The 115343-nt window shown below is 43.6% G+C and carries 114 protein-coding genes (1 of these 114 running past the window's edge); 61 read left to right on the top strand and 53 right to left on the bottom strand.

The annotated features are described in order from the left end of the window. Both purH and purD read left to right on the top strand, forming a co-directional pair. On the top strand, window positions 1-329 hold the 3' end of the coding sequence (gene purH, locus ACFOHL_RS13580; RefSeq protein WP_376920776.1) for a bifunctional phosphoribosylaminoimidazolecarboxamide formyltransferase/IMP cyclohydrolase. Its footprint begins 1264 nt before the window's first position; 329 of the gene's 1593 nt are visible here — the last part of the coding sequence; its start codon lies off the left edge, out of view; it ends in the stop codon at window positions 327-329. Between the two features lie 30 nt (window positions 330-359). Then, window positions 360-1646: a phosphoribosylamine--glycine ligase gene (purD, locus tag ACFOHL_RS13575; RefSeq protein WP_376920775.1), complete on the top strand. Its 1287-nt coding sequence runs from the start codon at window positions 360-362 to the stop codon at window positions 1644-1646. 53 nt (window positions 1647-1699) lie between these two features. Here the strand turns inward: purD and ACFOHL_RS13570 are convergent, their stop codons facing one another. Beyond that, window positions 1700-2242: a DNA-deoxyinosine glycosylase gene (locus ACFOHL_RS13570; RefSeq protein ID WP_376920774.1), complete on the bottom strand. Its 543-nt coding sequence runs from the start codon at window positions 2240-2242 to the stop codon at window positions 1700-1702. After that, window positions 2242-2751 (bottom strand): hypothetical protein, encoded by a 510-nt coding sequence (locus ACFOHL_RS13565; RefSeq protein ID WP_376920773.1) that lies wholly within the window; start codon window positions 2749-2751, stop codon window positions 2242-2244. The genes ACFOHL_RS13570 and ACFOHL_RS13565 overlap by 1 nt, the downstream gene beginning before the upstream one ends. A gap of 523 nt (window positions 2752-3274) precedes the next feature. On the opposite strand from ACFOHL_RS13565, the gene ACFOHL_RS13560 reads away from it, so the two are divergent. From ACFOHL_RS13560 to envZ, 4 genes are all read left to right on the top strand, one after another. Then, window positions 3275-4099: a class I SAM-dependent methyltransferase gene (locus ACFOHL_RS13560; protein ID WP_376920772.1), complete on the top strand. Its 825-nt coding sequence runs from the start codon at window positions 3275-3277 to the stop codon at window positions 4097-4099. 288 nt (window positions 4100-4387) lie between these two features. After that, a complete protein-coding gene (locus ACFOHL_RS13555; protein WP_376920771.1) occupies window positions 4388-5290 on the top strand; it encodes a phosphoribulokinase in 903 nt (300 codons plus the stop codon). 127 nt (window positions 5291-5417) lie between these two features. Next, entirely contained in the window at window positions 5418-6143 is a 726-nt protein-coding gene (ompR, locus tag ACFOHL_RS13550; RefSeq protein WP_376920770.1) for an osmolarity response regulator transcription factor OmpR, read from the top strand. 9 nt (window positions 6144-6152) lie between these two features. Further along, window positions 6153-7481, top strand: coding sequence for a two-component system sensor histidine kinase EnvZ (gene envZ / locus ACFOHL_RS13545; RefSeq protein WP_376920769.1), 1329 nt, complete (start codon window positions 6153-6155; stop codon window positions 7479-7481). 40 nt (window positions 7482-7521) lie between these two features. On the opposite strand, the gene hslO is transcribed toward envZ, so the two are convergent. Then, entirely contained in the window at window positions 7522-8430 is a 909-nt protein-coding gene (gene hslO / locus ACFOHL_RS13540; protein WP_376920768.1) for an Hsp33 family molecular chaperone HslO, read from the bottom strand. A 3-nt stretch (window positions 8431-8433) separates the two neighbouring features. Beyond that, the gene (hslR, locus tag ACFOHL_RS13535; protein WP_376920767.1) at window positions 8434-8856 is read right to left on the bottom strand and encodes a ribosome-associated heat shock protein Hsp15; all 423 of its coding nucleotides are present in this window, start codon (window positions 8854-8856) and stop codon (window positions 8434-8436) included. A gap of 128 nt (window positions 8857-8984) precedes the next feature. Between hslR and gspC the strand changes: the two genes are divergently transcribed. From gspC to ACFOHL_RS13470, 13 genes are all read left to right on the top strand, one after another. Then, window positions 8985-9917, top strand: a complete 933-nt coding sequence (gene gspC, locus ACFOHL_RS13530; protein ID WP_376920932.1) for a type II secretion system protein GspC — start codon at window positions 8985-8987, stop codon at window positions 9915-9917. 50 nt (window positions 9918-9967) lie between these two features. Beyond that, window positions 9968-11986 (top strand): type II secretion system secretin GspD, encoded by a 2019-nt coding sequence (gspD, locus tag ACFOHL_RS13525; protein WP_376920766.1) that lies wholly within the window; start codon window positions 9968-9970, stop codon window positions 11984-11986. Between the two features lie 2 nt (window positions 11987-11988). Continuing rightward, window positions 11989-13569: a type II secretion system ATPase GspE gene (gene gspE, locus ACFOHL_RS13520; protein ID WP_376920765.1), complete on the top strand. Its 1581-nt coding sequence runs from the start codon at window positions 11989-11991 to the stop codon at window positions 13567-13569. Further along, window positions 13569-14786 (top strand): type II secretion system inner membrane protein GspF, encoded by a 1218-nt coding sequence (gene gspF, locus ACFOHL_RS13515; RefSeq protein WP_376920764.1) that lies wholly within the window; start codon window positions 13569-13571, stop codon window positions 14784-14786. The genes gspE and gspF overlap by 1 nt, the downstream gene beginning before the upstream one ends. A gap of 3 nt (window positions 14787-14789) precedes the next feature. Continuing rightward, the gene (gene gspG / locus ACFOHL_RS13510; protein ID WP_376920763.1) at window positions 14790-15239 is read left to right on the top strand and encodes a type II secretion system major pseudopilin GspG; all 450 of its coding nucleotides are present in this window, start codon (window positions 14790-14792) and stop codon (window positions 15237-15239) included. Between the two features lie 68 nt (window positions 15240-15307). Continuing rightward, window positions 15308-15943 carry a type II secretion system minor pseudopilin GspH gene (gene gspH / locus ACFOHL_RS13505; RefSeq protein WP_376920762.1) on the top strand — a complete coding sequence of 212 codons (636 nt, stop codon included), beginning with the start codon at window positions 15308-15310 and terminating at the stop codon, window positions 15941-15943. Further along, window positions 15940-16338 carry a type II secretion system minor pseudopilin GspI gene (gene gspI / locus ACFOHL_RS13500; protein ID WP_376920761.1) on the top strand — a complete coding sequence of 133 codons (399 nt, stop codon included), beginning with the start codon at window positions 15940-15942 and terminating at the stop codon, window positions 16336-16338. Before gspH ends, gspI begins: the two co-directional genes overlap by 4 nt. Beyond that, window positions 16335-16970: a type II secretion system minor pseudopilin GspJ gene (gspJ, locus tag ACFOHL_RS13495; protein ID WP_376920760.1), complete on the top strand. Its 636-nt coding sequence runs from the start codon at window positions 16335-16337 to the stop codon at window positions 16968-16970. The genes gspI and gspJ overlap by 4 nt, the downstream gene beginning before the upstream one ends. Continuing rightward, window positions 16970-18121: a type II secretion system minor pseudopilin GspK gene (gene gspK / locus ACFOHL_RS13490; protein ID WP_376920759.1), complete on the top strand. Its 1152-nt coding sequence runs from the start codon at window positions 16970-16972 to the stop codon at window positions 18119-18121. The genes gspJ and gspK overlap by 1 nt, the downstream gene beginning before the upstream one ends. Window positions 18122-18124: 3 nt before the next feature. Beyond that, window positions 18125-19312, top strand: a complete 1188-nt coding sequence (gene gspL / locus ACFOHL_RS13485) for a type II secretion system protein GspL (RefSeq protein ID WP_376920758.1) — start codon at window positions 18125-18127, stop codon at window positions 19310-19312. A 12-nt stretch (window positions 19313-19324) separates the two neighbouring features. Continuing rightward, entirely contained in the window at window positions 19325-19801 is a 477-nt protein-coding gene (gspM, locus tag ACFOHL_RS13480) for a type II secretion system protein GspM (protein WP_376920757.1), read from the top strand. Beyond that, complete coding sequence (locus tag ACFOHL_RS13475; protein WP_376920756.1) at window positions 19801-20556, top strand: type II secretion system protein N; 756 nt, start codon at window positions 19801-19803, stop codon at window positions 20554-20556. The genes gspM and ACFOHL_RS13475 overlap by 1 nt, the downstream gene beginning before the upstream one ends. A gap of 117 nt (window positions 20557-20673) precedes the next feature. Beyond that, window positions 20674-21633, top strand: coding sequence for a GGDEF domain-containing response regulator (locus ACFOHL_RS13470; protein WP_376920755.1), 960 nt, complete (start codon window positions 20674-20676; stop codon window positions 21631-21633). 38 nt (window positions 21634-21671) lie between these two features. Here the strand turns inward: ACFOHL_RS13470 and yjjX are convergent, their stop codons facing one another. Continuing rightward, window positions 21672-22265 (bottom strand): inosine/xanthosine triphosphatase, encoded by a 594-nt coding sequence (gene yjjX / locus ACFOHL_RS13465; protein WP_376920754.1) that lies wholly within the window; start codon window positions 22263-22265, stop codon window positions 21672-21674. After that, window positions 22265-22963 carry a GMP/IMP nucleotidase gene (gene yrfG, locus ACFOHL_RS13460; RefSeq protein ID WP_376920753.1) on the bottom strand — a complete coding sequence of 233 codons (699 nt, stop codon included), beginning with the start codon at window positions 22961-22963 and terminating at the stop codon, window positions 22265-22267. Before yrfG ends, yjjX begins: the two co-directional genes overlap by 1 nt. 131 nt (window positions 22964-23094) lie before the next feature. Here yrfG and nudE point away from each other — a divergent pair, with 131 nt between their 5' ends. From nudE to ACFOHL_RS13440, 4 genes are all read left to right on the top strand, one after another. Next, window positions 23095-23658: an ADP compounds hydrolase NudE gene (nudE, locus tag ACFOHL_RS13455; protein WP_376920752.1), complete on the top strand. Its 564-nt coding sequence runs from the start codon at window positions 23095-23097 to the stop codon at window positions 23656-23658. Beyond that, complete coding sequence (gene cysQ / locus ACFOHL_RS13450) at window positions 23658-24488, top strand: 3'(2'),5'-bisphosphate nucleotidase CysQ (RefSeq protein WP_376920931.1); 831 nt, start codon at window positions 23658-23660, stop codon at window positions 24486-24488. Before nudE ends, cysQ begins: the two co-directional genes overlap by 1 nt. 98 nt (window positions 24489-24586) lie before the next feature. Further along, on the top strand, window positions 24587-25189 hold the full coding sequence (locus ACFOHL_RS13445; protein ID WP_376920751.1) for a YceI family protein: 603 nt from the start codon (window positions 24587-24589) through the stop codon (window positions 25187-25189). Between the two features lie 57 nt (window positions 25190-25246). After that, window positions 25247-26689 carry a diguanylate cyclase gene (locus ACFOHL_RS13440; protein WP_376920750.1) on the top strand — a complete coding sequence of 481 codons (1443 nt, stop codon included), beginning with the start codon at window positions 25247-25249 and terminating at the stop codon, window positions 26687-26689. 14 nt (window positions 26690-26703) lie between these two features. On the opposite strand, the gene ACFOHL_RS13435 is transcribed toward ACFOHL_RS13440, so the two are convergent. From ACFOHL_RS13435 to ACFOHL_RS13415, 5 genes are read right to left on the bottom strand one after another with little or no spacing between them, the layout of a single operon-like run. Beyond that, on the bottom strand, window positions 26704-27798 hold the full coding sequence (locus ACFOHL_RS13435; protein ID WP_376920749.1) for a Kelch repeat-containing protein: 1095 nt from the start codon (window positions 27796-27798) through the stop codon (window positions 26704-26706). A 14-nt stretch (window positions 27799-27812) separates the two neighbouring features. Continuing rightward, window positions 27813-28031: a YheU family protein gene (locus tag ACFOHL_RS13430; RefSeq protein WP_376920748.1), complete on the bottom strand. Its 219-nt coding sequence runs from the start codon at window positions 28029-28031 to the stop codon at window positions 27813-27815. Continuing rightward, window positions 28028-29011: a hydrolase gene (locus ACFOHL_RS13425; protein WP_376920747.1), complete on the bottom strand. Its 984-nt coding sequence runs from the start codon at window positions 29009-29011 to the stop codon at window positions 28028-28030. The genes ACFOHL_RS13430 and ACFOHL_RS13425 overlap by 4 nt, the downstream gene beginning before the upstream one ends. A 34-nt stretch (window positions 29012-29045) precedes the next feature. Then, on the bottom strand, window positions 29046-29543 hold the full coding sequence (locus tag ACFOHL_RS13420; protein WP_376920746.1) for a TIGR02444 family protein: 498 nt from the start codon (window positions 29541-29543) through the stop codon (window positions 29046-29048). An 11-nt stretch (window positions 29544-29554) separates the two neighbouring features. Next, the gene (locus ACFOHL_RS13415) at window positions 29555-31486 is read right to left on the bottom strand and encodes an ATP-binding cassette domain-containing protein (protein ID WP_376920745.1); all 1932 of its coding nucleotides are present in this window, start codon (window positions 31484-31486) and stop codon (window positions 29555-29557) included. A 195-nt stretch (window positions 31487-31681) separates the two neighbouring features. On the opposite strand from ACFOHL_RS13415, the gene ACFOHL_RS13410 reads away from it, so the two are divergent. After that, the gene (locus tag ACFOHL_RS13410; protein ID WP_376920744.1) at window positions 31682-31885 is read left to right on the top strand and encodes a YheV family putative zinc ribbon protein; all 204 of its coding nucleotides are present in this window, start codon (window positions 31682-31684) and stop codon (window positions 31883-31885) included. A gap of 45 nt (window positions 31886-31930) precedes the next feature. Here the strand turns inward: ACFOHL_RS13410 and ACFOHL_RS13405 are convergent, their stop codons facing one another. Beyond that, the gene (locus ACFOHL_RS13405; RefSeq protein WP_376920743.1) at window positions 31931-32494 is read right to left on the bottom strand and encodes a porin family protein; all 564 of its coding nucleotides are present in this window, start codon (window positions 32492-32494) and stop codon (window positions 31931-31933) included. A 313-nt stretch (window positions 32495-32807) separates the two neighbouring features. Between ACFOHL_RS13405 and ACFOHL_RS13400 the strand changes: the two genes are divergently transcribed. The 3 genes from ACFOHL_RS13400 to ACFOHL_RS13390 all read left to right on the top strand — a co-directional run bounded on the left by ACFOHL_RS13400 (window position 32808) and on the right by ACFOHL_RS13390 (window position 36479). After that, on the top strand, window positions 32808-34391 hold the full coding sequence (locus tag ACFOHL_RS13400) for an ABC-F family ATPase (protein WP_376920742.1): 1584 nt from the start codon (window positions 32808-32810) through the stop codon (window positions 34389-34391). 232 nt (window positions 34392-34623) lie between these two features. Next, the gene (gene zigA / locus ACFOHL_RS13395; RefSeq protein WP_376920930.1) at window positions 34624-35829 is read left to right on the top strand and encodes a zinc metallochaperone GTPase ZigA; all 1206 of its coding nucleotides are present in this window, start codon (window positions 34624-34626) and stop codon (window positions 35827-35829) included. Beyond that, on the top strand, window positions 35829-36479 hold the full coding sequence (locus ACFOHL_RS13390) for a DUF1826 domain-containing protein (RefSeq protein WP_376920741.1): 651 nt from the start codon (window positions 35829-35831) through the stop codon (window positions 36477-36479). The genes zigA and ACFOHL_RS13390 overlap by 1 nt, the downstream gene beginning before the upstream one ends. A gap of 42 nt (window positions 36480-36521) precedes the next feature. Here the strand turns inward: ACFOHL_RS13390 and ACFOHL_RS13385 are convergent, their stop codons facing one another. The 3 genes from ACFOHL_RS13385 to ACFOHL_RS13375 all read right to left on the bottom strand — a co-directional run bounded on the left by ACFOHL_RS13385 (window position 36522) and on the right by ACFOHL_RS13375 (window position 39634). Beyond that, window positions 36522-38141 carry a methyl-accepting chemotaxis protein gene (locus tag ACFOHL_RS13385; protein WP_376920740.1) on the bottom strand — a complete coding sequence of 540 codons (1620 nt, stop codon included), beginning with the start codon at window positions 38139-38141 and terminating at the stop codon, window positions 36522-36524. A 285-nt stretch (window positions 38142-38426) separates the two neighbouring features. Continuing rightward, a complete protein-coding gene (locus tag ACFOHL_RS13380; RefSeq protein ID WP_376920739.1) occupies window positions 38427-38657 on the bottom strand; it encodes a SlyX family protein in 231 nt (76 codons plus the stop codon). Beyond that, window positions 38654-39634, bottom strand: a complete 981-nt coding sequence (locus tag ACFOHL_RS13375) for a WD40 repeat domain-containing protein (RefSeq protein ID WP_376920738.1) — start codon at window positions 39632-39634, stop codon at window positions 38654-38656. The genes ACFOHL_RS13380 and ACFOHL_RS13375 overlap by 4 nt, the downstream gene beginning before the upstream one ends. Before the next feature lie 96 nt (window positions 39635-39730). Between ACFOHL_RS13375 and fkpA the strand changes: the two genes are divergently transcribed. Beyond that, window positions 39731-40495 (top strand): FKBP-type peptidyl-prolyl cis-trans isomerase, encoded by a 765-nt coding sequence (gene fkpA / locus ACFOHL_RS13370; protein WP_376920737.1) that lies wholly within the window; start codon window positions 39731-39733, stop codon window positions 40493-40495. A 58-nt stretch (window positions 40496-40553) separates the two neighbouring features. Here fkpA and ACFOHL_RS13365 read toward each other — a convergent pair whose 3' ends face one another. Then, complete coding sequence (locus tag ACFOHL_RS13365) at window positions 40554-40736, bottom strand: hypothetical protein (RefSeq protein ID WP_376920736.1); 183 nt, start codon at window positions 40734-40736, stop codon at window positions 40554-40556. Between the two features lie 324 nt (window positions 40737-41060). Here ACFOHL_RS13365 and greB point away from each other — a divergent pair, with 324 nt between their 5' ends. The 11 genes from greB (at window position 41061) to ACFOHL_RS13310 (ending at window position 54606) form a co-directional block, all read left to right on the top strand. Further along, window positions 41061-41543, top strand: coding sequence for a transcription elongation factor GreB (gene greB, locus ACFOHL_RS13360; protein ID WP_376920735.1), 483 nt, complete (start codon window positions 41061-41063; stop codon window positions 41541-41543). Between the two features lie 134 nt (window positions 41544-41677). Continuing rightward, the gene (locus ACFOHL_RS13355; RefSeq protein ID WP_376920734.1) at window positions 41678-43984 is read left to right on the top strand and encodes a Tex family protein; all 2307 of its coding nucleotides are present in this window, start codon (window positions 41678-41680) and stop codon (window positions 43982-43984) included. A gap of 470 nt (window positions 43985-44454) precedes the next feature. Then, on the top strand, window positions 44455-47556 hold the full coding sequence (locus ACFOHL_RS13350; protein ID WP_376920733.1) for a TonB-dependent receptor: 3102 nt from the start codon (window positions 44455-44457) through the stop codon (window positions 47554-47556). 252 nt (window positions 47557-47808) lie between these two features. After that, window positions 47809-48552, top strand: coding sequence for a SapC family protein (locus ACFOHL_RS13345; protein WP_376920732.1), 744 nt, complete (start codon window positions 47809-47811; stop codon window positions 48550-48552). A gap of 5 nt (window positions 48553-48557) precedes the next feature. Then, entirely contained in the window at window positions 48558-49607 is a 1050-nt protein-coding gene (locus tag ACFOHL_RS13340; protein ID WP_376920731.1) for a cupin-like domain-containing protein, read from the top strand. An 11-nt stretch (window positions 49608-49618) separates the two neighbouring features. Further along, entirely contained in the window at window positions 49619-51100 is a 1482-nt protein-coding gene (locus ACFOHL_RS13335) for a tryptophan halogenase family protein (RefSeq protein WP_376920730.1), read from the top strand. 349 nt (window positions 51101-51449) lie between these two features. Further along, complete coding sequence (locus tag ACFOHL_RS13330; RefSeq protein ID WP_376920729.1) at window positions 51450-51782, top strand: TM2 domain-containing protein; 333 nt, start codon at window positions 51450-51452, stop codon at window positions 51780-51782. 172 nt (window positions 51783-51954) lie between these two features. Next, window positions 51955-52827 (top strand): AraC family transcriptional regulator, encoded by an 873-nt coding sequence (locus tag ACFOHL_RS13325; RefSeq protein ID WP_376920728.1) that lies wholly within the window; start codon window positions 51955-51957, stop codon window positions 52825-52827. A 38-nt stretch (window positions 52828-52865) separates the two neighbouring features. Beyond that, window positions 52866-53204 carry a tRNA-binding protein gene (locus tag ACFOHL_RS13320; protein ID WP_376920727.1) on the top strand — a complete coding sequence of 113 codons (339 nt, stop codon included), beginning with the start codon at window positions 52866-52868 and terminating at the stop codon, window positions 53202-53204. Window positions 53205-53324: 120 nt separating this feature from the next. Next, a complete protein-coding gene (locus ACFOHL_RS13315; RefSeq protein ID WP_376920726.1) occupies window positions 53325-53954 on the top strand; it encodes a LuxR C-terminal-related transcriptional regulator in 630 nt (209 codons plus the stop codon). A gap of 202 nt (window positions 53955-54156) precedes the next feature. Next, complete coding sequence (locus ACFOHL_RS13310; RefSeq protein WP_376920725.1) at window positions 54157-54606, top strand: GNAT family N-acetyltransferase; 450 nt, start codon at window positions 54157-54159, stop codon at window positions 54604-54606. An 18-nt stretch (window positions 54607-54624) separates the two neighbouring features. Here the strand turns inward: ACFOHL_RS13310 and ACFOHL_RS13305 are convergent, their stop codons facing one another. From ACFOHL_RS13305 to bioH, 5 genes are all read right to left on the bottom strand, one after another. Continuing rightward, on the bottom strand, window positions 54625-55509 hold the full coding sequence (locus ACFOHL_RS13305; protein ID WP_376920724.1) for an NAD(P)-dependent oxidoreductase: 885 nt from the start codon (window positions 55507-55509) through the stop codon (window positions 54625-54627). Continuing rightward, window positions 55506-56330, bottom strand: coding sequence for a hypothetical protein (locus ACFOHL_RS13300; protein ID WP_376920723.1), 825 nt, complete (start codon window positions 56328-56330; stop codon window positions 55506-55508). Before ACFOHL_RS13300 ends, ACFOHL_RS13305 begins: the two co-directional genes overlap by 4 nt. A gap of 236 nt (window positions 56331-56566) precedes the next feature. After that, window positions 56567-57295, bottom strand: coding sequence for a putative metalloprotease CJM1_0395 family protein (locus ACFOHL_RS13295; protein ID WP_376920722.1), 729 nt, complete (start codon window positions 57293-57295; stop codon window positions 56567-56569). A gap of 9 nt (window positions 57296-57304) precedes the next feature. Then, window positions 57305-57550 (bottom strand): hypothetical protein, encoded by a 246-nt coding sequence (locus ACFOHL_RS13290; RefSeq protein ID WP_376920721.1) that lies wholly within the window; start codon window positions 57548-57550, stop codon window positions 57305-57307. A gap of 65 nt (window positions 57551-57615) precedes the next feature. Continuing rightward, entirely contained in the window at window positions 57616-58446 is an 831-nt protein-coding gene (gene bioH / locus ACFOHL_RS13285) for a pimeloyl-ACP methyl ester esterase BioH (protein WP_376920720.1), read from the bottom strand. 40 nt (window positions 58447-58486) lie between these two features. On the opposite strand from bioH, the gene ACFOHL_RS13280 reads away from it, so the two are divergent. Then, window positions 58487-59191, top strand: a complete 705-nt coding sequence (locus ACFOHL_RS13280) for a ComF family protein (RefSeq protein WP_376920719.1) — start codon at window positions 58487-58489, stop codon at window positions 59189-59191. Between the two features lie 6 nt (window positions 59192-59197). Here the strand turns inward: ACFOHL_RS13280 and ACFOHL_RS13275 are convergent, their stop codons facing one another. After that, the gene (locus ACFOHL_RS13275) at window positions 59198-61762 is read right to left on the bottom strand and encodes a M14 family zinc carboxypeptidase (RefSeq protein ID WP_376920718.1); all 2565 of its coding nucleotides are present in this window, start codon (window positions 61760-61762) and stop codon (window positions 59198-59200) included. A 137-nt stretch (window positions 61763-61899) separates the two neighbouring features. Between ACFOHL_RS13275 and nfuA the strand changes: the two genes are divergently transcribed. Further along, window positions 61900-62478 (top strand): Fe-S biogenesis protein NfuA, encoded by a 579-nt coding sequence (nfuA, locus tag ACFOHL_RS13270; protein ID WP_376920717.1) that lies wholly within the window; start codon window positions 61900-61902, stop codon window positions 62476-62478. A gap of 15 nt (window positions 62479-62493) precedes the next feature. Here the strand turns inward: nfuA and ACFOHL_RS13265 are convergent, their stop codons facing one another. Next, window positions 62494-63825 (bottom strand): MATE family efflux transporter, encoded by a 1332-nt coding sequence (locus ACFOHL_RS13265; RefSeq protein WP_376920716.1) that lies wholly within the window; start codon window positions 63823-63825, stop codon window positions 62494-62496. Between the two features lie 48 nt (window positions 63826-63873). Here ACFOHL_RS13265 and ACFOHL_RS13260 point away from each other — a divergent pair, with 48 nt between their 5' ends. Then, window positions 63874-64998, top strand: a complete 1125-nt coding sequence (locus ACFOHL_RS13260) for a polysaccharide deacetylase family protein (RefSeq protein ID WP_376920715.1) — start codon at window positions 63874-63876, stop codon at window positions 64996-64998. 34 nt (window positions 64999-65032) lie between these two features. Here ACFOHL_RS13260 and ACFOHL_RS13255 read toward each other — a convergent pair whose 3' ends face one another. Genes ACFOHL_RS13255 through ACFOHL_RS13230 form a run of 6 tightly spaced genes read right to left on the bottom strand, consistent with a single transcriptional unit; the run spans window position 65033 to window position 69582 of the window. Continuing rightward, window positions 65033-65641, bottom strand: a complete 609-nt coding sequence (locus ACFOHL_RS13255) for a GNAT family N-acetyltransferase (RefSeq protein ID WP_376920714.1) — start codon at window positions 65639-65641, stop codon at window positions 65033-65035. A gap of 8 nt (window positions 65642-65649) precedes the next feature. Then, window positions 65650-66312, bottom strand: coding sequence for an SCO family protein (locus ACFOHL_RS13250; protein WP_376920713.1), 663 nt, complete (start codon window positions 66310-66312; stop codon window positions 65650-65652). 31 nt (window positions 66313-66343) lie between these two features. Beyond that, window positions 66344-67240 carry a heme o synthase gene (gene cyoE, locus ACFOHL_RS13245; RefSeq protein ID WP_376920712.1) on the bottom strand — a complete coding sequence of 299 codons (897 nt, stop codon included), beginning with the start codon at window positions 67238-67240 and terminating at the stop codon, window positions 66344-66346. 33 nt (window positions 67241-67273) lie between these two features. Then, a complete protein-coding gene (locus tag ACFOHL_RS13240) occupies window positions 67274-68257 on the bottom strand; it encodes a COX15/CtaA family protein (RefSeq protein ID WP_376920711.1) in 984 nt (327 codons plus the stop codon). Between the two features lie 21 nt (window positions 68258-68278). Beyond that, complete coding sequence (locus tag ACFOHL_RS13235) at window positions 68279-68836, bottom strand: hypothetical protein (RefSeq protein WP_376920710.1); 558 nt, start codon at window positions 68834-68836, stop codon at window positions 68279-68281. A 50-nt stretch (window positions 68837-68886) separates the two neighbouring features. Then, window positions 68887-69582: an SURF1 family protein gene (locus ACFOHL_RS13230; protein WP_376920709.1), complete on the bottom strand. Its 696-nt coding sequence runs from the start codon at window positions 69580-69582 to the stop codon at window positions 68887-68889. Between the two features lie 45 nt (window positions 69583-69627). On the opposite strand from ACFOHL_RS13230, the gene ACFOHL_RS13225 reads away from it, so the two are divergent. After that, window positions 69628-69834, top strand: coding sequence for a DUF2909 domain-containing protein (locus ACFOHL_RS13225; protein WP_376920929.1), 207 nt, complete (start codon window positions 69628-69630; stop codon window positions 69832-69834). A 52-nt stretch (window positions 69835-69886) separates the two neighbouring features. Here the strand turns inward: ACFOHL_RS13225 and ACFOHL_RS13220 are convergent, their stop codons facing one another. The 5 genes from ACFOHL_RS13220 to lexA all read right to left on the bottom strand — a co-directional run bounded on the left by ACFOHL_RS13220 (window position 69887) and on the right by lexA (window position 75079). After that, window positions 69887-70768 carry a cytochrome c oxidase subunit 3 gene (locus ACFOHL_RS13220; protein ID WP_376920708.1) on the bottom strand — a complete coding sequence of 294 codons (882 nt, stop codon included), beginning with the start codon at window positions 70766-70768 and terminating at the stop codon, window positions 69887-69889. Window positions 70769-70770: 2 nt separating this feature from the next. Beyond that, the gene (locus tag ACFOHL_RS13215) at window positions 70771-71391 is read right to left on the bottom strand and encodes a cytochrome c oxidase assembly protein (protein WP_376920707.1); all 621 of its coding nucleotides are present in this window, start codon (window positions 71389-71391) and stop codon (window positions 70771-70773) included. A 34-nt stretch (window positions 71392-71425) separates the two neighbouring features. Then, on the bottom strand, window positions 71426-73054 hold the full coding sequence (gene ctaD / locus ACFOHL_RS13210; RefSeq protein WP_376920706.1) for a cytochrome c oxidase subunit I: 1629 nt from the start codon (window positions 73052-73054) through the stop codon (window positions 71426-71428). Between the two features lie 9 nt (window positions 73055-73063). After that, entirely contained in the window at window positions 73064-74200 is a 1137-nt protein-coding gene (gene coxB, locus ACFOHL_RS13205; protein WP_449189033.1) for a cytochrome c oxidase subunit II, read from the bottom strand. A gap of 258 nt (window positions 74201-74458) precedes the next feature. Continuing rightward, complete coding sequence (gene lexA / locus ACFOHL_RS13200) at window positions 74459-75079, bottom strand: transcriptional repressor LexA (RefSeq protein WP_376920704.1); 621 nt, start codon at window positions 75077-75079, stop codon at window positions 74459-74461. 415 nt (window positions 75080-75494) lie between these two features. Here lexA and plsB point away from each other — a divergent pair, with 415 nt between their 5' ends. After that, window positions 75495-77936: a glycerol-3-phosphate 1-O-acyltransferase PlsB gene (gene plsB, locus ACFOHL_RS13195; protein ID WP_376920703.1), complete on the top strand. Its 2442-nt coding sequence runs from the start codon at window positions 75495-75497 to the stop codon at window positions 77934-77936. 23 nt (window positions 77937-77959) lie between these two features. Here the strand turns inward: plsB and ilvA are convergent, their stop codons facing one another. Next, window positions 77960-79498 carry a threonine ammonia-lyase, biosynthetic gene (gene ilvA, locus ACFOHL_RS13190; RefSeq protein ID WP_376920702.1) on the bottom strand — a complete coding sequence of 513 codons (1539 nt, stop codon included), beginning with the start codon at window positions 79496-79498 and terminating at the stop codon, window positions 77960-77962. A gap of 4 nt (window positions 79499-79502) precedes the next feature. Then, on the bottom strand, window positions 79503-81350 hold the full coding sequence (ilvD, locus tag ACFOHL_RS13185) for a dihydroxy-acid dehydratase (protein ID WP_376920701.1): 1848 nt from the start codon (window positions 81348-81350) through the stop codon (window positions 79503-79505). A 420-nt stretch (window positions 81351-81770) separates the two neighbouring features. On the opposite strand from ilvD, the gene ACFOHL_RS13180 reads away from it, so the two are divergent. Then, window positions 81771-83297, top strand: coding sequence for a YifB family Mg chelatase-like AAA ATPase (locus ACFOHL_RS13180; RefSeq protein WP_376920700.1), 1527 nt, complete (start codon window positions 81771-81773; stop codon window positions 83295-83297). Here ACFOHL_RS13180 and ilvY read toward each other — a convergent pair. Further along, window positions 83279-84142 carry an HTH-type transcriptional activator IlvY gene (ilvY, locus tag ACFOHL_RS13175; protein WP_376920699.1) on the bottom strand — a complete coding sequence of 288 codons (864 nt, stop codon included), beginning with the start codon at window positions 84140-84142 and terminating at the stop codon, window positions 83279-83281. The genes ACFOHL_RS13180 and ilvY overlap by 19 nt on opposite strands. A 175-nt stretch (window positions 84143-84317) precedes the next feature. Here ilvY and ilvC point away from each other — a divergent pair, with 175 nt between their 5' ends. Next, on the top strand, window positions 84318-85796 hold the full coding sequence (ilvC, locus tag ACFOHL_RS13170) for a ketol-acid reductoisomerase (protein WP_376920698.1): 1479 nt from the start codon (window positions 84318-84320) through the stop codon (window positions 85794-85796). Window positions 85797-85838: 42 nt separating this feature from the next. On the opposite strand, the gene ACFOHL_RS13165 is transcribed toward ilvC, so the two are convergent. From ACFOHL_RS13165 to proB, 4 genes are all read right to left on the bottom strand, one after another. Beyond that, window positions 85839-87089, bottom strand: a complete 1251-nt coding sequence (locus ACFOHL_RS13165; RefSeq protein WP_376920697.1) for a multidrug effflux MFS transporter — start codon at window positions 87087-87089, stop codon at window positions 85839-85841. Between the two features lie 45 nt (window positions 87090-87134). After that, window positions 87135-89081 carry an alpha/beta hydrolase family protein gene (locus ACFOHL_RS13160; protein WP_376920696.1) on the bottom strand — a complete coding sequence of 649 codons (1947 nt, stop codon included), beginning with the start codon at window positions 89079-89081 and terminating at the stop codon, window positions 87135-87137. 101 nt (window positions 89082-89182) lie between these two features. Beyond that, window positions 89183-90433, bottom strand: a complete 1251-nt coding sequence (locus ACFOHL_RS13155; protein ID WP_376920695.1) for a glutamate-5-semialdehyde dehydrogenase — start codon at window positions 90431-90433, stop codon at window positions 89183-89185. 87 nt (window positions 90434-90520) lie between these two features. Next, window positions 90521-91645: a glutamate 5-kinase gene (gene proB, locus ACFOHL_RS13150; RefSeq protein ID WP_376920694.1), complete on the bottom strand. Its 1125-nt coding sequence runs from the start codon at window positions 91643-91645 to the stop codon at window positions 90521-90523. A gap of 234 nt (window positions 91646-91879) precedes the next feature. Here proB and ACFOHL_RS13145 point away from each other — a divergent pair, with 234 nt between their 5' ends. Both ACFOHL_RS13145 and ACFOHL_RS13140 read left to right on the top strand, forming a co-directional pair. Beyond that, window positions 91880-94327, top strand: coding sequence for a M1 family metallopeptidase (locus tag ACFOHL_RS13145; RefSeq protein WP_376920693.1), 2448 nt, complete (start codon window positions 91880-91882; stop codon window positions 94325-94327). A gap of 2 nt (window positions 94328-94329) precedes the next feature. Then, complete coding sequence (locus tag ACFOHL_RS13140) at window positions 94330-94935, top strand: DUF6702 family protein (RefSeq protein ID WP_376920692.1); 606 nt, start codon at window positions 94330-94332, stop codon at window positions 94933-94935. Here ACFOHL_RS13140 and ACFOHL_RS13135 read toward each other — a convergent pair. Both ACFOHL_RS13135 and ACFOHL_RS13130 read right to left on the bottom strand, forming a co-directional pair. Next, complete coding sequence (locus ACFOHL_RS13135; RefSeq protein ID WP_376920691.1) at window positions 94932-96689, bottom strand: protein kinase domain-containing protein; 1758 nt, start codon at window positions 96687-96689, stop codon at window positions 94932-94934. The two genes, ACFOHL_RS13140 and ACFOHL_RS13135, sit on opposite strands and share 4 nt — an antisense overlap. 53 nt (window positions 96690-96742) lie before the next feature. Further along, window positions 96743-98212, bottom strand: coding sequence for a NarK family nitrate/nitrite MFS transporter (locus tag ACFOHL_RS13130; protein WP_376920690.1), 1470 nt, complete (start codon window positions 98210-98212; stop codon window positions 96743-96745). Window positions 98213-98667: 455 nt separating this feature from the next. On the opposite strand from ACFOHL_RS13130, the gene ACFOHL_RS13125 reads away from it, so the two are divergent. Continuing rightward, window positions 98668-99972, top strand: coding sequence for an ABC1 kinase family protein (locus ACFOHL_RS13125; RefSeq protein ID WP_376920689.1), 1305 nt, complete (start codon window positions 98668-98670; stop codon window positions 99970-99972). Window positions 99973-100037: 65 nt separating this feature from the next. Continuing rightward, a complete protein-coding gene (locus ACFOHL_RS13120) occupies window positions 100038-101081 on the top strand; it encodes a mechanosensitive ion channel family protein (protein WP_376920688.1) in 1044 nt (347 codons plus the stop codon). Window positions 101082-101088: 7 nt separating this feature from the next. Here ACFOHL_RS13120 and ACFOHL_RS13115 read toward each other — a convergent pair whose 3' ends face one another. After that, window positions 101089-101394 carry a DUF6482 family protein gene (locus ACFOHL_RS13115; RefSeq protein WP_376920687.1) on the bottom strand — a complete coding sequence of 102 codons (306 nt, stop codon included), beginning with the start codon at window positions 101392-101394 and terminating at the stop codon, window positions 101089-101091. A 200-nt stretch (window positions 101395-101594) separates the two neighbouring features. On the opposite strand from ACFOHL_RS13115, the gene ACFOHL_RS13110 reads away from it, so the two are divergent. From ACFOHL_RS13110 to ACFOHL_RS13095, 4 genes are read left to right on the top strand one after another with little or no spacing between them, the layout of a single operon-like run. Further along, on the top strand, window positions 101595-102485 hold the full coding sequence (locus tag ACFOHL_RS13110; RefSeq protein ID WP_376920686.1) for a DUF3014 domain-containing protein: 891 nt from the start codon (window positions 101595-101597) through the stop codon (window positions 102483-102485). A 41-nt stretch (window positions 102486-102526) separates the two neighbouring features. Then, window positions 102527-103837, top strand: a complete 1311-nt coding sequence (locus tag ACFOHL_RS13105; RefSeq protein WP_376920685.1) for a metal-dependent hydrolase family protein — start codon at window positions 102527-102529, stop codon at window positions 103835-103837. Window positions 103838-103880: 43 nt separating this feature from the next. Next, complete coding sequence (locus ACFOHL_RS13100; protein ID WP_376920928.1) at window positions 103881-104441, top strand: YqaA family protein; 561 nt, start codon at window positions 103881-103883, stop codon at window positions 104439-104441. Window positions 104442-104452: 11 nt separating this feature from the next. Beyond that, on the top strand, window positions 104453-105205 hold the full coding sequence (locus tag ACFOHL_RS13095) for a class I SAM-dependent methyltransferase (RefSeq protein ID WP_376920684.1): 753 nt from the start codon (window positions 104453-104455) through the stop codon (window positions 105203-105205). A 78-nt stretch (window positions 105206-105283) separates the two neighbouring features. Here ACFOHL_RS13095 and tusA read toward each other — a convergent pair whose 3' ends face one another. Genes tusA through rph form a run of 3 tightly spaced genes read right to left on the bottom strand, consistent with a single transcriptional unit; the run spans window position 105284 to window position 106960 of the window. Beyond that, window positions 105284-105526, bottom strand: coding sequence for a sulfurtransferase TusA (tusA, locus tag ACFOHL_RS13090; protein WP_376920927.1), 243 nt, complete (start codon window positions 105524-105526; stop codon window positions 105284-105286). Window positions 105527-105555: 29 nt separating this feature from the next. Continuing rightward, window positions 105556-106197 carry an orotate phosphoribosyltransferase gene (gene pyrE, locus ACFOHL_RS13085; protein WP_376920683.1) on the bottom strand — a complete coding sequence of 214 codons (642 nt, stop codon included), beginning with the start codon at window positions 106195-106197 and terminating at the stop codon, window positions 105556-105558. Window positions 106198-106246: 49 nt separating this feature from the next. Then, window positions 106247-106960: a ribonuclease PH gene (rph, locus tag ACFOHL_RS13080; RefSeq protein WP_376920682.1), complete on the bottom strand. Its 714-nt coding sequence runs from the start codon at window positions 106958-106960 to the stop codon at window positions 106247-106249. 150 nt (window positions 106961-107110) lie between these two features. Between rph and ACFOHL_RS13075 the strand changes: the two genes are divergently transcribed. Then, on the top strand, window positions 107111-107974 hold the full coding sequence (locus tag ACFOHL_RS13075; protein WP_376920681.1) for a YicC/YloC family endoribonuclease: 864 nt from the start codon (window positions 107111-107113) through the stop codon (window positions 107972-107974). Window positions 107975-108378: 404 nt separating this feature from the next. Here the strand turns inward: ACFOHL_RS13075 and ACFOHL_RS13070 are convergent, their stop codons facing one another. Next, a complete protein-coding gene (locus ACFOHL_RS13070) occupies window positions 108379-109728 on the bottom strand; it encodes a type II toxin-antitoxin system HipA family toxin (RefSeq protein WP_376920680.1) in 1350 nt (449 codons plus the stop codon). Continuing rightward, window positions 109718-110008 (bottom strand): helix-turn-helix domain-containing protein, encoded by a 291-nt coding sequence (locus tag ACFOHL_RS13065; RefSeq protein ID WP_376920679.1) that lies wholly within the window; start codon window positions 110006-110008, stop codon window positions 109718-109720. The genes ACFOHL_RS13070 and ACFOHL_RS13065 overlap by 11 nt, the downstream gene beginning before the upstream one ends. A 477-nt stretch (window positions 110009-110485) precedes the next feature. On the opposite strand from ACFOHL_RS13065, the gene ACFOHL_RS13060 reads away from it, so the two are divergent. Continuing rightward, window positions 110486-110761, top strand: a complete 276-nt coding sequence (locus ACFOHL_RS13060) for a hypothetical protein (RefSeq protein ID WP_376920678.1) — start codon at window positions 110486-110488, stop codon at window positions 110759-110761. 209 nt (window positions 110762-110970) lie between these two features. After that, window positions 110971-111945, top strand: coding sequence for a HipA domain-containing protein (locus tag ACFOHL_RS13055; RefSeq protein ID WP_376920677.1), 975 nt, complete (start codon window positions 110971-110973; stop codon window positions 111943-111945). Window positions 111946-112121: 176 nt separating this feature from the next. On the opposite strand, the gene ACFOHL_RS13050 is transcribed toward ACFOHL_RS13055, so the two are convergent. Further along, window positions 112122-112355, bottom strand: a complete 234-nt coding sequence (locus ACFOHL_RS13050; protein ID WP_376920676.1) for a hypothetical protein — start codon at window positions 112353-112355, stop codon at window positions 112122-112124. Between the two features lie 173 nt (window positions 112356-112528). On the opposite strand from ACFOHL_RS13050, the gene ACFOHL_RS13045 reads away from it, so the two are divergent. Together ACFOHL_RS13045 and ACFOHL_RS13040 are read left to right on the top strand one after the other, a co-directional pair. Then, window positions 112529-112768 carry a type II toxin-antitoxin system ParD family antitoxin gene (locus ACFOHL_RS13045; RefSeq protein ID WP_376920675.1) on the top strand — a complete coding sequence of 80 codons (240 nt, stop codon included), beginning with the start codon at window positions 112529-112531 and terminating at the stop codon, window positions 112766-112768. After that, window positions 112768-113070 carry a type II toxin-antitoxin system RelE/ParE family toxin gene (locus ACFOHL_RS13040; protein ID WP_376920674.1) on the top strand — a complete coding sequence of 101 codons (303 nt, stop codon included), beginning with the start codon at window positions 112768-112770 and terminating at the stop codon, window positions 113068-113070. The genes ACFOHL_RS13045 and ACFOHL_RS13040 overlap by 1 nt, the downstream gene beginning before the upstream one ends. A gap of 99 nt (window positions 113071-113169) precedes the next feature. On the opposite strand, the gene ACFOHL_RS13035 is transcribed toward ACFOHL_RS13040, so the two are convergent. The 3 genes from ACFOHL_RS13035 to ACFOHL_RS13025 form a co-directional block, all read right to left on the bottom strand. Next, window positions 113170-113442: a TMEM165/GDT1 family protein gene (locus ACFOHL_RS13035; protein ID WP_376920673.1), complete on the bottom strand. Its 273-nt coding sequence runs from the start codon at window positions 113440-113442 to the stop codon at window positions 113170-113172. Window positions 113443-113594: 152 nt separating this feature from the next. Next, the gene (locus ACFOHL_RS13030; protein ID WP_376920672.1) at window positions 113595-113852 is read right to left on the bottom strand and encodes a hypothetical protein; all 258 of its coding nucleotides are present in this window, start codon (window positions 113850-113852) and stop codon (window positions 113595-113597) included. A gap of 71 nt (window positions 113853-113923) precedes the next feature. Beyond that, window positions 113924-114451 (bottom strand): hypothetical protein, encoded by a 528-nt coding sequence (locus ACFOHL_RS13025; protein ID WP_376920671.1) that lies wholly within the window; start codon window positions 114449-114451, stop codon window positions 113924-113926. 141 nt (window positions 114452-114592) lie between these two features. On the opposite strand from ACFOHL_RS13025, the gene ACFOHL_RS13020 reads away from it, so the two are divergent. Beyond that, complete coding sequence (locus ACFOHL_RS13020; RefSeq protein WP_376920670.1) at window positions 114593-114787, top strand: type II toxin-antitoxin system VapB family antitoxin; 195 nt, start codon at window positions 114593-114595, stop codon at window positions 114785-114787. Further along, window positions 114784-115185 carry a type II toxin-antitoxin system VapC family toxin gene (vapC, locus tag ACFOHL_RS13015; protein WP_376920669.1) on the top strand — a complete coding sequence of 134 codons (402 nt, stop codon included), beginning with the start codon at window positions 114784-114786 and terminating at the stop codon, window positions 115183-115185. Before ACFOHL_RS13020 ends, vapC begins: the two co-directional genes overlap by 4 nt. Window positions 115186-115343 lie beyond the last annotated feature (158 nt).

The raw sequence follows: 115343 nt of genomic DNA, 5'->3' as shown, positions 1-115343 counted from the left end.
GGAAAGTCGCCAAGTACGTAAAATCAAATGCAATTGTTTATGCTAAAGACGGTAAGACAGTTGGCGTAGGCGCCGGACAAATGAGTCGAGTGTATTCCGCTAAAATTGCCGGCATCAAAGCCAAAGACGAAAACTTGGTTGTCGAGGGATGTGTGATGGCATCTGATGCTTTCTTCCCATTCAGAGACGGTATAGACGCGGCGGCGGAAGCGGGCATTAAAGCCATTATTCAACCAGGTGGTTCTATGCGAGACGATGAAGTCATTGCCGCAGCTAACGAGCATGGTATCGCAATGGTATTTACTGGCATGCGCCACTTTAAACACTAATTTGCACGAATAAAGAATGGGAATACGCTTATGAAAGTACTAGTACTTGGACGTGGTGGCCGTGAACACGCTTTGGCATACCAAGTGGCAAAATCTGAGAACGTAGAAGCCGTCTATGTAGCAGACGGCAATGCTGGAATGGATCTAGAAGCAAAAATTACACGTTTAGCTATCAAAGAAGATGACAAAGAAGCCTTGCTAAATGAAGTCAATCGTTTGTCCATCGATCTCACCATTGTTGGACCCGAAGCCCCCTTATCGAAAGGTGTGGTAGATTTTTTTGAAGCCAACGGAAAACTGATTTTTGGTCCAACACAAGCAGCAGCGCAATTAGAAACCTCAAAGTCATACACTAAAGACTTTTTAGCTCGCTATGACATTCCTACCGGCTACTACAAAACCTTTGAAGTGATTGATGAAGCCATAGCTTATATCAAAGAGCAAGGCGCGCCTATTGTAGTAAAAGCCGATGGCTTAGCCGCAGGTAAAGGTGTCATTGTTGCAATGGACGAGCAAACCGCGATCGATGCTGTGACCGATATGTTATCCGACAATAAATTTGGTGACGCAGGTAGTCGAGTCGTTATCGAAGAGTTTTTAGACGGCGAAGAAGCTAGCTTTATCGTCTTATGTGACGGCAAAAACGTGCTGCCATTGGCAACCAGCCAAGATCACAAACGCGCCTTTGATAATGACGAAGGCCCCAACACTGGGGGGATGGGTGCATATTCTCCGGCACCTGTTGTCACGCCTGAAGTCCATGACAAAATCATGCAGCAAGTTATCTTACCAACAATGGAAGGCATGGCAAAAGAAGGCAATCCTTACAAAGGTTTCTTGTATGCAGGTTTGATGATAGATAGCGACGGAAACCCCAAGGTCATAGAGTACAATTGCCGCTGTGGTGACCCAGAAACACAACCCATCATGATGCGTATGCAATCAGACTTAGCCGAACTTTGCGTCAAAGCTTGTGAAGGCAAGCTCGATGAGTGTGAGATTACCTTTGATCCGAGAGCCGCAGTGGGTGTGGTGCTCGCCTCAGGTGGATACCCTGGCGCTTACGAAACTCAAAAGGCCATTTCTGGCCTAGATAACATTGACGCAGAACACACAAAAGTGTTCCATGCCGCAACCGAGAAAGTAGGTGATGACTTACTCACCACGGGTGGACGCGTGCTTTGTGTCACAAGCCTAGGTGACAATGTAACAAAAGCACAACAACGCGCGTATGAAGCCGTATCGCAAATATCATGGGAAGGTATGTTTAATCGAACAGATATTGCCTACCGAGCGATTGCGAGAGAAAACACCTAGTTTACAAAGCTAACTGACTGTTAATGCTTTTTTGTCAGTACAGCATATAGCCATCATCCCCGTTCATCGGGGATGTTTACATGCTTAGCCCAATAGTCCGTCTTTTCCTGCAAAGTCATTCTGGCATTTGCGGGGCTCGTTGAGGGCAAGCCGACAACCTCAATGTTTGAAAACATACCCGCTAGATCCCGCCACACATATCGATGAAAACTTTGCTCCGCTTTTTTCCCATTCAACGCAATCAGCTGTATTGCCTTGTGTTGCGTTAAAAATTCATGAAAGTCATTAGCTACAACCGACGATTCAACAATATCAGAATCAAGGCTTGAGTGACGTTCACAATGTTTCATGACATCCCACAAGGCAACACGCTTATCTATCAACATTTGCAGACGAGTTTTATAATCAAGGCTTGTCGGAAAACCCAGTAGTTGCCCCATGATTGACCAAAAAGCATTTCTAGGATGCGCGTAGTATTGCGCTTGTTCTAGTGAAGCTTTTCCTGGCATAGACCCAAGTATCAAGATTTGCGCATCCGCGCGGGATACACTGTTAAATGAGCTGAGAGTTATGACATCTTTATCCAACACCGCCATCACTCTTTGTTAACTGTTTTTATCTCTTCATATTTAGACAATGCTTTTGTCATCGAATTGTATGTTTCCGCCAAATCTGGATGCTTTTGCATTAGTTTGCTATTCAATTTTTGAAATTCATTAAACTTTTCAAGAACCCTTTTTTTGACCACCGTACTCTCACCTAGATTTGAGGCTTGAGCATGGCTCCGCCCCATCGCAAGCAGACGAGATGTCTCTTCAGCCATAATACTGGACACAAACCTTGGTTGACATTTTTGATTTTTAACGCGTGATCCGGTTCTTGCCTCCATTTCACACACAATTTGCATTTCTCTATCGCTAACTAAGTCATTATAAGAAGCAATAAAGTTTCTTTGTAACCTTTTATACTCTTTCAAATAAAACTGTTTTGGCTTTTTCCCTATAACTTCAACACGTTCGGTAGCGCTCTCTTCACTTTGAGCGAAACTATGTGAAATATATGTCAAGCTGACAAAAAGGATTGCAACAACATGTAATATCTTCATTCTTTACTCTCTCCTTGTATTTGGATTTGTCTTTCTTTTCTGGATAGCTTTTCAGCAAAAAACACTGACTCCTTAAAACTAAACCGATGTTAAAACACACATTTAGTTTACTCGCATTTCTGAAACATGTAACTCAGCTATAGTATGGTTTCTTAAATTCAACTAATAAGCTATCTAAACAACTCTTTTGCATCAATAAACAAGTTTTACCGGCTGCGATTAAGCTTATTACTGTTAAATAAAGCAACATAAATATATGAAGTAACATGTAATTTTACAAATTTGAGCATACTGAAATTTTTTTATTCAACACCCTGTCTTATGTTACTAGCTTAGGTAATGTCAATTGTGTTTGCGCTTTAACAAGAATAGACAAGTAAAACAATTCTCCCTTACCATGCTAACTGCAGCACAAAAGATAGGGACATCTTATCTGCGCTAAAATAATTTGCGCCTAGATGGCCTTGTTTGTTGTACGCTAGAACTTACAGGAAGACAACCAACATAAAAAAAGAGAAAAGCCATGTTAAAACAAGTATTAAAAACAGCCATGAGCCTATCCGCTCTAAGCATAGTCCTAACGACTTCAAATTACGCAAATGCTGACGCCATAGCGGACGCCGTCAACAGTGAGCACCGCCCTGTTGAACAACGTTTGCGTGATGAATATCGCAACCCTCAAGCAACTTTACGCTTTTTCGATGTACAACCGCACATGGCGGTAGCTGAAATTTCACCAGGTGGCGGTTGGTACAGTCATATACTAGCGCCGCTCCTAAAAGAAAAAGGGACATTTTATGCCGCGCATAATTATGTCTACGAAGGTGCACACGAATACTACGCCCGCACTTTAAAAGCCTTCAAAGAAAAGACGGCAGCAAACCCAGACTTTTCAAACACAAAAATTACTGCTTTTCACCATAACAAAGCACCAGACTTTGCTCCCGCAGGTAGTTTGGATCGCGTATTAACCTTCCGCAATGTGCACAACTGGTACATGGATGGCGAACAACAAGGACTCGACAATGCCTTTGCAGCGTATGCGAAAGCACTCAAAAAAGGCGGAATATTAGGCTTAGTGGAACACAAGTTACCCGAAGATGCAGATGATGCTATGCAAAAAAGTAGTGGTTACATGAAGCAATCTGTTGTTATCGCAGCCGCTGAAAAGGCGGGCTTTAAATTGGTCGGTGAGAGCCCTGTTAACTTTAACCCTATGGATACCAAGGACTACGAAAAAGGCGTGTGGACATTGCCGCCTTCATTGTCATTGGGGGAAAAAGACCGAGCCAAATATCTGGCCATCGGCGAAAGCGACCGCATGACACTGAAATTCCAGAAACTATAGCTGACCCAGCGGTGGCACCCAGTGCCACCTTCAAGCTTCTTTCCATCCAAATAGTCAGGCATGTTCATGGTAGGATTACACTTAAAAGTTCTCCCTCTTTTGTCGCAAAAACACTACGAGTATATCCATATACGCTTTAATTTTTCATCCGTGAAAAATAAATTTCGCGACAAAAGAGGGAGAACTTTTAAGTGTAATCCCACTATGAGCATACAAAAACATAATTTATAAATAACTTGACCCAGTAGTCACTGCACTTTATAAATAGTTAAAAAGTTACTTTTTGCCATGTCTGTTAAACACCCAATTATCGCTATCACTGGTTCGTCTGGTGCCGGTACGACAACGACTACTAATGCAATTCGCCATATTTTTAGAAATTTGGATATAAATGCTGCGAGTGTAGGTGGTGATAGTTTCCACCGGTTTACGCGCCCTGAAATGGAAGTCGAAATTCGCAAAGCGCAGGAGCAGGGCAAGCACATTAGTTATTTTGGCCCAAAAGCAAATGATTTTGAGTTGTTAGAAACACTTTTCAAAACATACGGTGAATCAGGTAGAGGGCAATTTCGACAATACTTACATACCTTTGATGAGGCCGTGCCATTCAATCAAATGCCCGGCACGTTCACGCCTTGGCAGGATCTACCAGAAAGCACCGACCTGCTTTTTTATGAAGGTTTGCACGGTGGCGTCACTACCGAAGAAAATGATGTCGCATCACACGTAGATTTGTTGGTAGGGATGGTGCCTATTGTTAATTTGGAGTGGATTCAAAAAATTGTTAGAGATACTACTGACCGAGGGCATTCCAGAGATGCGGTAATGAGCAGTATAGTGCGAAGTCTAGATGACTATTTTCAATACATTACTCCGCAATTTTCTCGCACACACATTAATTTTCAACGAGTACCCACCGTCGACACATCCAACCCTTTCAGCGCCAGAGAAATTCCCTCACAAGACGAAAGCTTTGTAGTAGTCCGTTTTCGTCGTGGTATGACGAACATTAATTTTCCCTACTTACTACAAATGATCGACGGTGCGTTTATGTCTCGCATTAACACCCTTGTAGTGCCTGGTGGCAAGATGGGCTTAGCGATGGAGCTCATCCTTACGCCACTCATCGAAGAACTCATGGACAAGCAGCGTCGCGCCGGTTACCAAGTCGATTGGGTTGCTGACAATTAGTTTCCGAGCATTAATACTAGTTTAGAAAAGCCTGAAACAAAATGAAACAAAGCGACACTTGGCTTAAAATGCACCCTACAATATAGTAAAGTGATAATTGCGTCGTAGTTGAGTTAGACCACAACCCATGAGACAAGAAACAACAAAAATTTTAGTCGTTGACGACGATATGCGCTTACGAGCTTTATTGGAGCGATACCTCCAAGAACAAGGGTACCAAGTGCGAAGTGCAGCTAACAGTGAGCAAATGGATCGCTTACTTGAGCGCGAAAATTTTCACTTAATTGTGCTGGATCTCATGCTGCCAGATGAAGACGGCTTGTCTATTTGCCGCCGCTTACGCCAACAAGAGAATGAAATTCCTATCGTCATGCTAACAGCCAAAGGCGACGAAGTTGACCGTATTATCGGCCTAGAAATGGGCGCTGACGATTACTTACCTAAACCATTCAATCCTCGTGAACTATTGGCGCGGGTAAAAGCTGTTTTGCGGCGTAAAACAACTGAAGCCCCAGGCGCCCCCTCTCAAGCAGAGCAAGTGGTCACCTTTGGTAGTTATTCATTAAACCTAGCTACGCGCGAAATGAAAGACGGCGACAAGTCGATGTCTTTAACAAGCGGCGAGTTTGCAGTACTTAAGTCCTTAGTCACCCACCCCAGAGAGCCTTTGTCTCGTGACAAGCTAATGAATTTAGCGCGAGGCAGGGATTACAGTGCATTAGAAAGGAGCATAGATGTACAAGTATCCAGGCTGCGCCGAATGTTAGAAGAAGACCCCACTAATCCCCGTTATATTCAAACAGTGTGGGGATTGGGTTACGTATTCGTTCCCGACGGTGAAAGTGCCAGCTAGGCATAGTCAATGCCCTTTATCCCAAAAAGCACATTTGCGCAAACCGCACTTCTTATCGGCGGTTTGTTGCTCATCAATCAGCTAGTGTCTTACTTGTCTGTTACTTATTACTTTATCAATCCCAGTTACACACAAATCAACACCTTGGTATCCAATCAACTATCCACCTTATTTATCAGCGGCAACGATACCCTAAGTGAAGAAGAGAAAGGCCGTTTGCAGGTGCTCACAGGCGTCAAGTTTCACGATAAAATTAGTGCGATGCATGCGGGCGTAAACAATGCGACATATTATGAATACATGTCTCAAGAGGTATCGAAACGTTTAAACAGAAATGTAGAAATCCGCGTTAAACCGGGCGAAAACTACATAGTATGGATACAGCCATCAGAAGACGAAAACTTATGGATTTCTGTGCCATTGGACGGTATCTCTGAAAACGACATGTCGCCATTGAGCATGTATTTTATTGTAATCGGTGGGCTCAGTGTATTTGGTGGATGGTGGTATGTACGTCGTTTGAATAAACCTTTACAAGCCCTACAAAAAGCGGCCGTTAAAGTCGGTCATGGCAGCTTTCCTGAACCCTTACCTGCACAAGGCAGTTCAGAAATGATTGCGGTAACTCAAGCTTTCAATAAGATGTCGGCCAACATTAGGCAACTTGAAGCTGATCGCGTTTTGATGACGGCTGGTATTTCTCATGACCTTCGCACGCCACTCACACGCATTCGTCTCTCAGCTGAAATGTTACCCGAAGAACAAGATTGGATAAAAGAAGGGATTGAACACGACATAGAAGACATGAACGCCATCATCGACCAGTTTATAGACTACGCTCGACAAGATCAGGAAGAAAAGCTCACCCCCACACTTATCAACGATTTAGTTCACGAACTCACCGACGCCAGAAAAATTCATGAAGACAAACATATAGAACTGGATCTACGTGATATTCCGATCATTCGGATTCGGGTCGTAGGTATTAAAAGGGTTATTGATAACCTCATTGAAAATGCGTTTCGATATGGCAGCAGCAATATCCTAATAAAAACACGATATTCTCAGCGTTCACGCTCGGTTTATATCGCAGTGAGAGACTATGGTAGCGGCATTGAGGAAACCCAGATACAAAGCCTTTTCAACCCTTTTCAACAAGGCGATAAAGCCAGAGGCACTCAAGGATCTGGCTTAGGCTTGTCGATTACAAAACGCATCGTCGAAAGTCATGGTGGGCAAATGGAGTTTTCAAACCATGAAGACGGTGGCCTAGAGGCAGGCTTTACGCTACCCGTCTTTTATACGCCACAAAAAAACGTGAATGACAGCGAACACTAGGGGCATTGGTCTTAGCTGCAAGCGTGGCGTCCAATTTACCTCAGTGTTTAGCGCCTGCAACAGCTACATCAAAACTATTCGAGCTAAAGTTATCTGAATGAATATGCTCAATATCGACCGTATCAAACAGGTATTCAGTATGGCAAAACTGACAATTCATTTTAACACTACCCTCTTCAGCCACAATAGCCAATAACTCTTGCTTCGCGACATTGCGCAAAGCATGAGCGCTGCGCTGTTTTGAACAGTCGCATTCAAACGTTACAGGTGTTGTATCCAACAACCTAACTGCCTCTTCGTGATAAAGTCGATGCAAGATTTCAGTCTCCTCAAGTGTATTTAGTTCTTCTTGAGTGAGGGTATTTGCAAGTGTTTGAATATGTTCAAAATCAGGATTATCGCTTGCTTGCGAGGTTTCGCTGGATTGCGGTAACACTTGCAACAAAAAGCCACTTGCACATACCGTTTGCTCCGCACTAGCAAATAATTGCACGCTGGTTGGTAGCTGTTCAGACTGATAAAAATAGTCTTCAAGGCATTTAGCAAGGCTTTCGCCCTCCAGACCCACAATACCTTGATATCGCTCTCCTTCTTCCGGCGTAATGGTGATTGCCAAAATACCTTTGGTAAATAAGTCGCTGAATTTTTCTGGAAACGCCGATATTGACTCATCCCAGCGCGCTACGCCGCGGAGTTTTTGATCGTGTGTCCCATTAATTACTGCGTACTTTACAATCCCTTCGCTTTGGATTTGCAGAGAAATTTCACCTTCAAACTTTAGGGTAGCACTCAGTAGTGTCGTCGCCGCCATTAGTTCACCCAATAACTTTTCAATGGCTGGGGGGTAATTGTACGAAGACAGAATCGTTTGATAAGAATTTTTCAGTTTTACGATTTCTCCACGAATCGCATATTCGTCAAACAAAAATCTCGTTAGTTGATCGCTCATGACTTAATCCTGATGCTTAATTTTAATAATTTGTCGACGTTGCTTTTTGTCTGGCCGACTATCGGGTCGCGGACTGTGAAAGACGCTCAGTTGTCTCGCTTGTTTGTTTTTTTCTCGCAAATCGATGCTTTCCTGCGTTTCGTCGTATAGGTTTTGGGCTAAATTTGCACTCACGCGTTTATCTGCCAAACCAGAGATGATAACCGTTTTGTGGTCAAAACCAGCAGGAATACGCACTGTCGCCCCTACTTCAACCAATTTGCTGGGTTTTGATCTCTGCCCATTATAATGCACTTTTCCCGCTTGCACCCAATCGCGAGCAATTGCTCGTGTTTTACAAAATCGTGCCGCCCAGAGCCATTTATCTAATCGGACGGAGAGTTGAGCGGCAGTATCGTGTTTTTGTGCTTGCTTTTGACTAGACATAGACGAAAAATCCTACAACAGATGTTAAAGTTTAATAACAATTCCATTAAGCTATTGTTCATAGACCCATGACTAGCTATGATGTCGCATTGAAACTGATAGACACTTAAAGCCTAGCGAGACCTCTTATTAACGCGCAATTTTTAACCCCAATACAACAATTTTATCAGCGCCATGACACTAAGCTGGTTTTTATTATCGTATTACTATTAAGTGTGTATCTGCTGATGTGGGCGGCAAAACTAACTTGGGCTTTGTTACCCGTGGACAATGCCTCAGAAATCGCCTCGCAACCGGCACCAACAAACAATGCGCCAAATATAGGGTCACAACCGTCAAAAACCAACCTTCAAAAACTGCTTTCTCTCAATTTGTTTGGCGATCCGAGCTCTATACCCAAAGAAGAAGTACAACAAGTTACCGAAGCTCCCGAAACAAAACTTAATTTAGTATTGTCTGGCGTTGTCGCAAGTTCCAATCCAGAAGAGGGTGTAGCGGTAATCGCATACAGAAATACGCAGCAAACATATGGTATCGGCGACAAAATAGAAGGCACAAATGTGACGCTGGTCGAAATTTTTAGCGACCGCGTCATCATAAAAAATCGTTTGACTCGCGAAACCTTAATGATGGAAGGTGTCGACTTTGACGAAGCCAATCGACAACGCTCACGACAAGCAACAAATACAGACAACCAAGAAAATGCTAATGTGGGTCCGCAGCCTGCCAGAGAAGTCTCTCGACAAGAGGCCGAAGAAATACGTCAGCAAGTATTTCAAAACCCTGACTCGTTCGCTGATTTTATACGCCTAACACCTGAAAGAAACGAGCTTGGTATTATTGGTTATAAAGTAGCGCCAGGCAAAAGACCTGCCTTTTTTAATAGTGTGGGATTAAAAAATGGGGATGTATTGACCGAACTAAACGGAAGAGATTTGTCCAATCCTCAACAGGCACTTGAAGCGCTGAGCATTTTACGCGAAGCAGAAGAGCTCGACTTAGTGTTGCTTAGAGGCGGCGAACCTATATCCCTCTCAATAGAAATTCCCAGAGATATATGAAGCAACGAAGAAGTAACAAGCAACTAGCCAAAACCGGCAGTAGGAAAATTATGACAAAACGCAGTTTACTAGCGTTGTTGGTATTATCAGCAAGCGTGTTTGCAGATGCAAATGAATACCAACCGAATTTTAAAAATACCGAGATTACCGAATTCATCAACACGATTGGGATGAATCTGAAAAAGACCATCGTCGTCGATCCCAATGTGCGCGGTAAAATAAATGTGCGCAGTTACGACTTAATGACCGAAGAGCAATATTACCAATTTTTCTTAAACGTACTGCAAGTATACGGTTATGCTGTGGTTGAAATGCCGAATGGCATCCTAAAAGTGGTGCGCTCAAAAGATGCAAAGGCATCAAACATTCCAGTGGTGGAAGGCGCACTTTTTGATGGCGACGAAATGATTACGCGGGTATTGCCAGTTTACAATGTGCCCGTTCGTGAACTTGCGCCGATTCTTCGTCAACTCAATGATGTGCAAGGCGGCGGCAATGTCGTTGCACACGAGCCATCCAATGTCATGATGCTAACCGGACGCGCAGCGGTGGTTAATCGTCTGTCTGAAATCATCAAACGCGTTGACCAAGCGGGAGATGAAGAAGTCGACGTCATCAAGCTGAAATACGCCTCAGCCTCTGAAATGGTGCGGATCATCGAGAGCATCAATCAAAACCAAGGCAAACAGCAACCCGCTGGCGGGAAATCAGGACCACGCCTTGTAGCAGATGATCGAACCAATAGCGTTATCGTCAGTGGCGATGTAAAAGCACGTCAACGATTGATTAACTTGATACAACGCATGGATCAAGAGTTAGAATCCAATGGCAATACTCGAGTCATATACCTTAATTACGCGAAGGCAGAGGACTTAGTCAATGTTCTTCAAGGTGTCAGCTCGACGATTCAGGCCGAAGGACAATCAAACAATCAACAACAAAGACGTAGTACTCGCAACAGCAATCGCGACGTCAGCATAGATGCACACGAAGACAGCAATGCCCTAGTGATTACTGCCGAACCCGATATGATGCGTTCGCTAGAAGCGGTCATTCGTCAATTGGATGTTCGTCGCGCACAAGTGCAGGTAGAAGCAATTATTGTTGAAGTATTTGAAAGCGATGGTGTGCAACTCGGCGTGCAGTTCGTGTCAGAAAGTGGCGGTGGTACACAGTTTAACAATGGTGTTGTGCCTGTTGGGGGGTTAGGTGTCGCGTTAAGACAAGCGGAAGATCGCACCGTTACTCGCTCTACTACTTCTGCAAATGGGGTACCTGTTGAAACAGAAGAAACCATCGAAGGTAATTTACAGCCATTAGCATCTTTACTGGGTGGCGCATCTGGACTCATTGCAGGTGTCATCGAAAACGGTTGGGGTGCGGTCGTTCAAGCAGTGAGTAGTGATACAAACTCCAACATATTGGCTACGCCGCACTTGACCACAATGGATAACGAAGAAGCCTTCTTCATAGTGGGTCAGGATGTACCGATTATTACCGGCTCAACCACCGGCTCTAACAATGCCAACCCATTCCAACAGGTTGACAGGCAAGAAGTGGGTATAAAGCTCAAAGTCACACCGCAAATTAACGAAGGCGATGCAGTACAACTCACCATAGAGCAAGAAGTATCCAGTGTTAGTGGGGCGACGTCGGTCGATATTACGATTAACAAACGCGAAATAAAAACCACGGTCATCGTAGATGATGGCGGCACCATCGTCCTAGGTGGACTGATTGACGAGGACGTACAGGAATCCGTATCAAAAGTGCCTCTGCTGGGCGACATCCCGGTTCTCGGGCATTTGTTTAAAAGTACGAGTACAACTAAGCGTAAACGAAACCTAATGGTTTTTTTACGCCCAATCATTGTACGAGATGGCATTAAAATGAACGAAATTAGCCATAGAAAGTACAACTTTATTCGAGCTGAACAACTTAAACGTCAGTCAGAAGGCATTCCTTTAATGCCTTTCAGCCAAGGGCCGGACTTGCCTGCATGGGATGACAAATTGACCTTGCCCCCTTCTTTTGAAGAGTATTTGCTTGAGAAAGACAAAGAGGACTAGCAATGACTAAGGGGCAACAACATGTAGCGCTACCGGATGATGAGGCCGAGGCAAACAGTAACACAACAATACTTGAGCAAGTTGAAGATATAGCACCCGAAGAAGAGAGTAGTGCTGGCAAGTATCAAATCCCATTTAGTTTTGCAAAGCGAAACCAAGTACTTGCTGATCCCACAACAGAGCCGCTTACCTTGCATTATACCGCGCAAACCTCGCTCGCAGCCTTAGCAGAAGTCAGACGATTTTTAGACACAACGTTTACACTATCAAAACTAGAAGAAGGCGCTTTTGAACAGCTCTTAACCGTGTCGTTCCAGCGCGATTCGTCTCAGGCTCAACAACTAATGGAAGACCTCGGCAATGAAAGTGATTTATTCGCTTTGGCTGAAGATCTACCTGATACCGAAGATCTACTCGACAATGAAGACGATGCGCCGATAATCAAGCTGATCAATGCCATGTTAGGCGAGGCTATAAAAGAAGGCGCTTCGGATATTCACATCGAAACTTTCGAAAACAAGCTCATTGTTCGTTTTCGTGTAGACGGAGTACTCAGGGAAATTCTCAAGCCACATCGAAAAATGGCGTCGATGCTTGTGTCAAGAATCAAAGTAATGGCAAAACTAGACATCGCAGAAAAGCGCGTTCCCCAAGATGGTCGCATTAGTTTGCGTATTGGTGGGCGAGCGGTCGATGTGCGTGTGTCTACGATGCCATCATCCCATGGCGAACGGGTCGTTATGCGTCTTTTAGACAAAAACAACGCACGCTTAAACCTCGAAGACTTAGGGATGACCGAGGCCAATCGAGACCATTTTGCCAATTTAATCCGCAAACCCCATGGCATAATCTTGGTAACGGGGCCCACTGGCTCGGGTAAAAGTACGACCTTGTACGCGGGCTTAACAGAAATTAATTCCAAAGACCGAAATATTCTCACCGTCGAGGATCCAATCGAATTTGACATTGCAGGTATTGGTCAGACTCAAGTCAACCCTAAAGTCGATATGACGTTTGCAAGAGGTCTTCGAGCCATTCTTCGGCAAGACCCCGATGTCGTGATGATTGGTGAGATTCGCGACATTGAAACCGCACAAATCGCTGTACAAGCCAGTTTAACTGGACACTTGGTGCTGTCCACCCTGCACACCAATACGGCTGCCGGTGCTATTACTCGCTTAGAGGACATGGGCATTGAGCCCTTTTTACTCTCGTCTAGCTTACTCTCTGTACTGTCACAACGACTGGTACGGACGCTATGCGACAATTGCAAACAAGCCCATCAACCTTCAGCAAAAGAAAGAGAAGCGCTTGGCCTGTCAGCAAACGAAGACGTCACCATTTATAGCCCAGTGGGGTGCCCCGAATGTAAACACAGTGGGTATAAAGGTCGAACAGGGATCCATGAACAACTCATCGTTGACGAGACAGTGAGAGAAATGATGCACGAAAGCCGTGGTGAACAAGCCATTGAAAAATATGTCAGAGGGTTTACGCCTTCCATCCGCCAAGATGGTACAGACAAAGTATTGGCGGGTATTACTTCGCTTGAAGAAGTCTTGCGAGTGACGCGAGAAGAATAATGGCAGCGTTCGCATACAAGGCCGTTAACCCTCAGGGTAAAAACCAGTCCGGGGTCATTGAAGCTGATACGCCCAGACAGGTACGCCAGCAATTGCGAGAGCGCGGACTCATTCCCCTTGAAGTCGAAACTGTTGTCGAAAAACAGAATTCGAAAAAATCCTTCTCTACATTTTTTAAACGCCGTATTTCGGTCAACGACTTGGCTTTAATTACTCGCCAAATTGCGACCCTAATCGAGGCAGCCCTGCCTATCGAAGAGACACTGCTTGCTGTTGCCGAGCAATGCGAAAAGCCACACCAAAAAAACATGATGATGGCCGTGCGCAGTAAAGTCGTTGAAGGGCATTCTTTTGCTGTTGCTTTGGCTGATTTCCCACACGTATTTGATGAACTGTATTGCGCGATGGTAGCCGCAGGCGAAAAATCAGGGCACCTAGACACAGTATTGAGTCGCTTAGCCGACTACACAGAAAAGCGCCATCAAACTGCCAGCCAAGTTACACAGGCCTTGGTCTACCCATTGGTCATGGTTTTTGTCGCGATCAGTGTCGTTGTTATGCTACTCACTGTCGTTGTGCCAGAAATCGTTGGGCAATTTGACAATATGCAGCAAACACTTCCCTTAATGACAAGAATCTTAATAGCGATTTCTGATGCAGTACGCGACTACGGGATTTACGCAGGTATTTTACTGCTGATCCTCATCATTGTACTCAATCGATTGCTAAAACTGCCGCATATAAAAATAGCATGGCACAAACGAATTTTGCATTTGCCATTCGTTGGTCGCCTTTCTCGCGGAACTAATACCGCAAGATTTGCTCAAACATTAAGTATACTGTCGGCCAGCGCCGTGCCTTTACTAGAAGCAATGAAAATATCGGGCGATGTACTTGCCAACAAGTACTTAAAAATTCAGATCAGCGAAGCGGCCGGTAAAGTGAAAGAAGGCAGCAGTTTACGCGCAGCATTAGGGCAAACCAAAATTTTTCCGCCGATGATGTTGCACATGATAGCTTCGGGAGAAAAGTCCGGTGAGCTGCAGCAAATGCTCAAACGCGCAGCTGATAATCAGGAAACGCAATTTGAAGCGACCGTCAACATGTCGTTGAAAATCTTCGAGCCTTTGTTGATTATTTCTATGGCGGCTATTGTTTTATTTATTGTAATGGCTATTCTTCTGCCAATACTAGCTCTTAACAACCTTGTCGGGTAATTTATGAAATTTAGAAACAGAACTTTGCACACACAATCTGGTTTCTCTCTCATTGAAATCATGGTCGTATTATTTATTATCGGCATCATGGCAGCAGTTGTGGCTCCACAGATATTAGGTAATAAAGATGCCGCTTCAATAAAAAAAGCGGCTGTAGATATTCAGCAACTAGAGAACTCTCTAGAAATGTACCAGTTGCGTACAAACACCATGCCGACTACCGAGCAAGGTTTAGAAGCATTGGTGTCTATTCCCACCATCGATCCGATCCCCAAGAACTATCCTGAAGATGGTATTATCCGACGTTTACCGCTTGACCCTTGGGGGAATGACTATGTGTTGTTAAACCCAGGGCAAGTCGATAAGTTTGACATTTACTCCTTTGGTCCCGATCAGATTGACGGCACTGAGGATGATATTGGCACCTGGAATATTAACGAATATTTACAATAAGGCTTATATCCATACCGCTAGGTGTTTCGCCTAGCTACTTATGCGATGAATTAAATTCATTATCAAAAATGACACTCAAGCAGACAAAACCGTCTATCAAAAACTTGCATAAGCAATCGGGATTTTCCCTGCTTGAAATCATAGTCGTATTATTTTTGCTAGGTTTAATCGTTTCGGTGGTGAGTTTTCGAGGCTTCTCTAGCAACGCCAGCGATGAGGTCGATGAAGAAGCGTCTAGACTGCAAGTATTAATTGAGTTAGCCAGCGATTTTGCCGTATTGAATCAACTACAAATGGGCTTGCGCATCGACCTTGATGACCAAAGCTATGAGTTTGTTTCGCTTAAAGACGACAAGTGGCTACCTATTCAAGACAATAAATACTTTGCCCTGCGAGAACTCCCCGAAGATATTAAGCTTGAGCTCAATCTGGACAATCTTCCTTGGGAACAGGAAGATGCATTATTTGACCGCGACTTGTTTGATGAAAACCTCAGTGTCAGTGATGAGAGCGTCCAAATTGGCGATGAAGAAGATATCCCACCGCCGCCCCCACAAATACTGATATTGTCGAGTGGCGAACTCACCCCCTTTGAGTTGATCTTTAGTTATGAAGGCTATGACGACAACGTAGCGCCGTTTTATGTTTCGCTACAAGGTGAAGAGACCATTCCTATTACTAAAATAGGGCCTGAACTGCTATGAAACGCATACAAGCGAGTAAACAAAAGCATCAAGGTTTTACGCTTTTAGAAGTCATGGTGGCGGTGGCGATTTTTGCGCTTGCAGGGGGAGCAATAGTAAAAGCAGCCAGTGAACATCTTTCTTCTGTCAGCTTACTAAAAAACATGACGGTCGCGACGTGGGTTGCCAACAACCAAATGACAGAAGCCGTTTTGTTGAGTAAGCAACAATGGCCAGTCAAAAATAATTTGTCAGGCGAGAGCGTCATGAGTGGCCGCACTTGGTATTGGCGACAAACGGTGAATAAAACGCCGACTGAGGGCTTGAGTCAAGTCACTGTCGCAGTATTTGAAGACAGCGAGCGCAAACGGCAAATTACCTCTGTTTCCACATTTGTGGTCAAGGAGTCACAATGATTGGAAAGCACACCAGTCGCACTAAGCCTAGCGTGGCGCGCGGCTTTACGCTCATTGAACTGATTATCGCTATTGCCATTTTTTCTTTTGTCGCGCTGGCGGCTGGTGCAGTGTTTACAACAGTTAAAAATAGTAACGACACTTCAAGCGCGGCACTTAAAGATTTACAAGACATTCAACGCGCGATGTTGGTAATGGAGAGAGATTTTTTACAAATGGTCGCGCGTAGCCCCAAAATACCCGGGGAAGAAACGACCTATGTAATACGCGGAGGCAACTTTGAGTTTGAAAGCGATGAAGACGCCATTGCCTTTGTACGTAACGGATGGCACAACCCACAACTCATGCTTCCAAGAAGCACTCTGCAAGCGGTTATTTACCGACTCCAAGATAAACAGTTGCAACGTTTGCACACTAACCATGTTGATTCTGTGATTGGTACTGAGCCGAAGGTGCGAAATTTGTATTCTGGAATTAGTGATTTTCAGATAGAAGCGGCGTTTGAGTATTCTAATAACGAATTAGAGTTTGTTGAAGACATAGAAAAAGACAGCCTGCCAATCGCGATCAAGATAAGCTTGGAAACTGAGGCTTACGGGACTGTTGAAAGATTATTTCAGGTCACGCCGTAATGAGCAACTCCACATGTTTCAGGCAACGACATTACAAAGCTTGCCGAAAACAATCAAAAAGCCAAGCTGGCGTCGCACTCATCGTCGTACTATTGATTGTTGCACTGGTGAGCATACTGGCGATGCAAATGACCTCACGTTTGCAATTGAACATCGCGCGAACAAGCAACATCAAAAATAACAACCAAGCATATTGGTATGCCCTTGGCGCTGAGCAATTCGCCAAGCAGTCGCTTTTAGAGCTTGTGTCCTTGAGCGCAGACAATATCAATTTAAATCAGCCATGGGCGCAAGATTTTGAGTATCCGGTAGACGGTGGTGTGATAAAAGCAAAAATCACTGATATGCAAAGTTGTTTCAATCTAAATGGGGTGTTGCCCGATGCCGATCCCAACCAAGTCGATGCTGGATCAGCGCCCACTAACAACCAAGCGAACACGGGTGAAGCAAACAACAACCCAAACAACAATCAAACTACTAACCAGCAAAATCAAACCCCCTCTCGCGATGCTGGCTTTAGTCTCACTCAAGCAGCAAAAGATGCGCTCAACACTCTACTGTCTCATTATGTCGAAGACTCTCTAGCGGTAGACACAGTTAGAGACTCACTCATTGACTGGATTGACGCAGACGACTTTCAATCCGATTTTGGTGCAGAAGCAGCCAATTACGAGTCCCTACCCCAACCTTATGCGGCTGCAAATGATATGTTAGCAAATACCTCTGAGTTAAGGCTGATAAATGGTGTTGACGAACTGCTGCGTCGAGGCTGGTTACGCGAACTATTGCCACAAGTGTGTGTGATCCCAGAGAGAAATTTCAAACTTAATGTCAACACAGTAAGCGAAGAATCTGCTATAGTCTTGGCGGCCTTGCTCGGCGTTTCAGTAGATGAAGCAAACCAAATAATCTCGTCGCGCCCCGAAGACGGTTTTGCAGATAGGCAAAACTTTTTGGATTTACCCGAAGTCAGTGCATTAAGTTTACGTGCCTCACAAGCAAATTGGTTTGATGTGACGACACGTTACTTTAAACTATATACACAAAGTAGCTTCGACAACGGCGCTCAGTTTAGTATGGCTACTGTGTTTAAAGTAAATGAAGATAATACTTCCATCCGTGTTATCAGTAGAGAGTTTGGAGGAATATAGTAAATGCAACAACTTGTGATTCGATTGGGCAGTAATGAACAATCGCCCTTGCATTGGTTACTTTATTCTAGCACTGAATCTGAAATTATTGCCTCCGGTGAGTTAAAAGGAGGGCTTGCGCAACTAAATAGTTTGCAGGAGCATGCAGAAAACGCGACAGTCATTGCGCTAGCGCCTAGTGCCGATGTCTTGCTGACCTCAGTGATCCTACCCAAAAACGCCAATCGTAAAATTCTCAATGCTATCCCCTACATGTTGGAAGAAAACATTTGTTCCGACGTATCTGAACAACATGTCGCACTCGGTAAACGCGAGGGTGATACTCAGTATGTGGCTATTGTTAGCAAACAGAAAATGCGGTTCTGGAAGCAAGCGCTGCAAAACGCTGGACTATTTTGTCAACAAATACTGCCAGATGCCTCTCTACTGCCAGAGCCATTAGAAAACCAAATAAACTTACTGCAAGTTGGCGATGACCTGCTTGTTAAAGCATATGATGGAGAGGTCATGCAAGGCGAGGCAGCATGGTTACTGCCTTTAGTTTTACAAAAAGAAACCTCCGGCTTTTTCGCGTTTAGTGAGCTTGCAGACAAGGAGCCATCCAGCTCTATCGAATACAACTTTGATAAACTACCGCTTGAACTCTTACGCGAACAAATTAGCAACACTGCACTCAACTTGCTGCAAAATGAATTTACAGTTAAAGCAAAATCTAATCCCCTTTGGGAAAAATGGCGCATAGCGGCGGTACTTGCTGTGTTGGCATTGTCGGTGAATTTGACCAGCAAAGCGATTGAGCTAAATCAGTTAAAACGTGAAAGAGCGCAAATAGAACAACAAATTACGCAAACAGTAAGAGACGCATTTCCGAACATACAACGGGTGAGATTGTCCATCGTAAAACGACTGGTTGAACAAGAGGTGCAGCGTCTTGAAGGCACAGGTGGCGGTGCGAGTATGTTAGCTATGTTGTCACAGATGACAGAGGCATTTAGTCAGTCTGGCGTTACGCCTCAAACCCTTCGCTTTGACAGTTCTCGCACAGAACTGCGGATGCAATCGGTAGCGAGCAATTTTGAATCACTCGAACAATTTCGGCGCGAAGTGCAAAATTTAGGCCTACAAGTAGACCAAGGAGCCATCAACAATCGCGGTGACCAAGTTGTTGGTGTCATTGTCGTTAAAGGCTAAGGAATAATATACATGAATTTTATTTTTCAATGGTTTAAAGGCCTTTCTGATAGAGAAAAACGCATCGTCACCTTTGGTGGGATAGTCGGGATTGTGACGATTTTTTACTTGGCTATATGGTCGCCATTAAACGCTGCAATCGAAGAAAATAAAGCCCAAGTGACGCGTGTTAAGGCCTTGAATACTTGGGTGCAAGAGCGAGCTGCAAGAGCACAACGCCTACAGCAAGTCGGACAATCAGTGCGTTTCAGTGGTTCACTAACACAAGTGATCAATCAAACCTCCCGTGGTGCCAATGTATCAGTATCAAGAATGCAACCACAAGGCGATGACATCCAAGTATGGATAGACGCTGTTCCCTTTACTAGCCTGATGCGCTGGTTAGAATCATTGGAAAAGCGTGGCGTGAGTATTGTTCAGTCGGACATCAGTGAAACTGACAGTCCTGGCATTGTTCAGGTTAGACGCCTCCAGCTTGGAGCAAGCTAGTGAAAATCTGGCAGTGGATAGTATTCGGTGTGATTTTGTATGTGCTGGGCTTAATTGTCTATGCACCGGCAAGCCTTATCACCTCTCTGATTCATCAAGCTAGCAATGCACAAATTAGCATTGCTGAGCCGAAAGGAACGGTATTTTCTGGCTCCGCAGCTAAGGTATCATTCAACGGGATAGTTGTTAATGATGTCAATTGGCATTTATCTCCGCTTCACCTGCTATTGTTAAAAGCCACTATTGATGTGAAGGGTGGCGCCATAAGAGACATGGAACAAGCATACGTTTCAGGCAGAGCGAGTGTCAGTTTGGTTAATTTTCAAAATATTAGCCTACAAGATATGCAAACGTTTATTCCGGTTAAAAGTATATTAGCTCAAGTTAAACTGCCCGTATTTATTACCGCTGAGGGAAGGGTCAGAGTAAACATTCAAAGCTTGCAAGCCGACCCTAGCTGTCTTCATTTACTCGGAGTAGGTGGCTGGCAAAATGCCTCTATTGCTGATAATGGAAAAGTCACGCAGTTGGGAAGCTTTGACGCTAATTTAAACTGCAACAACGGCCAGTATACAATAAACATTGATGAGCAAAATATACTCAATTTAGATGCCAATATCACAGTCGGTATTGATGGAAGTTATCAAGTAAACGGTAAGTTTAAGCCCGATCCCACGCTTCCCACAGAGATCAAACAAGCCGCCAGTTTTTTTGGTCGTGCAAATTCTCAGGGTTTCTACGAAATTAAGCTATAATCAAGCTATACTTTGAATAAATAGCAGACTTTTGTGCATAAATTGTTGTTTTTTTCTACAGTTTAATACAATAATGCCGACGTATTACTAGTCTTTCTTAAAAATGAGGTATTTCGTATGGATATACCGCAGGAAGCAGTAGTAAAGCCGCGAATTCTAATTGTAGATGATGAAGCGGCACACATCATGACGATACTATCAATTGTGGGTAAAGAATACGAGGTCAGCTTTGCAATGAATGCAAACGATGCCTTTCGTTTGAGCCAACAATACCCTCAACCCGACTTGATTTTAATGGACATTACGATGCCCGAGTGTGACGGCTATCAGTTATGTGCCATGCTCAAAGCCGACCAGCAAACTCAACACATCCCAATCATATTTGTCTCTGCCAATGAAAGTGAAGAAGATATAGCAAAAGGTTTCAATGTGGGGTGCGTAGATTACTTGGTCAAACCGGTTCGACAACAAGAACTTAAAGTTAGGGTCGCCACACGCTTGGCGCTTCATAAGCACACCCGATCACTGGAGCAACTTGCATATCAAGATCCATTGACGCAAGTTGCTAATCGACGAAAGTTTACTGAAACCTTGCAACGCGAATGGTCTAGGTGTGTCAGATACCATCAACCGATTGCCGTACTTATAGTTGACCTCGACAACTTTAAACAAATTAACGATTCCTTTGGACATGCCGCAGGCGATCATTGCCTAGAGAACGTAGCAGAAGTTTTGCGCAGCAGTATACATCGCCCTGGTGATTTGGTTGCCAGAATGGGTGGAGATGAATTTGCTTTGATATTTAGTGATTTTGAACCCTCTGCCAGCAACAAAAAATGTCGAACGATTCAAGACATGATTGCGCGTATTCCTAAATTCAAAAACAGTGACGAGAGTGCTGATTTAACCGTGAGTATGGGGATGTCTGTAATGTACCCTGACACTAAATCTGATGCGCTTGATGCACTGAGAGAAGCAGATAGCGCGCTTTATAAGAGTAAGCAAGGCGGAAAAAATTGTTACCATATTAGTAAACCATACTGCGCTGGGGAAACCAAGTTAGCGCACTTTAAATGATGGTAAACTGGGACAGGAATCCCTATATAGCATTGATTTTATTGGTTATTTTTTGTGTCATTATCTATAAATAAGCGTTTATGTACAAAAGGAGCCAAGGCTAGCACACACGCACTGGTGTAAGTTGATTGTCTGGTTTCTAAGCCTTGAGTCAATTGCCCGATCGCACCGCCTTTTTGTTTTATGTTTATGGTGTTGAACAAGCTGTCCATTGCGTGCCCCAACTCTTGGCCTGATAATAACTTCTCAAACACGCACGGTGGTAAGGGTAAACTTGCTGTTTGCCCAAATACCATCGTGTTTCCGTCTGATATACAGATGATCGCAAAAGTATTCGGTTGCCCTTCAAACAGATCTACGCCGCCCTCAAACGCAATAAAATACGTTTTTTCCACTTCAGTATCGCTATCAGTAGTTGGAGACGCCGAAAAACGACTCAATAAAGCCTCTACTCTGTTTTTTGCGCCATCCCGCGTTTCTTGATAGTTCATGGGTTGATCAGGTACGCCAGATGCAACAGCCACACCCTCGGCGATGATTTCATATTCATTAAACATGGCTTTAAATGCTGCTTCCGCCGCCTTCACCTTTACTGGATTCTTGGATCCGACCCATACCTTGAACTTACTCACTACTTGCTTTCCTGTTTAGCTTCAAAACGGATCTCACGTATTGAATCAACAAGTTGGCGGTAATCATCAATATGTAAATGTCGATCCATCGGTTTTTCTGGTAGCTTGCTATCGGGATTATTTATGCCGAGGGTATAAGCAATACCAAAGGCTTTAGCCGTATCTAAGATCCCCTCGTTGTCATCAACAAAGAGCGTATGTTCGGGACGAAAATTCAGGCGAGCGTGCAACTGTTGCCAAAGAGATGGAAACTCTTTGCTAACGCCAAATTCATGGGTCGAAACCAATTCGTCAATATACTTGTCCAGTTTGGTTTGCTCTACCTTAAGACTGAGGCTACCTGGATGGGCATTCGTGACTAACACAAGTTGTCGTCCAGATTCTCGCAGGGCACGTAAAAATGGGATCGCGTCTTCTCGCATAGTAATGAGATGCTTGAGTTCTTGCTTTGCCTCAACAATGTCCAAGTCCAATTTCTCTGACCAGTAATCAAGGCAGTACCATTCAATGCACCCCTGCACCTGCGAGTACATGCTTGATAACTCCTGCTTACATCGTTCAATTGGTTTGCCACTGCGAATGGCGAGTTTTTGCGGGACGAGTTCAAGCCAAAAGTGGTTGTCAAAATGGAGATCAAGCAAGGTTCCATCCATATCCAATAAAACAGTCTCTATCTTATGCCAGGGTAACAGTGCCAATTGAATTTCCTTGTGCTAAGGTTACGAAATATATATGTTTTTACTTTAGTCTGTTTATCTTTTTGGTTTTATACTGCAAATAAACAGTCTTTAGGGATAATAAGCGCCCAAGTGTATCGCGTAGCCACTCAATGAGTAAATTAAAACCACCAAAAACTCTGCCGCAAATTAATGCGCGCCGACAAATCGCTAGAAGTCGCTTTTTTTGTATTGAAGAGGTCGATTTGGCATTTAGCAATGGAGAGACGCGTACCTTTGAGCGAATGGCTGGCAGCGGTCGTGGCGCAGTAATGATTATTCCTCTTGTCGATGACGAGCACTTTTTGCTAATTCGAGAATATGCTGCTGGCACTCACTCCTATCAACTGGGTTTCCCTAAAGGCCTTATTGATCCAAATGAAACACCTGAAACCGCGGCAAATCGAGAACTACAAGAAGAAGTCGGTTACGCAGCAAAAAAGTTGAGCATGCTTAAAACGGTACAAATGGCGCCTACCTTTTACGATGCGTCTATGCATATCTTTGTTGCTGAAGGCTTGCACCCATCCTCACTGATTGGGGATGAACCGGAACCGCTAGAAGTCATAAAGTGGCCAATTAACCAAAGCACGGAATTGCTAGACAATGACGATTTTCGCGAAGCGCGCAGCGTTGCTGCTTTGCTCCTGTTACAACGTTGGAGAAAGAGTCTATGATGTCAAAACCTATCGCAGAGTTGTTAGAAATCGCGAAAGACATTGCTGTTAAAGCGGGTGAAGAAGTCCTCCAAATTTATGATAAAGGAGAATTTGAATCTTATGAAAAAGAGGATGAATCACCGGTAACCAGCGCAGATTATCGAGCTAACGAAATCATTGTGGAAGCGTTAACCAGACTTACCCCCAAAATACCCATCATGTCAGAAGAAACCGACATTCCCGCGCTCAATGACAGGGAAAACTGGCGACGGTATTGGTTGATCGACCCAATTGATGGTACGCAGGAGTTCATTGCGCGATCGGGCGACTTTACTGTCAATATTGCCCTCATTGAAAACAACCAACCTGTAATTGGTGTTATTTATTGGCCTTGTGGTCAGTCATTGTATTTTGCTAGCCAAGACGAAGGCGCATATAAGCGCTGCCCAATCGAAACCAAACCGATAAAGGTGCGTGAGTTTTCTGTGCCAAGTGAAGATGTCATTGTCATTGCTATCAGCCGCAGACAATCCAGAGAGCGTGTACTTAAGCGCCTTAGTGCAAAACGCGAATACCAGACTTTGCCTACCGGTAGTTGTTCATTAAAGGCCTGCTTTATCGCAGAAGGTAAAGCGGACGTATTCATGCGCTTAGGCAAAACAGGAGAATGGGATACAGGCGCCTCTCAATGCATCATAAACGAAGCTGGGGGAGAAATTTGCGCCGCTGACTTTGCTCCCATAACATATAATCAACGTGAGTCAGTAGAAAATCCAGATTTTGTTGTCTTAGGTGACCAACGTGTAGATTGGCGCAATATTGTGCAGTATTATGTACCAAATGATTGAACGATGAAGGACACATTCAAGATCCACACATCTCATCAATCGTATAATTCTCAACATAAATAAATATTCTTTTAGCCTAATAACAAGGATGGCAAACTATGCTTACATTAGCCTTCAAAAACCTATCTCGTCACAGTGCTATCTTAATTACTGGGCTGTTGCTGTTAAGCACACAATCCTTTGCTAATTACAGCTTGGATCTCAAGGAAAGTTCTGTGCATTTTCTTTCCACCAAAAATATCAATATCACTGAAATTCATAGCTTTGACAAATTTTCGGGTAACATTGATGCATCGGGCAAATTAATGCTGAGCATTGACCTAAGTTCTGTTAACACCCTTATTCCAATCCGCAACGAGCGTATGCGAAAGATGCTGTTCAATGTAGTAAAGTATGCGACCGCCGAATTTAATGCTAATTTAGATAAATCGATACTATCGATCAAAGCCGGTCAGGTAAAAAACGCGACCATTGAAGGCAATTTATCGATGAGTGGAAAAATCCAAGCAATCAGCTTCGAGGTGCGTATTGTTGGATTACAGGACGGTCGTATTTTTGCAACGACCACAAAACCAACGCTTATTCATGCTGAAAAATTTGGTCTTCAAAAAGGCTTGGAAGCATTGAGGGAAATTGCAAAATTAAAGCAAATTTCAACAACCGTACCTTTGAGTTTTGCCGTGACATTTTCACCAGAATAAGGTTAAATTTCAGACAAATTGTTATTCAGTTTTAGTCAAAGAAGTATAGGATAAGTTGTGGCTGCAAATCAAAATCCCAAAAGTCTGTTCGTAGCATTAGGTGTGTCAGTTTTTCTGGTGATTGTCATCTCTGGATACGCCACAATCAATGATCTCGCGGGCAAACAAAGCCAACAGCATCAACAATCTATTTCTCCCGTCTTTGCGCTAATTGAAAACGAACTAACCGAGCCTTTACACATAGCAAAAACACTGGCTGAAATCGGTGTCTATGATGAGTATTTTCAAAGCCAAACACCCGACGAAGAGAAGTTAGTTCCGCAACTCAAATCATATCAAGACACTTTCGGATTACAGTTTTATCTGGCTCATGAAAACTCTCGCAAACAATTCAATTCTGACGGTAGAGTGTTTGATCTCATTGAAGGCGAAATTGTTTGGTACTTTGCGCTCAAAGACGAAACAGATTCTGAGATCCAAGCCGTCTTAGGGCAACGTGAAGACGTTCATCTGTTCATTGATGTCCGACAGTACGACGATGCTGGCAATTTCATTGGCTTTGCGGGCGTTGGTAAATCCCTATCGGATTTTTTACGATCTTTTGAAGAATTCAGGAGCGAATACGGTCACGAGTTTGTATTTGTAAATAATCGACAAGAAATCGTTTTATCATCTATTCCCGAGCTATCCCCCGCACAAGCGCTGCATGAAGATGACGATATTGGCATAAAGCTCGAAACAGAAATGTATTGGTACGAAGAATTTATTGAAAAGTCTGCAGACGCACTAGAGCCCAGTGCGGTAGTAGAAGCAGAAGACGGTGACCTACTGATATCTCGTTTGAATTTGGAAAATTTAAACTGGAGTCTATACATCCTTACGCCCCTCAACAGTCGGCAACAAGAAGTTAACCAGTCTTTCGCCATCTACGTTGCACTCGGCATGATACTCGTTTTGTTTGTCTATAAAATTTTGTATCGGATTATTGATGCCTACATCGATAGAGTCAGTTGCAACATGAATCAAGACCCATTAACCGGCTTGGCAAATCGTAAATACGGTAGGCATTTTTTCAATCGCATGCGCAAACGCAATCGACAAATTGCCGTGGTGGTGACCGATTTAGACCACTTTAAAAGGATAAACGATACCTATGGTCACATGGCAGGTGATCATGTGCTCAAAGAGGTATCAGAGAGCTTTGCAAGTGTATTAGATAAGAAGGACTTGGCGGTAAGATGGGGAGGTGAGGAATTTGCTTTCATCCTGCCTGATACGGACGGCGAAGAGGCGAAAGATATAGCAGAGGCGGCTCGCTTAGCCATAGAGAGGCTGGATATCGCGGTTGATTCTTCAACAAAAATAAAAATCACTGCAAGTTTTGGCATATACGCTTCCAGACAGTACGCAGATACCTTAGACGTGATGATTGAACGAGCAGATAGAGCAATGTATAAAGCTAAAGCAGACGGCAAAAACAAAGTGCTTAGCGCCTGCTAAATTAATGAGTTAAATTAAGGCAGTTTGAATCGTTCAGCACTAACCAACTCTGGGCCACCGCCACGATTTCCACTGCCCGAAACGGTATAAATATAGTCATTGCCATCAACAAATACCATCGCAAAACCAGTGCCATGGCGGCCTCGATTTAAATTACCAAGCTGCGTCCATGATTGCTTTTCGGGCGAAAATAAGAAAACCTCGTCATGCGCTGCACGTTGGCTGCCACTTTCACCGCCCCCTGCTACTAAACCATAGTCGGTCGCAATGGCCATATTACCCGCACTTTGTACCGGAATGTTTAAAGACTCGGGTAAACTTGACCATTGATCAGTGCGAAAATCATACACATCAACATAAGGCGTCGTTAGTTCAAAACCTTGTTTAGTCGCTTGAGAAGAACGTCTTCCCCCCAATAAATACAACTTATGATCATATACTGCGGCTTGAAGGTGATCACGCGCATTGGGAGCATCGGCTAAGCGAGTCCACTTGCCGGTACGAGGATCGTAAGCATCAAACCAAGCATTCGTTCCCCGCATATGACCTTCTGTTATCCCGCCAATCACGTAAATTTTGTTCTGATACACAACGCTTGCTGCTCCCCCTCGGCGCCGTGATTCGGGAATAGTGTGAGTAAACGTAAAGCTATCCGTTGATGGCGTGTACTTTATTACTCGATCGATGGGTATTTCGTTCGGCCACCCGCCAGTAAACGCCCCTAAAATATATATGCCATCATCAAAACTGACTGCTTGAAAATGATGAACTTCAATTGGCGGTTTAGCACCTAGCTTCCAAGTCGCTGTGATTGGATTAAAAACATTGGTTGGGTTAACACGTCTTCCCCCCAACAAATACAAGATATTGTCATGGGCAACTAGACTGGCTTCATGTCTAGCGACTGGCTTGTTGATTTGTTCTACTTCTTCCCATTGTGAAGTAAGCATTTGTGCAAAACCTGCATGCCATTGCTCGCTGTTAGTCTCTTTTTCAGACTTTTGCAGCGATGCTTGACATGACGCTAGTGTCAAAAGGCTCAGTATGACTAGCAAACTAGCTAGGCTTTTGTAGTAAATACGGCGACTTTGCGTTAACTTTGCAAGCATCGTTTTCTCTCCCGCTATTTTTGTAAATGATCCTTAAAAACTATGTTAACGGAATCAAACTCCTCTGAATACTGGATAAAAACCTCACCCGCTTTTAACTGTCGGTACACATCCTCGACCTTTTCTTCCAGCGTTTTTTCAACATCCCCGTAATCCGTGCCCTCGCGCAGCACAAAACTCTCGATGACATTGATTAGTGTCGTTTTTTCTAGAGAATCATAAGGAATAATCATAAAAACGCCTTAATAAATTTCGTAATCCTTTCTGGCAACCAAAGGCGCGGCTTAACCGGCGAACCATGCACAAAGCCAACATGTCCACCATGTGCACTCAACTCATAGGCTAAACTGTTAGAGAGCTGTTCATTGTTTGGTATAACGCGATTGTCCATAAAGGGATCATCAGCCGCATGCAACATGAGCGTGGGGATATTGATTGCTTGTAAACAGGATATCGCACTGCATTTGCTGTAATAATCATCAGCACTAGCAAACCCATGCAGTCTAGCAGTAATATGCTCATCAAAGTCTCTAAATGATGACAAGGCTTTGATTTCCTCGCGAGTCAGGTTCAAATACCTTGTCATATCGACATGTTGCATTTTCAACAATACATTGGCTTTCATACTCTTCAACAAATGACTTTGGTAAAGTGCAGAAAAACCAGTATTAATTGCCTCAGCGCAAGCATGAAGGTCAATTGGAGCAGACACCGCTACGGCTGAAACTACCGGATGTTCTTTTGGCTCTGCCAGTAATTTTAAAAGCATGTTACCGCCCAAAGAAAAGCCTACACAAAAAAGTTTTGTATCCACGTAACGTTGTTTTACATGCTTGAGAATGTAGTTTGCATCTTCCGTATCGCCCGAATGGTAGGCGCGTGGTGTCAAGTTTAATTCACCACTGCAACCGCGAAAATGCATCAATACAGCGCCCATGCCCGCGCGATACAAAGTCGAAAACAAATGCCCTATGTAATGCGAATGTATCGACCCTTCCAAACCATGAAAAACCACAGCAATTGCTTTGGGCTCTGGTGGCAAATACCACGCAAGATCAACAAAGTCGCCGTCGGACGTGGCAACGCGCTCTTGAATCGTGTTTAACTTAGGCACGGGTATGGCATACTTTGGCCAAATAGTTTGAAAGTGGCGGTTTTTAGCCCACACCGGCGCAACAAACTGACTCTGAGAAACCTTACCAAATAGTGTCATTACTTATATATCACTTCTCTTTCCGCCATTGCATTCACACATTTTCCAATATATTAAGAGCAGCTTGCAGGCGTTTGTCGCCTTGATTGTGTTTTTGCAAACCAGCATATACTGCCATCAGCCCCTCGACATATTCATTTAGTGCAGAGCTCAATAAATTGTTTTGTGCGTAGGAGCTTGCATTTGAACATGGCAGTATTTTGAGCCCTGCTATCAATTCTTTTTGAAGCGCTTGTTCCATACGCAGTTCCTGTTGTAAAGCAAGTTGGTACTTCTTATCGTCCTGTTCTTTTAAGGAACGGCGTGCTTCTCTGTGCGCAACTATTGTCTCGTTCGCGTGCCGAACGTGTTTGTGTAACACGAGCAAATGTTGCCCAGACAGGGGAGAATTTTCAGATCCCATGTACATTGCAAGCAAAACGATGTTCACTTGCGCTTGATAGCTGTCTTGTAAAAACAAGCAAGCTTTTTTCACCTCTGGCTGTGCATATTTTTCACAGGCATACTGCCAAAATGCTTTTGCGGTTAACATACGACTGAGACTCAAGTACTTTGTTGTTTAAATGCCTGTTCCGCCGCTTCGATATCTTCCGCTGCCTGCATCCATTCAAGCTCGACAATTTCTAAGGCCGCCTTACTTTCCGCTTGCTGACCCAGTATGTCTTTTAACTTGTCCTTATTTTCTGCGGCATAGATATCAGCTTCGGCCAACGCCGCCTCAAACTGCGAGAGTGAGATATTGAGCTTTTCCATTTGCGTTTCAGCTTGTTGAAGCTGTTGTTTCAAGGGTTTAATCGACTGTCTAAACTCTGCTTCCATGCGCTTTTGTGTTTTGCGATCAAGTGGCTGCTTGGTCGCGGTTTCTTGAGCACTTGCCTGCTGATTACGATCTCGCTGCGCATTAGGTTTTGCTCCTTGCAACATCCATTTGCGATAATCTTGAAGATCACCGTCAAACGGCTCGACTTTGCCTGCATCCACAAGATAAAAATCGTCACATACCGCTTCCAACAAAAACCGGTCATGTGACACCAATACAATGGCACCTTGATAACTTTGCAATGCGTAGTTTAAGGCTTGTCGCACTTCTATATCCAAGTGGTTTGTCGGCTCATCCAACAACAGTAAATTAGGCTTTTGATAAACAAGAATGGCCAATACTAAACGCGCTTTTTCGCCACCAGACATCGGTGCGACGGGTTCAAGTGCGCTATCGCCATGAAAACCAAAACCACCTAAAAAGTCGCGAATGGACTGCTCTGTTGCTTGCTTATCCAGATTTTGAATGTGCCAGAGTGGCGTGGCCTGCATATCAAGGCTGTCGACTTGATGCTGTGCAAAATACCCCACATCAAGACCTTGCGATAGATGATAATCACCAGCAATTGGTGCAAGCTCCCCAGCCAATAGTTTAACCAGAGTAGATTTACCCGCCCCATTACGTCCGAGCAGTCCAATGCGGCTACCGGGGACTAGATTTAACGCGATATCATCCAAAATAACCGTGTCGCCATAACCCACCTGTGTTTTTTCCATGCCAATCAGGGGATTGGGCAACTTATCTGGTGGAGGAAAGGAAAAGCTAAATTCACTGGCCTGATGAACGGGCAGGAGTTCCTGCATTTTTTCAAGCTGCTTGACGCGAGATTGCGCTTGTTTTGCTTTGCTCGCCTTTGCTTTAAAGCGCGTGATAAAACTCTCTAAATGTTGACGTTTTTTCTGTTGTTTTTCATATTCGCTGGCCGCCAAGCTCAGGCGCATGGCTTTTTGTTTTTCATATGACGAATAGTCGCCGCTATATGACACTAGCTTTTGCTGTTCAAAACTGACAATTTGCGAGACGGTACTATCAATAAACATTTGGTCATGAGAAATCAATATTAACGTGCCTTTGTATTGTTGCAGCCAATTCTCTAGCCAAATAACCGCGTCCAAATCCAAGTGGTTGGTTGGCTCATCAAGCAAGAGCAAATCCGAAGGACAAAGTAGTGCACGCGCCAAATTTAGGCGCATTTGCCACCCGCCAGAAAAATCACTTACCGGCGAATAGTGCTTATCCTGAGTAAACCCTAAGCCATTTAATATACTGCCCGCTCTCGATTTAATATCATACGCGCCAGCTTGTTCCAATGAGTCATGCAACTCAGCCAAACGTTTCCCATGCTCAGCAGGCGTATTAGCAATTTCAGACTCAATTTGACGCAGTGTGGTATCACCATCTATCACATACTCAATTGCTTCTCGCTGCATGTTGTCAATTTGTTGTGCAACAGACACAACACGCCAAGACTTCGGAATAAAACAACTACCGTCGTCGGCCTGTAATTGTCCTTGGAGCAAAGCAAACAAGCTCGATTTACCGCAACCATTTGGGCCAATAATGGCTATTTTATGTTGCGGGTATATATCTAGGCTGGTTTTATCAAGCAGTACTTTCGGGCCGCGCTGTAAACTCAGCTGCTGCAGCTTTATCATTAACTTTTAACCTGAATTGTTGGATTGCGAAAAACTATTGAGAATAACGGCGAGATTTTCCTTTGAAACAACGAATAATCTCGTCCTAGTCCAAGAATAACAAAAATCCCTGTTTTTGATCATTCAGTTTTATATGGAGGTATAATCAAAAGGATATGAAAACATGCCTCCATGTATAAGTGGTGTAAAAACTTAATGACCAACAGAAAGAAAAAACGCTTCATCGCGGGAGCAACCTGCCCGAATTGCAAATCCTTCGATAGCCTAATGCTGTTCATCGAAAACAACGTAGAGCAAATCGCATGCATAAAATGCGACTACAATGAAAGCCAAACCGACAGAGACGCAGCAAAGGCTAGTAAAAACGACACCGGCGTGATTGGCTTGTTTAAACCTTAAGCCAGTAATAGGGTCAGTGTCTGACCCCTTTATTCACACCATTATTCAAAACCTATAGCTAACTCCCCATGCTAATACGGAGGCAAATATTTCGTTGCCCATATCCAACAATCGGTAGTTGACATTTACGCCAAAGTCGTAAAACTGAAATTCAATGCCCGCGCTTGCGTAATAAGAAAACCCATCACTATCGTTGAGTAAAACATCCGTTCTTGTTAACTCATAGTCGTACCTGTGCATACCTGCTTTTGCAAACAAGTTTATTCGCTTAGTCAGTGCTTGTTGTGCTCTCAGACCAATCCCAAAACTTTTGTACTCGAGTTCGGACTTCGAAAATAAATCATCTAAGATGATCGAAAAGCTTTGAGTATCACCGTCTAAGGCAAAAAGTTCCACTGCGAATTTTTCATTGAATGAATACTCATAAGTTAAGCTCAAATGACCAATACTGTTATCATCCAACTTACCCAAAACAGTGTCGTCGTCAACGTGCGCACCACCAAATTCGTATCCAATACCGATCTTATGTTTTTCTTCGGAGTAAGCAGTGGTTGAAAACACACACAATAACAGTGCAGAAGCGATGATATGCCAGAGAATATTATTCACAGATGAGTCCTTTTATAAAATGCCTAAGTCTTAATTAGTTGAGGCTTAACTCGTTATGCATCCGCACTTGAGAAGCACAAAACCAAGCTTAGCAAGCCTGGAAAGGAGCAAAGCCTTCAAGTTAAATCCTATTGCAAATACCCTGTATTTAAAAGAGCTATATGGTAAGTAATTGTTTAACAATTGTAAGCACTTCGGTGCTGCGTTATTCAAAGATACAAAGTCGAGGCGAAAGGACATCCCGCTACCTATGATAACCAAAATGAGGTAAACTCCACGCGCTTTTTAACCACTTCACTTTCTTGGATTTCTTTTGATTACAGCAGCAAATATCACCATGCAGTTTGGCGCCAAGCCACTTTTTGAAAATATCTCAGCCAAATTTGGTAACGGCAACCGTTATGGGCTGATTGGTGCAAATGGATGTGGTAAGTCTACTCTAATGAAAATTTTAAGTGGAGAGCTGGCACCCACTACTGGAAATGTGTCTGTTACACCCGGTGAACGCTTGGGTATATTAGGACAAGACCAATTCGCGTTTGAGGAATATGCCGTGGTTGACGCTGTCATTCAAGGAGACGCTCAACTGTGGAAAATCAAAAAAGAACGCGACCGAATATACAGCTTGCCTGAAATGTCTGAAGAAGATGGCATGAAAGTCGCCGACCTCGAAACTGAGTTTGCCGAAATGGATGGATACACTGCGGAAACTCGTGCAATTGAACTATTAGTCGAAGCAGGCATAGACGAATCCTTCCACTATGGCTTGATGTCAGAAGTTGCACCCGGTTTGAAATTGCGCATCCTCCTTGCGCAAGCACTGTTTGCCGACCCTGATATTTTGCTATTAGACGAACCGACGAACAACCTAGATATATACACCATCAATTGGTTAGCTGAAGTGTTAAATCAACGAAAGTGTACCATGATTATTATCTCTCACGATCGCCACTTCCTTAACTCTGTTTGCACGCACATGGCTGATATCGACTACGGTGAACTGCGTATTTACCCTGGCAACTACGAGCAATATGCCGAAGCAGCTGCACTCGTTCAAGAACAAATTCATCAGGAAAACGCAAAAAAAACCACTGAAATAGAAGAATTAAAAAGCTTTGTCGCACGCTTTTCAGCCAATGCGTCTAAAGCAAAACAAGCCACGTCACGTGCGCGTCGATTAGAAAAAATTGAGCTAACAGAAGTCATTCCATCGAGTCGTCAATCTCCCTACATCGTATACAAACAACATAAAAAATTGCATAGATTGGCCTTGGAACTGTCAGAGCTGAGTCACGGTTTCGACGGTGAGACCCTGTTCACAAGTGGCGATATTCTCTTAGAAGCAGGTGCAAAACTCGCAGTAATTGGCGAAAACGGTGCGGGCAAAACTACTTTTTTAAAGCTATTGATGAAAGAGCTTGAAGCGAAATCTGGGCTAGTAAAATGGGCGGAAAATGCGCAAATCGGTTATTGCCCACAAGACAATACAGCAGACTTCGAAAAAGACATGAATCTTTTTGAATGGATGTCGCAATGGCGTTTACCGTCTCATGATGATTTAGCCGTTCGCTCCATACTCGGGCGCTTACTATTTTCGGCAAACGATATCGAAAAATCCGTCAGAGTTTGCTCGGGAGGTGAAAAGAACCGCTTAATGTTTGGCAAACTCATGATGCAAGAACTAAATGTGATTATCATGGATGAGCCAACTAACCATATGGACATGGAAGCCATCGAGTCCTTAAACAAAGCGTTACAAGCCTTTGATGGCACGATTATTTTTGTTAGCCATGACAGAGAATTTGTTTCAAGTATCGCAACCAGTATCATCGAGATAAAACAACAAAAACTCCTCTACTTTCAAGGAACCTACGACGAGTATTTGTCTAAGCAGTAGCTAACTGATATTTCCAATATCTTTCCGCGTTGGGATTGCGTAGTACAATCTCAACGTATAGCACCATACATCGAGTTCAAATTGACTAGCCTACTGCAAACTTGATCTATCAACTTGCAATAGTATAACATAACTCAATTATATCACCTGGCACTTTAAAAGTGCCCAATCAAAGCGGCTGAAAGCACTTACCAGTCATCCTGCCGCTAGCAACAAATAGCTTGTGAAAATTATGCAAAATACCTCTCCCCGTTTGCCTGTTACCGTTTTATCTGGTTTTTTAGGTGCTGGAAAAACGACTGTCCTGAATCACATTCTCAATAACAGAGATGGCCTAAAAGTCGCGGTCATCGTAAACGACATGAGCGAAATTAATATCGACGCAGCAACCGTAAAGAATGAGATTAGTTTTAATCGCGCGGAGGAAAAGCTCGTAGAAATGAGCAATGGATGTATCTGTTGTACCTTGAGAGAAGACTTGCTCGAAGAAATTAATCGCTTGGCGCAAGAAGGGAAGTACGACTATTTGGTCATCGAATCTACCGGTATTTCTGAACCCCTGCCGGTGGCCGAAACCTTTACATTTGCAGATGAAGACGGTGTGAGTTTGTCTGATATTGCCACTTTAGATACCATGGTCACAGTTGTCGACGCACTCAACTTTTTGAAAGACTATGATGAGGCAAAATCACTCAATGAGGTGGGTGAAAGCCTCGGTGAAGAAGATGAACGCAGTGTCGCTGATTTGTTGGTAGAGCAAGTCGAGTTTGCCGATGTGTTATTGATTAGCAAGATAGATTTGATTTCGACTAAGGAATTAAAAAGGCTAAAAAGTATTTTAAAAACGCTCAATACAGAGGCACTACAGATCTCTGTTGAAAACGGGAACGTGCCAGTCAAAGACGTTTTAGCTACAGGCAAGTTTAGTTTTGAAAGAGCGCAACAGGCGCCAGGGTGGCTAAAAGAAATGCGTGGCGAGCATGTACCAGAAACCGAAGAGTTCGGCATCAGCAGTTTTACATTTGAGGCTAGAAGGCCTTTCCATCCGCAAAAATTTTATGATTTCTTGCACAGTAAAGCCATCGCGGGAAAACTAATTCGTTCGAAAGGCTTTTTTTGGTTAGCTACGCGCCCGCAGCTTGCGGGTAGCTGGAGTCAGGCAGGAGGCATGGCTCGTTACGGCGCGGCTGGGCTTTTCTGGAAAGCCGTTCCAAAAGAACAGTGGCCAGATGATCCAGAATACCTCACAGCTATCGAAGCACAATGGGTCGAGCCTTTTGGCGACATGCGGCAAGAATTGGTGTTTATCGGGCAAGGTTTAGATAAGCACGATATCATTCAGCGTCTCAATGCTTGCTTGTTGTCAGAAGAAGAAGTCCTGCTAGGCTCTCAAGTTTGGATAACTTACCCTGATCCATTCCCTCCATGGAGTCATTAATGATAGAAGCTATCAATGTAAAATATAAAAAATCATGGAAAGCGGGTAACACAGCAATAAATCTAAGTGAAATTTTTTCACCAAAGGTCAGTGTTGCTGTATGGACGCGAGATGAAGATCCACAACTCAATCGCTACTTCAACGATGTGTTCCAGCAACTAGGCATGGGCTTGCGGGGTGTTTTTTCGATGGATGTGTTAAAGCAAGAGTTAAACAAACTATTACCCGAATCAGATGGAAAGGAAGTAGCAATCGAGGATATATATTTATTGTCGGATATGCTTACTTGTCTCTTTGACTGCGATTCTGTGGGGATGCGCATAGCGCCGTTAACAAGCGCCATGTGTCCAAATTTTCACGTAGACAACATTCCTGTTCGCCTCGTGAATACCTACCTTGGAGATGGCACTCAATGGCTACCAAACGAAAATATCCATGCCAATCCATCGAATAATACAAGTGCTCACTCAGTAAAAACACCTTTCGGTAGAGGCTACAACAATAGCGAAATTCAACAACTTAAACCCTTTGATGTAGCTTTACTCAAAGGGCAAGCTTGGGAAGGCCACGAGGACATGGCAGCGGTGCATCGCTCGTGCAAGGTCGAGCCCAATGGTAAGCGCGTGTTGTTAACATTAGATCCTTTGTAATCAACCCTAAAAACTTGTTCGCTAACTCAGGGGCTTTTGTTCTCACGCTTTTAACAGTTGTAGCTCTTCACGCATTTTATCTGTCACGCGCGCCAAATTGTCTGCATTATCGTTAAGATGCTCGCCGCAGTCTCGGCTTTCTTTAGCCGTCTCGCCTAGCGTAACCACTCGATCAACAATTTTATCATTGAGCGCTTTTTGTGTGTTCAATGAAGCGTTTATCTTGTCGTTCGTTAAGGTAATTTGTTCTACCGCTTCGTCAACTTTTAATAGCATTTCTGAAGCTTCATTAACCGTGTTTTTTGTTGCTAGCACCTCTGCCTCACCTAGCGCAATGGATGACACTGCCGCATTGGCTCCCCTTTGCAATTTATCAATAATGCCCTTTATTTCCTCAGTCGATTGCTGTGTACGAGAAGCTAGAGTACGTACTTCGTCAGCAACAACTGCAAAGCCTCTACCTTGCTCGCCTGCACGCGCCGCTTCAATAGCCGCATTCAAGGCCAAAAGATTAGTTTGTTCTGCCACGCCGTTGATCACGTCAACAACACTGCCGACTAATTCGGTGTCTTGGCCTAGTTGCTGGATCACCGCTGACGTTTCTTGAATTTTTAAATTTGACGATTCAATCGCTGCCATTGTATTTTGCATCACGTTTCGACTCGCTTGTGCCGAGCAAATAGCGGCATTTGCCGTGTCATTTGCATGCTCAACATTATTATTCATGTCGTTCACCGCGTCTGAGATCTGTTGCGTTACACCAGAAATACTGTCAGCCTGTTCATTCAATTCTGAGGCAATACGATAAACCTTAGCTGTATCTTGCGTGATGGCATCACTCACGTCGACCAATGCTTGCTGCTCAGAATCTAATTGCGCACTTACGTTTTGCAATTTTTTTCGTACAAGATTTATTGCACTTGCCAATAAGCCCAGCTCGCCACTGCTTTTTGACGATACTTGTTTAGCAAAATTTCCATGACTCACTGCTTCAATTGCTGCAATCATGCTTGACAAGGGCTGGCTAATTTTTCGAGTCAAAAAATAGCTCATCAGTATTAACGAAAGAACCAGTACAAGTGCAGAGAAAATATATGACAAGGTGCGTTGATAGGCCGTTCTTGCTTCGAGCATTTCGCGGGTAGTTTTTACTTCTTCTTGCAATACATTCACAGCTTCACTTAATAAATCGGAGGGCTCTCTATCAATGCCTCGAACGGCGCTATCGGTGCGTTTGTGATCAAAATCACTTTCTATAAACGTTTTGTAGGCTGTTTGGTAGTTCGCAAATATATTGGCATGTGATGCTCTAAATCCACTTATCAGCTGCTTGGTTTCATCTGATATAGGCATATTCAGCAGCGCTTGCGCTTGGGATTGAATTTGCGCCTGTTTGTCCTCAAAACGTCGCCAATATTTTTCTCTGTCTTTGTCGACATGTCCACGTAAGAGTACATTTTTCCATTCTTGCACTTGTGTTTTAAATGTACGATTCATGGTACCGACTAAGATAGCCATATGGCTTTCATTGGCGAGCAGTTTTTCATACTGATTAATTTTGTTAGAGAGCAAATAAGTAATAATGGCCGAGCAGAAAAAGATTGAGACTGCAGCTGACATACTGATTAAGATTAGTCGAGCTTTGAGTGTTTTGATTTTCATTGAATTAGGAAAAGTTGCTGAAGAACACTCTATGTATCGGCTATCAGAGCATGTCTTTAGATAGTCATACTGAAAAAATAGATACTGCCGTGTAACTGTTTATTCAAATTGTATGTGAAAACTGAATATCGACTAAAGTTTAAACAATAAAGTGGTAAATAGCACAAATATCAAACGCTGCTATTATTTTCATCAATGTTGCCTATAAACAGAGAAAATAAAAATGCAATGCTCCTAAATAGCCAGTCCACTCGTCAACAAACCTCAAGTGACGAACGATAGAAATCAATAGTGAGGCGGTATTTCCACTTGATCTGCTGAAGGCATTTCAGAGATTTGTATGCTCTTGAGCTTGTCAGACACAATTGTCATTTTTCGCTCCATTTTTTCAATCATCTGTTGCTGCTCAACCAAGGTTTGGTTTAGCTTTTCGATTGTGTCTTCTTGATAAGCCACTTTTACTTCCAAATAGTCAAGCCGCTCGATTAAGACTTCTTGTTTTAAAATCTGATTCATTGCTGTATCTCCCAATGAGCTAAATTACCGCTACTTGAAATCGACAAGGGTTTGGATTGTTCAAACCCTACTGCATACACTACCGCAGACTGCGGAGCGGGGCCAGAATTGGCTTTTACTCTCCATTCAGTGCGTAGTTCTCCTGATTGTACATCCCATAACATTAAGCGTTTTGCGGGCGAGCCCGTTAGCAGGTGTTTACCGTCACCAGAGAATTGTGCAGCGGTAAAAATAATTTGCCTTTCGATAAAGCGAAGTTGACTGACAGCTTGACCAGTTTGCGCATCCCAAATTTGCGCGTCATCTTGGCTATCTGAGGTAAATACATAGCGCGCACCTTGATCAAGGACAACTTGCGTCACCCTGTGCGGGTGAGTGAATACGTGTTCAATTTGTCCGGTATCTGTACTCCACAAATAGGCGCGATAATCATTGCCTCCGGTCAGTGCGTATTTGCCGTTTGCAGAAATATCAACCGCATTGATCTTTTCTTCATGCCCTATAAACTCTAGACGTCGTCCAGTATAGGGTTCAAAAAACAGGACTTTCCCATTGGCACGGCCAACGACAATGCCATTTCCGCCGTTACTCACTGCTATATCGCGAATATTGCTTTCATCAATTCGCCAAAAACCCAATACTTCCCCGCTGTCCATGTCCCAAAGCGCAAAAGTTTCGTCATCGGAACTCACTGCCACCGAATTGTCGGGTGACAGTTTAACGTTATCAACTAGGTTTAAGCCTTCTCCCTGATGACGCCATGTATATTTTTTATCGCCTGTTTGCAGATCCCAGACCTCCACCGCTCCGTTGACAGAAGATACAATGGCGACGCTAGCGTCGTGGGCAATATCTGCTGCATACACGCCAGATTCGGACAATAATGTTCGCTTTGTCGGTGAAGAATCGGGCACCGTGCATGCCGAGAGCGCTATAACACCCCAAGTACAGAGTGCAATTTTTAGCAAGCTTTTCATGAAAGAGGTTTTACTTTTAAGCTCAGGTGTTTACCATGTGCTACCAAGTATATCTGATCAACCCAAGGTTGTACTAACCTAAACTGGAGTAATTCTATGAAAAAGGCTTATTTAGCCACAACATTGCTAGCAGCGCTTACCCTGACGGCCTGTGGCGGTGCTAAGACAGAAGACACAACTGAAACAACAAGTACAGTGGAAGAAAGCACCGCTGTAGAAACCATGACAGACGCACAAAAACAGTCCTACGCATTGGGCGCGAGCATGGGACTTTATGTGAAAAACCGCTTTGAAGAACAAAAAAAGCTCGGTTTAGACGTCAGTGAAAAAGCCTTGTTAGACGGCTTGAAAGATGCACTTGCAGACAATTCGAAGTTCACACAAACAGAATTACAACAGATCACGCAAGCCGCTGATGCCGCATTACGTGCAGCTCAGCAAGAACGAGACGATAAAGCCGCCGAGGAAAACATTGCAAAAGGCAAAGCATTCCTTGAAGAAAATGCAGGTAAAGAAGGTGTAAAAACCACAGAATCTGGCTTACAGTACAAAGTCATCAGTGAGGCTGAAGGTGAAAGTCCAAAAGCGACTGATATCGTAAAAGTGCATTACAGAGGTACTTTACTTGACGGCACAGAGTTTGATTCTTCACACAAGCGCGGCGCGCCTGCTGAATTTCCTTTAAACCAGGTTATTCCAGGCTGGACTGAAGGTGTTCAGCTAATGAATGTCGGTGAAAAATACGAATTTTTCATTCCCTCTGAACTTGCATACGGCACGCGAGCAACGGGAAAAATAACCCCTAATTCCACGCTAATATTTGAGGTAGAACTACTCGAAATCGTGAGTCAAGGCGAGTAAAAAAGATATTGTGTTTAAGCCAAGATGTGATCTCATCTTGGCTTACTAAAAGCTGAGCTTAGTGACAAGAACTTTCAAACTTTCGCTTATGCGAAGCTCTTACCCAAACCCAACCTGTTCCGACCAAGGATAAACTGACTAACAAGGCATAAGGAAGCCAAGGGTCCCGATGACTCGTTAGCAATGCCATCACACAAAGCATGATACCTAACACACCCAGTATCATCGTATTAATTGACAAAAAACTCTTAAAAACCAAAAACAAAGACTCGATTTTTGTACACAACACATTTGAAGTTGAGAAAGGCATTGTCGCCTCCAAAATTTATTACACATTATGTTTACTATCGACCTGTATATTCGAGTTTAACTTTCATAAATGGTTCAAAATTTAATCATCTAATACAGACAAAACATGAAAAGATATTGCGTTAGCACCCCAGCATCGATAATCGCCCTTCAATTTACAATCATAAGGTTATTATTTATCTGATAATATAGCCCTATGCGCACTGTTTATGACAGTCGACCCTAAACTCAATCAACACATTACGTACAATATAACATGCCAACACCACTCATTACTCCTCAGGGATATCAAACACTTAAGTCAGAACTCGACTACCTTTGGCGTGAAGAGCGACCAGAAATTACCAAAAAAGTCACTTGGGCTGCGAGTCTTGGCGATCGCAGTGAAAATGCAGATTATCAATACAACAAACGTCGTCTGCGAGAAATTGACCGACGAGTGAGATACATTCGCAAAGCATTGGAAAGACTTAAAGTAGTCGAGTTTCACCCCAGTCAGCAGGGCAAAGTTTTTTTTGGTGCTTATGTAGATATTGAAAATGAAGAAGGAGACACAAAACATTTTCAAATTGTCGGCTATGACGAAATATTCAAACGCAAAGATGCCATTTCCATTGACTCGCCGATGGCGCGTGCTTTACTTAAAAAACAAGTGGGCGATGAAGTCGAGGTAAAAACCGAAGCGGGTGTGTTTTTATGGTTTATCAATAAGATCAGCTACGACGCTGAAAAATCCTAAACGCTATTTGCTTTACAATATTTTTCAGCCAAGGGTATACTTCTGCCCCTCTTTTTCGTTCAACCAACAAAGGCTGTTTCGTTTACTCAGTGTTGAAAACTAAACAAGCCCAATAGATCTTCAAAATAGACCATATGATTCCATCCATTATCGCTAACGAACTGCACGCCAATGAAAACCAAATAAATGCTGCCATCGCATTGTTGGACGAGGGGGCAACGGTTCCTTTTATTGCGCGCTATAGAAAAGAAGCTACACAAGGCCTAACTGACACACAATTGCGAACCCTCGAACAACGGCTCAGTTATCTAAGAGAGTTAGAGGACAGAAGAAAAGTCATCCTCAAGTCAATTGAAGAGCAAGGCAAATTAGACGATGCACTCAAACAAAAAATTCTGGCGGCTGAAAACAAAACTAATTTAGAAGACTTGTATCTGCCCTATAAGCCTCGACGTCGTACCAAAGGCCAGATAGCCATTGAAGCTGGCTTATTGCCACTTGCCGAAGCATTGTTGGCAGACAGCAATATTGACCCTGAATCCATTGCTGAAAGATACATCAATCCAGAGAAAAACATTGGCGACACCAAAGCGGCATTAGACGGGGCAAAATTTATTCTAATGGAACAATTTGCAGAAGACGCCAATGTACTTCAAGCCATACGCCGTCATCTAGTTTCGCAAGGCCATGTCACGAGCACAGTGATAGAGGGGATGCAAAGCCAAGGCGAAAAATATACAGATTATTTCGACTATTCAGAAAAATATAACACCGTACCCAGCCACCGCGCACTTGCTATATTTCGCGGAAGAAACGAAGGGATATTGCACATATCTCTCGATCCAGACCCAGCCCAAGCAGAGCAAAAATCCCTTGTTTGCGAATCATTGATTAAACAAGCTTTAGGACTGCGGCTCGCAGACACTGCAAGGGATAAATGGTTATCGACGGTTGTCCAATGGACATGGAAGATAAAAATTGCGCTACACATGGAGACTGAACTGTTCGCAAAACTCAGGGAAGAAGCTGAAACAGAGGCCATTCACGTCTTTGCAAAAAACTTAAAAGATCTGTTAATGGCAGCACCGGCGGGGCCTCGCGTGACAATGGGCTTGGATCCTGGCATTCGTACGGGCGTAAAAACAGCTATTGTAGACAGTACCGGTAAAGTCATAGCCACCACTACGATATTTCCTCATGCTCCACAAAATCAATGGGACAAGTCAAAGCGCACACTGGCCACCCTGTGCAAGCAGCACAAAGTCAATATCATTAGTATTGGTAACGGCACCGGCTCAAGAGAAACAGACAAGCTGGTGGCGGAAGTAATAAAAGCTGAGCCTGAATTGGGCTTACAAAAAATCGTCATCAGTGAAGCCGGTGCGTCTGTTTACTCTGCGTCTGAATTAGCATCGAACGAGTTACCCGATCTGGATGTATCTTTGCGCGGTGCGGTTTCTATTGCTCGCCGACTACAAGACCCCTTAGCTGAACTAGTGAAGATCGAGCCCAAAGCCATCGGCGTAGGGCAATACCAACACGACGTTAATCAAAGTCAATTGGCGCAATCACTCGAAAACGTCATTGAAGATTGTGTAAATGCGGTAGGCGTTGATTTAAATACTGCCTCTCCATCTCTACTCGCTCATGTATCCGGTTTAAACAAAACCTTGGCGAACAACATTGTCACTTTTAGAAATAGTCATGGCGCATTCAACGATCGTAAGACACTTAAAAAAGTTGACCGACTGGGGCCCAAAGCTTTTGAACAAGCAGCCGGTTTCTTGCGCGTGATGAATGGCACTAACCCACTAGATGCTAGCGCCGTGCATCCTGAAGCCTATAAGATAGTCGACAACATTGCTGACACTTCAAATATTTGTTTGCAGGACATGATCGGTAATACCGAGGCCTTGTCCAATATTGAGCTGAGTACTTTTGTTAGCGATGAGTTTGGCCTCCCGACCCTGAAAGACATTATCAAAGAGCTCGAAAAACCTGGCCGCGATCCTCGTCCTGAGTTTAAAACTGCGGCGTTTAAAGAGGGCGTATCAGAAATCAGTGATCTCAAAATCGGCATGCAACTCGAAGGTGTGGTAAGTAATGTCGCGAATTTTGGTGCGTTTATAGACATCGGTGTGCATCAGGATGGACTAGTGCATATTTCGTCTATGACGAACAAGTTTATTAAAGACCCACGTGAGATCGTCAAAACCGGTGATGTTGTAAAGGTTAAAGTGACGGATGTAGACGTTGCGCGTAAGCGTATCTCACTGACAATGCGCTTAGATGACGAAACAAGACCTGACACCAAACAAAAGCCTTCATCAGCCAAAACACGATCAAACAAGCCATCGAGTAAGCACAGACCCAAGCCGCTACAAACCAATGCCGCCATGGGGAACGCCTTTGCCGAAGCCTTTGCAAAAGCAAAAAAATAGAATTAAATCATCGCTAGGCACAATACTAGGTTCAAGTATTGTGCTCTTCTTTAAGCCCCGTCAAAAAAGTCTTGAGCTGGTTTAATCAAAGGCTAAGCTCCCTTTAAGTGTTGATATACACAACACTAAGTCGTCGCCGACCTGCAAAAAGGCCCCCATGCCTCTTAGGCTTAGTCCTGTGCGCATCAACACCTAAAGGGAACATAGCCAAATGAAATTTAATAAGCAAAATATTAAATTTCATTAGATATCGTGATTACGCTGACTAAATAAACTATATATTATTGAAATATATAGATTATTTATTTTTTTCACTAAACAATACAAAGCATAGCTTAACAACTTTACTTCTTTTTGCTGATTAACATTTCATTGACATTATCGTTTCATGTACTTTACTTTGTAAACGCTTTCATAAATGAGTGTGTGTTTGTTTACACACTTAAAACAACAACTAAAGGGATATATCAATGAAACCATCTTTTCGCTTTAAACCGTCAATACTCGCTAGAAGTATCGCATTGGTAGTCGGTACAACTGCAGTTGCGCCTGTTTTGGCTCAAGATAGTGATGAGGCTGAAGTGATTCAAGTTCGCGGCATCCGAGGTAGTTTACAAGAATCAGTCAGCATTAAACGAGACGCCAAGGGTGTCGTTGATGCCATTTCAGCGGAAGACATTGGTAAATTTCCAGACACAAACCTAGCCGAATCACTTCAGCGTATTACGGGTGTTTCAATTAATCGAAACAACGGTGAAGGCCAAAACGTCACCGTACGGGGTTTTGGCGCAGATAAAAACATGGTGACCTTAAACGGCAGAATGATGCCGGCTGCATCGGCATATGGTAGTGGTGGCGGTACTTCGCGAGCCTTTGATTTCGGTAACTTAGCATCCGAAAGCGTACGCGCTGTTGAAGTCTATAAAACAGGTAAGGCCAATATCGCAACGGGTGGAATCGGCGCAACAATCAACATAAAAACGGCTCGCCCACTCAATACAGAAGGCTTCCAAGCCAGTGTGGGGGCGAAGATCGTCCATGACACCACTGTCGTAAGCGGTGATGACTTTACACCGGAGTTATCGGGTATTTTTAGTTACGCGAATGACGATTCAACGTGGGGAGTAGGCTTAACCTTAAGTCACCAAACCCGCCATAGTGGCTCATCGAGAGCAGGCGTAAGTGGATGGCGTTTCCAGACTTGGTCACCCACATATAATGCAGATAGCGATACCTTTCAATACGATGGTTTTGGCATAGCCGATGGCCCTAATGGCGAGCAAAACGCCGCCTACACAACCAGCCGCATTGTTAACCCACCAGCCGAAGGGCAACTTTTTGGTCTACCCAACGACTTGCGCTTTTATCATTCGGATTTTGAACGCGACCGCACCAACGCGCAACTAACTTTGCAGTACGCGCCGACTGACGATTTTGTCGCAACAATGGACTATACCTACGCCAAAAATGAACTCCTCCAGCAAGAGGCGCAAGCGGGATTTTGGCTCACACGTAGTCACGATACGATCACTTTTGATACCGACCAACCTGTGGCAACTGGCGTTCTTATCACCGAAAATCCAGGCGGCACAAAAGACAATACCGCTACGCAAATATATACCGCGCAAGCAAACGAGTTGAAGTCTCTTGGGTTAAATCTGGAGTACAACGTAAGCGATAATTTAGTCCTCAATTTTGATATTCATGACTCCAGTATGGACAGCCTGCCAGATGATTTAGGCGGCAGTAATATAGGCCAATTGCAAGCAGGCTTGGCTTCACCTGTGGGCTTATCACAGAGTTACAACTTTACCGGTGAATTCCCGATTGTGCGCGTCACTACTGATGACTGTGTGAAATCAAGAACGACGGATAAGCAAAACTTACCTCCATGTAATGGCGTTTGGGACACCACCGACGTAGGTACAAACTATGCGCGAGTGAGATCATCGTCTCAAACCACAGATATCAATCAAACTAGACTAGAAGGAAGCTATTTCTTAGAAGACGGTCAATTTGATTTTGGTATCGAAACCCGTTCAATGGAAATGCGTCAATTACAGTCGAACAATACCTTAAAACAGGGTGACTGGGGGATTGCTAACCCAGGAGAATTGCCCGATGGTTTGATTGAAGAGTTTGATATTTTAGGGCAATTTGACGATTACGATACAAGCAACACCGGTATCACAGCCTTTAGAGGGAACGCCGTCGACATCATGCGCTGGGGTCTAGCCGATTATGGGTACCCATTCGAAACTGAGTTCGAAACAACAGGCGTAAGAGATCATGATCACACCGTTGAGGAAGATACTTATTCCGCATACATTCAATATTCGGTAGAAACAGAAGTAGGCGGTATGCCGACCAATGTGCTTGCCGGTGTGCGCTATGAAAGTACCGATGTAAAATCAACGTCTATCCAAGCCATCCCTCTGCGTATTCTGTGGACAGACAACAATGATTTTACTGTAGTGAACAGCGAAGAAACAAATGAAGTGATCGAAGAGCACAATTACAACCATTTGCTTCCGAGCCTTGATATCGATGTAGCATTAACCGATAAAATTAAGGCACGTATGTCATTTGGCCAAACTATCGCCCGTGCGAATTACGACCAATTGCGCGCCTCTGTTTCAGGTATTGGTACTGACGCCCCGACCTTAATCGGCTCAACACCTCGTGCTTCAGCCTCAAACCCAAGCTTAGTGCCCTTGCTGTCAAACAACTTTGATTTATCATTTGAATATTACTTTGGTGAAGCAAGCTATGTATCGGTGGGTTACTTTGACAAGCGAGTCAGTAACTTCATTGGTAACGAACAGGTCGAATTACCTCAATTTGATTTACGCGATGCAACGGCAGGCCCTCGCGCACAAGCCGCATGGGACGCCCTCAATTCGATTGGTGTCACCGTAGAAGAAACCTCGCTATTTGTTATGACGGCCATTTTGGATAACCCTCAGGATTTCCCTAACGGTGCCGCCGATTATCTGACGGGTGTAGCCGATGCTGGGGGACAGCTAGCCTTCTCTGAAATCATTGCGACGGCCTACGACATTACCCCCAATGACAGTGATCCGCAATTTCAGTTTTTAACTTCACGCCCTATCAATAACCGTGATGCAAACTTGTATGGTGCAGAATTTGCTGTTTTACACTTCTTTGGTGACACGGGCTTTGGCTTGTCTGCTAACTACACTTTGGTAAATGGCGATGTTAAATATGACAACTCTGCCGCACCCGACATTTCTCAATTCGCGTTAACAGGACTAAGTGACAGTGCAAACCTAGTGGCCATGTATGAAAAGCATGGTATTCAAGCTCGTTTGGCCTACAACTGGCGGGATACCTTCTTAACACAAGCCGGACGCGTACCGCGGTACACAGAAGATTATTCGCAGTGGGACTTCAGTGTCAGCTATAACATCAATGACAATACAACCGTTTCCTTAGAAGGGATAAACATTACAGATGAAGATCAGCGCACACATAGCCGCTCTGTTAGACAAGTGTGGAATGTGATTGACCTTGGCGCGCGCTATCAACTGTCTGCGCGATACGTGTTTTAATTTTTATTCGCGCCGTCACTTACTCAGTCGCTTATCCCAAGCGGCTGAGTTTTTTATTTGTAGTGAAAAACACGCGACACGAGGATATCTCCTCGACTCACTGCACTTTAATACGCAAATTGGGAGTAAGCCCCCTTAGCATTTGTAAATGATTGTGGTTAAATAAGTTAAGGTTCCATTTACCATATGTAGACAATTGGTTTGGAGCGCTAGTTTAAGCAATCAGAGTCTGCTACCTATAAGAAGTCATCTATGCCAAACCACCAATTACTTAACAACGTAACTCACCACGATATAAAAATATTGACTGACTATGCCGGCGATTACGGAGACAACGTTGGCGCCGTCGTCACCTTTCCCACCGAGTTTGGTGATGTACAAAAAGAATACCCGATTTTTTTTAGGCAACATCCCGACACCAAAGCGTATCAAGCGGTTGCTATGCTTGGTTTGTTGAATGATCAGAATTTATTTATTCAAGATGGGCAATGGCGTGCCAATTATATTCCGGCTGCAGTATCAAGAGGACCCTTTGCAATTGGCTTTCAAGATCAGTCGGCAGAAGGTGGCGCAGAAAAAACACCGGTGATCCACATCGACCTCGACCACCCACGAGTCAATCGAGAAAAAGGGCATGCTGTATTTTTACAGCACGGAGGCAACAGCCCCTACCTTGAGCACATTAGTCATATTTTTACCCACATGATGGACGGCATGGAGCTAGGTGAAAAAATGATAGAAGCATTTACGTCTTTAGACTTATTCGAAGCGGTAGAGCTAGAGCTAAATTTATACGACAATGAAAAGCACCGTTTGCATGGCAATTACACTATTAGCGAAGCAAAACTCCAAGCTTTGTCAGCCGACACTCTTCATCAATTGCATCGCGCTGGTTTTCTACAATGTGCATATTTGATTCGAGCGTCAATGAGCAATGTACAAAAACTGGTGAACTGGCAAAACCAAATATCTCAGCCAGCAGATGAAGCGTCATAAATCTCATGTCGAAAAGCAGTCCCTTTCCCTCTAGTTCATTGCCTCTCGTTGAGGTTGTTGAAAATGTGGATATAAACAGTATCCCGCAAGATATTTTCGACTCCGAGGTACCCATTGTATTGAAAGGCTTAGTGAAAAACTGGCCTTTAGTGCAGAAAGGGCTCAACAGCCCACAAATGGCAGTCAAGTATTTAAAGTCCCATTACAATGGTAAACCCGCTGGCGCATATTATGGTTCACCGGAAATTGAAGGGCGTTATTTCTACAATGACACACTTAGCGCATGTAATTTTTCAATAAAAAAAACCCAATTAGACGAATTTTTAGACAGTATTATTGAACACCTCAATGCTCCTCAACCGCCGAGTTTTTACATCGCGTCTAACGACATCAAACAACACTTTCCAACACTGCTCAATGACAATGATATCTGCTTTGATCCCCGTGCATTAGGAGGTGTAGTCCCCCGCGCCAGCATATGGATTGGCAATAAAACGCTTGTATCATGCCACTATGATGAACTGTCAAATATTGCATGCTGTGCCATTGGTCATCGAAGGTTTACCTTGTTTCCCCCCGCTCAAATTGAGAATTTGTACCCCGGCCCTTTTCATCCCACACCCGGTGGGCAAGTAGTCAGTATGGTAGATTTTAGCAATCCAGACTATGTCAAGTTCCCAAAATTCAAGCAAGCCCTTGAACATGCGTGCATTGCCGATTTAAGTCCTGGTGATGCTCTGTTTTTACCGACGATGTGGTGGCACCAAGTAGAAAGCTTTGATCGGTTTAACACCTTGGTCAATTATTGGTGGACACCGTCCCATCCAATGATGGGTAAAGCCAGCACGGTACTTATGCATGCGCTATTAAGCCTACGCGACCAACCTGAACTCGAAAAAGCGGCATGGAAACACATATTTGATTACTATGTTTTTGCGGATCCAGATTTATCTAGAGAACATTTACCCGAACACACATGGGGTGTGCTCGCCCCACCAAATGACATTCGCGCTAGGCAATTAAAAGCCAATATATTGAACAAGTTGAACCGGTAAACGAGGCAAAAATGGAACCGAATACGATCCAAAAAATTGTGATAGCCGGAGGTGGCACAGCAGGTTGGATGGCAGCCGCCGCCATTGCCAAACAACTTGGAAAAGTCATGGAAGTCGTCCTAATTGAATCTGAACAAATAGGCACTATCGCGGTGGGTGAGGCAACTATTCCTCCTATTCGGGTGTTTAACCAGTTGCTCGGCATAGACGAACCAACATTTATGCGCGCAACATCAGCCACCTTCAAACTGGGAATCGAGTTTGAAGGCTGGGGTCGCAGCGATTCTCGCTATATCCACTCTTTTGGCAAAACGGGGCAAGAGAGTTTTTTTGCCGACTTCCATCATTTTTGGCTAAGGGGTTTGCAAGAAGGCCACCACGCTGATTTTTCTGAATATTGTCTTGAATTACAAGCGGCTAAAGCCGGAAAATTTGTTAAAACAGAGCAGTTAAACCTCAATTATGCGTTTCACTTAGATGCAACAGCCTACGCTAAATTTTTGCGTGAATACAGTGAGCGTGCAGGTATTAAACGCATTGAAGGCAACATAGCGAAAGTACATAAACACAAGCACACTGGTGATATTCTATCCCTTGAATTGAGTTCTGGCGAGCAAATTGAGGGCGACATGTTCATCGACTGCACCGGTTTTAAGGGCTTGCTTATTGAACAAGCACTGCATACTGGCTACGAAGATTGGTCACATTGGCTACCTTGCGACAGTGCTTGCGTTGTGCAAAGTGAGTGTGTAGATTCGCCACTACCTTATACGCGCTCAATTGCACACGACGCTGGCTGGCGTTGGCAGATTCCTTTGCAACACAGGGAAGGAAATGGCCTAGTCTACTGCAGCCGCTACTTGTCAGAATCAGAGGCCGAAAAGCGCTTGTTAGATAGTATAAATGGTAGTGCCATTACCGCCCCTCGGCAGCTAAAGTTTACAACCGGCCGCCGCTTACAGGCATGGAATAAGAATTGTGTGGCACTAGGCCTATCCAGTGGTTTTATCGAACCACTCGAGTCAACCAGTATCCATTTAATCATGAGTGGTATTATTCGTTTCATTCGTATGTTTCCCCAAAGTACTGATATGCAGAGTGCACGGGAGCAATACAACAAGCAAACAAAACTAGAAATTGAACAATTACGCGATTTTATTATTTTGCACTACCACCTCACAGACCGAGACGACGGTCAGTTTTGGTTGTACTGCAAACAAATGTCGATCCCTGAAACCTTGGCACACAGAATTGCACTGTTTAAACAACATGCCCAAGCGATGCAAATCGATGGAGAAATTTTTAGAGTAGATTCATGGACACAAGTGATGTTTGGACAAGGTATCATGCCCAAGCAATATCACCCCATCGTACACGCGATGAGCGCGCCAGAATTGGCTGCGTTTTTGTCAAACTACCGATATAAAATTCAACAAACTGTCGAAAAGCTCCCTTCTCACCAAGCTTTTATTCAACAATACTGTTCACGCTAGCACTTGAACTTTGCGACCGAATTCTCAATCTGAGAAGCGATGTAGGCAATTGCGGTCATATTTCCAAAACCACCGAAAATAGTAAATGATTGCAAAAGCAATGTAGCCAAGGCAAAGTATTGATAATTATAAAGGCTTTGTCTGGTTTAAGTGTTGATAGTCACAAAACAAAGTCGTCGTAGGCTCATCCATGGCACTCCCAAAAGGCATCCATGCCTTTTTGGCTTTGCTTTGTGACTATCAACACTTAAACCAGACATAGCCTTTATAAAATTTACGCGGGCTATGGCATTTTAGCTTTTCCTGCAGCCCTTAGGTAAACCAATAAAATTTAGATTAAGGATGATAAATGAGTATTAACGTTTTTTGCCGTTACTGTGGGCAACAAATATCAGATGTAGATTTAGTTTGCCCTCATTGCCACTCCAAACAACATTTTAACACGCCGCCACATACTAACACTCGAAGAAATTCCGAGGGAGTAGTCGCCTTCGTACTATGCTTTTTCCTTGGTTTTATAGGTATTCACAGGTTTTACTACGGTAAAGTAGGGACGGGATTCTTAATGATACTCACCATGGGTGGTCTTGGTATTTGGTGGCTGGTTGATTTAATTCGTATAGGGGTTGGACACTTTACGGATTCTCAAGGTAATCGTTTAAGCCTGATTCATGATCATTAGATGGGCAGTTGATGTAATCAACCCTTGGGTTGAATAAAGGTTTTTTGATACCCAATTTTGTTCTGTAGTCTCTTGAACCTGCTATTTTACGTTAACTCTGGGTAAGCAATTTTAGTCAAGAAAAGTGTTTGCTGTAGCGCTTATCATTGTCTCTCCAACGGAGATTAACTACATGCCAGCTTATCAAACTTTGTACAGAGACGTACTGAAATACATAGAAGATAATATAGATGAAAACTTAAATGTCGAAGCGCTATGTAAGCATTTCGGTTTATCAAAGTATCACTTTCATCGTCAATGTAGCGCATATTTTGGTATGCCCTTGATCTCACTAGTCAGGTTACTCAGATTGAAAAGAGCCGCATTTCAATTGGCCTACCGAACTGAGGAAAAGATCGTCAACATCGCAATAATGAGTGCTTATGACAGTCATGAAGCTTTTACTCGAACCTTTAGGCGTTACTTCAACATGTCTCCGTCTGAATTTAGGCAATCTCCAGACTGGACAGCTTGGCAAACCAAATATTCACCCGTATTAAAATTGAGAGACAAAATAGTGAAAGATAAGCATGCGTTTCAGGTAAAAGTGGTAGATTTTGCAGAAGTAAAACTGGCTGTTTTGCCTCATCTTGGCTCACCAAAATTATTGGGCAAAACCATACAAAGCTTTATTCAATGGCGAAAAGAAAACAACCTGCCACCAAGCAAAAGTAGAACCTTTAACTTAGTATACGATGACCCAAACACAGTTGCGCCAGAGGACTACAGATTTGATATTTGCTGTTCAATCAAACACGACGTACCCTCAAATCAACATGGCGTGATGAATAATACGATTCCGCGAGGAAAATGCGCGCTGATCCGACATATCGGAAGCGATGACTCCATAGGCTTGCCTTTAACATACTTATATTATCAATGGCTTACGTCATCTGATTACAAGCTGCGCGATTTTCCGGTCTTTTTTGAGAGGATCAGCTTTTTTCCTGATGTACCCGAAAACGAAATGATTACTGATATATATTTACCCATCGAGTCAACATGACGTATGGTGTATAAAACAAATGAAAACAGTGGAAAAATATGAGCGAAATCGAATGGAGTGACTTTCAAAAAATAGAACTAAGAGTGGGGACAATACTTAAAGTGGAGGACTTTCCCGAGGCGAGAAAGCCAGCTTACAAACTGGTCGTCGATTTTGGAGAACAAATAGGTACAAAAAAATCGAGTGCTCAGATATGCGATTTGTACGATAAAGCTTCGCTCTTGGGGAAGCAAGTTGTGGCGGTGATAAACTTCCCCCCCAAGCAAATAGGTCCCTATATGTCAGAATGTCTGGTGACTGGCTTTCACAGACAAGATGGCAAAGTGGTACTCGCCACCCCCGATTTGGCAGTACACAATGGCGCACGACTAGCTTGAATTTCTGGCGACAGATCAATTTATGGGGTAGGGAAAATATCCAATACGACTGCTATGCTCTAGTTCTCAAGATCCCGCTCCCATTTAGTGTAGGTGCGTAAAAAATAGACTATTTGAGGCATGAAAAATAAACAAGGCAGACCACCGCACGATGATATCCTCACCCCAGCAGAATGGCGAGTCCTCGACGCCTGCCGCCACGGCTTATCCAATAGCGCCATTGCTGATAGCTTAAAAGTAAGTATTAACGCCATCAAATATCATTTAAAAAACATTCTTGCAAAAACGGGGCTCCCAAATAAAAAAAGCTTGCGCAACTACACAACTCAAGCCAAAGGAAAGAGAGAAGCGATGACCGATAAGCAAGCACTATTGGCGATCAATGGTATGGCTCAAATAAGCCGTAGTGTCGAAAATATCGAAGTATCAAAAAACTGGTATGAAATTGTTTTGGAGCTTCCTCTATTATTCTGTTTCGACAAGATGGCATTTTTTCAATGTGACGGTACTCGGCTAATGTTAGTCCAAAAAGGCACACAGACTGAAACTGAGTCTATTATCTATTTTAGTGTGAGTGATATCTTTTCTGCATATGACCAATTGGCAAATAAAGGTGTCGATTGTATTGCGGCACCTCACAAGGTGCATGTTCATAATGACGGCACGGAAGAATGGATGGCTTTTTTTAATGATCTTGAAGGACGCCCTCTTGCCCTCGCTGCTCAAGTAAAAAAGTCAAGTCTATGCTAGGTGATTTATCCCATGTTTTCTACAAGCATCTCATTGAATCACTTACAGGCATACAATTGGCTGGTTTAGATGATATCAACCCCCTCTACCCCAAATGACATAGATATACTTAAGTGTCAAAACTCTGCACTACTTTGATACTTGGGCTTGAAATTTGAATTTGCCCCCCAACCTCTGCCTTAGCTTTGATTAGGGGACACAGATGGATATTAATTTACGAGAAATAACGAAAGACAACTGGCTCGATATGATTGACCTAGAGATTACCAAAGAGCAAGAAAACTATGTCGCACTCCCTGCAGAGGCCATAGCCGCGTCTAAATTTTATGTTCACTATGTGAATAGAGGCATTTATCTCGGAAATACGCCAGTAGGTTACATTCAATACTACCCAAATCTTGCCGAGGGCAAACCAAAGGAAATATTCATTGACCAACTCATCATAGATCGTAAAGAGCAAGGCAAGGGCTACGGTACAAAGGCAGTTGAACTTGTCCTTAAAGAAATTAAACAGCTAAAAAGCTTCAACAGTGTCTCAATTTGTTACGTAGAAGGACATGATATTATGAGGAAATTCTTTGAGAGATTTAACTTCAAGATCGTTGAACAAGACGAATTTGACGAGACGATCATGGAGCTACACCATATTTGATCAAAGATTTCCCTTTACTTATTTGTCGACGCTTAACTTATTTGTGTTCAGCAGAGTTATTAAACTAGAGGTATCAAAACGACCACCACCATTGGCTTGCACTTGCGCGTAAAACTGGTCGACAAGTGCAGTTAATGGCAGTCGACTTTTGTTTCTGTTCGCCTCATCCAATACAATTCCTAAATCCTTTCGCATCCAGTCTACGGCAAAGCCAAAGTCAAACTGATTTTTTAGCATTGTGCTTGACCTATTCTCCAATTGCCATGATTGTGCTGCGCCTTTAGAAATCACGTCGACCACCTTGTCTGTATCTAATTTCGCATTTTCAGCAAAATGCAGCGCCTCAGAAAGACCTTGAACAATCCCAGCTATACAAATTTGATTGACCATCTTAGTTAACTGACCACAACCAACACTTCCCATTAGCTGATGTTTTTGCGCATAACAATCCAATATCGATGATATTTGCGCGTAATGCTCCTCAGTTCCACCTAGCATCACGGTTAACTTGCCATTTTCGGCTCCAGCTTGCCCTCCAGAGACTGGAGCATCAATAAATCCAATTGATTTAGCATGGAGGCTTTCGTCCAGTTCTCGAGCAAGTTCAGCAGAAGTTGTAGTATGGTCTACCAGAATACTTCCTGATGCCATTGTTGAAAGTACGCCATGCTCACCGAACACGACAGAGCGCACATCGTCATCATTGCCCACGCACATCAGAACAACATCAGCGCCATTTGCTGCTAGGGCAGGTGTTGACTCTACTTTTCCCTGATACTTTGCTTGCCATTCTTCAGCTTTTTTGTACGTTCTGTTATAGACGGTTAAGTCATAACCCGCTGTCTGAAGATGTCCAGCCATCGGAAATCCCATTGCTCCTAAGCCTAAGAATGCTACTTTCATTGATTTTCCTCAGTGTTATTGCTTTTCTCTTTCGTACGGTTGTTAAGTCTATTTTGGATAAATTGATCAACATTATTGAATTGCCGACATCGAATACTACCTCCCATAAGGCCAGAGATAGTCGCTAATACCTTCTTCGAATTTTCACCACAATCCACCGATGCAGTTCTCGACTCTTTCAAGTCCAAATAATCTTGCGAAAAAACAGCCCCCTCGGTCATTTCAATCAATGCATCCTGTTTATATGTTTGCAAATCTTCGCGCATTAGCTTTGAGTAGTTTGTAATACCCTCAAGTTGCTGCTTAACAATATCACCAATATATACACCATTCTTTGACGATAGTGGGTTTATTGATACCGCCGATTGAGTGGATGTTGCAGGCTTTTTGCCTTTTAGTATTGGGTTTCTATTCACCAGAACGTTACCAGCAAAGGCCTTGCTCGTGTGTTGTGCTACCGCAGACTTATTATTATCTGAATTACTCTGACTCAGTGTATCTGGTTTAGGCCTTGGTAACGTTTTGGGAGCAATGGGTATGGACGGAGATTTGGGCGGAGAATAAATATACGATTTTAATTCAATATTTTCACTTTGGGTTGTCGACATTGAAGATGAGTATGGTGAAGAATAAAAAAGAGTTGTGGCAAGTATTAATAACAGTATATGGAGCAGGGCGGCAACCAACAACCAAAGCTTAAATCCCTGCTCTCGGTTTCTAGACTGATCGTACTCAATTTTTTGAGTTTTCCAGTCATCGATATGATTTTGGTTGAGAGCGACAGATAAATCTATGCTGTACGGTCTCTCTAAAGCATCCAAGTTTTTATATCTGGCGCGTTTTTACTTATGAAGTCAGAGAGAAAAGTAGATTATTAGTTCAAATTCTTTTCGGCTGTCTTGATGCCGCTATCTTTCCTGCTTTTTCAGCTTTATGTGCATCGAGTGGCTATTGACGATGAACACAAATGACCTTTTTGAATATGAAATAGATTGGCGCTAATGGAAAACAATTTCTGCCCATAGCGGCAAAAAAACCTAACTACGCGTTTTCAAACTTACTCGTATTTTTGCACAGATAAATACTGTTTTATCTGAAGCGTTTGCTGTAACCGAGATTCACTAACATTTTGATCAGATACCGTGTCTTTTAGGTCAGAGGGTTCGGTATCTCCATTGCGCTCTGCCGTTTGCTCTTTGCCTAACTCAGCCCTTGCTGCTATTTCTTTTTGCGAGGCTTCTGCGGCTACTTTATAGTCTTGTGAAGACGGCTCGGCCGGCGCTAAAGCTGCGCGACGCACTACCTGCATTTTTTGAATAGTGGCCTCAGGGTCTTCTTCTTCCCCTACATCAATTTGTACTTCTCCGCCCACGGCGTAGCGATTACCATCGGGACCTCGTTGATAATCATAGCTTGGCGCACCCGCATATTGCCCCCCTACAGCTGCATGTGCTTGCTCATGTGCCCTGACTTCTGCGTCGCGTTGTTTTAGCTCTTTGACTTGTTGCTGTTCTTCTTCGCTCAAGGTATTCGGATCTTGCTTTTGTTTACTGTCATTGTCAGAAGAAGATACGGAGGATGCTTGCTCAGATCTTGTTCTACCTTGCTCTGAGATAGTCACGCTATCACTTGAACCAGCAACATCGCCATTAATACGCTCGTTCGTCTTTGACACTGCCTGCGCTTGTTGCTCTGTCTCTTGCTCAGATTTAGCCACACTGATACCGACAAAGTTGCCATAGCGTGTGCTATCGAAGTTGGGGAGAGTAGAGAGCGCGTTCATCATCAACGGTGACTAGGCAAATGTATCGATGATCGTACCGATCATCCCATCTGCGCGCTTAATAACATTTGCGGCAGCATCAGCTTGAATACCACCGGCAATAAGATTGACCGCGGCACGATTTATGTCGATTGTCTTATGATTGGATTGCGATAAGTTTGCACTGCCGTCTTGCACCAAAGCCGCGCCTTGTTGATACGCTTTAAGACCTGAACTAAAAGCATCAGGCAAACTGCTGTATTGCAAACTGTCGATCATAATTTCACCTACATCACCTACAAACTTAGACCTTCAAAGAGTTATCGGCAGCAAATTCTAAAACTTTAGTTTTTTATCACGGCCAAGTTTAATAAAAAGTGTTGTAGCGATGCGATGAATGCTTCAGTGTGAGATAAAAAAGGCGCGTGAGCCGCTTTGCGTAACACCTCAACCTCGGTATGACTAGTGCAAGCCTGAATGTACGGAATAACTTGGCGAGGAACAAGACTGTCTAAATAACCAAATATGGCAAGATGCGGGCAAGTGATCCTTGACCAAGTAGATCGTAAATCTTCGTTTAGTAGTATGTCTAAACCATCAGATAGGGCAGAGCCAGAAGCCGCAGGATATTTAAAAATATTATCTTGAATTAACTTGTTTTGCTGTCGCTGATTGTCAATGCCCATGTTTTGAATCGCAATAAAACGCTTGATTGTACTTTGCGTTTGCTCGACCAATTGTGATTTAAACTTTTTGAGCACATCAACTTTTATACCTGGCCAATCTTCCGTTTCTGCAAACTTTGGAGAAGATGAGACTGTGACTAGCCCCATTATGTCCTCTCGCTTGACGGCAAGCTGACTCGCCACAAGTCCTCCTAGAGACCATCCCACGAGTATCGCATTTTTCGGCACTCTCAGGTTCAAATCGTCACATAAGGACTGTAAATCAAAACTTGCGACTTCTTTTCCTTTACCGACTTCTGCCCGTTCACCGTAGCCAAGTAAATCAACAAATTGCAAATTACCGTTTATGCCCTGCTCACGTAAAGCCTGTTGCATTTTATCAAGTTGCGGAAAAATAGCTTCCCATACGCCTTTATTCATGCCCCAACCATGGATAAAAACAATATTAAATTCAGTACTTTTGGTCGGGGGCGCTTGCTTTGAGAGCATAGTAAACTTGTATAGAGAAAAACGAAGAAAGTGTTCATATATGGTAAAGCGACTACCGCTAATATGCCAACAAATTATCGGTTCGCTCGGTACTCGCCAATGCTACATTTGTGATCAAGAATCTAATGAGCTTGTTTGTGACTATTGTTTGCACGACACAGATTTCGCGCACTTTCCTGTGCCGGGTATGGACTTATTAGAGTTAGAATTTATTAGTAAGCGCCTACTATCAATTAATTACAATAATTTAAGAGCTATTGCTTACCACCATGGCATTTTGGCATCACTGATAAATCAACTTAAATTTAGTCAAAAGCCATTGGTGGCGGATATTCTAGGTACTTTTTTCGAGACTTATGTACTTCATCGACTTTCGCAGCTCGAAGCATTACCTGAAGCGTTAATGCCCATGCCAATCTCATCTTGGCGCTTTATGCAACGGCAATACAACCAGTCTTGGCTGCTTGCCAAAGCAATAAATCGCTACCATAAAATACCCATTATTCAACCTGTCATAAGGCACCGACACACCAAACAACAAAGCCGACTAAGCAGAGAGCAACGACTGGCCAATACAAACGACGCTTTTTCTCTTCGCGAGCCTATCAAGGTACAACATATTGGTATTGTCGAAGATGTGATTACAACCGGCGCTAGTATGTACAACCTGTGCGAATGTATACGCAGCCATACACCAGATATAAAAATTTCTGTCTGGTGTATGGCAGTGACGAAAGTCGAATAAAGGGGACTAATTCATCAACCCAGACATGTATATAGCATTTGCCATAAGTTTGTTTGTGCCGTCCCAATACCCTCTGAAATGGATATTATCAACAAAACTGATCACGATACCTTGTCCTTTGGGACTCACATTTATTGCCACGCTTTTCTCAATCAATTTTTGCATTTCTGGAGCGGTAAACCCGCCCAACAACGGAGATTCAGGGTATAGCGCCAGATCCCTAAAAGGGTCATCAATTTTTTCTAAAACAAAATTGTGGGTTTTAAACACAGGGAGTCGCGAGGACGAAAAGCCAAAAAACAAAGGGTGGCTTAAATCGATTTCGGTTTCGTAAGATGCGCCAGCCACCAGCTTTTTAGCCCTCAGTGCCGCTTTGTCTTTAAACGCGAGTTCTTTGGTATCGAAAGCTCTATCTATCGCTTCATTGGATAAAACTTCATTTTCTAACCATGCGTTTTTTACGAACCAAGGGACGGCTGTACGTTGACCAATCATCACTCCGCCTTGATTTATCCAACGGGATAGTTTTTCTTTTGTTTTGCCAGAAACAGTACCATAGTTACCCGAGGCAAATATAATGTGACTATACTGCGTAATATCAATTGTCCCCAGATCAGACAAATCTACTAGGCTGGCAGCAATACCGATTCGCGTATCCAAGTAATGCCAGATTTCTCCCACTTCGTACTGGGATGTGCCTTTACCGCCCACCAGCAATACCGAGGGATTCTCAAGAGGCACAATGGATGGACTACCTAAATCAACCCCCTCTAGAGTAAAGCCACTGCTCATACTTTTTACTGCCATGCTGCCATGCTCTTTTTCAAAACGTGCGATATGTTCGCTCGCTTTCGTCAAGTCGTTGGCAGCAGCAATAATAACGATTGTCCCTGCACCAAAATCAATACGTGTACCTGCTTCAATAGAAGAAAACGCCTCTCCTGCTACACGTAATTTCAAACCAGCATCAAGTAAGTGCTGGGTAAGTAAAGGGGCTTTGTAGTCATACCACTCATACACTAAAGCAACAGCGTCAGTGTTAATAGACGAGGCTTGTGCTGTAGCTGGGTGATATGCTTTGGTCTTTATTTTTCTTTTTACTGAGTTGCTAACCGCCGCATATTCTAAGTTAAAGGCCAGCGCAATATTCCAGTTTGATACATCGTAAAAAGTGTTATCGGGAAACTCTTTACGCTCACTAAACAAAGATCGAATCAATCTATATTGCAACTGATCCAAAGGGACAAAAACACTGTTATCCGCGGTAAAATTGAGTTGTTCGATGGACACGTCCTTAGACAAGCTCATCCAAGTTATATTGTGCGCTTGTAAAATTGACAACATGCGTTCAAAACGCGAGTGGTCTTTTCCTTTGCGAATGATATAACCCTTAATATCATCGTCTTTAATACGCTGCTGAGTTTCTCGATAAAACTGTTGTTGATAGGCGAGAATAGCGTTTTTATTTGCCAAAGCTCCTTCAAAGGTCGATAAAGAAGTGGTCAATTGATTTTGAATGGTGCGCGGGAAGTCAAGATCGCCGTTTATCGAAGCTTGTTTGTGACCACGACTACTGGCTTGTTCAAATAAAATACCGATACTGCCATGGGCATCCGGATAAGTAGACCCTTTGCCATAGTAAAAATCATCAAAGCGTTCCTGTGAAAAATACAGCTGCTTATCATCATCAAGTGCTTTAGCGTGAAACTTGGCCAGTTCGGTAGTGAGTGTGACGTTAGTATCCGGCGTAAGAGGATTTTTGCGACTAGGGACACCCGGCTGGAAAAAGTACGTACTGTCTGTGCCCATTTCATGAAAATCGGTCAATATATGCGGACGCCAAGCCTGAAATTGTGCCACCCTTGCTTTGGACTCTGGATGCGTAAGCAACAACCAGTCACGATTCAAGTCAAACCAATAATGATTGGTTCTGCCCGAGGGCCAGTGTTCGCGATGCTCCCTATGCTGTTTGTCTGCGACAAGCGTGTAGCCCTTGTGCATGTTTGCCCATTGCGAAAAGCGGGATAAACCATCAGGATTCATTACTGGGTCAAGTAAAACCACAGATTCGGCCAACAAGGTGTCGACAGCTTGATCCTCTGAGGCTGCTAAATAATAGGCTAAAAGTAAAGCTGCATTTGCGCCAGAAGGCTCGTTACCATGCACAGAATAACCCATATAGAAAATTAGCGGATCGCTTTCTGAGGCAGCTGAGCCATCCTGTATACGCTGTATATGCTTGGTTCTAATACTGGTGAGATTGTCTTGGTTCGCTCGATTTGTAATAGTCAGCAACAGTAGTGGGCGCTGTTCGTGTGTGTAGCCAGTAACTTCCATGGATACTCTATCCGAACGTTCAGCCAAAACCTCCATATACCGCACTATTTGATCATGGCGTACATGCCATGTACCCACTGTATAGCCCAATACCTCGGATGGCGTAGGTATATCAGGGTTATATTCCCCAGAAGGCAAGTAATCTTGATCTTTTTGTTTGATATTCGGGTGGCTTGCCCCCACACTACCGGCAAAAAGTAGTAAAAGTACAAAACTGCTTAACACACGCAGCATACAATCTGTCCTTATCATTTTTATTGTTCGCAATATGATACGCAATTTTTTGCTAAATGGACAAAACTAAGAAATACTTGACTGTTTTACTCAAGTAATTTTGTTATACTAATGACAATTCGTTTGATGAGGTCCTTATGGTTAATATTTCTGAAAAAGCCCAAGAACATTTTGGAAAATTACTTTCGCAACAACAAGAAGGCACAAACATTCGTGTATTTGTTGTTAATCCCGGTACAGCTAAAGCCGAGTGCGGGGTGTCATACTGCCCACCTGAAGCCGTTGAAGAAACGGATATCAGATTGCCATTTAATGGCTTTGATGCCGTGATTGATGAAGAAAGTGCACCTTTCTTAGAAGAAGCCGAAATTGACTTTGTCACCGATCAAATGGGCTCGCAACTCACACTAAAGGCACCCAACGCTAAAGCACGCAAATTGGCTGACGACGCGCCATTGGTCGATCGCGTAAACTACTTGATAGAAACGGAGATCAATCCTCAATTGGCTAACCACGGTGGTCAAGTTATGCTAGTTGAAATAACGGAAGAGGGTGCAGCAATCCTTCAATTTGGAGGCGGTTGTAATGGGTGTTCAATGGTCGATGTAACCCTAAAAGACGGCATTGAAAAACAGATGTTAGAGCAGTTTGCAGGAGAAATAACCGCTGTCAAGGACGCAACCGAGCACCAAGCCGGTGAACATTCATATTATTAGTAAATGTACAAGGCGCTAAGGTTGACCAAATAGCCTTGTATGGGGATAACGGCGAGTATTCAAGTAATAATCGCCCCACAACAATACGCCTCGACTAGCCAAAAATGCAAGGAGCGCTAACCAAAGTGCCATGTTACCTGAGCTATTATTCAGGTAATACGTAGGTAAAAATACACAAAGTGTGCTTATCAACATTGTGTTTCTCATGGTTTTACCTGCCGTCAGCCCCACGTAAACGCCATCAAATAAAAAGCACCAATGGCTGACTAGAGGCAAAAGAAGGACGAGGACATGATAGTCCTCAAACAAAATAAAAAGGTCTTCGTTGTTCGAAAGCAAGCGCAAAATTTCGTCACCAAACACATAGAATACAGTGGTATATAGAAGGGCAATGATGCTCGACCATATCAATCCTGTGTTGACCTCTTTTTTTAGTGACACAAAGTCTTTTTGTCCTTTTGCACGCCCGACCAGTGATTCAACGGCATTGGCGATCCCATCTAAACCTAGTGCAATCAGCGAGAAAAACTGCATCAAAATTGCGTTCATCGCCGCGGCCTCAGTGCCGTAGCCCACCCCAATCAAGGTGACAAAAGCAAGAGTAAACTGTAGTGCTAAGTTGCGAATAAATATATTTGCATTCAGACTGGCAAGTCTCAGTAAAGACGCAAGGTTTGGTAAATTCAAATCGTAGGCCTGTCCAGACAAGGCTTTTACCACCAAGCTGAAACACATCACTACGCTGGCGTATTCCGCCACCAAGGTGCCCGCAGCGACGCCCGTTACGCCCCAATCAAAAAAGTAGACGAATACAAGACTTGCAATAATATTGATGATATTGGTAAACACCTGAATGATGAGGACTGACCGCGTGAGCTGCTGCCCCACTAGCCAACCAATGAGCACTAAATTAGTTAGTGCTGCGGGAGCTCCCCATATTCGCGTTTCGAAATAGTCGACTGTACTCTGATTAGTTAGTCCTTGCTCCCCTACAAACCAAAGACCAGCCTTTAAAATAAGTGGATTGAGCAACAATATGACAATGGCTAACAATATACTCGCAAGTACGCCCTGCACAACGACATTTACTTTGCTTTGTGCACGAGTAGGGTCAGCTTGAGCACTAAGTCCAGTAATCGACATTTTTAAAAAACCACATACCCAATACAACTGAGTAATAATCAGGCTGCCAACGGCTGCCCCCGCCAAATAGTGCAGCCCACCCATGCGACCTAAAATTGCGGTATCAACCAGACCTAACAAGGGCGTAGTAATATTTGCTACAATAAGTGGAAAAGCGATGCTAAGAAGCCGTTTATGCCTAAGCTGTGTCTGCGGTGCTAACATTTGAATACGCATGTTCCTATTAGGGTCTAAAAATTATAAGGCGAAAGAATGAGAGTATATCAAGCGATGATGTTGATCACATTGTTGTTGATGAGTTTTGTTAGCGACAGTGCGCGTAAAGAAGAGTCAGTGCAAACTAGTCTGCAACATGCATCATTTACGATTTTGCAATATCATCATATCAGTGACAGTACACCCGCGATTACATCGACACCACCCGCAATATTTGCAGAGCATCTACAATATATCAGTGAACATCATACTGTTATCAGCCTAGAAGAAGCACTTGACGCTGTTTTAAATCGAAAATCCCTCCCTTCAAATGCAGTAGTCATTAGCTTTGACGATGGATATCTAAGTATATTTGAAAACGCTCATCCTTTATTAGCCAAGTACGCTATGCCCTATACCGTCTTTATCAATCCTGACGAATTAGCGCATAGCTATCTGCAACTCAACTGGCAGCAAATAAAAAGCATGATGCCTTTGGCAACCTTTGCAAACCACACGCTGGATCATATTCATTTAGCAGAAAGAATAGCCAACGAAAGCGAACAAGATTGGCTAAATCGAGTATTGGCGAACATCCAAAATGCTGAGAAAAAAATTGAATTGCAACTTGGCTACAGTAAAAAGTGGTTAGCCTACCCATATGGCGAGTATAACACTGTGCTAAAAAACGCCTTGCTTGACTTGGATTACATTGGTTTTGCCCAGCACTCTGGTGCGGTAGCGGAATACTCTGATTTTGGTGCTTTACCCCGTTTTCCTGCCGCCGGTATATACGCCAACCTAAACACGCTAAAGCTTAAAATGCACACCTTGCCTATGCCAATTGAGACTAGCTCCATACAAGACCCAGTTAAGCAAGCAGGATCAAAGCTGGCAGAATACACACTGACCACAACGCCGCTTGATGTAAACGTCGGTATTCTCTCTGCCGCTGATATGCATTACCAACACTTTGCCTGTTACTTTAATGGTGAAGCCTTGCCAGTAACAACAAACAAAGTAAACAAGGCTATGGAAATCACGGTTAACTTTACTCATGAATTTTCGCCCGGCCGCACACGAGTAAACTGCACCGCACCCAGTCTTACGCAAAAGGGCCGTTTTTATTGGTACAGCCAAGCGTTTTTCGTACCGAAAGAAAATGGAGAGTACTTGGAGTAAAGCAATTGAAATTTGCGTACAAGATGGAGACTGGTTAGCCAACCGAGTCTAGTGGGAGCACCAAACGCAAAAAAAACTGTTCAGTAGGAGGAAAATAAGTGCGTTTTGCTTGTCTGAAATGCCACTTTTCGTAAAAGGCCAACGCGGCCTCGTTGTTTTCGTCGACATCAAGCACAAGCAGCTCTTTGCTCATCTGCCTTGCTTGGCGCACAACATAGCTTAACAACTTACTCGCTACCCCGATCCCCTGAAAATCTGGCCGGACAGACAAATGCCCCAAACACAACTCACTCGCAGTCGGAGGCGGGAACAAATCTACGAGTAAAGGATTAATACTGATTACATGCGTCATTTGTGCGGGACTTAAAAACCGCGCGATACTCTGCAGCGTACCATCGTGAAATTCCACAGGCATGTCTGCGTGCCAAATACTTACACAAGCAACGACCTCATGGTTCATAGTAGCCACGCGATGTCGTCGTGCGCTGAATTGTCCGTCGTGTTGCGCAACTGCAGCTTTTAAAAACGACTCTGCGTCTTTTGTTGAACCGAATATGTAAGCAAGTAACTCTGGTGCTGAAGCTAAAATCAGAGGAACAAGCAAATCCGCTTGTTCAAGCTCACCTTGTCTCAGGGTTAGCAAAGGGATACCTACATCGAACTAAGTAATAGGGGCATATCATTCAATATTTGTTGCATATCACTTGTGGCTATTTTTCCCGGCTCGTGAACGGGCTTAAATCTTCCAACCACCTTGGCCTCTGGGTTGATGACGACTATAGATGCACTATGATCTACAAGATAGTTGGGATCGTCACTATTCGTAGTCATCGAGTACATCATCCCCATACTTCTTACCAATGGAAACAATTGTTCGTGATCACCCGTGGCAGCAACAAAATCTGGATTAAAATAGCTGACATATTCATTAAGTCGCTCAATCGTATCCCGCTTTGGATCGACAGAAAGAAACCAGACCTGTAAGGGACTATCTGCCGCTAGTGCCTTCAATTCAGGATAAACTTTATTGATTTCAGCTAATGTAACGGGGCAGATATCAGGGCAGAAAGTATAGCCTACAAAAGCCAGTGTCCACTTGCCTATCAGACTTTGCTTGTTCATTGGCGATTGGTTGTGCTGGGTAATGTTAAACTCTGTGATTTGCCGAGGTTCTGGATACCAATGCAAGTATTGCGTCCGCTCGGATAGGGGTAAAGGCTTTGCTACATCTTTTACGCCCGTAGCATTCGATAAATAAATCCCTATGAGCAATGCCACTGCGCCAAACAATATTACCCACTTTTTTTGCATCAATCTCTCCACTGCTTTTTGGTTTACCTATTTTTTATAGGTAATGATCCAGCAAAAGTAAGACAAAGAGAAGCATTAGATGCAAGATTGAAAATTTAAATGTATCCATTGCCGTTGTTTTCGAGGGAAAAAATTTTAACTTGCATGCCATGTACACAAACCAAGCATTTAAAATACTCGAGCCCATGAGGTAAATGCCCCCACTCATACCAACCAAATAAGGTAAGGCGCAAACCAAACAAAGCAGTACAGTATATAGCAAAACACATGTTTTGGTAAACGCAATACCATGGGTGTTGGGTAACATCGGGATGTTTGCTTTGGCGTAGTCTTTTTCACGGTGGATGGCCAAGGCCCAAAAATGGGGGGGCGTCCAAGTAAAGACGATAAGTACCAACAACAGCCCATATGCATGAATTTCACCTGTGACGGCAGTCCAACCCAACAAAGGCGGTGTCGCGCCTGCCAATCCACCAATGACAATGTTTTGCGGTGTAGCGCGTTTTAAGTACATGGTGTAGATGAATGCGTACCCGACTAAGCTAGCTAAAGTTAGCCATGCTGTTAGCATATTTACATACACAGCCAGTACAAAAAAACCCACGATAGCCAGTACCAATGCAAAAGCAAGTGCACGTCTTGGTGATACCTTTCCTCTAGCGACTGGTCGATTAAAGGTGCGCGCCATTACGCTGTCTATTTTATGATCGACAACATGATTGACGACTGCCGCTGATGAAGACAACATGCCTATTCCTAGCATGCCAGCAATTAAAATTTGAGGTTCAAGCCAAGATGGCGTCGCTAAACACATTCCCACCAGTGCTGTGAGTAGTAACAACATGACCACTCTAGGCTTGGTAAGTTCATAGTAGTCTCTCCACCCTGAGTGCGATGCAATGCCTTTTGATAAAACCGCCTGCTTTGCCATGACTCGATCCTCGCTCTCTCAATAGGTAATCAGTTAATATTTTCGGTACATCGTGTAAGTGATCAAAATCATCACTAGTAGTAAGCATGCAGCCATAGCGTTGTGCATAACCGCTACAGATAGAGGCAAAGAGTACACAACATTACTTAAACCCAAGGCAACTTGAATGCCCAGCACGACGACCAGCAATGAACACAAGCGCTTGATTAAGCCCGACTCTGACTTTCTCCAAAGCGCAACAGCTAACCAACAAAAATAAATAAAAACAACAATAGCCCCTAATCGATGCATGACGTGCATGGTCATCCTATCTTCATAAGGATGCACACCAAATTCGTAGTTGTCTGCAGCGGGTACGCTAAACGCTCCCGCAAAATTAAGCTTTGCCACCCAATTTCCTTCACAAAATGGAAGCTCTGTGCATGCCAACGAGGCGTAGTTTGCTGAAGTCCAGCCGCCTAATGCAATCTGAGCCACCAACAAAAAAATGCCGAAAGCACCAAATTTAGCTAAATAGCGAATCTTGGAATCACCGCCGGGTATTCGATAGGGTGTCAGGCGGAGATACAATAGGAACAATAACGAGAGCACCGTAAAGCCACCCAATAAATGTCCCATCACCACAACGGGTAAGAGATTTAATGTGACGGTCCACATGCCCAGCAGACCTTGAAATATCACCATTAAGAGCAATAAGAAGGGTAAAAAAAACGGCCCTGTTTTTCCTCTGAAGCGCCTAATAAGTGCAGCAAAAAAAATCAACAATATAAAAAAACCTAATGCCGCGGCAAAATAACGGTGGATCATTTCATTCCAAGCTTTTTCGGCTTCAAACGGCCGCTCAGGAAAAGCATGATTTGCGGCTTCTATTTGATCAGCGGCTTGAGGAACGAGTAGCTTTCCGTAGCAGCCAGGCCAATCAGGGCAGCCTAAGCCCGCATCAGTCAGACGCGTGTATGCACCGAGTACTATCACCACGAAAGCTAGAAAAATACTGAACAGCGCGAGTTTTCTCATTCTTGCTACACCTGTTGCGCATCAACCGATTCGAGAGAGTTTTAACAGTTTTCTCAAATCAGCCAACATATCCCGACTATCCATGATTGCTTGGTCTTTATTGGCAACACTCGGATACGAAAGCACTAAATTGTTTAAAGTATCAGCAATAAAAATAGCATTAACATCTGCATGTTTAAATACTTTATTAACATCATTTGCATCTTTATGTAACAACTCAAGTCCATCGCTGTTTTCAAGTAATGCTACCGAATCTGGATCGCTGTGCTCAGTCGCCAAAAATACCGCATTTACTCGGCTACTTTCTCTCCCCACTGCGGCTTTGACTTGTCCGATAGCATAGATTGCATTTTTACATTCCTGTTGACATTCTGCTGGAAGTACATAAACGAAGTGCCATTTTTTTTCTGCTTCTTGCAACAGTGCAGTAGCATCTATCGTAGGCTGCAGCAATTGACCTCTATTCGTTGAACCTTTGTCAAACCAATCCTGATCCAAAGCTAATTTTGCAAGTACAACGGGCAGCACAAACACGACCACCAACATGACAATACTCATTTTGTGTCGTTGTATCTTCATTCACTTTTCCTCCACATCATCAGCACCAAGTAAAACGACTGAATTTCAGGCTATTTTTGTTTAGTTAAGGCAACAATAAAAACACTCAAGCCCGCAATACCTAAGCCAAACCACTGAATAGCATAGCCAAGATGCTTTTCGGGCGGCATTACAACAGGCTGCCATTCGCGAATAAAAGGCGAAGCCGCTTCTGCATTCGCAAGTACAACAAAAGGCAATACATCTTCACCTAAAAACTTCTCCATCAATGCAATATCAAGCTGTTGTAAGCGAACGGGAAACTCACCATAAGCAGTATTCGTCTCGGTCACGAAGATGTTATTGCTTGGCATTGCGATAACACCTGAAACATCGACATGTCCTTCCATCACATCCACCACAGGCAATATCCGCTTAGTCGATTCTCCCGCTACCCAACCGAGGTTGACTGCCACATTTCCGGTATTGGTTTTTAATATCTGAATCAAATGATAACCCGTTCTGCCCTCATACAGTTTATTGTCTATGTAAAACAGCTTGTTTAGTGCCAACCCGCTTAAGGACAGAGTAAAGTCAAGATGTGACGCCGGAGCTTTGACGACGTCTTCTAAACGCAAAGGGTTTGCATCTTGCCGTTGCTCAATTTGCAGTATGCGTTGCTCTTTTTGTGCTTTTCGTTCCAACTGCCAAAAACCCAAAGCAAACATCGTGACAATACAAGCAATTGCGACTATGGTTAATAATACTGAACGATAACTATGCCTCACCTTTGGCCTTCACCAGTGGTGACAAACACAGGGATAAAATACATGTTGTTCGTCAAAATTACCGTGGGCGCCTTGCTTGTTTTTATGATTTTTAACTTATTCAAAGCCATGATGATTATGCTCAAAGGAGATAGCCAAGAACCCATGAGTAAATATATTGGTCGTAGAGTGCTAACTTCAGCTGCCATAATGATCATTTTATTGATTGCGATGGCAACAGGCCTAATCACTCCCAATCCGCGTCCTTACTAAAAAATTTACCCAACAATCACGGGTAGGCTGCTCTCCTTTCCTCCGCACTCGCTCACAAAATGTAAACAAAGAAAAACAGCAACAACCAAACAACATCAACAAAGTGCCAATACCAACTACCGGCCTGAAACGCAAAGTGTTCTTTTGGCGTAAAATGTCCCTTGAGTACCCTAAAAAACAATACAATAAGAATAATGGTTCCCAGAGTCACATGCATGCCATGAAAGCCTGTCAGCATGAAGAAAGTGTTGCCATAAACGCCCGACTGCAGAGTTAAACCTAAATCTCTGTATGCATGAATGTATTCCCATACTTGTAAGACCAAAAACACAGAGCCCAACAAAATGGTCACGGCCAACATTACAGATAATTGCTTGCGCTTATTTTGCTCTAGGCCGACATGCGCAAAATGCAAAGTAACAGAAGATACGACTAAAATTATGGTATTTATGGCAGGCAAGCCTTTCCAACCCATAGCAGTGGTTTCCGTTCCCGCCGGCGTCGTCAACAGTGGCCACATCGCCTCGAAAGTAGGCCAGAGGACTTCGTTAGTCATGGCGTTGTTTGAAGCGCCACCTAGCCAAGGCACCGCGATAATTCTGGTGTAAAACAAGGCACCAAAAAATGCAGCAAAAAACATCACTTCAGAAAATATAAACCACGCCATCCCTTGTCGATAGGAACGGCCTAACTGAGCGCTGTACAAACCACTCATGGATTCATCAATTTGATTTTTAAACCATCCTGTCACCATCACTAATAAGGTAATTAATCCCAAGACAAGTATGTAGCCACCTAATCCCTCTTTTCCCTTAGATACTTCCACTACATAGTTACCCGCTCCAACGGCAATTAGAAATAGCGCGACGGCACCGACAATTGGCCAAATGCTTTGTTCGGGCACGTAATATTTTTGGTATTCTTGCTCAGCCATTGCTATCTCCCTAGGCTACTGTTCATTGCTACAATCTCTGGCGTATCAAGGCGCTCAGTAATATCGTAAAGTGTGTATTGCAAAGTAAAATAAGTGATGTCTTTAGGTAATTGCGGATCGATAAAAAATGTCATCGGCATAATCGCTTCTTCACCAGCCTTTAGGGGTTGATGATTGAAGCAAAAGCACTCTGTTTTGTTCATATACAGTGCGGCCTTTCCCGGAGAAATGGATGGAATGGCTTGTGCGACGATATCTCGGGTAGCGGGGTTTTTCACATAAAAATCGACCTTGGCCAATTTTCCAGGGTGCACCTCAATACTCTTTGTTTGTACTGAAAACTCCCAAGGCATGCCACCGTTAGTCCGCGTGATAAAATCGACCGTAATAAGGCGTGATTCATCTACCAGTTGCGGCTTATACACTGCCGCACTGTCGCCTGTCTTACCATTGATACCCGCAATGTCGCAAAAAACATCGTACAAGGGCACAAGGGCAAAGCCAAAAGCAAACATCCCAATGACTACAAATACAAGTTTTGCAACCGTACGACCATGGCTAGGGTACTGCTCACCCTTGAGATGCACCTTATCGATATGTGACTTGGTTTCGGCTTCTGGCATCTATCCCTCCACTTCCTTACAGCACTAGGTGCTATTATTTAACCTGAGGCGGTGTATCGAAGGTATGATAAGGTGCCGGCGAAGGTATCTCCCACTCTAAACCATCAGCACCATCCCATACTTGGTCAGATACTGGCTCACCCTGCTTTTTGCAGGCTTTTACGATTAGTACAAGGAAAATAAGCTGCGACAACCCAAAGGCAAAGCCACCAATACTGATCCACTGGTTAAAGTCAGCAAACTGCAAGGCATAGTCAGGTATGCGTCTGGGCATGCCGGCCAATCCGACAAAGTGCATGGGGAAAAACAAAACATTGACCGAAATCAGCGAACACCAAAAGTGCCACTTTGCCAATGTCACGTCAAACATGCGTCCCGTCCATTTGGGCAGCCAATAATAAACCGCAGCCATGATTGAGAATACCGCTCCGGTAACCAATACATAGTGGAAGTGGGCGACGACAAAATAGGTATCATGGTATTGGAAGTCAACCGGTGTAATTGCCAGCATTAGCCCAGATAACCCACCAATGGTGAACAAGACAATAAAGGCAATAGCAAATAGCATAGGGATCTCAAAACTGATTGAACCGCGCCACATCGTCGCCACCCAGTTAAATACTTTTACCCCAGTGGGGACTGAAATTAACATAGTGGCGAACATGAAAAACATTTCCCATTCGACTGGCATACCCGTGGTAAACATATGATGCGCCCAGACTACAAAAGAGAGTAAGGCTATCGACGCTGTGGCATACACCATTGATGCATAGCCAAATAGCTTTTTACGAGAGAAGGTCGGCACTATTTGCGAGATGATACCAAAAGCAGGCAAAATCATAATGTAGACTTCAGGATGCCCAAAAAACCAAAAAATATGTTGGAACATAACCGGATCACCGCCACCAGCAGCGTCAAAGAAGCTTGTACCAAAATACTTATCCGTCAAAACCATGGTCACCACGCCAGCAAGAACAGGCATGACAGCAATCAACAAGAATGCAGTGATTAACCACGTCCAAACAAACATCGGCATTTTCATTAAGGTCATTCCAGGCGCGCGCATATTAAATATCGTTACGATGACATTGATTGCGCCCATGATTGAGCTAATACCCATTATGTGCACAGAAAAAACAAATAAAGCCGTACTGTCTCCGCTATACGTTGTCGAGAGTGGCGCGTAGAAAGTCCAACCAAATGAAGGACCGCCTCCTTCCATAAATAGCGAAGACAACAAGATTAAAAAGGCAAACGGTAATATCCAAAATGACCAATTGTTCATGCGCGGCAGCGCCATGTCAGGCGCGCCAATCATCATGGGTACGAGCCAGTTCGCTAAACCAGTAAAAGCTGGCATCACGGCACCAAATACCATGATTAGTCCATGTACAGTTGTCATTTGGTTGAAGAAGTTGGGGTCAACAATTTGCAAGCCTGGCTGGAACAGTTCAGCACGAATGACCATCGCCATCGCGCCACCGACCAAAAACATAATAAACGCAAACCACAGATACAATGTACCTATGTCTTTGTGATTAGTGGTGAGTAACCAGCGCGATAAGCCCTTTGGAATATGGTGGTGGTGATCGTCATGCGCGTGGTCATCGTGTGCATCACTGCCTGTTTTTGGTTCTTGTATTGGGTCAGTTATTGAAGTCATAGTGATCCCCTACTCTCCTACCATGATGGCGTTCACGTCTTTTGCTTGCACCATGTCGCCAGTATTATTGTTCCATGCGTTTCTCGTATACGTCACAACAGCAGCAATCTCAGACATCGTCAGTTGCTTTGAAAATGATTGCATCGCGGTGCCGGCACGACCATTCACGATAATGTCGATGTGTGCTTGTTTGTCATTTAAGATGAGCGCTGACCCTTTTAGAGACGGGAATACACCGGGTAAACCTTCACCATTTGGCTGATGGCAAGCCGCGCAAACTGCATTGTAAGTTTGTTGACCTTGCTTCATGAGTTCGTCCATACTCATGTTCATGGCAAGTAAACGCTGCTCTTCTTCTTTGCGCTTAATAGCAATTTGTTCTTGTTCATTGATCCATTTGTAGTATTCAGCCGGTTCCTTCGCAATAACCACAACCGGCATAAAGCCATGGTCTTTCCCACACAGTTCTGCGCATTGTCCGCGATAGATACCAGGCTCATTCACTCTTGTCCAAGCCTCGTTGATAAATCCGGGATTAGCATCCTTCTTAACAGCAAAATCTGGTACCCACCAACTGTGGATGACATCATCAGACGTAATGAGAAAACGTACTTTTTGTCCGGTAGGGATAACCAATGGCCTGTCTACTTCCAGAAGATAGTTTTCGCCCTTGGTAAATTTATTCTCGATTTGTTCGCGTTGGGTAGCTAATACAGAGAAGAATTCCACTTCATTCTCCATGTATTTGTAATGCCACTTCCACTGCGAGCCTGTGACCAACACGGTCATATCAGGCTTAGTGGTATCTTCCATGTCCTGTAAAGTACTGGCTGCTGGAATCGCCATACCTACAAGGATTAAAAAGGGAACGATGGTCCATGCTATTTCTACTTTGACGTTTTCATGAAAATTGGCAGGTTTATGCCCCGTAGATTTACGATGTTTAAACATTGCAAAAAACATCACACCGAATACTGCAACGGCAATGACGACACAAATCCAAAACATCAACATATGTAAATTGTAGACTTGAGCACTGATGTCAGTCACACCGGAACGCAAGTTAAGGTCAGAACGTTCAGCTGCACTTTGCGCCACACTGAACCAAGATGCTATTAGTAGAGAGGAACCTACTAAAAATTTCAGCGACTTCACACTACTCTCCCTTCTGATTTGATCGATGCTTCGTTCCTCAGCACTTCAATTAGAAAAGGAACATGTAATTTTTGTTATCGACTTGTGAATTACTGTACAATCATTAATCAGTTTTAGAGTGGCGTCTAGTCATTTTTTATAAAAAATGAACAAGATGTTCGATCTTTATTGTTAACAGCTCATTTTTTAGACATTTGCAAATTAAAAAACCGCCTTGTTAGACGGTTTGTGTAAATTTATTGTAAAATTTTAAAAATCAACAGAATCTCTTATGATCCCCACTGCAAGACCTTCTATCGTAAAAAACTGTGTGGCCAAATCAACCTTTATCGGCGCAAATTCCTCGTTTTCAGCGTGGAGTAAAATTTGCGCACCTTTTCGCTCAAAACGTTTAACCGTAACGTCTTCATCTACTCGCGCGACGACAACTTGACCATTGCGCACCTCTTGGGTTTTGTGCACAGCAAGTAAATCACCATCCATAATGCCAATATCCTTCATACTCATCCCACTTACACGCAACAAAAAATCTGCCCCAGGATGAAACATTGCAGGATCTATTTTGTAATGTGATTCAACATGTTCTTGCGCCAAAATCGGTTCACCCGCCGCTACTTTACCAATAAGAGGAAGACCCTCTTCGGCTTCATCGTCTAGGGCGCAGTTCAGCTTGATACCCCGAGAAGTACCGGGCAGTATGTCGATTACGCCTTTTTTTGCTAGCGCCTTTAAGTGCTCTTCGGCAGCATTAGCCGAGCGAAAACCTAACTGTCTAGCAATTTCAGCTCGCGTAGGCGGCATGCCCGTTTCTATCATTGTACTCTTTATTAGGTCGAGTACTTCTTGTTGTCTTGGAGTTAGTGGACGCATAAACAGCCTGTTTTTCTATACAGTTATACACAAAGTATACGCAGGGTAGTAAAAAACGCAACTTTAAATCTTTGTTTTTACGCACAAATAATTAGAACATATACTATTTGCTGCAAATAGTGGCAAAAATACTACTTTGGGTAAGCACTTGTGTTCATGGTACTATTGCGTTCAGTTGGTCTTTGCTGAGCGTAAGTAACAAGCGGTATCTCCTCAATGCTTAGGGATGCAATACTTAAAGTCACCTTATACCCTTCCATGGGGCCTCCAAAAAGGCATCCATGCCTTTTTGGCTTTAAGTATTGCATCCCTAAGCATTGAGGAGACACCGCCCGATACTTGTGCTTTATATATCCAAAAGCAAAGAGCACTCTCCCAAACACGCGCAATGTAATTTTTTAAGGTTTAAATAACAATGAGTTCGATAAGAACAGCATTTCGGTGGATATTTTCAAAAACAATTGGATGGCTGGTATCGGTTAAAAGCGTGCCCGCGGATGTCGAATCAGAGTTAGGTATCGATACAAGAAAACCGATTCTTTTTTTACTGCAAACCGAGTCGTTTACCGATCAACTCGCGCTTGATAAGTCGACCAAAGCTTTGGGCTTACCCAGCCCACACGATATCATCGAAGTAGCCGGCACATTGCAAAAAAGGCGCTACTTTTTAGAGCGACCACAGAGCATATTAACGCGGAAAGTAGAAAAAACCGCTATCGAAGATATATTCACTGAATTGTTCCACATTCATCGCGTTAATCCCGATCTGGATCTTCAGGTGGTGCCTGTTTTCATTACTTGGGGTCGGTCGGCCGGAAAAGAAAACTCAGGTTTTGCCCAATTACTCGCGAGCAAGGCCTCCCCTAACTGGTTGCGAAAGGCCTTCATTGTGTTGTTTTTTGGCAGAGACAACTTTGTAAGTTATTCACCCGCTGTGTCAACTCGACAGCTAGCAGATCTGCATGGAAGTGACAAACAAATTGCGCAAAAGCTAGTGAGAGTCGCCCGCACCCACTTTCAACGCAAGCGACAAACCCTGAGTGGTCCCACTTTGCTAGAACGAGCCACTCTTTATAACTCGATACTGGGGTCGGAGGCAGTAAAAAATGCCTTACATGATGAAGTAAAGCAGCGAGGTATCAGTAGCGACAAAGCCAAGAAAACAGCCTTATCTTATATCGACGAAATCGCCGCGGACTATCGAGAAGGACTGATCCGTATGGGGGATCGGGTACTTACTCGCATTTGGAACAAGATTTATGATGGCATAGACGTGAGCCACGCCGAACGCGTAAGAGAGCTTGCGCAAAACGGGCACGAGATCATTTACGTTCCCTGCCATCGCAGCCACATGGATTACTTGCTACTCACCTATGTCATTTATCATGAAGGTTTAGTGACACCACATATAGCAGCGGGTATCAATCTTAACTTTTGGCCAGCAGGCCCTATTTTTCGTCGAGGCGGAGCCTTCTTTTTAAGGCGAAGTTTTGGTGGTAATAAACTTTATACGGCAGTATTTCGTGAATATCTTGAGCTCTTGTTTAACAAAGGCTATTCGGTTAAATATTTCCCCGAAGGCGGCCGCAGTCGCACTGGGCGTTTACTTCCACCTAAAACTGGTATGCTAGCGATGACCCTGCAAGCATTGACCAAAGGCGTAAACCGCCCTGTCTCGATTGTACCGGTGTACATCGGCTATGAGCATGTCATGGAAGTCAAAAGCTACATGAAAGAACTGCGTGGCAAAAACAAAAAGAAAGAATCCACTACGCAAGTGTTTTCCGCCATTCGCAAGTTAAAAAATTATGGGCATGGCTTTGTTAACTTTGGTGATCCAATACAAATTGGTCAATTTTTAGATGAAGCTGAGTCCGAATGGAGACAGCAACAGGATGCCAACGACAAAAAGCCAAAGTGGCTCACACCCGTTGTCAATAAATTAGCCGACAGTGTGATGACGCGCATTAATCGCGCTTCTGCCATCAATGGCACCGCTATTTTGGCGCTTAGCTTGTTAAGTTCCAAAACCCATGTGATGAGCAAAAAAGAACTGACACAGGCGATTGAAGATTACTTGGCGCTATTTTCTGCTGTGCCCTACAGCGATGATTCCACATTGCCAAAAGAAACGGCTCAGCAGCTTGTTGACCGCACACTGGCACTAAACAGATTTAAACAATATGATGATAAGTACGGGACGATGGTGTCGCCAAAAGAAAACGCAGCGGTATATCTCACCTTTTATCGCAATAACATCATCCACATGTTCAGTATTCCGAGTTTGGTTTTGGCGGCAGTTTTTAGTGCTCAGTACACCCAAAAATCACAAGTGCTAAGTTTGGTAGAAACACTGTTTCCCTTGCTTAAGAGAGAATTCTTCATGCACCACAGTTCACAAGAAGCGCTTGACTATGCCGAAGCACTACTCGACTATTTTGTTAAACATGCTTTTTTATTAGATAAGAACGGGCAACTGTCACCACCCGAAGCTACCAGCAAAAGATTTCATACTGCATGGCTACTCAGCAGAACCATGCAGGAAACTTGGCAACGCTACGCGGTGGTACTCAGAGTATTAGAAATAGAACAAACCATCGGGCGAGCACAGTTGGAGCGACAAAGCGTGACCGTGGCTGAGCGTCTATCCGCGCTATTTGGTTTACATTCGCCCGAGTTTTACGACAAAAATGTACTGTCTACTTTTGTCAATGCCTTGCGTGAAAATGAACTACTGCAGTGCCAAGAAGATGGAAGTCTGGCGTTTTCAGAGCAAAGCTTATCCCTGAAGAACGCACTAACACCATTGATTTGGCCGGAAGTCGTGCAACATTTGGAACAAATAGAGCGTGAATAGCTTATGAGGCCAAGTGGACTTTATTAACGTCCACTTGCCAAGAAAAACTCATAAGCGGGATCATCAGTATGCGACTGTGCATTAAAACCAATTGATTCAATGTGCGTTTGAAACGCCGCTTGTTGTTCTGGCGCTACTTCAAAGCCAATCAGCACAAGTCCACTCGCGGCTCCATGATTGCGGTAGTGAAACAGGGTAATATTCCAATCATGCCCAAGTGCATTCAAAAATTGCATTAATGCGCCTGGGTATTCAGGAAAAGAAAATGAATAAGCGACTTCTTCCGTGCGCTGTGACGGCCTTCCGCCGACCATGTGACGAACATGCAGTTTCGCCAACTCGTTGTTAGATAAATCGAAACAGTCGTAGCCGCTACCTTTTAGTCTATCCAACAAAGCTAAATATTCATCCCTACCCTGTTTTAACTTTACGCCGACGAATATATGAGCACTGCTATTGTGTGCTAAGCGGTAATTAAATTCGGTGATAACAATACCACCCAGCGCAGCGCAAAATGACTTGAAGGCGCCTTTTTCTTCTGGAATTTGCACCGCAAACACAGCTTCTTTTTGTTCGCCTAGTTCACAGCGCTCAGACACATAGCGCAAAGTATGGAAGTTAATGTTTGCTCCACACAATATTCCACCGAAGGTTTGCCCAGATACTTGCTTGTCTCGCACATATTTGCGCATTGCCGCGACAGACAAGGCCCCCGCAGGCTCAGCAATAACCCGTGTGTCATCAAAAATATCTTTGATGGCGGTACACAGCTCGTCGTTACTTACCGTCATCACCTCATCAACATATTGCCGACAGAGCTCAAAAGGCGTTTGCCCAATAGTCTTGACTGCCACTCCATCTGCGAATATGCCAACCTCGGGTAAAGTAACAGGCTGACCTTTCTCAAGTGCGGCCATAAGGCAGGCCGACTCTTCTGACTCAACAGCAACAATTTTAATGTTTGGGTTGATCTGTTTGACGTAAACAGCAATCCCAGCTGCCAACCCACCACCACCTACAGCAATGAAAAGTACATCGATGTCACTGTGCTGTGACAACATTTCTTTGCCGATTGTCCCCTGACCTGCAATGACATCTGGGTGATCAAAAGGTGGGATCATTGTCAGCTGCTGCTGGTCGCAAAGTGCTCTTGCATGATCGCTAGCTTGGTCAAAGCTAGTACCAAATTGTACAACTTTCGCGTACTCACCGCCAAAACGCTTTACCGCATCAACTTTGATATCGGGCGTGGTTTCTGGCATCACAATGGTAGCCTGAATGCCCATCGCTTTTGCCGCGTATGCGACCCCTTGCGCGTGATTTCCCGCTGAAGCAGTGATAACGCCGGCTTGTTTTTCAAGATCACTCAATTGTGCAATACAATTGTAAGCACCACGGAGTTTAAATGATTTAACCGGCTGCTGATCTTCGCGTTTTAAGTAAACCTGATTGTTTAATTCAGAAGACAAACGCGGCATGTTAACTAGATCAGACATCACCGCCGCCTCATACACAGGTGCCTGTAAAATCTTGACTAAATATTCGGTCTTAGAGTACGTCATCTCGCTAATACTTTATCTTTGATGGATCGCGAACAGCCCCTTTGTCTGCACTCGTTGCCATCATTGCGAAAACCTTTAGGGCAGTTGACACTTCTCTGACCCGCTCTTTCGGCTGATAGGGTTTATCGCTGGCCTCCATTGCAGCTTTACGCGCTGTAAACTCTTGTTCACTTATAGCCAAGTTGATGGTGCGATTGGGTATATCTATTTCGATTGGGTCACCATTTTCTACAAAGGCAATCCCCCCACCACTGGCGGCTTCAGGAGAGCAATGTCCAATTGACAAGCCGCTGGTACCACCTGAAAAGCGTCCATCAGTAATCAGCGCACAGGCCTTACCTAAGCCCTTCGACTTTAAATATGAAGTAGGGTAGAGCATTTCCTGCATTCCCGGACCACCTTTAGGCCCTTCATAGCGGATCACCACGACTTCACCGGCTTTGACATCGTCATTTAAGATCCCAGCGACGGCGTCATCTTGACTCTCATATACACGGGCGGCACCCGTAAATTTAAGGATGGATTCATCAACACCTGCGGTTTTAACAATACAGCCATCTTCTGCCAAATTTCCAAATAAAACCGCTAGGCCACCTTCTTGACTGTAGGCGTTTTCAATATCGCGAATACAGCCTTCTTTGCGATCGTCATCGACAGTAGGCCAACGACAACTTTGACTAAATGCTTTTGTGGTGCGAATACCCGCAGGGCCTGCTTTGTAAAACTCAATAGCCTTTGTGTTTTCGCTATTAGTGATATCCCACTCAGCAATCACTTCTTGTACCGACTTGCCCAAGACATGACTGTTATCGCCGTGCAACAAACCCGCTTTGTTTAGCTCATTCAAAATACCCAACACACCACCTGCCCGGTGTACATCTTCCATATGGTACTTGGGAGTAGAAGGCGCTACTTTGCACAAGTGTGGTACTTTGCGAGACAAGCGGTCAATGTCATTCATAGTGAAATCTATTTCTCCCTCAATCGCAGCGGCAAGTAAGTGAAGGATCGTATTAGTAGAGCCTCCCATGGCGATATCTAAGCTCATCGCATTTTCAAAAGCGTTGAAATTTGCAATATTTCGCGGCAAAGCTGACGCATCATCATCGCCATACCAACGCTTACATAAATCAACAATCACCTTGCCCGCTTGAATAAAGAGTTGTTCTCTTTCACTATGCGTCGCCAACGTAGAACCATTGCCCGGTAAGGACAAACCTAAAGCTTCAGTCAAACAGTTCATCGAATTGGCAGTAAACATACCTGAGCATGAACCGCAGGTCGGGCAGGCTGATCGCTCTATTTCTTCAGAGTCTTGATCGCTGACATTGGGATCCGCTGCCGCCACCATGGCGTCAACTAAATCCAACTTAATCACTTGATCGGATAAGGTTGTTTTACCCGCCTCCATTGGGCCTCCCGAGACAAAGATCACGGGGATGTTCAGACGCATTGCAGCCATGAGCATGCCGGGGGTAATTTTGTCACAGTTAGAGATACACACTATCGCGTCTGCACAGTGGGCATTGACCATATACTCCACTGCATCGGCAATGACTTCTCTCGAAGGTAAACTGTAGAGCATGCCACTGTGTCCCATAGCAATGCCATCATCAACCGCAATCGTATTAAATTCTTTAGCAACCGCACCGGCTTCTTCAATGCTTTTGGCCACGAGTTGACCCAAGTCTTTCAGGTGCACATGGCCTGGCACAAATTGCGTAAAAGAATTCGCAATGGCGATAATTGGTTTACCGAAATCATTGTCTTTCATTCCAGTCGCACGCCAAAGCGCGCGAGCACCGGCCATGTTTCGGCCATGAGTAGTCGTTGCTGAACGTAATTTAGGCATTGCTCGCTCCTGATTCTACCTTTCGTAGTTTAGTTTTGGGCTTTGCTTATTGACAAAAAAACCCTCCATTTTGGAGGGTTTTGTTTTTACTTACAAACACCCTTAAAAATGCCAGCTTAGCTTTACTGACCCTGTAAAGGATGCTCAAAAAATCATTTAAATATCGTCACAAGCGAAATGTGCCTGAAATCCCGCTAAAGTTCAAGTGATATCGAATAACTCTACTACACAAAGCTTATAAGGTGCAGGTGTGTTGTGGTTGGGAACAAGGCATTAAAAAATACTGAGTGCATACCACCAAAGTCTATGCTTGGACAGCATTCTAGTCTTCTAGCCAGTTGTTTGTAGTCGACAAAAAGATACAGTTTGTACATCCATTCAATTAGGTTCATCTTTTTATCGCAAAGGACGCAAATTCTTATGTCACTATCTGTTGTTCACACTCGAGCCAATTTAGGCATCGAAGCGCCATTGGTTACCATTGAAGTCCACCTATCAACAGGCTTACCTGGATTTCATTTAGTCGGTTTACCCGAAACCACGGTTAAAGAGAGCAGAGACCGTGTACGCAGTGCGATCATCAATTCAGGCTTTGAATTTCCAAGCAATCGCATCACCGTCAACATGGCACCCGCCGACCTGCCGAAAGGAGGAGGCCGTTTTGATTTAGCCATTGCCATTGGGATCTTAGTCGCTAGCGAACAAATCCCGTTAAAAGACACGAGTGAATTTGAGTTTGTCGGAGAACTCGCGCTTTCGGGCGAATTACGGGGCATTCAAGGCGCGTTGCCAATGGCTTGTGCGGTCAAAAAAAGCAATCGTTGTTTGATTCTGCCAAAAACAAACGCCAATGAAGCAGCGCTCGTCTCGAGTACAAAAGTCTTAGCCGCTCAGTCCCTTTGGGACGTATATCTTCATTTGACTGGCAAACAAACACTCCCCAACGCAGAAGCTAAGCTTACAAGTGATCACTCAACTCATGATATCGACCTAGCCGATATTGTTGAGCAACAAGCCGCCAAGCGCGCTCTAATTTTAGCAGCAGCGGGAGGACACAACATACTGCTATACGGCCCACCTGGCACGGGCAAAAGCATGCTAGCCAGCCGCCTAGTCACGATCATGCCTGCATTGCCTGAAGATGAAGCGCTCACTGTCGCCAGCATTAAGTCGATAGTAGGTGAAGAAGTGTCAACTGACAATTGGCAGACCCGCCCATACCGCACCCCACACCACTCAAGCTCGGCTTCTGCTATTGTCGGAGGGGGCAGTTACCCGATGCCAGGCGAAATCACCTTGGCACACAAAGGGATATTATTTTTGGACGAACTTCCCGAATTTGGTCGTCATGTCTTAGATGTGCTCAGAGAGCCATTGGAAACCGGCGAAATACACTTATCTCGCGCCAAACACAAAGTGACATACCCTGCTGATTTTCAACTAGTTGCGGCAATGAATCCAAGCCCTACCGGCGATCACACTGACCGACGAGCCAATGCCGATCAAATTCTTCGCTATCTAAATCGACTCTCTGGTCCGTTGCTAGACCGCATTGATATGCAAATTAATGTACCTAAAGTGGATATAAAAAAATCAATAAATGCGGCCTGCCAAACAAATGATGTAGAGCGATTGACGAGTAAGCAGGCTCGTCAAGGCGTACAAAAAGCAGTGGATATTCAACTAGCCCGTCAAGCTAAACTCAACGCCGCATTAAATACTCAAGAGCTCAAACTATACTGCCGTTTAGACGACACCTGCATGCAATTTTTAAGTAATGCTGCCGAAAAGCTTGGCTTATCGATGCGTAGTTTTCACCGCATCATAAAAGTAGCCCGAACCATTGCGGATATAGCAAATGTAAAGGACATTCAACAAAACCATATAGCCGAGGCCTTGTCATACCGCAGCTTTGACAAACTGCTACATCAGTTAGCAAATAACTGAGACATCGATCCAATCAGTGCCTCTCCTTTGCGCTCCCTCAAATAACACAAACCAAGGCGATACTCTTCGATACCTTCTACAGATAGGCTTTTTACTTTGTGCCTCACTGCTGAGTTTTCTAGCACGATTCTGGGCACAAATCCGACCCCTAAACCGAGTGATACCATGCTCACTATGGCCTCATTCCCCGATACTTGAGCATACACATTTGGACGTATATTCTGTTCTGCAAACCAGTGGTGAACGATACGCTTTGAGGGGCCAATAGCCGGCATAATGACCTTAGTGTTTTGCCAACGGATGTTTGTTAGCCGGTCTATGGGCATTTGTTTCGGGACAATTAATGTCAATGGCACGGTATCTATTTGCTGAAAATACACGTTACTTGGGAAATCAGGTGTATGGATAGCAATAGACAAATCCACTTGTCTCGACGCCACTTTTTCAACGGCTAGGGCATGGTCGCCAGTATCCAGCTTTATCTCAACTTGCGGGTATTGTGCCCTCAATCTGTCCAACATGGCGGGCAAATAGCTCTGGCTAGCGGTCACCGAGCAAAATAATGAAAGCTCACCGGTTAAGACATCTTCTTTTTTGTCCAATGTTTGACGTAAAAGCGCATACTCACTTAGCATATCGTCAGTAAATTTTAATAGGCTCTCTCCCGCTTTGGTCAACTTGACTTTGCGATTGTTCCGCACAAACAAGCTGGCGTTAAGCTCTTCTTCCAAACGAGTGATAACGCGCGACAGCGTCGGCGGAGACACAAACATGGCTTGTGCTGTTTTGGAGTAGTGCAGGCTGTTCGCCAAATGCTGGAATAATTTCAACGACTTAATATCCATATTTTACCCCTAGTAGTGTTTACACTTTAATGTTTCACGATATGAAACATTATATTGCATTTAATTCACTTTAAACAACACAAAGACAAAACTAAAATACGCTTAACTTGTCGTCACAGACATATTTTAATTTTTTGAAAACAAGCGTTTTGTTTTCTGGATGCTCGGAAAAATCATGGCAAATTACTTTAATAGCTTACCACTTCGCAAACAACTCGATCAGCTTGGTCGTTGTCGATTCATGCAACGTTCAGAGTTTGCAGAGGGTTGTGACGTATTGAAAGGAAAATCAATTGTTATAGTTGGGTGCGGCGCTCAAGGTCTTAACCAAGGCTTAAACATGCGCGACTCAGGCCTAAATGTGAGTTATGCATTACGCCAAGCTGCCATTGATGAAAAAAGAGACTCCTTCAAGCGCGCCACTGACAATGGTTTTACAGTGGGTACATATCAAGACCTTATCCCAGGTGCGGACTTGGTATACAACTTAACACCCGATAAGCAGCACGCCAGCGTGGTTGAAGCGGTCATGCCCTTAATGAAAACAGGCGCAACTTTAGGTTATTCTCACGGCTTCAACATTGTTGAAGAAGGTCAACAAATCCGCAGCGATATCACAGTTGTCATGTGCGCACCTAAGAGCCCTGGCTCAGAAGTACGAGAAGAGTACAAGCGTGGTTTTGGTGTGCCAACACTTATTGCTGTCCACCCTGAAAACGATCCACAAGGTCAAGGTATGGCAATTGCCAAAGCATTGGCCAGTGCAACAGGGGGTGACAGAGCAGGTGTTCTCGAAAGTTCATTTGTAGCGGAAGTTAAATCTGACCTAATGGGTGAGCAAACTATCCTGTGTGGTATGCAGCAAGCCGCAGCGATTGTTGGTTACGAAAAAATGGTCGAAGATGGTGTTGATCCAGCTTACGCGGCAGCACTTATTCAATACGGTTTAGAAGCGATTACTGAGGCACTCAAAATTGGTGGTGTAACGCATATGATGGATCGTCTATCTAACCCTGCTAAAGTAGCGGCTTACGAACTATCAGAAACACTGGTCGAAGTATTTCGTCCCTTATTCGAAAAACACCAAGATGACATCATCAGCGGTGAGTTTTCAAAAACCATGATGGAAGACTGGGCAAACGGCGATGCTAATTTGCTAAAATGGCGCGAAGAAACGGGGCAAACTGGGTTTGAAAATGCTCCGGTTTACGAAGGTAAAATTACTGATCAAGACTTCTTCGACAAAGGTATTTTCTTGGTTGCTTGCATCAAAGCTGGTGTTGAGCTCGCTTTCGACGTTATGGTCGAAGCAGGCATTTTACCTGAATCAGCATATTACGAGTCTCTGCACGAGACACCACTAATCTCAAACACAATTGCGCGTAAGCGTTTGTATGAGATGAACGTTGTGATCTCTGATACTGCTGAATACGGAAACTACTTATTTGCCAATGCGGCTGTGCCAATCTTAAAACACAAGATTTTACCAAGCATAACTAGTGAACACTTAGGTGGTGGTCTAAGCAACACATCCAATGGTGTAGATAATATGAAACTAGTACAAATCAATGAAGCTATTCGCAGCCATGGCGTTGAGTCTATCGGAAAAGAATTGCGTGGATATATGACGGATATGAAAGCCATTGTTTCATAGTCATAAATAAACGCTCGACAGTTCTGTCGTTAGGTGCTTTAACTAAGCTCCTTTTGCCCGGTCATTTTGGCCGGGCTTTTTTATTGCATAAGCCACACTCAAAAAAGTAATAGTGCTAAATACGGTAAAACCCACCCCAATCGGAACAAGTGAGTTTGAAACTTGCTGACTAATCAACACGCCAACTGAGGCGGCGATTATACTCGAAAAAGACCCAATAAAAGCGGCACCGACACCTGCAATATGACCCACTGGCTCCATTGCCATCGAATTTAAATTTCCAAACAAAATCCCAATAAAGAAGAAACCAATAAATAATGTAATCAGCAAAAGGACAAGAGGCGGTTTCCCCGCATAAACTATCGTGCAAACTAATAAAAATAATGAAAAGACAATGCACATTGTGGTTGCCCATTGAGCTAGCTTTTTCATTCCCAAGCGCATCACTAGTAAACTATTTACTAAGGAAGCAATGCCAATTGAAAATGCTAAGACAGCAAAGAGAACGGGGAAATAACTGCCTGTGTCATAAATGTGCTGAAAAATAGTTTGAGAGGCACTTAAATACCCGATAAAAGCGCCGAAGATTGTACCAAGACCGATTGTACTGCCCATTACTACAGGATGCTTGACCAACCAAATCAAGGAATGCCCAAACTGACGCCACTTAAAGCGCTGCCTGTCTTGGCGCTTTAGGGTTTCTCCCTGCCTAGCAAAAAACCAAATACCCGTTATCACGCCAAACAAAGCGAACAGTGTAAATAAGTGACGCCATCCAAAAAGTTGTATCACTACTTGACCAATCATTGGTGCCAGCATCGGGATCAATATGAACACCAGCATAATGAATGACATGACGCGCGCCATGGCATCACCTTTATAGAGATCTCTTATCAAGGCCATACTCGCGATTCTCGGCCCTGATACACCAAAGGCCTGAATTAAGCGCCCGAGAAGCAATACTTCTATCGATCGAGCAAAATAACAGATTGCCGTACCCAGTATGAAAATGACCAAACCCAACAATATTGTAAGACGCCTTCCTCGCGCATCAGCAAAAGGCCCAAAAAACAATTGCCCTGCAGCCATGCCGGCAAAAAATAATGACACAATAAGGTAATTTTGCTGAGCGCTAGCACTTTTTAAGTCATATCCAATGACATCTAAAGCAGGCAGCATGGCGTCAATACTCAAAGCAATCAAAGCAGTCATCAATGCCATGAGCACAATAAATTCAGCCATTGGCAGACGTTTTGCTTGAGAGCCCGTACTTATACTATCAACACCTTGCATGACTTAATCGAACCTACCTAGATTGCTAAAAAAAAATGAAATTACTTATGGTTTGGGTGTACCCAAATGCTCCGCTAAGAAACTATCTAATTCTTCAAAGAAGGCGGTACGATTTTCTTGAATAGACAAGTAGTGGTCGCCATTTTCAAATTCTACATACTTGAAGTCTTTATTTTGATCTTCAAGTTCGTCGACAAACACTCTCGACTGATTGACTCTCACAATAATATCTTCACTTCCATGCATAATCAGTAGAGGAATTTTTATCTTTTCAACGCCATGCAGGGGAGAACGACTTTTAAGATCTTTGCTTTTTTTACCAATCTGATTGTCAGCAACGACTGAACCACCTAAAAATCGTCGTTGTACTTTTCTCAGTTGCTTCAAATCAGATACGCCCGCAAAACTTACTGCACATGTAAATAAGTCCGGTGTTTTTACCGAAGCCATCATCGCTGCGTAACCACCGTAACTCGCGCCAAAAATACACATTTTATCTGGATCCGCAATACCGCCTTCAACTAACCATAGCGCTGCATCGCTCAGATCGTCCTGCATTTCTAAGCCCCAGCGCCCCATTTGCGCTTGGGCAAACTCGTAGCCATAGCCAGTTGACCCCCTAAAATTCGGCCGAAATACTGCATAACCTCTGTTCGTCATGTAGGATACCCACGGATCAAAGCCATCTACATCGCGCGCGCCTGGCCCACCATGAGGATGCAGCACTGTAGGATAGGGCGCTTCGCCAGTTAAAGGTAAGCTCAAATAACCTTCGATTTTAACACCGTCTCTCGCTTCGTAAGTCACGCGTTCGTGATGAGATAAAGGTACTTCGTACAACATCGGATATTTTTCGAGTATCGGTTGCAGAATTTTTTTATTCCTATCACCAAAATAATAGATAGGGGCTTTGTAATCCGCTTCTATCAACGCGATATATTGTTTTTCGTCGCTAGACATATCCGTCACATAAGCTTGGCTACCTTCAAAGATTTTTTCCAATCCACGGTTTAATTTGTAAGCACTTTCGTCAAAATAATGCCTGCCATACAGTGCATAGCGATCATATACGCCAATCACATCACGCGTTTTACGCGAATAAATCAAACCACCACTCACGTCTTTGTCGTCATAAGCATGCACTAATTCTGATTGCTTGGTATCAAGGCTTAATTTGTATATAGCACGATAATCGCCTCTATACGCTGAATAGTAGAGAATATTTGGGTCGAGGCCAAAACCAAGGACGTGTGTTGGCTTGTCTTCAAAGGTATTGAATTCAAATAACGCCTCAAAATCATCTTTTTTCCCGAAGCGGTGATAATATGTCGTATCTCCAGAATCGTAGTCGTATGCATAACCGACTCGAACAACATGTTGCTGATCCGTCGTCCAATCACGTATGCTCATCTTTGCACGCTCTACACGCTTTTTACGTCCTGTATTAATATTGACGCGAAAGACTGAAGGCATGGCATGAACGTCTCTGTCCACCGCCATTAATATGTGATCTTTGTCGTCGGGTAAAAAATCGATAACATTGTCTTGAAACTGACTGACAAAGTCTTGTTGGTTAAAACCCGAAGATGGTTTCAGCAGGTACTTTGTTTTAGGCTCTTTTGCACTCACATCGATACTAAATAATCGAGTTTGGTAATACCGTTGCAGTCTTTGTTTTGTCTCATATTTTGCACTAACCAAGAGCACATCATCATTTGCCCACTCAAACCAATTAATTTTTACTTCCACGTTGTCTGATTGAAGCAGCAACTTGCGTTTTTGGTTTTCAAGGTTAAAGGTGGTCAATACTGACAATTTTTGGGGTGCTTGATAATTTTCTACATACGCAATGCGTTTGCCTGTTTGTGAAATAGAGACCTGCTGATACTTCGGCAGGTTACTGAATGCTTCGAGCGGTATCTCTTCAGCATAAAGGCTGTGGCAGGTAAACAGTGCGAAGGTGAAAAGAATAATCGTTTTTGCGTTTTTCATTATTTTGTCCTTAATCATAGAGAGATTTACTCACTCTAGTCCTTAAAAAATCCCATGCGCCTGACTCACTCCTGATAAGGCAGGTGAGTCAGGATACAGTCTTATGTGCGGATGTGACCGTCGCCATATACGACAAATTTTTCAGTAGTCAGTTGCTGTGCGCCCATCGGACCATATGCGTGCAGCTTTGATGTAGAAATACCGATTTCGGCACCAAGCCCCAGCTGGCCACCATCAGAAAAGCGTGACGACGCGTTCAGCATTATAACTGATGAGTTGACCTCTCGCATAAACCGTTGCGCATTGCCCAAGTTCTCCGTCACAATCACTTCGGTATGTCCACTGCCATAACGTTGAATATGCGTCACCGCAGAATCGAAATCATCAACCACTTTCACCGCAATTTCCAATGCAAGGTATTCTGCCTCCCAATCAGCTTCAGTCGCAGGGCTTGCGCCATCAAAATAGGAGATACTGCGCTCACATGCATGGACTTTGACTTTTTTCTGACTAAACAAGCTAGCGATTTTTGGCATGGCTTGCTCGACAATTTCTGCATGCACAAGCAAGGTTTCTAAGGCATTACACACACCTGTACGCTGTGTTTTTCCGTTCTCCAATATGGGAAGGGCTTTGTCCAAGTCTGCATCTTTGTCGACAAACAGGTGGCATACACCTTTAAAATGTTGGATAACCGGTATCTGGCTATTTTCAGACACATACTTGATTAGGCCTTCACCTCCACGAGGTATGATGAGATCAATGCTATCACTTAAGGTAAGCATTGACTGCATGACTTCACGATCAGGTACGGGAATCACCGTTGCTATCGCTGCAGGTAAACCCTGCTTTTCAAGCGCAGAATGCAACACAGCAGCCAGCGCCTGATTTGAAGCTTGTGCTTCTTTACCGCCACGCAGAATAACGGCATTCCCTGCTTTTAAGCAAAGCGCGGCGGCATCAATTGTTACGTTCGGTCGAGATTCGTATATCATCGCCACCACGCCAAGTGGAATACGCATTTTTCCTACTTGGATACCACTTGGAAGTGGTTGAATAGAATTGATGCTACCCAATACTTCAGGTTGATGTGCGATTTCTTCGACGGCTTTTGCAATGGCTTCCACACCGGCTTCGTCAAGTGCCAAGCGGTCAATCATGGCCTCACTCAAGCCGTTTTCTTTTGCATTGGCTAAATCGATTTTATTTGCATCAATGATGCTATCTACACATGATCTCAATCCCTTGGCGATAGCCAATAACAAGCTAAGGCGTGCGGCCTGTGTTAGATTAGCAATGGCGTTTTTTGCTGCTTTTGCTTCAGCTGCAGCAAGCTTAATATCGAATGTCATAACTAGTAGACTCTCAAGCGCTCCTATTAATTGGTATACAAACCAGAAGAATCCAAAAGCTGTGCGCAGTGCAAATAGCTGATGATCTCATTTAAAGTGCGTTAGCTTATCCGGCGCAATCAACACAAAATTGTCCCGATGAATCACAACTTCAGGTGCATTATACGCCAATATTCTGGAAACATGGTGGCTTTTTACACCAGCAATTTGTTGAATTTCTGCCGACGAAAAATCGCTGATACCTTTACCTATTACCGTACCTTGGTGCGTCACTAGTACGGCATCTTCCTGTGAAAACATACCTTTAACCGCGACAATACCTGCTGGTAATAAGGACGCACCACGCTCCGTCATGGCGATATACGCCCCATGATCAATCACGATCTCCCCTTGTGGGTGTGATGTGTGGGCAATCCACTCGTGTTTGGCTCTGTTTCCTTGATCCTCTGGCAAAAACAAGGTTCCAGGGCAATGTCCGTTTAGTAAGCGCTCAAAGGTATTGGCGTCATTGCCACGCACTAACAGTGTTTGAATGCCTGAATACGTTGCTCTCTTCGCTGCTTGAATTTTTGTCACCATGCCGCCCGTGCCAACATCACTGCCAGCACCTCCCGCTAAATTCATGATGTTTTCGTCAATATGTTCAACAATAGGAATTAAGGTTGCATTGCTGTCTTTTCGCGGATTGCCTGTATACAAACCGTCAACATCAGTGCAAATAAGCAGGCAATCAACTTGCAACGCGATAGCAGTATGCGCGGCTAAATTGTCGTTGTCTCCTACTTTAGAGTGATCCACGGTTACCGTGTCATTTTCGTTTACAATCGGCAAGATACCATTGTCCAACAGTTCTCGGATGGTGTTTTTAATGTTGACGTAGCGAGCGCGATCATTCAAATCGTCAACTGTCAGTAATATTTGTGCACATTGAAAATCAAACAAGCCTGACCACAGAGCCATCATTTTCGTTTGCCCTACCGCAGCCATTGCCGCTTTTTCACTTGTGCTTACCTTTATACCTGTCTTGATGCTCCCTCTCGCGGCCGCAATACTGCCCGATGACACCAAGATGACATCCTTATTCTGCTTCCTGCTTTCTGTAATAAAATTAGCGACATGTTTAATATATTGCGTACTACACCCTTTGCCATCTGGCGAAACCAAGGCGCTTCCAATCTTAATAACAGCCGTTTGCCACGTAAATTCAGCCATGCTCACTTTTATCTTAGAGTTTATCGTGCTTAGGATAGCGATAATAAAGTGATTCTCAAGAAACGAATACTAATAACGTATAAAAATGCCAATTTTCTTTAGGGTAAGATTATGCGATGCAGGACTTGGTCGACTAAAACTTTCTTTGCTATGACAATTACTTTCCTTTGCTATATTATAAATGAGAGAGGTGAGCGCAAAGACTCGCCACCAACGACAGATAAGGGAAATTCAATGTTTTTTAAATCCACTAGGCTCTTGTCACTGAGCCTTTTGTTGCTTGCAGCAACAAGTGCTCATTCGGCCATCAACCAAACCAAAGGTAATTTCGAAGATAAGTTTCGGCAACTAGATGAAGTGTTACCAACACCGAATGTCTATCGAAACGCTGCCGGTGAACCCGGACACATGTATTGGCAGCAAAAAGTAGACTATGTCATTGATGTAAAACTTGATGAAGAAAAACGCCGTTTAGAGGCATCTCAAGCTATCACCTACACAAACAATTCACCCGATACCTTAAAATATCTGTGGGTTCAGCTTGATCAAAATAAATTCAAAAATGACTCGATGTCAGCATTGACAACAACCTTTGGCGGTATTGGCAACCGCGGACCGTCTACCCAGTCAGCATCGGGGGATACGCCTGCAAAAATCAGCTTAGCAGCCTTGCGACGTCAGCATTTTGTCGAAGACACAGAATTAGGCTACGAGATCACACGTGTGCAAACGAGCAAGGGCACTGATCTTGAATACGTCATTGTGGGAACGCTTATGCGTATTGATTTACCCACGCCATTAAAACCCAAAGCAAGCACGTCTTTTGAAATAGATTTTGCTTTTAATATTGTTGAAGAAGATGCGGTATCCGCCCGTGCCGGTTATGAGCACTTTCCTGACGATGAAAGAGACGGCGGAAACGATATATTCTTGCTTGCCCAATGGTTTCCTCGCTTGGCCGCTTATACCGACTATGAGGCATGGACAAATAAAGAGTTTATTGGACGCGGAGAGTTTACCCTAGAATTCGGTGATTACGAGGTCAACATTACGGTTCCTGCAGATCACATTGTATCGTCTACTGGTGTGTTAACCAATCCAAAAGATGTACTGACTAAGAAGCAAAGAAACCGCCTTAAAAAAGCCGAAACAGCAGAACGCCCAGTGTTTATCGTTACAGAGGAAGAAGCCATCGAGAACGAGAAAAAAGGCACCACAAAAACAAAAACTTGGCAGTTTTCTGCTGAAAATGTTCGAGATTTTGCCTGGGCAAGTTCACGTAAATTTATGTGGGATGCCAGAGGTTATCAACAAGGTGGAGATGAGATGCCTTTGGTTATGGCGATGTCATTTTATCCAAAAGAAGGTGGAGATCTCTGGAAAAAATATTCGACGGAATCTGTCATCCACACCATGGAAGTATATTCACGCTTTTCTTTTGACTACCCCTATCCAACGGCACAATCGGTAAACGGTCCAGTTGGTGGCATGGAATATCCGATGATCACCTTCAACGGTCCACGCACAGAGTTGCGCGATGACGGATCGCGTACATATTCTTTGGCTGAAAAACGTTTCTTGATTGGTGTCGTCATCCACGAAATTGGGCATATTTACTTTCCAATGATCGTAAACTCTGACGAACGTCAGTGGACTTGGATGGACGAGGGTTTAAACAGCTTTCTAGACGGCGTGGCTGGCCGAGAGTGGGATCCTATGATCCCTTGGGGCGTTGAACCTCGTGACATTACTGACTATATGGCCTCAAGCACCCAAGTACCCATTATGACGCAATCTGATTCTGTACTGCGTCTCGGTCCAAATGCTTACACCAAGCCAGCTGCCGCACTAAATATATTGCGTGAGACAATTTTGGGGCGTGAGCTTTTTGATTTTGCGTTTAGAGAATATGCGTTGCGCTGGAAATACAAACGTCCGACCCCTGCTGACTTTTTTAGAACGATGGAAGAAGCCTCTGGTGTCGATTTAGATTGGTTTTGGCGTGGCTGGTTTTATTCTACCGACCATGTTGATATTTCTTTAGACCGCGTATACAAGCTAAGACTTGACACTGAAGACCCCGATATCGACTTTGCCCGTGAACGACAAGCCGAGCTAGATAAGCCCTTGTCGCTGACTGATGAAAGAAACAAAGCCGAAGGCATTACGCTATGGGTGGACAAAAACAAAGACATCAAAGACTTTTATGACGATAACGATATTTTTACGGTGACCAATAAAGAGCGCAATAGTTACCAGTCTTACCTAAAAGACCTCAAACCTTGGGAACGCACCGCGTTAGAACGAGCTGTAAAAGAGGATAAAAACTATTACGTTATGGATTTTTCTAACTTAGGTGGTTTGGTCATGCCTATAATCGTAGAGATGCATTTTGAGGACGACAGCACTGAGCTTGTCAGGATCCCTGCGGAAATTTGGCGCAGAACACCCAATAAAGTTAGTAAGCTTTTTGTGACTGATAAAAACAAAGTGCTGAAAAGCGTAGTTGTTGACCCTCGCTGGGAAACCGCAGACGTGGACGTTGACAACAATCATTACCCGCGAAAAATCATCGAGTCACGCATAGAGAGCTACAAACGAAGCGCGAGTAAAGCTAAAGTCCGCCGTGACATCATGCACGATATTAAGACTGAATTAAAAACTGAAGAGGACAAAGACTAAATATGTCTTTGTTTCTCACTTTTTTTACTAATCAAAAAGTTAAGCCCACCGTAAGCATTTTTTTTACGGTGGGGGAAAGCGCTAGTAGTCACTCACTAACCAAGCGCAGCTTCGTGCTATTTCTTACCTTTGTATTGTTGCTGGCTTTTGGCGCATCGCCAGCTATCGCTCACCAAGTAAAAGCGGCTATTTCTCGTGTCGAACTCAACCCTCGAACAGACAAATTAGAAATCATGCATCGTTTTGATTTGCACGATGCGGAACATGCAGTACAAGAATTGTTTGACAACACTGCAGATATTCACAAGCGCGAAGAAACACAAAAAATGTTTGCCGAATATGTAGTTGAGCGCTTCGGTATTTACCACGCTGACGATACGCAAGTAGCGTTGAAGTTGGTTGGCTTTGAAGTAGAAGGTAAGCACTTTTGGGTGTATCAAGAAGCGGACAAACCCGACACACTCGGCGGCTTGCAGATTGTTCACAATGCACTTCGCGATATTTGGCATGCGCAAACTAATACCGTCAATGTGAAATTTGATGCAACAATTAATACCCTGACTTTCACTGAAAACACAGAAGTATTGAATATCGATTTCTCACACTAAGATGAGTAAAACAATTGAAAGAGGTTTAACAGAAAGAATATTAACGCTGTTAGTTTCCACACCAGAGTGGGGTTTTTCTCAATCAAGGGCTGCTCGTGCACACTTGCTTCCAGCCCTTGGTTAGGTTTTGTTAAGTCGCTTACGAATTCAGAAAACGCCAAGTATCGATAGCGAGGATTGGGCTGCAATGCCTTTTTCAGACAGCCTTCAACCCAAAAAGGTAAGTCCTTGCGATACCGTAAAGCTGATCGATATTCCAAGTCTGAGTATCTTGCGAGTTTAATGTCGCGTGTAGACATTTCTTTAAAAGGCAAGTGTCCGGTAATCATCTCATAAACAATCACACCCAAAGAAAATAAATCTGACTGAAAGCTGCCGCGTTCTCCGCGTAAATATTCAGGAGCAACATAGTTGACGGAGCCTTGCGGCACAGATTTGTCGAGTGGGGAATTCATTTCTTCTACCCCAGCAATTTTAACTGTTCCAAAATCGAGGATCTTTACTCTGCCGTCTTGGTTTATCATGATATTTTCTGGTTTTAAATCCTGATGAACCATATCAGCACGCTGAAAAGCACGTAATCCTGCTACTATTTGTTTGGTTAAATCACGTACTTTTTCAAGCGGTGGATTAGGATTGTCGTTCATCCACTCACGCAAGTTCTTACCCTGAATAAATTCACCAAGGTAATACAAAAACTTGGGTGGTTGTCGTGGCTTGTAGGTTTTCATGACGTGAGGGTTTTCGATTTTTTGCCCTACCCACTCTTCGCGAATGAATCCATCTAGATAGAGCGTATCTTCCCGAAAATTGAGAGAGGGTGCTTTGAGTACAAACTTTTCTTGTGTATAGATGTCTTTGACCAAATACATGTGGCTGCGCGTACCGCTAAAAATGACATCAAGTACTTCATAGTCATCAATTTTGTTACCTTCTGACAGCACCGGTGGAATGGCAAGTTGCAAAATACGCTGGTGACTCTCATCAATCGTTTCACTAGGTAAATCATCGACACTCACGATTAATGCCGTGAGATTGTCGTCACTACCATTGTCCAAGGCGGTGTCTACTAATTGATGGGCAATGGTTTCTGCAGTGAGTCCTTCTCTTGATCCGCTATCAGTATGATCTATCTGATTAACGTGAAGCAACAACTCCCTTAATTGCAAGTACGGTATATGTTCGTGCACACCATCAGTGGTCAATAAAACGAGGTCACCTTTTTTGACAATGCGGCTGGTGTAGTCAACTTCTAGCTTTCTATCAGCACCCATAGCCCTAGCTAAAAATTGATTTCCTCCTGCCACTCTTACATGATCAGTCGTCAATAATTCTAACTCGCCGTCTTGCAAGAGATACACACGGGAGTCGCCCACGTGAAATACGTGCAAGGTATTCGACTTAATTACCACGGCCGAAAAGGTGCACAGTTTACTGTCCTGTTCTCGTCCTTTTTGACTATTTTCTTTATGTAGCCAATTATTTAAGGCTGTGAGCACTCTAGATACTGAATTTGGCACACTCCAGCTTTGCGGTGTGCTGAAGTAATCTTGAATAAAACTTGTCACACTGGCTTGACTGGCTTCGTGCGAATCAATACAACTACTCACGCCATCAGCAATAGCGGCAGCGCCTCCCTTGAAGTTCCGTTCACTACTTTCAGGCAAGTGGGCGGCAAAAGCGTCTTGATTCACACTTTTTTGCCCAGCGGTAGATGCACCACCAAATGTCAGCGCGAGTGTCGATTTAGTCATAACAAACCCGTTGCAGAGCCAAGCAAGCAGCTTGACTCTGCAATTTTCATGTATTAGCTAACTTTAATTAACTCTACTGTACCATCTTCGTTGACTTCTGCCATGTGTCCTTCTGGTTCACGCAACAAGAATAAGGTTACAAAGCCTAAGGCCGCTGTTGCCGCTATCACCAAGAAAAACGTCGAGTAATCAACCATCGACAAAACAGTTAAATAGAATACCGCGCCGACATTGCCATATGCACCTGTCATACCGGCAATTTGTCCTGTTAATCGACGTTTGATCAGAGGCACAACGGCGAAGACCGCGCCTTCTCCAGATTGCACAAAGAAGGAGCAAAGCATTGCCGCAGCCACTGCAAGATAAAGTGGCCAAGCATTATCGATAAGCGACATTAAGGTATAACCGACGGCTAAACCTGCAGTCAAAATGAGCAAGGTCTTTTTTCGGCCAAATTTATCACTAATAAACCCTCCCGCAGGGCGAGACATTAAGTTCATAAATGCATACGCCGAGGCAAGTAAGCCCGCATAGACCATATCAAGTTCAAAAGTTTCAGAGAAGAAAAGCGGCAGCATAGATACAACCGCAAGCTCAGAGCCAAAAGTGGCGAAGTACAAGACATTCAACACGGCTACTTGTTTAAATTGGTAGCGCTCTAATTCTGGCACTGGCTTGATGAATATCTCTCTGTTTACATTGTAAGCACTGTAACAATCGTAAACAAAAATTACGCCTAAACCCGCATAAATAGCTACTGCAGCAAAGTCTGAGAGGATGGCAACGCCCGCTGGTGACAACTTCCATGTCAACAAAGACAAGGCAGCGTACATCGGAATTTTCATTACCAACATGAAAACAAAATCACCTTTGCTGGTCACTTCCATACCGCCGATTTTTTTTGGCTTAAAGTATGTCGAGCTTTTTGGTGTGTCAGATACATTTTTGTACCAGATAAAACTAAACACCAAACTCATGGCGCCAGTAATACCCACAGCATAACGCCATCCATCTTCTCCACCAAAGACCAACGCAATAGTCGGGAGTAACATGGCACCTGCAGCGGAGCCGAAATTTCCCCAACCGCCGTATATACCTTCAGCCGTGCCCAGCTCGTTGGAAGGGAACCATTCGCTGACCATCCGAATCCCGATCACAAAACCAGCGCCAATAAAGCCCAGTAAAAAGCGAGAGATTGCAGCAGTAGCAAAGTCACTGGATAGAGCAAACATAAAACACGGGATACTGGCTATAAATAGTAATGCGGCATAGGTGACTCTTGGCCCGAACTTGTCCGTCAGCATACCGATAACGATACGAGCAGGAATCGTTAAAGCAACGTTGAGAATAAGTAAGGTTTTTACCTCAGCCGGTGTTAAACCTAATGATGCGGCAATTGATGCCAGTAGTGGTGCATGGTTGAACCATACAAAAAATGTAATAAAAAATGCAATCCAGCTCATGTGAAGAATCTTCATCTTGCCAGTAAATGACAAGAGATTCAGTTTACCGCTTTCACTCATAGATAGTGCCTCAATGTTGATGTTGTGTGTTTGCAAAAAAAAAGCGTCCGTCTTACCTAGCAGAATTGCTGGTAACAAACGAACGCCTTTGTTCTTATTGAATACTACTTATTTTGGTGAATCCACTGACCGCGAAGCGCACCATTAATGTGCCAACTGCACCAAGATAAGTATTAAACAGTAGTAAATTTACAAAACCAAGCCCAATATTAGCTGGGCTTTTCATTTTGGTGCAGCTTAGGCATTTTTTATGCCACACACAAGAGGGTGGTTGCATCTTTTTTGTGCTGTCTCTTTATTTCGCAAAATAGCATTCACTGTTATGTAGCTCAGTGTGTATCGTCGACCTCTCATGCTTTGTGACTCATTTGTGTCGCGTTGCTACAAAAGAACTTTCTTGTGCTGTATAACTATGAACTGTTTATGGTCAATAACACAAAGTGGTCAGCAAATAAGTGAAACGCAGTAGTAAGGTACCCAGTACAAGACTTGGTCGTTTAGGAAAACTTGGCGGATTAGCAGCAAAAATAACAGCCTCCGTCGTGACCAGCTCTGCACAACAAATAATTAAAGCTCAACGCCCGAGCCTTCAAAAAACTCTTTTAACCACATCGAACGCTCAATCAATCACCCAGCACTTGGCTCAGATGCGAGGTGCGGCAATGAAAGTTGGGCAAATGCTTTCAATGGACGCGGGCGAGTTTTTGCCCAAAGAGTGGGAACCAATTTTAGCGAGGCTTCGGCAAGGCGCTGACTCTATGCCAAAGGCACAACTACTGTTTATGCTAAACACTTATTGGGGTAGAGATTGGCAGTCTCAGTTTACCTATTTTTCTTTTGAGCCAATGGCTAGTGCATCAATAGGGCAAGTACACCGCGCTACGTTAAAAAACGGTAGAGAACTGGCTATCAAAGTGCAATACCCAGGCATTGCTGAGAGTATTGACAGTGATATCGATAACGTAGGTAAGCTACTAAAACTCAGCGGGCTCCTCCCGCCGCAGTTTGATATATGCAAACTCTTGAATGAAGCAAAAGCTCAACTTAAAAGAGAAGCCGACTACACAATAGAGCGCGACTATCTCACAAAATACAAATCTCTCATCGGGAAAGATAGCACGTTTGTTGTGCCAGATATCGAACCCCAGTTATGCAATCAACATATACTGGCAATGGAATATATTGATGGCATCGGCTTAGAAAAATTGGCGGAACAGTCTCAAGCCGATATTGATAGTTGCATGCAATCACTCGTTTCTCTCACACTTAGAGAACTATTTGATTTTGGCTTTATGCAAAGTGACCCTAACTTTGCAAATTTCTTACTACTGCCACACACAAAACAAATCGCTTTGTTAGACTTTGGTGCATGTTGCGAGTTGTCTTCAAAAACACAGGCTACATATAAACAAATGGCAACTGGCATGCAAATGCAAGATGCCTCGCAGATAAGAGCATCGCTCATGACGCTTGGTCTGCTGCAAGAGGACATGCCAGAAAACATCATTCAAACGGTCGTCGACGCATCACTAATGGCCAGTGAATGCTTGCAAGTTAATAGCTACCACTTAAAAAACAGCCGACTGATCCAGCGCCTTTACCAGCGTACTCAATCTCTTATTCGGAATAATCAAGCGGTGGCATCGCCCGATTTTGATACTGCCTTGGTAAACAGAAAAATCAGTGGCATGATATTACTGGCAAACAAACTCGGGGCGAATCTTCAGCTTAGGCCGTGTCTTGCCCCTTATTTGAAATAGATCTGTTTATGCCTTGATGGGTCAATATTGTCTTAACCACATGCGGTGAGGAATAAAGGATACACATGCGAGATTTTAGTCAACTAGCTATCGATACCGGATTGGCACTTATTCCTTTTATCTTCACCTTGGTATGCAGTGTATTTGCACTTGTACTGAGTCACAAACTGCTATTTAGGGACAAAAGTTTAAATGCGTCAGCTAAATTTCCGCGGCAACTTAGCTTGGCTCTGGTATATTTTGTCGCCATCATCGCCCTAATCATCTCGCTTCCTGTAGAAAAAGAAACTAAAAATCAGGTATTGGGACTACTGGGTATTTTGCTTTCGGGTGTCATTGCTTTTTCATCCACTGCTTTAGTCTCGAATATTATGTCTGGTTTAGTGATGCGTATCACTAAACCTTTTCGCACAGGCGACTTTATAAGAGTCGGCGATTTTTTTGGTCGCGTCACTGAACGCAGTATTTTTGACACTGAAATACAAACAGAACAACGTGAACTCATTGCCTTTACCAATAGCTATTTGTTAACTCAACCACTACAGGTCGTCCGCAGCTCTGGCACAATCATATCGGCAAATTTATCACTCGGCTATGACCTGCACCATAGCAAGATAGAAAAGCTCTTAGTCAGTGCCGCAGAAAACGCGGGATTGAAAGAGCCATTTATGCAAATTATTGAATTAGGCGATTTTTCGATAAGCTATCGTATTTCAGGCTTGCTGGAAGAAGTAAAAAGCCTGATTTCTGCACGCTCTCGCTTACTCGCCCAAGTGCTCGATACATTGCATAATGCAAATATCGAAATCGTATCACCCGGGTTCATAAACCAACGTAGAATGGATGACAAACCGCCAGTAATCGCGAAACCACCATATGTACATAAAATCGATAACGCAAACGAAGCAAACCCAGAAGATTTAATTTTTGATAAAGCGGAAGCCGCAGAAAAGCAAGAATTTGTCGAACAAACTCTAAGCGAACAAATCAAGTATTTGCAGACCCAAGTCAAACAAGCTGATCAGGTACACAAAGAACGGTTTCAAAAACAACTCGAAATAAAGTTGTTAAAATTAGAAAAGCTCAAACAGGATAAAAAGACTCAGTAAACAGCCTCTAATAAGGTAGCGACATGCTAAAAGGCAACGCCATTGATACACTTGCTTTTTGCGGGTTCCCAATCATCTCGTCGTAAGGCGTATCGTGCACCATGTATGACGATAAAACCTTGCAGTGTTCGAAAACATGGCGAATTTGTTGGCTTGAATAAAATCGTTTGGGTGAATCGTTTTCATACACAAAGCCTTCTTTGCCATCGACACATAGTTTTACTAAATACACATTCATCTCGAAGGAATGCACCTCTAGTCGATCAATATCCGTAGTAAGTGAGGGAATTTTTGATAAGTGAAACTTCGTCAACAACAACTCCGTAGGCAACACAGCCGTTAAAAATTGTAGTACTAGTTACCGACGGTATTCAATAATGGATCGCTGTATATGATCTTGTAATTCATATTATTTTTATTGACGAAGGAATCTATTGAAATTTGTGGAGTCGATATTAGGGATACTGTAGAGTGTTTCAGCAATGACCTAGTAGTCACTTTGGAGAGTTAGGAATGTCAGAGCAACCAAGTCAATTAGCACAAATGAAACCGCACCTAATTGCTGCTGGTATTTTGGCCGCAATATTAGTGGTCGTGTTATTATGGCCTAAGCCCGAACAGCCAGCTGTGACAGCCTCCACCCCAAATATAGAGATAGAGACAACACAAGAACCTCAAGAAATTGTAGAACCAGAAAGTACAAACACTGAGCCTACGGAAACATTTGATCCCCTTCCATCCACACAAGAAGTGGTGATTGGTGAGCAGACACAAAATGAGCCTACAATTGCACCTCCCGTCATCGAAGAGGAGCTCCCAGAGCCCAAAACGCAAATTGACGTTAGTGATACTGAGGTAAAATCACGTTTGGCGCAAACGACCCGTTTACCAGCTTTTGCGCGCTTGTTAGTTAGTGAGGCATTGATTCAGAAATTTGTGATCAATGTCAGTAATTTAGCCCGTGCTGAAGCCTCCCCAAAAGACGCGCTTGTTGTGCCGCCTAAACAGGCTTTTAGAGTCTATTCTCAAGCCAACAGAAAATGGATTGATCCCGCTAGTTTCCAGCGTTATTCACCCTATATTGACGTATTAGAAAGTATGGACATCAATAAATTACTGGCGCTATTTGAAACCTACCGGCCAGTGATAGAAGAGCGATATGCAGAAATATCGAGACCGGGAGCAAGCTTTGATGATGCACTTATTGATGCCATCGACACATTGCTCGATACACCACAGGTACCAGTGCCTATCGAAGTGTATACAGATAGTGTAATGTATAAGTTTAAAGATGAACAACTAGAATCGCTAAGTGCGCCACAAAAACAATTAATGCGTATGGGCCCAGATAATATGCGCAGGCTTAAAGCGGTATTACGTGATATCAAAGCCAAGTTGCAGTAAAACCAAGTATCGTACTTTGATTTAAAGAGACAAAAACAAATATGAAGTTATCAAGCAAAGCTATCATTGCCAGTTCACTCACATTATTGAGCATTAACATATTGTGGAGTTCGCAAGCCTTCGCTGCCACATACGTGCATGTTGGCAAGCTCATTACCGGTGCCGATACAAAAGTACACGAAAACAAAACCCTAGTTATCGACGCAAACAAAATCCTTGATATTCAAGATGGTCTGCAAAAGGGTAGTGAATCTGATTCCTTCATTGACCTTTCTGCTTACACCTTACTGCCGGGGCTCATGGATATGCACGTACACCTATCCTCACAGAATGAAGGGAGCGCAAGTTACCTCAAACGATTCACGCAAAACGAAGCAGATTTTGCGATACAAGCCGTTAACTATGCTGAAAAAACACTGATGTCTGGCTTTACCACCGTGCGAAATTTGGGCGACTCATACAATGAAACCGTTGCCCTGCGCAATGCAATCAACAAAGGCATAGTCAGTGGGCCTCGCATATACACTTCGGCGAAATCTATCGCGACGACAGGTGGTCATGCCGATCCTACTAACGGCATGCAAAAAGCCTTAATGGGCTCGCCTACGCCAAGAGACGGCGTGATAAATGGCGTTGCTGAAGCGAGACAAGCCGTCCGGCAACGCTATAAAGACGGAGCAGACTTAATTAAAATCACTGCTACAGGAGGTGTGCTGTCGGTTGCGAAAAGTGGGCAAAACCCGCAATTCATGACAGATGAATTAGAAGCAATCGTACAAACAGCACACGACTATGGCATGACAGTCGCGGTGCATGCCCACGGCAAAGAAGGAATGAAACGCGCTATCTTGGCTGGCGTCGATAGTATTGAGCATGGCACATATATGGATAAAGAAATCATAAAGCTAATGCGTAAACATGACGTGTACTATGTCCCCACTATCTTGGCCGGAAATTTTGTCGCGGAAAAAGCCAAAATTGACGGTTTTTTTCCTGCCATAGTGCGCCCGAAAGCAGCAGCCATTGGTCCTTTAATCCAAAAAACTTTTGCAAAAGCGCATGAAAATGGGGTGTTAATTGCGTTTGGTACCGACTCTGGTGTGTCTGCCCATGGTGACAACGGCAAAGAGTTTTCGCTTATGGTAGAAGCCGGTATGTCAGAAATGGACGCCATACTATCCGCCACGATAAACGCAGCTAAGCTACTCAAGATTCAAGACATACTAGGCACCTTGGAAGCAGGCAAACTTGCGGACATGGTAGCTGTGAAAGGTAATCCAATTGACGATATCACACTACTTCAAAACATTGATTTCGTAATGAAGGACGGCAAAGTCTACAAACAGCCATAGGGATTTGATAGACATCGTGTCAATTAAAACGCGAGCCAAAAAAATGATCGCCTCCAAGCACATGCTCACGAGCATTGGCGTGGCATCATTTTTGGAGTCAACTATTGTTCCTATCCCTTTAGAAGCGCTGCTCATTCCTTTGATGCAGGCGCGCCGAGAGAAACTCTGGTTAATTGCCGCAGTCACCACCTTAGGTTGTGTGTTGGGCGCACTTTTAGGCTACGCCGTCGGCTATTTTTTATTTGATGCCTTGCGTGATTTTATATTCACCGAACTCACCACCGAAGCCCAGTTTTCTAAATTTCAGGCAATGATGAAACAAGATGGGTTTTGGTTTATTTTTTCTACTGGGGTCACACCTATTCCACTACAAATTGCGATGTTAACCGCAGGTGTCACCGCTTATTCATTGTTTTTTTATATGCTTGCAGTAACAACTAGTCGGTGTATTCGCTACTTTGGCCTCGCTCTTTTGATCAAATGTTTTGGCAATCAAACCGAAAATATTATTAGAAAGTATAAATGGCGAGCAGTGAGTATCGGCATCTTGATAATTGCAGCGATCATTACGCTGAAGTACACCTTATTTGACACAACCCTTTAACGGAGACACAGATGAACAGACTAATACGGATGAGTATATTTAGCGGCTTGCTTTTTAGTTCAGGATTGGGCTTTGCTGATGTAGCCGAAAAATTAAAAGTAGCCATGGCGTCAGATGTGCGCACACAAGCTGAAATAGAGCGTGATAGAAATAGAAAGCCAGCGCAAACACTTGAGTTTTTTGGCTTAGAGGACGACATGACCGTTATTGAGCTGATCCCCGGTGGTGGCTGGTATACCAAATTGCTGGTGCCTGTATTGGCAGAAAAAGGTAACTACTTTGCCGCAATTGGTACCTCCAGAATCGAAAGCAATGTGTCGACCTTACCCGGCTTTGAGAGAATGAAAATTGTCGCCAAAGAGGCAGAATTATGGAGAGAAGAGGGCTCACGCTTTTATTCTCTCAAATTAGATAGCCTCGGCGTCGAGAATGCAGACATGGTGCTGACTTTTAGAAACTACCACAATTTCGGTGATCAAGGCCGTGCCGCCATGAACAAAGCTGCCTTTGAGGCACTAAAACCGGGTGGTATTTATGGTGTCATTGACCATACAGCAAGACACATGGAGCCCATGACTCCCAGCAACCGAAGACGCTTTGACCCAGTAAAAGCGATAAAAGAAATCCAAGATGCGGGTTTTGTGCTCGTAGACTATTCTTCACTGCATTATCGCGAAGACGATGAATTAGAGTACGAAGTAGGTGCAAGAAGTGTCACAGGCAATACCGACAGATGGACACTCAAATTTAAGAAGCCTGAATAATAAAATCTACAAATAACACTAATGCTCAACAAGCAAAGAGTGATGCACTATCAGCCTCACTCTTTTTCATTTAGTTGCTTACAAGCCTTTTTTAATCAAATATTTGTAAGGGAGCGTATGCGTATCACTCGCCAACAACTGATGCTCCATAAAGCGGCAAAAGCTTGGAATATCTCTGGTGGTGGCAGGATCATCCGCGGTAATACACAAAGTTTCCCCCTCCTGCATTTTTCGCACTTCTAAGCGTATCATCATTACCGGCTCTGGACAGCGCAAACCTAAGGCATCCAATTGGTGATCGGCGTCGGCATAAATACTCACATCAGACACGCACATCATCCTTGCATCGATCAGATGCCAAAGCGCGCTCTATATGCATCTATCGATTCGATCGCGCCTGCTGCATCCTGATGAGTACGCAAATATTCAACTAAATCATCAAGTGTTACGATCGAAAATACCTTGGTCGAAAAATCTCGCTCCACTTCCTGAACAGCAGACAACTCACCCTGACCGCGCTCTTGTCTGTCTAGGGCGATAAGCACACCGGCCAATTGTGCATCGTTTGCCTTAATTATATCCATAGACTCACGAATGGCTGTACCCGCAGTAATGACGTCATCGACGAGTAAAACCTGACCACTCAATGGACTTCCCACCAAGTTACCACCCTCGCCATGGGTTTTGGCTTCTTTGCGGTTAAAGCAATAGGGGACATCTTCACCAAAGCTATTTGCTAAGGCTATACCAGTGGCACACGCGATTGGAATACCTTTATAGGCAGGGCCAAAGAGTACTTCGTATTCGATGCCCTCAGCTTGAATGGCAGAGGCAAAAAATCGCCCTAGCTTAGCTAGATCGCCCCCACTGTTAAACAAGCCCGCATTAAAAAAATACGGACTTACTCGGCCTGATTTAAGGGTAAATTCGCCAAAACGCAGTACTTTTCGCCTGATAGCAAATTCTATAAACTCTCTTTTGTAGTCTTGCATAGTAGGCTCTCACTCAGTTTATTTAAGGTCTGTTACCCAAGTCACTCACTTAACTCAAGGCCGTACGTTGAATATCAAATAATTCATTGATGCCTGTTTTTGCAAGTCCAAGCATTTCATTCAGTTCTTCAAACGAAAATGCCTCCCCTTCCGCTGTCCCTTGTACTTCGATAAGCTTTCCGGTGTCGGTCATGATCACATTCATGTCGGTTTCGGCTTCTGAATCTTCTACATACTCCAAGTCTGCAATAGGTGTACCTTTAAAAATGCCTACCGAAATTGCAGCAATCATGCACTTAAGCGGATTATTCTTGATGATTCCCTTGGTTCGCATGTAAGTGAGTGCATCCACTAATGCTACACAGGCTCCGGTAATTGAGGCTGTGCGCGTGCCGCCGTCGGCTTGGATCACGTCACAATCCACCGTGATTGTGTTTTCACCTAGCATTTTTAAATCTACTGCTGCTCGCAAAGACCGTGCAATCAAACGCTGAATTTCAAGTGTTCTACCCCCTTGTTTACCTCTGGCTGATTCTCTATCAGAACGGGTGTGCGTAGCACGAGGCAACATACTATACTCAGCAGTTATCCATCCTTTTCCTTGCCCTTTCATAAAACGAGGCACGCCTTCATTGACACTGGCATTACACAATACCTTGGTATTGCCAAATTCAATCAGCACAGAACCTTCTGCGTGAATAATATAATTTCGGGTAATAGTGACGGGACGTATTTGGCTCGCAGTGCGGCTGCTTGGACGCATTAAATTGGCTCCTTAGTTAATTGCCGGCAATTATAGCTAATAGCCTCCAAGTTTAAAATGAGCAAAATCAACAAAGTTCAGGTAAAATGCACGTGTTACATAGTGCGCCTATTTTGCGCCTGTCTTTAACTTGTTTATTGGAACACCATTATGATTTGTAGTATGACCGGATTTGCTCGTAGAGAACTAAAAGCTGAGTGGGGAACCGCCATCTGGGAAGTTCGGTCAGTAAACCAACGTTATCTTGAAATGTTCTTTCGTTTACCTGAGCAATTTAGAGGCTTGGAGCCAATGCTACGCGAACGTTTTCGCAAGCAGTTGCAACGAGGCAAAGTAGAATGTTCGCTGCGATTTAGCGCAAATGAAGCCAATGCAAGTGGTATTACAGTAAACGAAGCGCTAGCCTCGCAAATTCTCGGCGCTGCTCAAGCAATGGTTAACAAAGGGGCAAATGGCACAATTAATCCAATGGATGTGTTGCGCTGGCCTGGCGTCACCTCTGCTGAAGAAGCAGACATAGACGCTATTCAACAAGAAATGATGAATTGTTTTAACGAGACTTTGGAAGATTTTGTTAAATCTCGCGCCAGTGAAGGCATAAATATGGCGACCCTCATCGAACAGCGTTTAAGCGCAATATTAAACGAAATAGATCAAGTTGACGCACAAATGCCAACCATACTCGAATGGCAAAAAGAACGCATTCTAAATAAGTTCAAAGATGCCAATATTGAACTAGAAGATGGGCGCGTCGAGCAAGAAATGGTATTACTTGCACAAAAATCGGATGTTGCAGAAGAACTCGACCGACTAAAATCTCATGTAAGCGAAACACGTAAAATACTGAAAAAAGGTGGAGCAGTGGGACGCAGACTTGATTTTATGATGCAAGAATTTAATCGCGAAGCCAACACGCTTGGCTCTAAGTCAATTAACGCCGACATCACACAATCAGCAGTAGAGTTAAAAGTGTTGATAGAGCAAATGCGCGAGCAAATTCAAAACATAGAATAGGTTCCTGGGTAGAAAGTTACCCGCCCAAGAATGTCTTAAAAGCCCTGTTATTTACTTGTAAATACTCTCCAGTTTTACGCATTGTAGGCTGCGCCGACATGACGGGTTTCAATCCACTGGTCGATAAATGCCCAGATCGTGCAGCTTTCTGAGGGTACAGGTAGCTAGTTGCCCCAGTTTGTAGATAGTGCCCCAAATAATAATGTTTTGTGGGGAGGATTAGCGTGTTGCTAAGTGCCGTGAATTAAAGCTTTGCCCAAAAACCCAAGGGATGTCGTACTACTTTGAAGTTTCCTACTCAATACTCAATTTTGGTGAATAGCATGCATTGAGTGTTGATATGTCGATCTAATCGGCAGGACTTGTTCAGATCTTGGCTCTCTTTACTTCGAGAGATTGGCAATTTATAGAAAAAGCACGGCACTTTCCTGTTTGCGCTGTTCCAATGTCTTCGCAATCGCAGACATTGTTGTTTTACTTATACCTTGTTGCATCGCAAGATAAGTAAATTGGCTGATGGCTTCTGCGACTTCTTCAATGACTTGCTTTGCATCATGCCAACTCCCATAGCCAGCACTGGTAGCTAGTTTTTGCATCACCTTAAGCGGTGGCGCTTTGCCAAAACCTCCGAACGCAGTGGCGTGTTCGTTGAATGGATGTGGGCTGTAGGTAACATCGTAAAAAGGGGCAAGATCCCATTGACCGTCATCCGTTTGCAAAAACGCCCAGTTTTTACTGTGGTCGTCTTGGTTAGACGACAGCAGGTTAAAAATGGCGCGGCGAAATTGCAATTGTCCAGCAGCTGGCGATTTACACAATTGACGGCTGGCTTTAATCAAATCAATGTAATCTAAACTTGGCGTTCGAAAGTCTGCATCCAGCAGCCCGCAAGCGCTGTGCATATGCAGGCGACCTGCACTGCGCTTTCTGCCTAAGTCGGCCTGTTCAGTGACATAATCAAAACGCTTAAGCGCCAACCAGGCAGACGCTCCGCTTGCAGGTGGTGCTTCAATGAGTTGCCATAGCGGTGGTTGACACTTAGCAAGTTCTGCCATTTGTAAATAAACCGCCTCGCACAAACCTTCTTCATGGCCAAGTGCGAGATTTTTAGAGGTAAACTTAACCAGCCAAGCCTCATCTCCAAGCTGAGCGAAGGTTCGACAATGCTGAGTTTCCCCAGGCGGCATATAAATTTGTGCCTTAGGTCTTGCCCCACCCGAACTACCTCCGGCAACTAATGCGGCCAACACCTGTTGCGTATGCCCATCTAACTCATCGTGATTATCATCCATATAATCTGACATCGAAGAATCGAACAGCGTTTGTGCTTCTAAGCCTAACGTCGCTAAATCAATATCCGCGTGCGTGGTGGCTGAAAACTCAGACACCGGAGAAAAAGACAATGCTCCCATGCCTTTATCACCGACAAAGGCCAGTCTATCCATCGCCGTTAATTGATTAGGTAGGATGCCCTTTTGCCGGAAAATACGATCTTGTAACAGCATGCCCCAGCCATCGGGCAAACAATCTCCAAATACGCCATGTACACCTTGGTGCGGCGCTTTAGGAGCGACTTGAACTTGCGCGTTTGCATGCAAGGTAAAAGGTGATAAGTTGCCAAGCTGCTGCAAATAGCTGTCTGCATACTGAAAAAAAACGCCTTGCCGATTCTGCGCCAAGACCCCTACAGCAACCTGCTCACCTGAGCTTAGCGTTCGAGTAACATTAAGCTTCTGAATGGGTTTAAAACTCATCTTTTAGCACCTCATCAATACTCGTAGGTATAGCAGCGCGTTCTTTGCTAGGTTGCGTGAGCTGATAAAGCCTATCTAGCGAATCAAGGGTCTGCCATAGCAACAGCAATTGGCGAAATGAAATTTGCCCAGTTAACTCAAATTTCTTAATGGTAGCCGCAGGTACACAGCTTCGCTCAGCGAGCGCCACTCGTGACAGCTTTGCCTGCTTCCGTAACTCACGTAAATAAGCCGCATAGGCTTGGCTTACATCGGTATCATCAAGTAAGGTAAAATTCATCCGCAAAGATCAAATGGATACAGTAATATCCATTATAGCGAAATAAAACAAAAAGTGGATATTATTGTATCCATTTTTAAATAAAGTGTTGAAAAAATTACTCGATAAAGCCCTTCAAAACTGCTATTTTTCAACCCTAGCAGCAGTGTAAAAACGACACTGTTTTTCCATTGCTAACCACTAAAATTTAGTAAAAAGCGATAGGCAAGTGGTGGGCAGTTTGGTGGGCAAACAGGCATTTTTGAACGGTTTCTTTTCGGTAAGTTGTTGAGTTTGCTAGAGGCTAGGCCGCTACTCAATGAACAGATCCTGAATATCGAATAACAAGTTTTCTAGTATTTTTTGGCCTTAAAATGGCAATTTACGTGCTTTTTTGAAGACTACTCAGCATTTACCGTATTTCGCGAGCACCCCAGTAAAATCCCGCGCAGTACCTATATAGCATTGGCCCTATTACTGCTATTAGGCAATCGAAAGATGGAACTGCTTTCAGCTAAGTGGGATCAAGTCGATCTTAAGCGGCAAACCTTTAAGTTATATGCAAACATCACTAAGACCGATGCGGCGTTAGTTAACCTGAAGGAAGAAGGCGATCATCACTTCACGTTACATGACTTTAGACGTACTTTTCGTACCTTACTTTCCAAGTTGAGTGTACGCCGTGATGTGGCCGAGAAATGTATGAACCATAGCCTAAAGGGAGTCGAAAAAACCGATGATTGCTATGGATTCTTCTCTTTTCTCCATCGTTAACACTGGATAACGCTCATTCTCGTGAAGTCGCCTATAACTAACCTGAAGGAAAAGCCCGAAAACTCTTAGCGGAGCATCTCGGCGTCTCTGAAAAGAATGTTTACTCTAAAGTCCGAGCTATTGGCAATGATCTGGCAGGAGCCATTTCGTTTAAGACAAGTAAACACGGATCAGACATTTCACCAGAGGCAAATGAGCCACAATTTAGAGTGATCGAACCGGACGAGCTAACCAAGCGACTTGCCTGCAAGGAAGATATTGGCTTGTTAACATGGGATGACAAACCACGTCTAAGTGTGGCGGGCGTACAAGACAAGCTCAACGTATTCATAAATGAACGAGGACAGATAGGTTTTGGCGATGGAGCTTTATGCTCAACACATATTCTCAAGTTTGAAAAACACAACTGCCCCAACCTCGTACTCAACGAATACTTCTGTATGAAACTGTCTAAGGCCGTAGGATTGCCTACCGCAGAAGTACAATTCACGCGATTCAAAGAATACCCAGCGCTAATTGTGGAGCGTTTTGATCGTAAGTATACACCTGAACAGTCCAAAGTTTTTCGTAGACAAGTGATTGATGGCTGCCGAGCACTTAATCTGCCACGTGACTATAAATACGAGCGAAACCTAGGTGATGGCAGAGATGTACAGCATATTCGAGATGGCGCAAGCTTACCACGACTCTTTGAACTAGCAAAAACGATGGCATCACCTGTTGAGAGCCTTCAATGGCTTATCAACTGGCAGCTATTTAATTTGATGATCGGCAACTATGACAGTCACGGCAAAAACGTTTCGCTGTTTTTTGATAAACGTAATAATCGATTCACGCCAGCCTATGACTTAGTGAATGTTGCCATGTTCCCGCAGTTTAAGCATGTACTTGCTATGGCAATGGGTGATGAGTTTGACCCCAAAAGCATTAACGCATATCAGATGGCTGATTTCGCAGAAACCTGCGGGGTGAATAAAAAGCTCTTGTCTCGCCTGTTAACCGATTTGGCGGATAAAGTCATCAACACGCTAACACAACAGCAGTTCATCGAGACAATCACTCAAGAGCCGCATTTTACCGAAGATGATCGAAATTACATGGTCGGGGTGAAAGAGCATGTATTGACCAGAACACAACACTTACGCTCACAAGCACCTGAAATACCAGACATCAAAAGCGAGTAAGGTTGAGTCTGGGCGGCGGGAAAGACTTTTTTCGCTAAATCAACACCCATGATATTTTGAAACATAGACAGCTCTCCTGTATTTTGAGTTATCCACCATACTAGATAACTCTTGAGTTAGGGAACCCAATTATCTTGTTATGTGCCACCTTTACACTTGAAAATGGCACCACATTTTTAAGCCTGATGCTTCTCAATTTTTTTGCCGATGCTCAGAATGAAATTCTGCATTTGTTTATCGAAGCCCAAGGCGTACCCAATAAATAAAAACAATATCCAACCAGTCGCAACGACCTTAAAAAACGTGATGTCTTCAGTTTTTGTTTGGAACATCAATGCGGCAATGGATAAGCCGATTAAGCCAACTATGAATCTCCATATACCAGTTGCGAATCTATCTCTTTTTTTCATATAAAACCTCCTGTTTTAAATTAAGCACATAACACCTCAATAACGAGTTAGCAGATTATGGCAGGACAGTTGCGAATGCAAGTGGCATGACATAGGCTGATAATCTCTGTTAATTGACTTGTTATGTGCTTTATACCATCATTAGGTATATTTTGGTACATACGGAGTCCCACATGCCTAAAAATACTAGTATTACTCTTGGCGAGCACTTTGATGGCTTTATAGCACAACAAATACATGAAGGTAGATATTCATCTGCTAGTGAGGTGGTGAGAGCCGGTTTAAGACTTCTTGAAGATAATGAGCAGAAAATTGCAATATTAAGACATTTATTAAAAGAAGGTGAAGATAGCGGCACTGCCGAGTATAGCTATGAAAGTCTAATGCAAGAACTAGATGATGAACTTAGGTAATGGGTAAGTTTTCTCTAACTCACAAAGCTAAGGCAGACCTAAAATCAATTGCAGCATATACACAGCGAAAATGGGGGCGTAAACAACGACTTGTTTACATCAAGCAATTTGATGACATGTTTCGTATACTAGCGAACACTCCTGATACAGGTCAACAATGTGATTTTATTAAAGCGAGATATCGCAGATTTCCCTGCATAAGTCACATCGTTTTTTACCGGCTAATTTCAGAAACTGAGATTGAAATAGTTCGGATTCTACATAAACGAATGGATGTTAAATCTAAGCTAGAGAGCACATAACGCTTTGCTAAGCGCATTAATTTGAGATGGCCAATTGTTGCGCCAGCATAAAATTGTGACAGCTCAAATTAATCCGCTTGAGCATCTTGTTTGTGCTTTTTACGCACTATACAAAGTCCAAATCCCGATACCAATGAAGCCAACACCAGCAATATAATGCAGATACTTTTCATTGATGTAGTCTGAGAGAAATGAACCCGCCAATACTCCAATAGCAGATGCCACTATTAATGCAGCACTTGCAGCCAAGAAAACCGTTATTTTGCTTACCTCTTTATCAGAAGCAAATAGCATTGTAGCGAGCTGAGTCTTGTCACCAAGTTCTGCTAAAAATACCGTAGCAAAAACCGTTATAAAGATTTTCCAGTCCATTAATCCCACTTAATCAAATTGGCACATAACATTTGTTGATATCTGGCGCGCATTCAAAAGTTAAGACAACAACAAACATAGATACGCGTCCAGATTATCACTCGCTTAAGCGGTAAAAATTGCTCTTTATTTTTATCCGCTTTAAGCTTTTGTTATTTGCTGCGTTTATCAACATTTATTCTCCGTTTAACAAAATATGCCAGCGCAATTAGAACAAGTCCGCCGAGGTAGAATATAACGTTGATGTTGAAACCTTCATCCGCCGCTACTACTTTATAGTAAACGTATTCATCAGAACTATTAGTAAACTGTTCCAAGCCTCCAACCGGTAAGAAATCTCTAACAAAGTAGAAATATCCCTCCAGAATAAGCGTGACCCCTGTAGCAACTAGTAGCTTTACTTTAAGCATTAAAAATCCAAATATCGAGCGGCATCGTGCGACGCGCAGCGGCGTCACAGCGAAGCGAGTCAAACACATTGTTAGCCATCACTTTGCTCGATCTTAAATATTGATGGGTTACCAAGGTCTAATCCATTTGATATGAATCTTGCCTCAACAGTCAAGTTTAGTGGTCTTTGCATACTTGGACGATGGTCGAGCCATGGAAAAACGAAATAATGCCCTTCTTCTTTGAGTATTCCCGTTAACGGAATATTGGGGAAAATCATGTCCGGCAAATCACCTTCAATGATATGAAAATAGACGCCAAATTCTGTTAGCTCATATGTTGATGACTCTGGAACCTGTACTTTAAAAGAAATAATACCTGCATCATCGCATGAGCTATTTCCTTTGTAGGAAGCTCGTGAAATCTGTATATCTGAAATGACTGGTCTTGGTACAGGCTCCCAATAATCTCCTTCTTGGTTTTCATTTAACTGTGCAGGTCCTGGGTGCTGTTCCCATCTTTCAAGGTTTGGTTTGAATAAATCCCCTGTCATAAATGAACACGCTAAAACATCTAGAGAGGTGAAGTAAATAAATAAAATTAGGGTTACATTTTTCATATATCTCTCCGTGATGGCTAACAACTGATTAAGTGGTAAAAATTTGCTCTATAATTTTTATCCGTCTTCAATCTATTGTTATGTTTTTTAAACTGAGTCATAATGTGTATAAACTTACCACTCTTTACACATTGGTGCAACATGAGAACTAACATTGTTATCGACGATAAATTAATGGCAGACGCGCTCAGTGCAACTGGTCTACAAACCAAAAAAGAAGCTGTAGAAGAAGGCCTGAAAGCATTAATCAGATTAAGAAAGCAAGCTAAGATTCGCTCTCTTAGAGGAAAGTTAGATTGGGAAGGCGATCTTGATGATTTGAGAACCAGTGAATGATATTGGTAGACACTAGTGTTTGGATTGATTACTTTAATGGTATTGAGACACAAGAAACTAATTTGTTAGATACAGCTTTGAGTAATGATAGTGTGGCCATTGGTGATTTAATCTTATTGGAGATACTTCAAGGGTTTCGTTCTGACAAAGACTATGCAACAGCTAAAGAACACCTACAAGTATTACCTCAGTTTAGTATGCTTTCACCAGAAATAGCGATAAATGCAGCTGAAAATTATCGTGTGTTAAGAAAGCGAGGCATAACTATAAGAAAAACCGCTGACGTTATAATTGCAACATTTTGCATAAAAAAAAGTATCCCACTGCTATTTGCTGACAAAGACTTTATACCCTTTACCAAACACTTGAAACTTCAATCATTATCAACCGAAACATAACTTTCCAATAAGCGGCAAATGCTCATTGGCGATAATCGCGAAGCCGCCAATGAGTATTTGTCCCAGCGAGCAGCGCGAGCGAGTTTGATTGGCTTGATACTCATTGAGCCTCCTCCTCAGATAAATTTGAGTTTATCCTGAGATGGCAACCAAACCAA

It is taken from the genome of Agaribacter flavus (genome assembly GCF_042646125.1).
GTDB classification, from domain to species: Bacteria; Pseudomonadota; Gammaproteobacteria; order Enterobacterales; family Alteromonadaceae; genus Glaciecola; species Glaciecola flavus.
This window is presented reverse-complemented; position numbering and strand designations above follow the sequence as displayed.

Coding starts and splice junctions, on each gene's coding strand:
- purD (WP_376920775.1), top strand. CDS start 360: ATGAAAGTACTAGTACTTGGACGTGGTGGCCGTGAACACGCTTTGGCA.
- ACFOHL_RS13570 (WP_376920774.1), bottom strand. CDS start 2,242: ATGGCGGTGTTGGATAAAGATGTCATAACTCTCAGCTCATTTAACAGT.
- ACFOHL_RS13565 (WP_376920773.1), bottom strand. CDS start 2,751: ATGAAGATATTACATGTTGTTGCAATCCTTTTTGTCAGCTTGACATAT.
- ACFOHL_RS13560 (WP_376920772.1), top strand. CDS start 3,275: ATGTTAAAACAAGTATTAAAAACAGCCATGAGCCTATCCGCTCTAAGC.
- ACFOHL_RS13555 (WP_376920771.1), top strand. CDS start 4,388: ATGTCTGTTAAACACCCAATTATCGCTATCACTGGTTCGTCTGGTGCC.
- ompR (WP_376920770.1), top strand. CDS start 5,418: ATGAGACAAGAAACAACAAAAATTTTAGTCGTTGACGACGATATGCGC.
- envZ (WP_376920769.1), top strand. CDS start 6,153: ATGCCCTTTATCCCAAAAAGCACATTTGCGCAAACCGCACTTCTTATC.
- hslO (WP_376920768.1), bottom strand. CDS start 8,430: ATGAGCGATCAACTAACGAGATTTTTGTTTGACGAATATGCGATTCGT.
- hslR (WP_376920767.1), bottom strand. CDS start 8,856: ATGTCTAGTCAAAAGCAAGCACAAAAACACGATACTGCCGCTCAACTC.
- gspD (WP_376920766.1), top strand. CDS start 9,968: ATGACAAAACGCAGTTTACTAGCGTTGTTGGTATTATCAGCAAGCGTG.
- gspE (WP_376920765.1), top strand. CDS start 11,989: ATGACTAAGGGGCAACAACATGTAGCGCTACCGGATGATGAGGCCGAG.
- gspF (WP_376920764.1), top strand. CDS start 13,569: ATGGCAGCGTTCGCATACAAGGCCGTTAACCCTCAGGGTAAAAACCAG.
- gspG (WP_376920763.1), top strand. CDS start 14,790: ATGAAATTTAGAAACAGAACTTTGCACACACAATCTGGTTTCTCTCTC.
- gspH (WP_376920762.1), top strand. CDS start 15,308: ATGACACTCAAGCAGACAAAACCGTCTATCAAAAACTTGCATAAGCAA.
- gspI (WP_376920761.1), top strand. CDS start 15,940: ATGAAACGCATACAAGCGAGTAAACAAAAGCATCAAGGTTTTACGCTT.
- gspJ (WP_376920760.1), top strand. CDS start 16,335: ATGATTGGAAAGCACACCAGTCGCACTAAGCCTAGCGTGGCGCGCGGC.
- gspK (WP_376920759.1), top strand. CDS start 16,970: ATGAGCAACTCCACATGTTTCAGGCAACGACATTACAAAGCTTGCCGA.
- gspL (WP_376920758.1), top strand. CDS start 18,125: ATGCAACAACTTGTGATTCGATTGGGCAGTAATGAACAATCGCCCTTG.
- gspM (WP_376920757.1), top strand. CDS start 19,325: ATGAATTTTATTTTTCAATGGTTTAAAGGCCTTTCTGATAGAGAAAAA.
- ACFOHL_RS13470 (WP_376920755.1), top strand. CDS start 20,674: ATGGATATACCGCAGGAAGCAGTAGTAAAGCCGCGAATTCTAATTGTA.
- nudE (WP_376920752.1), top strand. CDS start 23,095: ATGAGTAAATTAAAACCACCAAAAACTCTGCCGCAAATTAATGCGCGC.
- cysQ (WP_376920931.1), top strand. CDS start 23,658: ATGTCAAAACCTATCGCAGAGTTGTTAGAAATCGCGAAAGACATTGCT.
- ACFOHL_RS13445 (WP_376920751.1), top strand. CDS start 24,587: ATGCTTACATTAGCCTTCAAAAACCTATCTCGTCACAGTGCTATCTTA.
- ACFOHL_RS13435 (WP_376920749.1), bottom strand. CDS start 27,798: ATGCTTGCAAAGTTAACGCAAAGTCGCCGTATTTACTACAAAAGCCTA.
- ACFOHL_RS13430 (WP_376920748.1), bottom strand. CDS start 28,031: ATGATTATTCCTTATGATTCTCTAGAAAAAACGACACTAATCAATGTC.
- ACFOHL_RS13425 (WP_376920747.1), bottom strand. CDS start 29,011: ATGACACTATTTGGTAAGGTTTCTCAGAGTCAGTTTGTTGCGCCGGTG.
- ACFOHL_RS13420 (WP_376920746.1), bottom strand. CDS start 29,543: ATGTTAACCGCAAAAGCATTTTGGCAGTATGCCTGTGAAAAATATGCA.
- ACFOHL_RS13415 (WP_376920745.1), bottom strand. CDS start 31,486: ATGATAAAGCTGCAGCAGCTGAGTTTACAGCGCGGCCCGAAAGTACTG.
- ACFOHL_RS13410 (WP_376920744.1), top strand. CDS start 31,682: ATGACCAACAGAAAGAAAAAACGCTTCATCGCGGGAGCAACCTGCCCG.
- zigA (WP_376920930.1), top strand. CDS start 34,624: ATGCAAAATACCTCTCCCCGTTTGCCTGTTACCGTTTTATCTGGTTTT.
- ACFOHL_RS13390 (WP_376920741.1), top strand. CDS start 35,829: ATGATAGAAGCTATCAATGTAAAATATAAAAAATCATGGAAAGCGGGT.
- ACFOHL_RS13385 (WP_376920740.1), bottom strand. CDS start 38,141: ATGAAAATCAAAACACTCAAAGCTCGACTAATCTTAATCAGTATGTCA.
- ACFOHL_RS13380 (WP_376920739.1), bottom strand. CDS start 38,657: ATGAATCAGATTTTAAAACAAGAAGTCTTAATCGAGCGGCTTGACTAT.
- ACFOHL_RS13375 (WP_376920738.1), bottom strand. CDS start 39,634: ATGAAAAGCTTGCTAAAAATTGCACTCTGTACTTGGGGTGTTATAGCG.
- fkpA (WP_376920737.1), top strand. CDS start 39,731: ATGAAAAAGGCTTATTTAGCCACAACATTGCTAGCAGCGCTTACCCTG.
- greB (WP_376920735.1), top strand. CDS start 41,061: ATGCCAACACCACTCATTACTCCTCAGGGATATCAAACACTTAAGTCA.
- ACFOHL_RS13355 (WP_376920734.1), top strand. CDS start 41,678: ATGATTCCATCCATTATCGCTAACGAACTGCACGCCAATGAAAACCAA.
- ACFOHL_RS13350 (WP_376920733.1), top strand. CDS start 44,455: ATGAAACCATCTTTTCGCTTTAAACCGTCAATACTCGCTAGAAGTATC.
- ACFOHL_RS13345 (WP_376920732.1), top strand. CDS start 47,809: ATGCCAAACCACCAATTACTTAACAACGTAACTCACCACGATATAAAA.
- ACFOHL_RS13340 (WP_376920731.1), top strand. CDS start 48,558: ATGTCGAAAAGCAGTCCCTTTCCCTCTAGTTCATTGCCTCTCGTTGAG.
- ACFOHL_RS13335 (WP_376920730.1), top strand. CDS start 49,619: ATGGAACCGAATACGATCCAAAAAATTGTGATAGCCGGAGGTGGCACA.
- ACFOHL_RS13330 (WP_376920729.1), top strand. CDS start 51,450: ATGAGTATTAACGTTTTTTGCCGTTACTGTGGGCAACAAATATCAGAT.
- ACFOHL_RS13325 (WP_376920728.1), top strand. CDS start 51,955: ATGCCAGCTTATCAAACTTTGTACAGAGACGTACTGAAATACATAGAA.
- ACFOHL_RS13320 (WP_376920727.1), top strand. CDS start 52,866: ATGAGCGAAATCGAATGGAGTGACTTTCAAAAAATAGAACTAAGAGTG.
- ACFOHL_RS13315 (WP_376920726.1), top strand. CDS start 53,325: ATGAAAAATAAACAAGGCAGACCACCGCACGATGATATCCTCACCCCA.
- ACFOHL_RS13310 (WP_376920725.1), top strand. CDS start 54,157: ATGGATATTAATTTACGAGAAATAACGAAAGACAACTGGCTCGATATG.
- ACFOHL_RS13305 (WP_376920724.1), bottom strand. CDS start 55,509: ATGAAAGTAGCATTCTTAGGCTTAGGAGCAATGGGATTTCCGATGGCT.
- ACFOHL_RS13295 (WP_376920722.1), bottom strand. CDS start 57,295: ATGATGAACGCGCTCTCTACTCTCCCCAACTTCGATAGCACACGCTAT.
- ACFOHL_RS13290 (WP_376920721.1), bottom strand. CDS start 57,550: ATGATCGACAGTTTGCAATACAGCAGTTTGCCTGATGCTTTTAGTTCA.
- bioH (WP_376920720.1), bottom strand. CDS start 58,446: ATGCTCTCAAAGCAAGCGCCCCCGACCAAAAGTACTGAATTTAATATT.
- ACFOHL_RS13280 (WP_376920719.1), top strand. CDS start 58,487: ATGGTAAAGCGACTACCGCTAATATGCCAACAAATTATCGGTTCGCTC.
- ACFOHL_RS13275 (WP_376920718.1), bottom strand. CDS start 61,762: ATGCTGCGTGTGTTAAGCAGTTTTGTACTTTTACTACTTTTTGCCGGT.
- nfuA (WP_376920717.1), top strand. CDS start 61,900: ATGGTTAATATTTCTGAAAAAGCCCAAGAACATTTTGGAAAATTACTT.
- ACFOHL_RS13265 (WP_376920716.1), bottom strand. CDS start 63,825: ATGTTAGCACCGCAGACACAGCTTAGGCATAAACGGCTTCTTAGCATC.
- ACFOHL_RS13260 (WP_376920715.1), top strand. CDS start 63,874: ATGAGAGTATATCAAGCGATGATGTTGATCACATTGTTGTTGATGAGT.
- cyoE (WP_376920712.1), bottom strand. CDS start 67,240: ATGGCAAAGCAGGCGGTTTTATCAAAAGGCATTGCATCGCACTCAGGG.
- ACFOHL_RS13240 (WP_376920711.1), bottom strand. CDS start 68,257: ATGAGAAAACTCGCGCTGTTCAGTATTTTTCTAGCTTTCGTGGTGATA.
- ACFOHL_RS13235 (WP_376920710.1), bottom strand. CDS start 68,836: ATGAAGATACAACGACACAAAATGAGTATTGTCATGTTGGTGGTCGTG.
- ACFOHL_RS13220 (WP_376920708.1), bottom strand. CDS start 70,768: ATGGCTGAGCAAGAATACCAAAAATATTACGTGCCCGAACAAAGCATT.
- ACFOHL_RS13215 (WP_376920707.1), bottom strand. CDS start 71,391: ATGCCAGAAGCCGAAACCAAGTCACATATCGATAAGGTGCATCTCAAG.
- ctaD (WP_376920706.1), bottom strand. CDS start 73,054: ATGACTTCAATAACTGACCCAATACAAGAACCAAAAACAGGCAGTGAT.
- lexA (WP_376920704.1), bottom strand. CDS start 75,079: ATGCGTCCACTAACTCCAAGACAACAAGAAGTACTCGACCTAATAAAG.
- plsB (WP_376920703.1), top strand. CDS start 75,495: ATGAGTTCGATAAGAACAGCATTTCGGTGGATATTTTCAAAAACAATT.
- ilvA (WP_376920702.1), bottom strand. CDS start 79,498: ATGACGTACTCTAAGACCGAATATTTAGTCAAGATTTTACAGGCACCT.
- ilvD (WP_376920701.1), bottom strand. CDS start 81,350: ATGCCTAAATTACGTTCAGCAACGACTACTCATGGCCGAAACATGGCC.
- ACFOHL_RS13180 (WP_376920700.1), top strand. CDS start 81,771: ATGTCACTATCTGTTGTTCACACTCGAGCCAATTTAGGCATCGAAGCG.
- ilvY (WP_376920699.1), bottom strand. CDS start 84,142: ATGGATATTAAGTCGTTGAAATTATTCCAGCATTTGGCGAACAGCCTG.
- ilvC (WP_376920698.1), top strand. CDS start 84,318: ATGGCAAATTACTTTAATAGCTTACCACTTCGCAAACAACTCGATCAG.
- ACFOHL_RS13165 (WP_376920697.1), bottom strand. CDS start 87,089: ATGCAAGGTGTTGATAGTATAAGTACGGGCTCTCAAGCAAAACGTCTG.
- ACFOHL_RS13160 (WP_376920696.1), bottom strand. CDS start 89,081: ATGAAAAACGCAAAAACGATTATTCTTTTCACCTTCGCACTGTTTACC.
- ACFOHL_RS13155 (WP_376920695.1), bottom strand. CDS start 90,433: ATGACATTCGATATTAAGCTTGCTGCAGCTGAAGCAAAAGCAGCAAAA.
- proB (WP_376920694.1), bottom strand. CDS start 91,645: ATGGCTGAATTTACGTGGCAAACGGCTGTTATTAAGATTGGAAGCGCC.
- ACFOHL_RS13145 (WP_376920693.1), top strand. CDS start 91,880: ATGTTTTTTAAATCCACTAGGCTCTTGTCACTGAGCCTTTTGTTGCTT.
- ACFOHL_RS13140 (WP_376920692.1), top strand. CDS start 94,330: ATGTCTTTGTTTCTCACTTTTTTTACTAATCAAAAAGTTAAGCCCACC.
- ACFOHL_RS13135 (WP_376920691.1), bottom strand. CDS start 96,689: ATGACTAAATCGACACTCGCGCTGACATTTGGTGGTGCATCTACCGCT.
- ACFOHL_RS13130 (WP_376920690.1), bottom strand. CDS start 98,212: ATGAGTGAAAGCGGTAAACTGAATCTCTTGTCATTTACTGGCAAGATG.
- ACFOHL_RS13120 (WP_376920688.1), top strand. CDS start 100,038: ATGCGAGATTTTAGTCAACTAGCTATCGATACCGGATTGGCACTTATT.
- ACFOHL_RS13110 (WP_376920686.1), top strand. CDS start 101,595: ATGTCAGAGCAACCAAGTCAATTAGCACAAATGAAACCGCACCTAATT.
- ACFOHL_RS13105 (WP_376920685.1), top strand. CDS start 102,527: ATGAAGTTATCAAGCAAAGCTATCATTGCCAGTTCACTCACATTATTG.
- ACFOHL_RS13100 (WP_376920928.1), top strand. CDS start 103,881: ATGATCGCCTCCAAGCACATGCTCACGAGCATTGGCGTGGCATCATTT.
- ACFOHL_RS13095 (WP_376920684.1), top strand. CDS start 104,453: ATGAACAGACTAATACGGATGAGTATATTTAGCGGCTTGCTTTTTAGT.
- pyrE (WP_376920683.1), bottom strand. CDS start 106,197: ATGCAAGACTACAAAAGAGAGTTTATAGAATTTGCTATCAGGCGAAAA.
- rph (WP_376920682.1), bottom strand. CDS start 106,960: ATGCGTCCAAGCAGCCGCACTGCGAGCCAAATACGTCCCGTCACTATT.
- ACFOHL_RS13075 (WP_376920681.1), top strand. CDS start 107,111: ATGATTTGTAGTATGACCGGATTTGCTCGTAGAGAACTAAAAGCTGAG.
- ACFOHL_RS13070 (WP_376920680.1), bottom strand. CDS start 109,728: ATGAGTTTTAAACCCATTCAGAAGCTTAATGTTACTCGAACGCTAAGC.
- ACFOHL_RS13065 (WP_376920679.1), bottom strand. CDS start 110,008: ATGAATTTTACCTTACTTGATGATACCGATGTAAGCCAAGCCTATGCG.
- ACFOHL_RS13060 (WP_376920678.1), top strand. CDS start 110,486: ATGGAACTGCTTTCAGCTAAGTGGGATCAAGTCGATCTTAAGCGGCAA.
- ACFOHL_RS13050 (WP_376920676.1), bottom strand. CDS start 112,355: ATGAAAAAAAGAGATAGATTCGCAACTGGTATATGGAGATTCATAGTT.
- ACFOHL_RS13045 (WP_376920675.1), top strand. CDS start 112,529: ATGCCTAAAAATACTAGTATTACTCTTGGCGAGCACTTTGATGGCTTT.
- ACFOHL_RS13040 (WP_376920674.1), top strand. CDS start 112,768: ATGGGTAAGTTTTCTCTAACTCACAAAGCTAAGGCAGACCTAAAATCA.
- ACFOHL_RS13035 (WP_376920673.1), bottom strand. CDS start 113,442: ATGGACTGGAAAATCTTTATAACGGTTTTTGCTACGGTATTTTTAGCA.
- ACFOHL_RS13030 (WP_376920672.1), bottom strand. CDS start 113,852: ATGCTTAAAGTAAAGCTACTAGTTGCTACAGGGGTCACGCTTATTCTG.
- ACFOHL_RS13025 (WP_376920671.1), bottom strand. CDS start 114,451: ATGAAAAATGTAACCCTAATTTTATTTATTTACTTCACCTCTCTAGAT.
- ACFOHL_RS13020 (WP_376920670.1), top strand. CDS start 114,593: ATGAGAACTAACATTGTTATCGACGATAAATTAATGGCAGACGCGCTC.
- vapC (WP_376920669.1), top strand. CDS start 114,784: ATGATATTGGTAGACACTAGTGTTTGGATTGATTACTTTAATGGTATT.